Below are 113969 nucleotides of genomic sequence, written 5' to 3' on the forward strand. Positions count from 1 at the left end.
CCCTTGTCCATCCCTCGTGCCGCCGGGCTACTCGGTGGCGATGGCGTTCAGCACGTTCATCCGGCCTGCCCGGAAGGCCGGGACCAGCGCGGCGAACAGACCCACGAACGCGGAGCCCACGAACACCCCCGCGATCGTCGGCCAGGGGATCTCCAGCACGCCAAGCCCCTCCAAGGCCAGCAGCCTCTGGGCCGCCGTGCCCCAGCCCATGCCCAGACCGAGTCCGAGCAGCGCGCCGAACAGGGCGATGACCACCGACTCCAGGCGGATCATGCGACGGAGCTGGCGGCGCGAGAGGCCGATGGCCCGCATCAGACCGATCTCACGGGTCCGCTCCACCACCGACAGAGCCAGGGTGTTCACCACGCCCAGCACCGCGACGATGATCGCGAGCGCGAGAAGGCCGTAGACGATGTTCAGGAGCTGGCCGACCTGGTCCTGCAGATCCTGCTTGTAGTCGGTCTGGTCCTTCACCTTGATGGTCGGGTACGCGGCGACCGACTTCTTGAGCGCGGCGTACGCCTCTTTCTCCTTGCCCTCCTGCGCGGTGGCGAACATCAGGAAGTTCTGCGGCATCCGGTCGGCGGGCAGATAGCGGGCCACCGTCGTGATGTTGACGTACATCGCGCCCTTGTCGACGTTGGTGTCGTCCGAGGTGATCGCCGCGACCTTCAGCCTCGCCGGCTTGCCGCCCGTGAAGCTCACCGTCAGCGTGTCACCGGTCTTGACGCCGTGCTCCTTGGCGTACCCCTCCGACACCGACATGGCGTCCTTGCCGTAGGCCGCCGCCAGGTCGCCCGCGATCGTCTCGCGGCGCAGGTCCTGGGGGTAGGTCGGGTCCGCGGCGACCAGCGTCTGCTTCTGCGGCTTGCCCTTGCCGCCGTTGGCGCCGGGGGCGGTCAACTCGGCCTCCACCACCTTGTAGTCGGTGACGCGCTCGATGCCCGGCACCTTCTTCAACGCCTGCTCGACCTGCGGCACCATCGGCTGGAAGTTCTCCGAGTTGATGATGAAGTCCGTGCCGACCGTACGGTCCAGCTCGTCGGTCACCGACGCCACCATCGAGGAGCCGACGACCGACAGGCAGGCGACCAGCGCCAGGCCGATCATCAGAGCGGCACCGGTGGCTCCGGTACGGCGCGGGTTGCGCAGCGCGTTGCGCTCGGCCATCCGCCCCACCGGGCCGAACGCCCGCAGCAGCACCGCGCTGATGACCCGGACCACCCCGCTCGCGAGCAGCGGACCGACCACGATGAAGCCGACCAGACTGAGCACCACGCCCAGGCCCAGCCACATCGAGCCCTCACTCGCCTTCGTCGCCCGTGTCACGGCCCACAGCAGGAGCCCGCCGGCGCCCGTGAGGACCAGTCCGATGACACCCCGCACCAGCCCGGCGCGGCCGTCCGCCGGCATGCCGGCGTCCCGCAGCGCGGCCATCGGGGAGACCTTGCCCGCCCGGCGCGCCGGGATGTAGGCGGCGAGGACCGTGACGACGATCCCCAGGGTCAGCCCGATCACCGGGGTCGTCCACTTGACGGTGAGGTCCTGCGTCGAGAGGTTCATGCCCGTCGCCGACATGAGCTCCATCAGCCCGATGGCGAGCCCGACACCGGCCGCGACACCCGCGATCGAGCCGAACACACCGAGCAGCAGCGCCTCGATCAGCACCGAGCGGTTGACCTGCCTGCGGCTCGATCCGATGGCCCGCATCAGCCCGATCTCCCGGGTGCGCTGGGCGACCAGCATCGAGAAGGTGTTGACGATCAGGAAGATTCCCACGAGGACGGCGATCCCGGCGAAGCCGAGCATCGCGTACTTCATGATGTTCAGGAACTCGCCGACGTCCTCACGGCCCTGGTCGGCCGACTCCGCCTGTGTCCGAAGGGTGTACGGGGCCGTGTCGCCGACGGACGCGGCCACGTTCCGCTTCAGCCGCTCGTGGTCGGTGCCGGGCTTCCCGGTGACCTCGATCTGGGTGTACGCGCCGGTCCTGCCGAGCAGTTGGCGCTGGGCCGTCGCCGTGTCGAAGTAGACGACGGCCGCGCCCGGGTTGGTCACCTTGAACGAGGCGATACCGGAGATACGCGCGGTGAGGTCACCGGTCGCGGCGATGGTGCGCAGCTCGTCGCCGAGCTTCAGGCCGTGCTTGTCGGCGGTGTCCGCGTCGACCATCACCTCGGTGGGGCCGCGCGGCTCGTGCCCCGAGCTGATCTCCATGGAGCGCAGCTCGCCCGGCGTCCAGTTGGCGGCGATGGTGGGGGCGCCGGTGGAGGATCCCATGTTCTTGCTGTCCGCGTCGACGACGGTCACACTCATGGAGATGACCTTGCCCTCGGCGGACCGCACCCCGTCGGCCTTCTCCACCTGCGGCAGCAGGGCGGCGGGCAGGGCCTCCGGCTTCCCCGTCGCCGGGACCTCGTCATTGCTCGCCGCGTTCTTGGGGCTGACGGTGACATCGGCGGCGCTGACCGAGAACAGTTTGTCGAAGGTGGTGTTCATGGTGTCGGAGAACACGAGTGTGCCCGACACGAACGCCACCGACAGCAGGACGGCGATGGCGGACAGCGCCATCCGCCCCTTGTGCGCGAAGAAGTTGCGCAGCGAGGTCTTCAGCACGGTCACGACGTACGCCCCCGGGCGTCGAAGTCCTTCATACGGTCGAGCACCTGGTCGGCCGTGGGGTTGAACATCTCGTCCACGATCCGGCCGTCGGCCAGGTACAGCACACGGTCGGCGTAGGAGGCCGCCACCGGGTCATGGGTGACCATGACGATGGTCTGGCCCAGCTCGTCGACGGACCTGCGCAGGAAGCCCAGTACCTCGGCGCCGGCCCGTGAATCCAGGTTCCCGGTCGGCTCGTCGCCGAAGATGATCTCGGGGCGGGCCGCGAGCGCGCGTGCGACGGCGACCCGCTGCTGCTGACCACCGGAGAGCTGGTTGGGCCGGTGCTTCAGCCGCCCGGCCAGTCCCACCGTCTCCACCACACGGTTCAGCCACGCGGCATCCGGCTTGCGGCCCGCGATGTCCATGGGCAGCGTGATGTTCTCGATGGCGCTGAGCGTCGGCAGCAGGTTGAACGCCTGGAAGATGAAGCCGATCCGGTCCCGGCGCAGTTGGGTGAGCTTCTTGTCCTTCAGCCGGGTGATCTCGGTGTCGTCGACGTGGATCTCGCCCGATGTCACCGTGTCCAGCCCCGCCAGGCAGTGCATCAGGGTGGACTTTCCGGAACCGGACGGGCCCATGATCGCGGTGAACTGCCCGCGCATGATGTCCACATCGACGTGGTCGAGCGCGACGACCCGGGTCTCCCCGGAACCGTACGCCTTGACGACCTGTCGCGCTCGTGCGGCGACGACCGTCCGTCCTCCCGTGCCCCCGTGTGCGGGGACGGTCACAGCCGTTGTCACAGTGTGTCTCCTGTTCCGATCCGATGGTTCCGGTGTCTTGGTGTTCCGGTGCCCCGGTGCCCCGGTGCCCCGGTGCTCCGGTGCTCCGGTGCTCCGCGTCCGGTCAAAGTGTCGTGCTCGGCGGGGTGGCACCGCGCTGGTGCACGGCACCCTCTTCGGCCGGGGGTATTCCCCACCCCCGATGCCCTGGAGCCCCCCGGACCCGCTGATAAGAGCGGCGTAAGCCCGGCGTGAGAACACAGTAGGGAACGGGCCCCGCGCCCCTCCTCCTTCAGCAGGACGAACCGACCCTGGCCTCAAGTCAGGAGCTCCCCCTAGGGGTTCGGGGCCCGAACCGGCCGCGCACCCGCAGAGCCTGCCCCCTCCCGCCACGTGAGGTGCAAGTGGGAAGCTGGTCCGCGGAGATACGTGCATAGGGAAGGGACTTTGATGAGCGGGGGACACACCGGCGCCAGGGACACCGCCCGGAGAACCGGCTCCACGGCACCAGGCACCACCCGCCGCGGCCCCGTCGTCGCCGCGCTGATGCTCGGCATGGCACTCGCCGCGCTCGACGGCACCGTGGTCTCCACCGCCGTCCCGCAGATCGTCGGCGAACTGGGCGGCTTCGCCGTGTTCTCCTGGCTGTTCTCCGGCTATCTGCTCGCGGTCACCGTCACCATCCCCGTCTACGGAAAGCTCTCCGACACCTTCGGCCGCAAGCCCGTACTGATCACCGGCATCGTCGTCTTCCTGGCCGGCTCGCTGCTGTGCGGCGCCGCCTGGAACATGACCTCGCTCATTGCCTTCCGCGTCATCCAGGGCCTCGGCGGCGGAGCACTCCAGGGCACCGTCCAGACCATCGCCGCCGACCTCTACCCGCTGGACGAACGCCCCAGGATCCAGGCGAGGCTGTCCACGGTCTGGGCGGTGTCGGCGGTCGCGGGGCCCGCGATCGGCGGACTGCTCACCGCGTACGCCGACTGGCGCTGGATCTTCCTGATCAACCTGCCGGTCGGGGCGCTCGCCCTGTGGCTGGTCGCCCGCCACCTCAGCGAACCGGCCCGGACCGAAGCCGGGGCTGGAGCTGGAGCTGGAGCTGGAGCTGGAGCTGGAGCTGGAGCTGGAGCTGGAGCTGGAGCCAAGGCTGCCAGGGCGGGCTCCGCAGGCGGGGCCGTACGCAAGCGGGGCAGCCGCCCCCCGGTGGACTGGCCGGGCGCGCTCGCCGTCTTCGTCACCGGAAGCCTGCTGCTGACCGCGCTCGTCCAGGGCGGAGTCGCCTGGCCCTGGCTCTCCGCACCCTCCCTCACTCTGCTCGCGTGCGGCGCCGCCGGAGTCATCGCGACCGTGCTGATCGAACGCCGGGCCGCCGACCCCGTGATCCCCGGCTGGGTGTGGCGGCGCCGCACCATCGCCGCGGTGAACCTGGCCCTGGGCGCGCTCGGGCTGCTGATGGTCGCGCCCACCGTCTTCCTGCCCACCTACGCCCAGTCGGTACTGGGCCTCAGCCCGATAGCGGCCGGATTCGTGCTGTCCGTGATGACCCTGAGCTGGCCGGTCAGCGCCGCCTACGCCAACCGCCTCTACACCCGTATCGGCTTCCGCGACAGCGCGATCATCGGCATCAGCGCGGCCCTGCTGATCCTGCTGGCCTTCCCGCTGCTGCTGCCGTATCCGGGCCACGCCTGGCAACCCGCGCTGGTGATGCTGCTGCTCGGCGCGGCGCTCGGGATCTTCCAGCTGCCGCTGATCGTCGGGGTGCAGTCCACCGTGCCCTGGGCGGAACGCGGCACGGCGACGGGGTCCGTACTGTTCTGCCGCCAGGTGGGGCAGAGCGTCGGGGCAGCCCTGTTCGGCGCGCTCGCCAACTCCGTCCTGGCGTCCCGTATCGGCGGCTCGGGCGACAAGAGCGGTGATCTGGACGCCGTCGCCCGCTCCCTGGCCGACGGCCGGCCCGGCGCGGCGGAGCATCTGCAGCGGGCGGTGGACACCGCGGTGGACTACGTGTTCCTGGGCGCCGCGGGTGCCGCCGCACTCGCGCTGCTCGTCCTGGTACTGCTGGCCCCGCGCAAATTCCCGGTCCTCACAGACGCACACGACACCTGACGGAACACGGGGACGCGCACAGCGCGTACGCATCGTGCACACCGGTCCGTCGCAGGTGAGAGCCGTGTACACAGCCTCCCCATGGCTCACCGCGATGTGACCCGAACGTTGCCGAACTGACATACCAACCGGTCTGGAAGCCTCTTACGCCAGCTCTTACCTGCAAGTAACGTACGCGCTCACCCCCCGCGTCGCCCGCACCACCCCCGCCCTCGCCAGGGCACCGCAAGGAGCACCTCCGATGTCGTACGAGCGTTACCAGCGTTACTTCGACGACCCCGCCTTCGCCGACCCCGGCGCCCCGCCCACCGCCACACCCGGCGACCCGTTCCCGCACGCGGCGTCCGCGCACCCGCACTCGTACGCGCGCCCGGACTCCTTCCCGTACTCGTACTCGTACTCGTACGAGCAGTCGGCCCCCACGCACCAGCAGGAACAGCCCGGACTGACCGGACTGCGTGCCAGCTACCGCCGACTGCGCCGGGTCGCCACCTTCACCGCCCTCGGCTACTTCGTCTTCTTCCTGTTCCTCTCCGGATACGCCCCCGGGCTGATGAGCGGCGAAGTCAGCGGCGGACTCACCACCGGCCTGCTGCTCGGCTTCCTCCAGCTCCCCGTCACCCTCGTCGCGATCGCCGCATACGAACGGATCGCCCGGCACCGCGTCGACCCGCTCGCCGCCGCCATCAGGGACAGGGCCGCGCAGGCCGCGGGAGGTGCGCGCGCATGACCGGCTTCGGCTCAGACGCCCAGACCATGTCGTTCGTCGCGTTCGTCGCCGTCGTCACCGTCACCCTGCTGCTGTGCGTGATGACCGGACCCGACCGGGACGACCTCGGCGAGTTCTACACCGGCTACCGCTCCCTCAGCCCCATGCAGAGCGGACTCGCCATCGCCGGCGACTACATCTCCGCGTCCACCGTCCTCGCCACCATCGGCGTCATCGCCCTCACCGGCTACGACGGGCTGACCCTCGCCCTCAGCACCGTGCTCTCCCTGGTGCTGATGATGTTCCTGCTCGCCGAACCACTGCGGAACGCGGGCCGCTTCACCATGGGCGACGTCTTCACCCGCCGCGCTCCCGGACCCGCCGTACGGATCACCGCCAGCGCCGTAACCCTCGCCGCGCTGCTCCCGCTGGTGGTCTTCCAGCTCGCGGGCGCCGGAGACCTGCTCGCCTTCGTCCTCGGCTTCCACTCGGACGGCTTCAAGACCGGGTCCATCGTCTGCCTCGGCATCCTGATGATCGCCTACGCGGCGATCGGCGGGATGAAGGGCACCGCGTTCATCCAGATCGTCAAGACCGTCGTCCTGCTCGGCGCCGCCACCGCGATCTCCGTACTCGTCCTCGACCGCTTCGACTTCAGCCTGCCCACACTGCTCGACGCGGCCGCCAAGGGCAGCGGCGCGGGGGACGCCTACCTCGCCTCCGGGCTCCAGTTCGACGGCGGACTCGACATGATCAGCGCACAGCTGACCGTCGTACTCGGTGCGGCGGTACTGCCGCACATCACCATGCGCATGTTCACCGCCCGCAGCGCCACCGCCGTACGCCGCTCCATGTCGTGGGCCGTGTCCACCGTCGTCGTCACCTGCCTGCTGATCGCCGTGATCGGCTTCGGTGCCGCCGCGATCGTGGGCCACAAGGTCCTGGTCATCGCCGATCCCCAGGGCAAGAGCTCGTTCCTGCTGGTCACCCAGGCGCTGCTGGGCCAGAACCCCAGCACCGGCGAATCACTCCTGTTCACCGCGGTGGCTACCGCGATCTTCCTCACCCTGCTCGCGTCGGTCGCCGGAATCACCCTGGCCTGCGCCAACAGCCTGGCGCACGACCTCATCGCCCACGGGCTGCGCCGCAAGCGGCTCAGCCACACCGCCGAAATGAGCATCGCCCGCACCGCGGCGGCGATCGTCGGCCTCGGCGCCATCGCCGTCGCCGCGTCCGTCCAGCACTGGAACCTCTCGGCGCTGGTCACGCTGTCGTTCTGCGTCGGCGCGTCCGCCGTCGCCCCGGCACTCGTCTACACCCTGTTCTGGCGCCGGTACACCCGCAAGGGCCTGCTCTGCACACTCCTGGTGGGCGCGCTCGCCGCGATCATCCTGATGACCGGCAGCAACATGGTCTCCGGCTCCCCCCAGGCGGTCTTCCCCGGCGAGGACTTCAACTGGTTCCCGTTCACCACGACCGGCCTGGTCTCGGTGCCGCTCGGCTTCCTCGCCGGCTGGCTCGGCACGATCCTCTCCCCGGAGGACGCCGAAGCCCAGCGGGAGGACTACGAGGCGGTGGAGCCGACCATCCTGGCGGGTGCGGCGGCACCGACACCGCAGTGACGTAGGAACGGACGCACAGCAACCACGGCAGACGACGCAGGGCGTCCGATCCGCGCGACGCGGCTCGGACGCCCTCTCGTTCATCCAGCTCAAGCAGCCATGCGGCGGGTCAGATCAGCCCGTCCCACATCTGCTCGAGCAGCACCGACCACCAGCTCTCCGGCGACGACAGCGCCGCCGGATCCAGCGCCGCGAGCTGCGCCTGGAAGTCGACCGTCCAGCGGCCCGCCTGCTCCGGATCGAGCCCGAACCGCAACCGCCACATCCGGCCCAGCATCGCCAGACAGCGAGTGAACTCCGGCAGCCCGCTGTTCACGAACTGCGGAGCCACCGGCTGACCGCCAGGACCCGCCTCCACCGGAACCGCGACGATATGCGCCGTGCCGTACTGGACGCAGATCGCCTTGCCGAAGTCGGTACCCACCACCAGATACGAAGCCGCGTCCGACGCCGGCTGCACCTGGCGCTGCTGGGCCAGCTCCGCCAGCGTCGGCACAACCGGCTGAGCGGGCTGCGCCCAGAAGAACGGCCCGAAGTCCGCTGGCAGCCCCGCCCACACCAGAGTCCGCGCCACCAGATCCGGCACGCCCTGACGGGACACCGCCCGCTGGTCGAAACGGCAGATGCCCTGCGGACCGAACGCCCCTACCAGCTCCTGCGCGATCCCCTCCGGCGGCAGCGGAGGCGCCGGCTGCACCTGGGGCAGCGGCGCACGCACCGGCACCGGGCGCGCCGGACCGTCCGCGACCTGGTGCAGTTCGCCCTGGTGGGTGAGCAGCTGCCGCATCCCGCCCTGCCTGCTCGCATGGTCCCTGCCGTACGAGGCGATGCTGGTGATCCGCGCCTGCGGCCAGGTCTCCCGGATCATCCGGGCGCAGTAGCCACCGGGCAGCTCACAGGACTCCAGCTCGGTGTGCAGTTCGAGCACCTGGTCGTTGGGCACGTTCATGGCGCGCAGCTCGTGGTAGATCTGCCACTCCGGGTGCGGGGTGCCCGGCGCGGAGCGGCGGATCAACCGCTGCTCCGAACCGTCGGGCGCGCGGTAGCGCAGCACGGCCTGGTAGCCGGGGCCGACGGTCGGCAGACCGGTCGGGGGCTGCTGCGGATACCCGTACGCGGCCTGGGACGAAGGCTGCGGCTGGGTCGGAGGCTGCGGAAACGGTGCCGGAGCCGGGGGCGGCGGACCCTGCATCGGGTTCGGGTTCGCCAGTACGGTCGCCTCGTGGTGGACACCTCCGGCCGGGGGACCGGGAACAGGCGGCGCACCCGGAGGACCCGGCGGACCCGGAGGCTGGGGAGCAGCAGCACCGCCGTGCGCCGGATTCGGACTCGGGTTCGCCAGCATCGTCGCCGCGTGGTGTACACCGGGCGGAGTACCGGGGACGCCCGGAGCACCCGGCGGGCCGGGCGGCCCCGGAGGCTGGGCCGGCTGCGGACCGTCCGGCACCTGCCGCGGCACCATCTGCGTCGGCACGTACCCGACGTCGGAAGCGCCGGGCGGCGGCGTCGGGGCAGCGACCGGCCGCGCACCGGGAACACCCGGAGGAGCCGGCGGCGGAGGCGTCATCGCGCCGCCGCCACGCGAGGTACGCGTACCACGCGGCGGGAGCACGGCCTTGCTGGTGGCGGCATCGGCGATATCGCCGCCGACCCGGGCAGCAGGTGCCGCGGACGCGGGCGGCTGGTCCACGGGCTGACCCTGCTGCCCCGGCTGATCCCGCGCGACCCTGGCGTCCTGCCGCCCCGGCACGTCGAACGCCGGGGTGACCGCGGTCGGCGGCAGGGCGCTGCCACCGGACATCAACGCGGTCGGCAGGTCCGCGCCCACCGAGGGCGGCGGCACGTCATCGGCGTCGGAACCCGACAGCGGCGGCGCGAACACCGTCTCGGGCAGCGGCACCGAGCCATCCGTACCATCGGCCGCCTCACCGGGACGGGAGCTCGTATCCGTCCCCGCCCAAGGAGTCGGGTCAGCAGTCGACGCGGACACGGCGGGTATGGCGGGTATGGCGGAAACGGGATCCGGGGCGGGCGGCACCCGGTCCGACACGGCCGACTCGCCGGACTCCTCCGGCGGCGCGCCGCCGTCCGCACGCTGCTCCGTGATGCCCAGCCTGTCCGCCGCCTCCTGAATCCATTCGGGCGGACTCAGCAGGAACGACGTCTGGTTCTGATCGATACGCTCAGCCGGCGCCGCGGCCGGAGTCTCCTCACCCCGCGGAGCGCCGTACTCCTCCTCGTAACGCCGGATCACCTCACCCACCGGCAGCGCGGGCCACAGAGTGGCCTCCCCACTGTCCCGGGCGATCACCAGCCGCTGCCGGCCGGCATCCGACGCCGGGCCCCCGGCACGGTCCTCCGCCCACACCACGAAGCCCAGCTCGAACTCCCTGACCCGCACCTCCCGGTGCAGCTGCGCGGGCACGTCACCGTTGACCCACTCCTCAGCGCGCTCCTGCGCCTGCGCGAAAGTCACCATCCGGCCGTCACCCCTCCACCGCGACCGGGACCGCGCGCGCGAAGCCGCCGTCCACCATCAGGTTCGCCACCGACTCCAACTCCGGCGGACTACCCGCCAGACGCGACAAGAACGCGTCGAAATCCTCACCACACGGCAGCAGCAGCCGCTCCACCCGCTCGTTCACCGACAAGCCGTCCTGATCACGGGCATCGTCATACGCACAGAACCAGACCGAACCCGACGCGCTACCGCGGACCTTCACCGCCAGCAGACCGCCCTGCACGAACGCGACACCCAGGTAGTCCTTCGTCAGATGGTCCCGCAGGCACTTGTTCGCATACACCAGGTCATTGACCGCGGCCTCGTCACGCACCGTGAAGAACGGCTGGTCGATCAGCAGCCCAAGCCCCACGTCCAGCCCGACACCCACCGGAGCACAGCCGCCCGCCGCCTTCAGAAAGGACCGGTACGCCCCAGGAAGGCGATACCCCAAGTCCTCCTCTACACCCGCCAACTGCTGCTCGGTCACCGAAACCGAACCCTTCGGCAGCCCGAAATGGACCGGCCTGAGCTCCTGCAGCGGGCGCGTACCCCGCTTGTCATGGTCCACCGCAGCCGTCGCGACACCACCGTGATGCCGCAGCAGCGCCTTCACCTCGACCGGCACCAGCTCAAGCCGGCGCCCGCCGACCACGTGATGCCACGTCCAGCCATGCGGCGTCGCCACCGGCGGAATCGTGTCCCACAACTCATGCCCAGCGGCGGCGAGCGCGGCATTCGCCGACACATAGTCCGTAAGCCGCAGTTCATCGACACCGAAACCCTCAGGCGGATCGGCGACCTCCGCGGCAGCCCGCGCGAACGGCGAGAAATCCGGATAACCACGCTCATCCACCCGCACCCCCGCGGGGTAACGGGCGGCCCTCACCGGATCCGGGAAGTGCACGACCTGCCCGGCGTAGGCAGCGTTCGGCGGCTCGGCGTGTCCACCGGCCCGGGGACCGGAAGTGACCCCCAGTCCTTGCCGACCTGTCGTCATGGCGGTTGCCCCCTGCTGAATCTGGCTGACTGACCACAGCCTATGCGGTGATACGACAGGTGCCACCGCCCCCGCCCCCGGCCACCCCCAGGCCCGCCACCACTCCGTAACACCTCGCCACCGGCACGTGACCCACAGCCGGGCGACCGCGACACGCCCGCACGATTCCACCACCCCGCTTCCACACGGCCCGTCCCATTTGGCAGGCTGTCCCTTCAACTCGGGGGCGTGCACAGCGACGGCCGGCGTCGCGGCACGGGAGGGACGAAGACGCACCATGCACACGGCGCCAACAGGAACGACGACCGGGGACCCAAGGCTCAACTGGAGCCACTCACACGACTCCGGGCACATCCCGATCCCGCGCTTCAGACGCGACGGCATACTCCCCACCGTCGCGGCAGCCCTCTCCGTCCGTGGCGAAACCCTCACCTGCACCGCGGGCAGAGCCGACCAGCCACCCGCCCTCCACCCCCTCGTACAGGACTTCCTCGACACCCTCACCAGCGGCCAGCGCGAACGCTTCACCGGACGCTGCCCCGAAGCGATCCTGCTCTCCCGCCACCTCACCGCCGCCGAAACCACGCGCTCCAAACGCGCCCAGCGCAAACCCCTCACCCACGGCGAAGCCCGGCGCTCTCTCAAGCAAGCCAAAATCACCGCACGCCGCATACGCGAAGACGGCGACCCCCTCCACGGCAGCTACGCGGCCCCCTGCCGCTCCTGCGCCGCGATGCTCGCCCACTTCGGCGTACGGACCATCGATCCGGCCCAGTAGCAGCTGGCCCCCGCCGGAGACGAAAAATGCAGGACGAGACGACCAGACGAGGACGGCAGACCCGGATCGTGACCGAGCACAACAGCACCCGATTCCCCGTATCCGTCGACGCCGCGCTACGCCAAGCCGGCTGGCAACCCGGACGCTGGGACATAAAGCAAGCCGAACACTGGGCCGACGCCCTGCGCGCCCACCAGCCCCCCGCCGGCCACCGCCACACCGTCTTCCCCGCAGCCGTCGAAGCCTGGGCGGAATTCGGCGGCCTCCGCATCACCCCACCCGGACGAGGCCGCCAGATCGCACCCACCGCCATCCGCTTCGACCCACTCGCCGGACTCCACCTCGCCCGCACCCTCGGCGACCTCGGCCGCGCCCTCGACACCCGGCTCGCACCACTCGGCGAAGAAGGCGACGCACAGGCCGTACTGGCGATCGACACCGAAGGGCGCGTCTACAGCCTCGACCACACCGGGGACTGGTACCTCGGGCCCACCATCGACGACGCCCTCGGCACCCTGATCACCGGCGCCCAGCCGACCCGGCTCACCGCACCCTGACCCTGTCGGAACCCGGCCCGCCCACCGCCACTGACCGGCGCCGCTGATCACCGCCCTCCGACCACCGGCGCCCAGCCCAGCCCTGGCCAGGCCATCACGGTGACGGCAGCACCGCCGACACCCGGAATCCACCCGCGTCCGTAGGCCCCGACACAAACACCCCACCCAGCGCCGACACCCGCTCCCGCATCCCCACCAGACCATTACCGCCACTCGGCAGGCCCGCGTCCGCCGCACCGCACTCCGACGGCCCGTTCTCCACCTGCATCGCGATCTCCCCCGCCCGATGCGCCACCCGGACCCACGTCCGCGCGCCCGCCGCATGCTTGTGGACGTTCGTCAGAGCCTCCTGCACCACCCGGTACGCCGTCTGCTCCACCACCGCCCGATACGGACGCACCACCTCGCCCTGCACCACCAGCTCCACAACCATCCCCGCCAACCGGGACTGCTCCACCAACGGCTCCAGATCCGCCAGCGACGGACCCTCCTCCGCCTCCGCCGCCGCCACAGCAGCCGCAGCCGCCGCCTCCCCCACCGTGGCCAACGGCACGCGCGGTGCCGCGACCACACGCCCCACAGCCGCCGGACGCCCACCGGCCGCGCCCCCCACGCCAACGGCGTCATCCGCACGCAGCACGCCCAGCATCTCCCGCAACTCCGTCAACGCCTGCCGGCCCATGTCCCCCACCAGCGCCGCGTTCCGCACCGCCTTCTGCGGATCCTTCAGAGCCACCGCCTGCAACGCCGCCGCGTGCACCACCATCAGACTCACCCGGTGCGCCACCACATCGTGCATCTCACGCGCGATCCGCGTCCGCTCCTCCGTACGCGCCCACTGCGCCTGCTGCTCCGCCCGATCCGCCAGCAGCGAAAGCTCCTGCTCCAGACTGACCGCCCGCTCCCGCAGACTCTCCATCAACCGGCGCCGCGCCCCCACATACAGCCCCAGCAGCAACGGCGGCGCCGTCAGCCCCGCCGACATCACCAGCGACACCAGCGGCACATACCAGGAACCCGGATCGAAATCCGCCGACGCCACATCCTGCCGAGTCCGCACAAACGTCACGATCAACGTCCCCAGCAGGGACATCCCAGACAACGCGACGATGATCCGCCTCGGCGCCTCCGACGCGGCAAGCGTGTACAGCCCCACGATCCCCATCACGAAGCCCATCTCCGCAGGCGTGATCGCGATCGAAACAAGCACCACACTCGCCGGCCACCGCCGCCGCAACACCAGCACCGACCCGGCGACCAGCCCGAAGAGCACCCCGAGCGGCACCGCAAGCCCCGCCGTCTGGGCGAACCGCACCCCCTCCAGTGCACACTCCAACGCGGACACGAGCCCAAGGCCCACATCCAGCACCGCGCTGCGCCGTCTCCCCCACCACAGCCAGGAACGGGCTCCGGTGCCCGCCGAGTCCTGGTGTGCCCCCGTTGTGGTCATGCCTCACAGACTACGGAAAGCGTCCACCGGATTTCCGTGACGCCAACAGCACACAATGTGATCGAACACCCACTCAAACCGCCCAGACCCGCACGAACTACCGAATCGAGCACATCTTCGACACGGAATCCTGCATTCCGCCAGAGCCTGACCCCATGCCCACCACGAACGGCAAATACGCCGACTTCGAAGGCCTCCGCACCCAAGCCATCACCTGCGCCGCGAAGGCCTCAGCCTCCGCCAGATCCGCGACCGGCTCCACATCGACAACAACGACATCCTGCACAGGCTCGTGAAAGGCGAGCCGAATGCACTTCCGGGTGAGCACCCACGAGACCGCCGACACGGGTGAGGCCGAGCGGTTCCGAGCCGACCTCGCGGGAGTCGATCCGACAAGCTTCAAGAAGACAACCCTCAAGCGCCACAATCCCAGGACCGTCCGGAAGAACGCCGCAGAGGCCTATCGGGGCTACCTCATCACCCATGCCACCAAGAGTGCCGATCTCTACCGTCGCATGGAAGGCGCTTGGTACGGCATAGTGTTGGGTGCAACCCGGTAACCCGGCAGAATGTCCGGTTTACTCGGTTTATATTCCCCTGTGGTGTAATGGGTAGCACTGAGGCTTTTGGTGTCTTATGTCCGGGTTCGAGTCCTGGCGGGGGAGCCTTGCTTGGTTCGGGTCCTGACCTCTCCGGTCAGGACCCGCCCTCATTTCACTCCTGAAACCCCCCGCTATCCTTCGGTTGTCCACCACCCAGAGCCGAAGGGCATTCCCGTGAGCGCCAACCGCCCGGCAGCCGTCGTCGTCCTCGCAGCGGGTGAGGGCACCCGCATGAAGTCGAAGACCCCCAAGGTCCTCCATGACATCGCCGGGCGTTCACTCGTCGGGCATGTCGTCTCCGCCGCCCGCGAGCTGGACCCGCAGGAGCTTGTCGTCGTGGTCGGCCATGCGAGCGAGCAGGTCAAGGAGCACCTGGCAGCGCACTACCCGGGTACGCGTACGGCGTTTCAGGCGGAGCAGAACGGCACCGGCCATGCGGTGCGGATGGCGCTCGGAGAGTTGGGGCGGGCGCCTGAGGGGATCGTGGTGGTGGTCTGCGGCGATACTCCGCTGCTGTCCGGTGAGACGTTGGGTGCGCTGGTTGCGACGCATGCCGCTGATGGCAACGCGGTGACGGTGCTGTCGGCCGAGGTGCCGGATGCCACGGGTTACGGCCGGATCGTGCGTGATGCGGCGTCGGGTGCGGTGACGGCGATCGTGGAGCACAAGGACGCGAGTGACGCGGAGCGCGGGATCCGGGAGATCAATTCCGGGGTGTTCGCGTTCGACGGGCAGTTGCTGGCGGACGCGCTGGGCAAGGTGCGTACGGACAACGTGCAGGGTGAGGAGTACCTCACCGACGTGCTGGGCATTCTTCGTGAGGCGGGGCACCGGGTGGGTGCGTCGGTGGCGGGAGATCACCGGGAGATCCTGGGGATCAACAACCGTGTGCAGTTGGCTGAGGCTCGTGGGCTGCTGAATCGGCGGTTGCTGGAGCGGGCGATGCTGGCGGGTGTGACGGTGGTGGATCCGTCGTCGGTGCTGGTGGATGTGTCGGTGACGTTCGAGCCTGACGCGGTGGTTCATCCGGGTACGCAGCTTCTGGGTGCCACGCATATCGGCGGGGATGCCGAGGTGGGTCCGAACACGCGGTTGAGGGACACGACGGTGGGCAGTGGCGCGCGCGTGGACAACGTGGTGGCCGAGTCGGCTGTGATCGGTGAGGGCGCGTCGGTGGGTCCGTTCGCTTATCTGCGTCCGGGTACGCGGCTCGGTCCGCGGGCGAAGGCCGGTACGTACGTGGAGATGAAGAACGCCTCGATCGGTGAGGGGACGAAGGTTCCGCACCTGTCATATGTGGGTGATGCGACGATCGGTGATTTCACGAACATCGGCGCGGCGAGTGTGTTTGTGAACTACGACGGCGAGTCGAAGCATCACACGACGATCGGTTCACATTGCAAGACGGGTTCGGACAACATGTTTGTTGCTCCTGTCACAGTGGGGGACGGTGCGTACACGGCGGCGGGGTCGGTGATCACCAAGGATGTGCCTCCGGGTTCGCTGGCTGTGGCCCGTGGGCAGCAGCGGAATATCGAGGGTTGGGTGGCTCGCAAGCGGCCGGGGAGTGCTGCGGCGCAGGCGGCTGCTGAGGCGGTTCGGCAGTTCAACGACGAAGGCTGACCGGAAACAGGCGCGCCGTTCTCGGCGTACCGTGATACGTGCACATGTAGGGGACCTGGGGATGTCCCAAGGGTGCACACCCCCCTGGCTGGCTCGCCGTTTGCAGGGACGCGCGGATCAGCACCAGAGCGACACGGCTGAGGAGACAGTGTTGTGACCGGGATCAAGACGACCGGCGAGAAGAAGATGATGTTCTTCTCCGGCCGCGCCCACCCCGAGCTGGCGGAGGAGGTTGCGCACCAGTTGGGTGTGGGCCTGGTGCCGACGCGAGCGTTCGATTTCGCCAATGGTGAGATCTACGTCCGTTTCCAGGAGTCGGCGCGTGGGGCGGATTGCTTTCTGATCCAGAGCCACACGGCTCCCATCAACAAGTGGATCATGGAACAGTTGATCATGATCGATGCTCTGAAGCGGGCTTCTGCCCGGAGCATCACCGTGATCGTCCCGTTCTACGGTTACGCCCGCCAGGACAAGAAGCACCGGGGCCGCGAGCCGATCTCGGCGCGACTGGTGGCCGATCTGATGAAGACGGCGGGTGCGGACCGGATTCTCACGGTCGATCTGCACACGGACCAGATCCAGGGGTTCTTCGACGGTCCGGTGGATCACCTGTTCGCGCTGCCGCTGCTGGCGGACTACGTGGGTGCGAAGGTGGACCGTTCGAAGCTGACGGTCGTTTCGCCGGACGCGGGCCGGGTGCGGGTGGCGGACCGCTGGTGTGACCGTCTGGACGCTCCGCTGGCGATCGTGCACAAGCGTCGCGACAAGGACGTGGCGAACCAGGTCACGGTCCATGAGGTGGTCGGCAATGTCGAGGGCCGGGTGTGTGTGCTGGTAGACGACATGATCGACACGGGTGGCACGATCTGTGCCGCGGCTGACGCGCTGTTCGCGCATGGCGCCGAGGACGTGATCGTGACGGCGACGCACGGTGTGCTGTCGGGCCCGGCGGCTGACCGGCTGAAGAACTCGAAGGTGAGCGAGTTCGTGTTCACGAACACGCTGCCGGATCCGGGCAATCTGGAGCTGGACAAGATCACGGTGCTGTCGATCGCGCCGACGATCGCGAGCGCGGTGCGTGAGGTGTTCGAGGACGGTTCGGTGACGAGCCTCTTCGAGGAGCAGTAAGAACCATCGGCCCGGGCTGGGACTTGGGCTTGGGCTAGATCGATTTCCGGGGCGGCCTCCCCGCCGAGTAGACTGCACAGGTTGCTCGGCGAGGGAGGCCGTACTCATACGCATGTACGCGTGTGTACGGCGGTCCGTTATCGACGCGCTCTTCGTAGCAGGCCAGTCGTGGCCGGGTGACTGTTCCGTTTCGTCACCGCTTACGAGGAGTGCATATGTCCGAGGTGAAGATCACCGCCGAGATCCGCAGCGAGTTCGGCAAGGGTGCCGCCCGCCGTATCCGTCGCGAGGACAAGGTTCCCGGCGTTCTGTACGGCCACGGTTCGGACCCGATCCACATCACCCTGCCGGGCCACGAGCTGCTGATGGCGCTGCGTACGCCGAACGTCCTGCTGGCGCTGGACATCGAGGGCAAGAAGGAGCTGGCGATCCCGAAGGCCGCGCAGCGTGACCCGCTGAAGGGCTTCCTGGAGCACGTCGACCTGCTGCTGGTGAAGCGCGGCGAGAAGGTCACCGTCGAGGTGCCGGTGCACGCCGAGGGCGAGCTGGCTCCGGGTGGCAACCTGCTGGAGCACGTTCTGAACGCGCTGCCGGTCGAGGCCGAGGCCACCCACATCCCCGAGTCCTTCTCGGTGTCCGTCGAGGGCCTTGAGGCCGGTGCCTCCGTCGTGGCGAAGGACGTCGAGCTGCCCAAGGGTGTCACCCTTGCCGTGGACGAGGACGCTGTAGTCCTTCAGGTTCTGGCCGCGCAGGCCGAGGAGCCGACCGAGGGTGAGGAGGCCCCTGAGGCCGAGGCTGCTCCCGCTGAGGGCGCCGAGGGCTGATCAGGCCCTGTTCCTGCTTTTCGCTGTCACCGCCCCCCGTGCCGTCCGGCGCGGGGGGCGGTGTTGCTATGAAGGAGACATGCAGCAGATGACGACGGACGCGGCGGCTCCCTGGCTGGTCGTGGGGCTCGGCAATCCCGGGCCGGACTACGCGGGCAACCGCCACAATGTGGGGTTCATGGTGGCCGATCTGCTCGCCGAGCGGATGGGCGGGAAGTTCAAGCGGGCGACGAAGGCACAGGCGCAGGTGGTGGAGGGGCGGATCGGTCCTCCGGGTCCGACGAACCGCCGGGTGATCCTGGCGAAGCCGATGTCGTACATGAATCTGTCGGGCGGGCCGGTGACGGCGCTGCGGGATTTCTACAAGGTGCCCGTGGACCACGTCGTGGCCGTGCATGACGAGCTGGACATCGACTTCGGGGTGCTGCGGCTGAAGCTGGGTGGCGGGGACAACGGCCACAACGGGCTGAAGTCGATGACGAAGGCGATGGGTGCCGACTATCACCGGGTGCGGTTCGGTATCGGGCGGCCGCCGGGCCGGATGCAGGTGGCGGATTTCGTCCTGAAGGATTTCTCGTCGGCTGAGCGCAAGGAGCTGGGCTACTTCGTGGACCGGGCGGCGGACTCGGTGGAGTGTCTGGTGTCGGATGGCCTGGAGCGGGCGCAGAGCACGTACAACTCCTGACAAGCCCCTCATAGCACCGGTCGGAGGTTGACCTGGTGCGGGCGGGTACCGAAGGATCGCGCTCCATGAAGCGCGAGTCGTCCCGGAAGCCGGCGTCACGGAGGCGGAAGCAGGAACGGAAGCGGAAGCCGTCCGGCCTGGTGGTCGAGCATGGGCGTCGCGCCGCCATGGTGCTGGTGGCGGTGCTGCTGCTGGCCGCCGGGGTGTGGTCGTCGTGGGGAACGGCGCAGCATGTGGTGCTGTCCAAGGGGCGTGAGCACGGCACGCTGACGGTGGAGCGGTGTGGTGCGCAGACGTGTACGGGGCCGTTTGATCCGGAGGGGTCTCCGGGGGCCCGTGACGGTATGACGATCGGCCGGTCGGTGGCGGTGGCCAGGGGCGAGCGGCTGGATGTGGTGGTGAAGCCGGGCACGGACGAAGTGGTGCGTGCGGGCTGGCCGGGGGCGCTGCACGCGTGGGTGCCGCTGGGCGGGGCGCTGCTGCTCGCGGCGCTGGTGATCGGGGGCGGGCTGCGGTTGGCGCGGGTCGCCTGGGGGGTGGCGGCGGCTGGTGGGGCGCTGCTGCTGGGGGCGTTCTTCGCGCTCTGATCGAGCCGCGTCCGATCGAGCGCGTCCGATCGAGCGCGCGCGGGAGGCGGGGGTCCGGTCGTTCCAGACCCCCGCCTCCTTCCGTATGCGTATGCGGCGCGGGTGTCAGCCGGTGTTGCGCAGCCCGGCGGCGACTCCGTTGACGGTGAGCAGCAGTGCTCGTGACAGCAGCGGGTCGGCTTCCTCGCCGGCTTCGGCTGCTGCCCGCTGGCGGGCGAGCAGGGAGACCTGGAGGTAGGAGATCGGGTCGAGGTAGGCGTCGCGGATGGCGAAGGTCTGCTGGAGTGCCGGGTTGGAGTCGAGGAGCTGCTTGCCGCCGGTGATCCGCAGTACTTCCTGGACGGTGAGGGCGTGCTCGGTTTCGATGGTGGCGAAGACGTGCTTGAGGTGTTCGGGTACGAGGGTGTCGACGTAGTGCCGGGCGATGCGCAGGTCGGTCTTGGCGAGGGTCATCTCTACGTTGGAGATGAAGTTACGGAAGAAATGCCACTTCTCATACATTTCTTCGAGGGCGGAGTCGAGTCCGGCGTCCCGCATCGCCTTGAGTCCGGCGCCGACGCCGTACCAGCCGGGCACGATCTGCCGTGACTGGGTCCAGCCGAACACCCAGGGGATGGCCCGCAGTCCGTCGAGTCCGGCGCCGCTGTCGGGACGGCGTGAGGGGCGCGAGCCGAGGTGGAGTTCGGCGAGCTGGTCGACGGGGGTGGCGGCGAAGAAGTACGCGGGCAGGTCCGGGTCTTCGACCAGGCGCCGGTAGGCGGCGTGGGCGGCGTCGGACGCGGTGTCCATCGCGGCGTCCCAGCGGGCGAGGGCCTCGTCGGGCTGGCGCGGGGCGGTGTGCAGGGCGGAGGCCTGGAGGGTCGCGGCGACCGTCAGTTCCAGGTTCTCCCTGGCCAGGGAGGGGATCAGGTACTTGTCGGAGATGACCTCGCCCTGTTCGGTGACCTTGATCTCGCCTTCGAGGGTGCCCCAGGGCTGGGCGAGGATGGCCTCGTGGGTGGGGCCGCCGCCGCGGCCGACGGTGCCGCCGCGCCCGTGGAAGAGCCGCAGCCGCACCCCGTAGCGGTGTGCGACGTCACGCAGCCGGCGCTGGGCTCGGTGGATCTCCCACTGGGAGGTGGTGATACCGCCGAACTTGGACGAGTCGGAGTAGCCGAGCATGACCTCCTGGACATCGCCGCGCAGGGCGACGAGCCTCCGGTAGGAGGGGTCGGCGAGCATGCCGTCGAGGATGACGTCGGCTGCCTTCAGTTCGTCGGTGGTCTCCAGCAGCGGCACGATGCCGATCTTCGCCCAGCCGGCATGCAGGTCGATCAGTCCGGCTTCGCGGGCGAGTACGGCGGCGGCGAACACGTCGTCGGCGCCCTGGCACATCGAGATGATGTACGACTCGACGACCTCGGGGCCGAAGCGTTCGAAGGCTTCCTTGACCGCGTGGAACACGCCGAGGGTCTTGGCCCCGGCGGCGTCCAGGGGTGCGGGGGTGGGGGCGAGCGGCCGGCGGGAGCGCAGCTCCTTGGCGAGCAGCTTCTGCCGGTAGTCGCGCGGCATGTCGGCGTAGCGCCAGGTCTCCTCGCCGAGCCGGTCGAAGAGCTGGCCGAGTGCGTGGTGGTGGGCGTCGGCGTGCTCGCGTACGTCCATGGTGGCGAGCTGGAGCCCGAAGGCGGCGATGGTGCGGATGGTGCGGTCGAGATGGCCGTCGGCGAACAGGGCACCGCGGTGGGCGCGCAGTGAGGTCTGGATGAGTGCCAGGTCGTGCAGCAGTTCCGCGCTGCCGAGGTAGTCGCGGCCCGGCTCGTGGGCGCGGCCCTTGGCGAGGCGCTTGCGGGTGTTGACGATCTTCTGCCGGATGCAGGTGGCCTTGAGGCGGTAGGGCTCCTCGGCGTTCAGCCGCTTGTAGCGGGGGCTGATCTCGGGGAGGCGTTCGAGGTCGGCCTGGAGGGATTCGAGGAGTTCCTCGGTGGCTCCGGTGTAGCGGATGGAGTTCGACAGCAGGGCGCGTAGCTGGTCGATGGATTCGAGCGCGTCGGTGATGCCGTGCTCGTGCTGGAGGATCAGTACGTCGCGGGTGACGTCGGGGGTGACGTTTGGGTTGCCGTCGCGGTCGCCGCCGATCCAGGTGCCGAAGGTGAGCGGGCGGGTGCCGGGGGGCAGCTCGACGCCGACGCGTTCGAGTTCGGCGGCGAGGTCCTCGAGTACGTCGCCGACGGCGCCCGCGTGGAGTTCGTCCAGGTAGTAGATGGCGTTGCGGGCCTCGTCGGCGGGCTCGGGGCGGACCACGCGAAGCTCGTCGGTCTGCCAGACGAGGTCGATGTTCTCGGCGAGCCTCAGGTCGTGGCGGCGCCGGTCGGCGGCGATGACCGGGGTTTCGAGGAGTTCGGCGACGCGCCGGAGCTTGTTGAGTACGGAGCGGCGGGCCGCTTCGGTGGGGTGGGCCGTGAACACGGGCCGTACGTTGAGGTTGCGCACCGTTTCACGCAGGTGCTGCGGGTCGGCGTCCTTGAGCATGTCGGCGGTACGGGACAGCAGCCCGCCCTCGGCTGCGCGCCGTTCCCGCAGCTCACGCCCGCGGTGCACCTGTTCGGTGACATTCGCCAGGTGGAAGTACGTGGAGAACGCCCGTACGAGCTTGGCGGCGGTCTCCAGGTCGGTGTCGCCGAGCAGCGCGGCGGCTGCCTCGCCGTCCGTACGGGTGAGGGCGCGGACCCGCTCGACCAGGTCCAGGAGGTCCGGGCCTTCCTGGCGTACGAGGGTCTCGCCGAGCAGATCGCCCAGTCGGCGGATGTCCGAGCGCAGTTCGGCGCTGGCGGTTGAGGTGTTGTCGGCACTGCTCACAGGTGCGGCTCCTTGCAGTGTTTGAGCACGTCTGGAGGGGTTTCCGGAGTCTTGCGGACCGCGCTGTCCGACGGGGAACAGGATAGGCGGCCGCTCTCGCGGCGTCGGCCAGGGCCCTCTTGCCGCGAGGCTGCGCGCTGCCATACTTACGACGCCGTAGGTTACGGAACCGTAGACAGACACGGACAGCCATAGACGGCCGTATACGGCTACAGAAGCCACAGACGGGTACAGAAGCCACATACGGCCCAGACGACAGCAGACGGCCACCCGCTACAGACAGCCGCGGTCAGTCACAGCCAACCGCGGACCATTCGCACATCTCACCCGCCAGGGGACCCCCATGACCACAAGCCCCGATGTGATCGACGACGCCCAACACCCCCATGACGAACACGAAGGACACGACAAGAACCCAGAGGGTGGACCCGCTCTCCCCCTCGCCACGCTCGGCGGCGACAAGAAGCGCTCGGTCGAGCAGATCGCCCTGCTGGCGTTCATCACGGTGCCGTTCCTCGCCCTGCTTGCGGCCGTACCGCTGGCCTGGGGCTGGGGTGTGAGCTGGCTGGATCTGGGACTGATGGTGGCGATGTACTACATCAGCTGCCACGGCATCACGATCGGCTTCCACCGCTACTTCACCCATGGATCCTTCAAGGCGAAGCGCCCGCTGCGGATCGTGCTGGCGGTGATGGGTTCGCTGGCCGTGGAGGGTCCGCTGGTGCGCTGGGTTGCGGACCACCGCAAGCACCACCGGTTCTCGGACGCCGAAGGTGACCCGCACTCGCCGTGGCGCTACGGGGAGACGGTCCCGGCGCTGATGAAGGGTCTGTGGTGGGCCCATATCGGCTGGATGTTCGACCAGGAGCAGACGCCGCAGCAGAAGTATGCCCCCGACCTGATCAAGGACCCCGCGCTGCGGGCGGTGTCCCGCCAGTTCGCGCTGTGGACGGTGGTGTCACTGCTGATCCCGCCGCTGGTCGGCGGTCTGGTGACGATGTCGTGGTGGGGCACGTTCACCGCGTTCTTCTGGGGCTCACTGGTACGGGTCGCGCTGCTGCACCATGTCACCTGGTCGATCAACTCGATCTGCCACGCGGTCGGGAAGCGGCCGTTCAAGTCCCGGGACCGCTCGGGCAATGTGTGGTGGCTGGCGGTGCTGTCCTGCGGCGAGTCGTGGCACAACCTGCACCACGCCGACCCGACCAGCGCCCGGCACGGTGTGATGCGCGGCCAGATCGACTCCAGCGCCCGGCTGATCCGCTGGTTCGAACTGGCGGGCTGGGCCTACGACGTACGCTGGCCCAGCGCGGACCGGATCGACGCCCGGCGGCAGACGCGCCCCGCGAAGACGGCATGATTGACGACGTGGCGATTGACGGCAGCAGCAGCGAAAGGCCCAGGCGGGTACGCAGGGTGCGGATGACCGGGGCGGAACGACGCCAGCAACTGCTCGACATCGGCCGGGCGCTGTTCGCCGAGCGTGGATTCGAGGGCACCTCGGTGGAGGAGATCGCGGCGAAGGCCGGGGTCTCCAAGCCGGTGGTGTACGAGCACTTCGGCGGCAAGGAGGGCCTGTACGCGGTGGTGGTGGACCGCGAGATGCGCCAGCTCCTGGACATGGTGACGGGGGCGCTCACCGCGGGGCATCCGCGTGAACTGCTGGAGCAGGCGGCGTTCGCGCTGCTCGACTACATCGAGACGTACACCGACGGCTTCCGCATCCTGGTGCGTGATTCGCCGGTCGCCCAGTCGACCGGCACCTTCGCGTCGCTGATCAGCGATATCGCCACGCAGGTCGAGGACATCCTGGGCATGGAGTTCAAGAACCGCGGCTTCGACCAGAAGCTGGCGCCGCTGTACGCGCAGGCGCTGGTGGGGATGGTGGCGCTGACCGGCCAGTGGTGGCTCGACGTCCGCAAGCCGAAGAAGGCCGAGGTCGCGGCGCATCTGGTGAATCTGGCGTGGCACGGCCTGGACGGCCTTGAGCAGAAGCCTCGGCTGATAGGGCACCGCAAGAGCTGAGCGCGCTCCGGGTCGGGTCGGATCGGTTCAGGACTGCTCCGGCGGTTCCGGCCTCCGGGTGATCTCCGCGCCGATGGCGAGGCCCTTGGCGGGCCCGGAGGGCACGATCGCGTCCGTGCCGTACGGGACCCGGTGCTCGTCTTCGTAGACGGCCTTCCCGGGGTTGGGGGTCGTGAGGATCAGCACGACACCGTCTCCGTCGTGGTCGTCCACGAGGACGTAGACGGGGATGCCGGCGCGGGCGTACTCACGGCGCTTGCGCACCCGGTCGCGCTCGGTGTTGAGGCGGCCCGGCGAGACGACCTCGACGACCAGGGACACCCCGGAGGCGTCGACGCCCCAACCGTATTCGTCGGGGATCTCATCGGGATCGGCGGGCCCTACGAAGAGATCGGGGATCCAGACCTTGCGACGGTAGACGACGTTGCCGTCATGGAACACCTCGTAATCACTGTCGGCCAAATGGGTGTCCAGGGCCTTCCGGAGGCGGAAAATAGGCACCATGTGGCGGCGAACGCCGGTGGGCGACACTTCGATGGCTCCCTCGATGATCTCGGCGCGGTAGCCCTCGGGGAGATCCATGGCCTTCCACGCCTGCCACAGAACCTCGTCCAGATCGGAGACCGGGCTGTCAGCCACCACCGGGATCACCTCGTGCGCGAGAGCGGTCATCGTGAAGTACCACCTCTCAGAGTCTGGGCGCGGGCGCCACCGCGGCACAAGCGACACCGCGACGCTATGCGCGGGCGTGTACCGCGTGAGGGGGTTCGGCCGTCGTTCACCCGATCGGGGAGCGGGGCGCGGCCAGGGTGACCGGTGCCCCTCGCCGACGGGTGGGCCGTCGGCGAGGGGCAGCCGGGGTCACGCCAACGGCTCCAGGAACTCCAGGCGGTTGCCCACCGGGTCCTCCGAGTAGAAGCGGCGGTGGCCGGGGAGGTTGTCGTCCCAGACGACCTTGGCGCCATGGGATGCGAGGCGGTCGGCGTAGGCCTCGATGCCGGTGACGCGTAGGCCGGGGTGGGCCTTGCGGGCCGGGTGGAAGTCCTGCTCGATGCCGAGGTGCAGCACGACGGCTCCCGCCTGGAACCAGCAGCCGCCGCGTGCGGCCAGGACCGGTGGCTTGGGGATCTCGGTCATCCCGAGGACATCGGTGTAGTAGGCGCGCAGTGCGTCCTCGCTGCCGGTCGGTGCGGCGAGCTGGACGTGGTCGACGGCGGTGAGCATGGGTCCCCCTGTGTGCTGTGCGGTTGCCGGTGCCGGTGGTGTCAGTCGGTGTCAGTCGGTGTCTGGACGGCCTTCCGGGCCACCGCGAAGATCCTGCGGAACGGGAACACCGTGCCGTGCGGACCCGGCGGGTAGGCCTTGCGGAGCAGGTCGCGGTACTGGTCGAGGAATTCGGCCGCCGCGTACTCGTCCCCCTCGAGCGCGGTGAGGACCGGCCGCAGCGCCGTGCCCTTCACCCAGTCGAGTACGGGGTCGTCGCCGCCGAGGAGCTGGGAGTAGGTGGTCTCCCAGACGTCCGTCTCACAGCCGAGGTCGGCCAGTCGCAGCAGGTAGTCGGCAGGCTCCAGGACGTGGACGAAGCGGCGGCCGTGGTCGCCGAGGCGGTCGCGCCAGCGCGGTGAGTCGCACAGTTCGCCGAGCAGGGCATGGCTGGGTGAGGTGAAGTTTCCGGGCACCTGGAAGGCGAAGGTGCCGCCGGGCGCGAGGCCGTCGATCCAGGCGGCGAAGGAGCCGGGGTGGCCGGGCACCCATTGGAGAGCGGCGTTGGAGACGATCAGGTCGTAGGGCTCGTCGGGAATCCAGTGCGCGGCGTCGGCGAGGCGGAAGTCGATCGAGCCGCCGCCGGGGGTGGGGCCCGCGTGCTCCCTCTCGGCGCGGTCGAGCATCTCCGGGGAGAGGTCGAGTCCGGTGATGCGGGCGTCGGGCCAGCGGTCGGCGAGAAGGGCGGTGACGTTGCCCGGTCCGCAGCCGATGTCGGCGATACGGGCGGGCCGGCCGGCCGGCCCGGCGTCATGCGGCAGGTCGGGTATGCGGGCGAGGAGGTCGAGGAACGGGCGGGCGCGATGCCCGGAATGCCGGAGGTACTGCTGAGGATCCCAGGTTGGTACGGAATGCATGTTCGAGCCCCCTTGCAGGAAGGTAGCAGCCAAGCGGAACGAAGTTCCGGCCCGACCATGCCCCATAGTCCACCCGACTATATCTTGACGTCAAGAGACTTCATGTCGAGGGACCCTCTACACTGATCAGCATGGAGGACGAGGTCGACCGACTGGTTGCTGCTTGGCGCCGCGAGCGCCCCGACCTCGACGTGGAACCGCTCGAGGTGCTCAGCCGTATCTCCAGGCTGGCCCGCCATCTCGACCGCGCGCGCCGGCTGGCGTTCTCCGAGCACAGCCTGGAGCCCTGGGAATTCGACGTCCTGACGTCCCTGCGGCGCGCGGGCGCGCCCTACCAGCTCTCCCCGGGCCAGCTCCTCACACAGACCCTGGTGACCTCGGGCACGATGACCAACCGCATCGACCGCCTCGCGAAGAAGGGCCTGGTCGAGCGACTGCCCGATCCGAGCGACCGGCGCGGTGTGCTCGTCCGGCTCACCCCGGAGGGACGGGACCGCGCCGATCAGGCGCTGGCCGGACTGCTGGACCAGGAGCGGGCGATCCTGGCCGAGCTGTCCCGGACCCAGCGCGGCGAACTGGCCGCGCTGCTACGCCAGTTGACCGCCCCGTTCGACAACGTTCCCGGCTAGACCAGCCGGACCCAGCTCCACCGGCCCGACACCGGCCCGGCGGGCCAGCGCCACCGCGGCCAGGGTGGAGTGCACCCCCAGCTTCCCCAGCACGTTCTGCATATGCGTGCGGACCGTGTGCGGGGACAGGAAAAGCCGCTCCGCGACCGCCTTGCGGCCGAGCCCCGCGACCATGCAGCGCAGCACCTCGCGTTCACGCGGAGTCAGGGACTCCACGAGCTGCTCGCTCTCCGTGCGGTGCTTGCGCGCCGCGGTCAGCTCCCGCAGTACGGCGGTGAGCAGCGCGGGCGGCAGATGGGTCTCCTCGCGGAGCACGCCCCGGATCACCGTGAGCAGCCGCTGCAACGAGCAGTCCTTGGCCAGCCAGCCCGACGCGCCGGCTTGCAGCGCGAGCGCCGCCCGGCGCGGGTCGTCCTTCTCCGCGAGCACGACGGAACGTACCGCGGGCCGGGCCGAACGGACCGCCGCCACCAGGGATATGCCGTCCACGAAGCCGCCCTCGCCGTTGTCCGGCACGGCGCGGGCGATGACCGGGGCGGCGCCCGCCGCCGCGGCCACGCCGAGGTCCGCGTCCACGAGCATCACGTCGAATCTGCGCCCGTCCGCCGCCGCGCGGTCCATACAGCGCAGCGCCGCCGGTCCGCTCCCGGCCGCGGCCACCTCCACGTCCGGCTCCGCCGCGAGCGCCGCGGCCAGCGACTCGGCGAAGATTCGGTGGTCGTCCACCACCAGGACCCGAATTCGAACCACGACACCCCCAAGCTGCGTATTCCGGAATATTCCGGCACACTTCAACGAGCTCCGCCGCGCTCGTACGGCACCCGAAGGAGCACCGTGCCCGCACCGGCGGCCGTCGCCGCGTTCTGACTTGATTACCCCACCCGGGGCGGCGTACCCGACCGTCTCGCCCCCTGATCAGCACCGGCCCCCACCAGTGCTGTGCTTCAGAGTAAGGCTGAGCCCGGGAAGCGGAAGCACATTGACAGAACTGTTTGGCCAGCATGTTCACCGTGTGCCAGGTGTTTCGTTCTGAGACAGAAGTAGACAGGGATCGGCACGTTTCCCGGTCATATCGCACTGACATGACGCCCTGGCACAGCCCCCTGTCAGCCGTCACGCCGCCGTTCCACGGGAGGCGTCGGGCGCCATGGGACCGGGGCTGCGGGGACGGCCCCGGTTCGGCGTACCGGCCGCCGCGAACCCCGGGTGATCGTGGTCGCCACGGCGCCGGGCGCGTCCCGCTCGCCCTCCGGGACGAGCGTCGCCGAGCCGCCGAAGCCCCGCCCCGTGGGCCGCCGCACCACCAGGTACGGATCCGCGCAGGGCACCCGCAGTTCGGCCCATGGCGAGCACGGCCCTCGGTCAGCAGGGGTCCGGCAGAATCCGGCGGAACACTGATCAACGGCGTGGACGAGTGAGCGGTACGCCCCACTCGGCCTGGCATGGCTCCGGTGAGGGCATGGCACACGTGCCAGGGGCCCGACGGCATACCCGGCACCCGTCAGCGCCGGCGCTCCACAGCGGTCGGGCGGTTGCACCGGCGGGGGTGTCGCGCAGCGCGCGCACACCCAGCGCCCCGCGCCGCGGCCTCGAGTCCGGCGCGTAGCCGCTGGTACGCGCCGTACCCGCGCGTGCCGCGCCCGGTGGGCCGGGCCACGGCGGCGACCGCCGCCCGCGGCAGCGCGTAGGGCGGTACGCAGCCGCCGTCGACGTCGGTGTACTCGCCGATCAGGTTGAACCTGCCGGGTGCGGCCCAGCGGCCCTCGGGGGCCGTAACGGCCCTGAGCCCGGCGTCATCTCACCCGTGCCCCGCGGCCCTGGCCCGCGCGAACTCCCAGGCGTCGGTGATGATCCCGGCCAGGTCGGCCCGCGACGGGCTCCAGCCGAGCCGATCATGGGCCGCGGCGGCGGAGGCGACGAGTACGGCCGGGTCACCCGGGCGCCTGGCGGCGGCGATCTCGGGCACCGGATGGCCGGTGACCTTGCGGACGGTCTCGATGACCTCGCGGACGGAGAAGCCGTTGCCGTTGCCGAGGTTGCAGATGAGGTGCTCGCCGGTGGTGATCCGGTCCATGGCGAGCAGATGCGCCTCGGCCAGGTCGGCGACGTGGATGTAGTCCCGTACGCAGGTGCCGTCGGGCGTCGGGTAGTCGTCGCCGTAGACGGAGATCGCCTCACGCGTACCGAGAGCCACTTCGAGGACCAGCGGGATCAGATGCGACTCGGGGTCGTGGCGTTCACCGCAGTCGCCGTACGCACCGGCCACGTTGAAGTAGCGCAGCGATGCCGCGCCGAGTCCGTACGCGGTGCAGTGGCCGCTGATCATATGGTCGACGGCCAGCTTGCTGGCGCCATAGGGGTTGGTGGGAGCGGTCGGGTCGGTCTCGGTGATCGGGGTCGAGGCCGGCTCGCCGTAGGTGGCGGCGGTGGACGAGAACACCAGCTTGCCCACGCCCGCCGAGCGCATCGCGGACAGCAGCGCCATGGTCCCGCCGACGTTGTTCGTCCAGTACTTCTCGGGGTCCGCGACCGACTCGCCGACCTGGGAGTACGCGGCGAAGTGGAACACCCCGTCGAAGCCGGGGTCCAGCCAGCGGGCGGCGTCCTGGACGCGGCCCTCGACGAACTCAGCGCCGTCCGGGACGCCCGCCCGGAGGCCGGTGGACAGATCGTCGAGCACCGTCACCCGGTGGCCCGCCTCCAGCAGATGTGCCACCACGACACTGCCCACATAGCCGGCCCCGCCCGTCACCAGATAGTCGCTCATGTGGTCGTCGCCACCTCTCGCAGTCACTCGGCCGCGGCCCCGGGCCGCACATCGTTCCTGAACACGCTCATGCCGGACTCGGACTCGGACCGGCGCGAGGTGTGCGAGGCGGAGTCACCACGCCGCTCGTCGCCGTACGGCGCTTGGGCCGCGCGCCGACACAGGACGTCGGCGGCGCGTCGGAGCCGAGAATCCGGTCGAAGCGCCTCAAGAGTCCCAGATCGATCTGTGGGAACTCTATGCGCGCGCCGTAGCCGCGTTCGCGCAGGTCAGGAACCAGCCTGCCGGGGCACTTCCGGAGCGCGGTCCAGCAGGCCCGTGCGGGCCGCGAGGGCGGCCGCCTCCAGCCTGGAGCCGACGCCGAGTTTCATCAGCACACGCTGCACATGGGTGCGGGCGGTGCTGGGGGCTATGCCCATGCCCGCGGCGATCAGCCGGGTGTCCTCGCCCTCGGCCACCCGGACGAGGACCTCCACTTCCCGTGGGGTGAGCATCCGCAGCAGGCGCTGCCCTTCGTCGTCCGGCTGGACCGCCGGGTTCAGCAGCTCGGCGAAGGCCCCCTGGAGGAGCTGCGGCGCGACCGCCGTCTCCCCCGCGCGGGCCTTCATCATGGCGCGCTCGACGCCTTCGATGCGCTCGTCATGGCGCACGTATCCGGAGGCTCCGGCCGCGAACGCCGCGGCTATCCCGCGCGGCGACGGTACGGGCCCCAGCACCACCACCGCGACCTGCGGGCGCTCCCGCTTGATCCGCGCGATCGGGTCGAAGACCCCCGGCTCGGCGGGTGTCGCCGTGCCCAGCAGGCAGACCTCCGGCGCCCTGCTCACCACCAGCTCGGCCGCTCCCGCCGTGGGCGCAGCCGCGGCGAGCACCCGGTGCCCGCGCAGTTTGAGCGCCGATGCGAGCGCCTCCGCGAGCAATCGGTGGTCATCGACCACCATGAGCCGCACACCCATTCGAGCAAACCCCCCAATACCCCTGGAGTCGGCCCCCCGGCCACCCAGCCCTGTTGACCCGGCAAGCTACACGCTTGTTCGACGTTGTGCGCCCGTTACCTGCCAGAAGCCCCCCAGATTGCCGAATTCTTCGCCAAAACGGCCCGGCGCCCCGATCGATTGGATCAGGGCGCCGGGCTCGTTCGGCAGGTTCGTTCGGCCGGGACCCGCTCGCGGGCGGCGTCTCCCGCCGCGCGGACGGTTCAGGAGTCCTCGGCCAGCTCCAGCCAGCGCATTTCCAGCTCCTCGCGCTCCGCCGCCAGTCCACGCAGCTTCGCGTCGAGCTCCGCCACCTTTTCGAAGTTCGTCGCGTTCTCGGCGATCTGCGCGTGCAGCTTCGTCTCGCTCTCGGAGAGCTTGTCCAACTGCCGTTCGATCTTCTGGAGTTCCTTCTTCGCGGCGCGCAGTTCGGCGGCGGACTTCTCGGGACCGGCCGACTTGCCGGCCGCCGCCGGGGCGACCGGGGCCGGGGCTGCGGCCTCGATCATCCGCTGGCGCCGTTCCAGGTACTCCTCGATCCCGCGCGGAAGCATCCGCAGCGCGGCGTCACCGAGCAGCGCGTACACCTGGTCGGTGGTGCGCTCCACGAAGAAGCGGTCGTGCGAGATCACGATCATCGACCCCGGCCAGCCGTCGAGGACGTCCTCCAGCTGGGTCAGGGTCTCGATGTCGAGGTCGTTGGTGGGCTCGTCCAGGAAGAGCACGTTCGGCTCGTCCATCAGCAGCCGCAGCAACTGGAGCCTGCGCCGCTCGCCGCCGGAGAGGTCGCCGACCGGGGTCCACTGCTTGTCCTTGGAGAAGCCGAACTGCTCGCAAAGCTGCCCGGCCGTCATCTCCCGCCCCTTGCCGAGATCGACACGGTCCCGCACCTGCTGCACGGCTTCCAGCACGCGAAGGGCGGGGGCGAGTTCGGCGACCTCCTGCGAGAGGTAGGCCAGCTTCACGGTCTTGCCGCTGACGATCCGCCCGGCAGTGGGCTGCACCTCGCCCTCGCTGCGGGCGGCCTCCGCCATGGCCCGCAGCAGCGAGGTCTTCCCGGCGCCGTTGACCCCGACCAGCCCGATCCGGTCACCGGGACCGAGCTGCCAGGTCAGATGCTTCAGCAGCACCTTGGGACCGGCCTGGACGGTCACGTTCTCCAGGTCGAAGACGGTCTTCCCGAGCCGGGTGGTGGCGAACTTCATCAGCTCGGACGTGTCGCGCGGCGGCGGCACGTCCTTGATCAGCTCATTGGCCGCCTCGACCCGGAACCGCGGCTTCGACGTCCGCGCCGGCGCCCCGCGCCGCAGCCAGGCCAGCTCCTTGCGGACCAGGTTCTGCCGCTTGACCTCCTCGGTGGCGGCGATGCGCTCCCGCTCGGCGCGGGCGAAGACGTAGTCGGAGTAGCCGCCCTCGTACTCGTACACCGTGCCTCGCTGCACATCCCACATGCGGGTGCAGACCTGGTCGAGGAACCACCGGTCGTGTGTGACGCACACCAGCGCCGAACGCCGCGCCTGGAGGTGCCGGGCGAGCCAGGCGATGCCCTCCACGTCGAGGTGGTTGGTGGGCTCGTCCAGCACGATCAGGTCCGGCTCGCCGATCAGCAGCTTGGCCAGCGCGATCCGCCGCCGCTCACCACCGGACAGCGGCGCGATGACGGTGTCGAGACCCTGCGGGAACCCGGGCAGGTCGAGCCCGCCGAACAGCCCGGTGAGCACATCCCGGATCTTGGCGTTCCCGGCCCACTCGTGGTCGGCGAGGTCGCCGATGACCTCGTGCCGGATGGTGGCACCCGGGTCGAGCGAGTCATGCTGCGTCAGCACCCCGAGCCGCAGCCCGCCACTGTGGGTGACCCGCCCGGTGTCGGCCTCCTCCAGCTTGGCGAGCATCCGGATGAGGGTGGTCTTCCCGTCCCCGTTGCGCCCGACGACACCGATACGGTCCCCCTCGGACACGCCGAGCGACACTCCGTCGAGCAGGGCACGGGTGCCGTACACCTTGCTGACTGCCTCGACATTGACCAGGTTGACGGCCATTTCTCTCCTGACGGGGGGATCGATCGACATCCCAGCCTAGTGCCGTGACCGGCACCGGCCGTCGGCGGACCGGCACCGCCCACCCGATCTCGAACACCCGAACGACCTGCCCCTGGCCCCTACGCACCGGAGCGCACCCGGTTCCTCCCCGAGGAGGTCATGCTGGTGGTCGAGGTGGTGTCCGCCGAGTCCGAGGATCGCGACCGGCGCTACAAGCCCGGCTTGTACGCCGACGCCGGCATCCGCCATCTCTGGCGCGTCGAGGACGAGGACGGTCTGCCCGCGATCCGCACATACGAGCTGGACGACACGACGCGCGCCTATGTCGCCACGGGCGTACACCGCGACCGGCTGGAAACCTCCGTTCCGTTCCTGCTCTCGATCGACGTCAAGGGCCTGGTGCGCTAGGCCGGTTGTCCCCCGGGGGAGCCGCGTCGTGCCCCGAACCCGGACCGCTCCACCAGCAGCCACCCCGCCAGCGCCATCCCCACCGCCACCGGGGCCGTCACCGGGAAGGCGATCAGCGTCGCCGAGCGGCCTTCCAGCAGGCCCGCGAAGCCGACCATGGACAGGGCGAGCACACCGAGCAGACAGCAGGCTATGCCGAGGGCAGCCAGTGGGCCGGAGCCAGGGATGGCGGAGGGCGCGGACGGGGAGGGGCGTTCGAAGGTACGGAAGGCGGCGACCAGCAGCGCCGTGAGCACGATCGCGGCGGCGATACGCGGCGGGGTCTGCGCCCACCAGGCCGCCGTGGCCGGGGCGGGGAGGGTGGTGCCGGTGGCGAGGAGGGCGCCGTAGACGCCGAGCATGGCGGTGAGGTGCCACAGGAACGCGGTCATCGCGATGCCGTTCGCGGCGACGACGGTGCGCCAGACGCGGGGGCGGGCCACGAGGCGGGCGCCGGGGGTGCGCAGCAGTTGCACCGCGCCGACCAGCCAGAGGCCGTGGCACAGCAGCGCCAGGGTCGGCGGGGCCATGTTGGAGACCTTCTCGCCCGGCATGCCCACCATGGACAGCGGATACGGGCCGAGGGCGACCAGCGCGACCGCTCCGGCGAGGCCGCCGAGCGCCAGGGCGGCGGGGAGGCGCAGTCGGCCGTCGGCGCGGAGGAAGCCGAGTTGGTGGACGGCGAGCCAGACGAAGGCGAAGTTCAGGAACTCCACGTACGGAACGCCGAGCGCGAACCGCAGTACGTCCACCGCGACGGCGCCGCCCGCGAGCGCGCCGAACGCGGTCCAGCCGTATCGCTCATGGAGCTTCAGCAGCGGCGGGGTGAAGGCGACCATGGCCAGGTAGATGCCGATGAACCACAGCGGTTGGGTGACCAGCCGCAGTGAGACCCCGGTGAGTCCCCCGCCCCCGCCGAGGAGCTGGATGATCAGCGCCGCGGCGCCCCACACCCCGATGAACACCATCGTGGGGCGCAGCAGCCGCCGCAGCCGGGCGCGCAGGAACGCCGCGTACACCGAACCCCCCGGTCCTTCCGGCTGCTGACGGCTCAGCGAGCGGTAGGAAAGCGCGTGTGAGAAGCCGCCGACGAAGAAGAACACCGGCATGATCTGCAAGGCCCAGGTGAGCAGTTGCAGTTGCGGGACGACGGCGAGGAGGTTGCCCACGCCGTCGTCGGTCACCGCGGCCATGAGCCAGTGGCCGAGCACGACCGTGCCGAGTGAGGCGACCCTCAGCAGGTCTACGTACCGGTCCCTGGTGTCCGGGGTGGCTTCGGCGAGCTCACGAACGCTTGATCCCATGCGGACAGGTTCGCGTCGGCGGGTCTTCGCGCGTCAGCGTTCTCGTACTCAGATTCCTTGTGAGTACTCGTAGTACTAGATCACTGTCGCGCCGGGCGCCGGAGCACTCGCGACCCGGGCCGAACGGCAGCTACCCGAGGCCAGCAGGGTCTTGGCGATTCCCTCCGCCGCGTCCGCGTCCTTCGCCAGGAAGGCCGTGGTCGGGCCGGAACCGGACACCAACGCGGCCAGCGCCCCTGCGGCTGTGCCCGCCGCGAGCGTGTCCGCGAGCAAGGGACGCAGCGAGAGCGCCGCGGGCTGGAGGTCGTTGACCAGCGTGCCGGCCAAGGCGCCCGTGTCGCCGGTGCGCAGGGCGTCGAGGAGCCGCGGCGAGGCGACCGGGGCCGGAACGGACACATCCTCGTTCAGGCGGTCGAACTCCCGGTACACGGCGGGTGTCGACAGGCCGCCGTCGGCGACCGCGAACACCCAGTGGAAGTCCCCGCCGACCGGCAGCGGGGTGAGTTGCTCGCCGCGGCCGGTGCCGAGCGCCGCGCCGCCGACCAGGCTGAACGGCACATCGCTGCCGAGTTCGGCGCAGATGTCGAGCAGTTCGGACTGCGGGGAATCGAGGCCCCACAGGGTGTCGCAGGCCAGCAGCGCGCCCGCGCCGTCGGCGCTGCCGCCCGCCATACCGCCCGCGACGGGGATGTCCTTGGCGATGTGGATGTGCACGTTCGGCTCGATGCCGTGCCGGGCGGCGAGCAGTTCGGCGGCGCGGGCGGCGAGGTTGCCGCGGTCCAGGGGGACCTGGTCGGCGTCCGGGCCCGTGCAGCTGATGGTGAGGGTGTCGGCCGGGGTGACCGTGACCTCGTCGTAGAGGCCGACGGCCAGGAAGACGTTGGCCAGGTCGTGGTAGCCGTCGGGGCGTGCCCCGCCCACCGCGAGCTGGACGTTGACCTTGGCCGGTACCCGTACGGTGACGCTCGCGCTCAGCCTCACATCGCCCCCTTGTGCTCCGCGATACGGGAGAATTCTTCCACCGTCAGCGACTCGCCCCGCGCCTGCGGGGAGATCCCCGCCGCGACCAGCGCCGCCTCGGCCGCCGCCGGGGAACCGGCCCATCCGGCGAGCGCGGCCCGCAGGGTCTTGCGGCGCTGCGCGAAGGCGGCGTCGACCACCGCGAACACCTCGGCCTTCGAAGCGGTCGTCCGCGGCGGCTCGGTGCGCCGGACCAGGGAGACGAGTCCCGAGTCGACGTTCGGCGCGGGCCAGAAGACATTGCGGCCGATCGCCCCGGCCCGCTTGACCTCGGCGTACCAGTTGGCCTTCACGGAAGGGACGCCGTACACCTTGTTGCCGGGCCGGGCGGCGAGCCGGTCGGCGACCTCCGCCTGCACCATCACCAGCGTGCGCTCGATGGTCGGGAAGCGGTCCAGCATGTGCAGCAGCACCGGCACGGCCACGTTGTACGGGAGGTTCGCGACGAGCGCGGTCGGGGGCGGTCCCGGCAGTTCCCGTACGTGCATCGCGTCGGAGTGGACCAGGGCGAAACGGTCCTTCCGCTCCGGCATCCGGGCGGCGATCGTCGTGGGAAGCGCGGCGGCGAGCACATCGTCGATCTCGACGGCCGTCACCCGGTCCGCCGCCTCCAGCAGCGCGAGGGTCAGCGAGCCGAGTCCGGGGCCGACCTCCACCACGACGTCGTCGGGGCGCACCTCGGCGGTGCGGACGATCCTGCGGACGGTGTTGGCGTCGATGACGAAGTTCTGGCCGCGCTGCTTGGTGGGGCGTACGCCAAGTGCTGCGGCCAGTTCTCGGATGTCTGCGGGGCCGAGAAGGGCATCGGGATCGGTGGTGCTCACCGGTACAGCCTACGGCCGCAGTGCGGCCACGGATTCGCCCCCCGCTGTGAGTAGAGCTTCTTCGCCCGGTACGTCTGCTCCGCGGCCGGGGCGTCCTGGGGCCGTCCCCGGCCGCCCATCGAGCGCCAGGTGCGGTTGTCGAACTGGTAGAGCCCGCCGTACGTGCCCGAGGGGTCGACCGCGGCTGGCCGGCCGCCGGACTCGCAGGCGGCGAGGCCGTCCCAGTCGAGGCCCTCGGCGGCGCCGGCGGCCCTGGCACCGCTGGTGTTCCCGGCAACGCCGACGCTGTGGGTGCTCGCGGCTCCGCTGATCCAGACCTGGTGTTCCGGGACGCGTCTGGGCCTGGTGCCGACCCTGACCCTTTCGGCGCGCGGCTCGCGCACCAGCTTCTCCGCGATCTTCCGCGGGCGGCCGTCCCGTACGCCGTTGACCGTGCGTACGGCGAAGGTGGTACGGCGCACACCGTGCCGTCCTCGCTGCTCGACGCGTTCGGTGCCGGACGCCAGCTCGGGGTCCTCGACCCTGACGGTGGGGTACGGGACGTGCTCCTCGCGGGCCTCCTCGCCCGTGGTGATCCGCAGGACGGTGATGGTCTGGCCGTCCCGCGGGAAGCTGCCGGGCGCGATCGAGGTGGTGTCCTGTCCGGTCAGCCGGATCCCGGCCGCGCCCACGGCCTCCCGAACGGTGGCGGCGTTGGTACGGACCGTGTGGGCGCGGCCGTCGGCCCGTACGGTGATCTCGCGTTCGGTGCGTACGTCGAGGCTGAGGCCGTCGCGTGAGATCGGCAGCGAACGGGACACGGACAGGTACGCGCCGTCGGCCCGCACCCCGAGCTGGTCCAGCGCGGCCTCGACCGTGTGGGCCGTGGTCCACACCGCGCGGCGCCGGCCGTCGAGGCTGAGGGTGACGGGGCGGCCGTAGCGCACGACGATCTCGTCCCCGTCGGCCAGGGACGTGTTGGGCGCGGGGGCCACGATGTCGTGCTCGCCGAAGGCGACGCCCTCTTCGGCGAGCAGCTCCGCCACGTCGCCGGCGAAGGTGTGCAGGCGGTGCGGCACGCCGTCGACGCTGAGCAGGACAGCCTTGTCCGCGGCGACGAAGGCGGAGGTGCCGCCGGCGAGTACGGCGATCACGAGGGCCTGCGGGACAAGGCGGCGCAGGCTCAAGCCCAGGCTCAGGCCGTGCCGGGGACTGCCGCGGCGCGCCCTGCGGCGCCGGGCGGCACAGTGTTCACCGGCGCGGGCGCCGCCCGTCCCCGTCTCGGGTTCGATGGCGGCGCAGGCGCCGGCCGCGGTGCGGTGACTGCCCTGCGAAGTGCTCACGACGCCGGGACCCTAGCCGAGGTTGGTCACTCTCCCAAGCAACCTGGCTACGCGGTGTCGCGGTTCCCGCCCGTCGCGAGCGCCTCCGGAAGGTACGCGTCCGGCCCGCTCGGCAGCCACTCGGCAGCCGTTCAACGACCGCTCAGCGACCGCTCAGTAGCCGAACGCGCGGGCCGTGTTGACAGCGATGGCCTCCGCCATGGTGTCCTCTCCGATGCCGCGCACCGCCGCCATGGCACGTAGCGTGACCGGTATCAGATAGGGCGCGTTGGGCCGCCCTCGGTAGGGCGCGGGGGTCAGATAGGGCGCGTCGGTCTCCACGAGAACGAGTTCCAACGGGGCGACGGCGAGCGCGTCACGGAGCGGCTGGGCGTTCTTGAACGTGACGTTGCCGGCGAACGACATGTAGTAACCGGCGTCCGCGCAGAGACGGGCCATGTCGGCATCACCCGAATAGCAGTGGAACACGGTCCGTTCGGGGGCGCCTTCCTCGGCGAGAACGCGCAGAACGTCGTCATGCGCGTCCCGGTCGTGAATGACGAGTGCTTTTCCGTGGCGTTTGGCGATCTCGATATGGGCGCGGAACGACGCCTCCTGCGCCGCGATGCCTTCGGGGCCGGTACGGAAATAGTCAAGTCCCGTTTCGCCGACGGCCCGTACCTGGTCGAGCCCGGCGAGCCGGTCGATCTCGGCGAGCGCCTCGTCGAGCGCGGACGCCCCGCCCGGCTCCCTCGCGCCCTGCCGCGACCAGCCTCCTTCGGGTTCCCCGAGGACGATACGCGGCGCCTCGTTGGGGTGCAGGGCGACGGCGGCGTGGACGTTCTCGTACGCGGCCGCTGTCTCCGCCGCCCAGCGGGATCCCTTGAGGTCGCAGCCCACCTGCACGACGGTCGTCACTCCGACTGACGCCGCCTTCGCGAGGCCCTCCTCGACGGTGCCGCTCTGCATGTCGAGATGGGTGTGCGAGTCGGCGACCGGCACCCGCAGGGGTGCCGGTGGCGGCGGAGGGGTGCTGTTGTCGTTCCGGGGGCTCATGACCGCGATCCTATGGCGTCCCGGTGACAGCCAGGCGTTGGTCCGCACGAAGGCCCCGTGGGGCCCGATGACCGTCCCGAAAAGCCTGGACCTGGGGCTACTTGCCGCCGCCGCTGCTGTCGCGGGAGGAGCGGAACAGGGCGGCCAGCCGCCTGCGCTTGACGGGCCTGGACTCACGGGCGGATCCCGCGGGCCGTGCGGCCGCGGGTTCGGCGGCTTGGCGCGCCGCCTCCCCGGAGGAGGTGTAGACCGCGGGCAGCGGGCCGGCGATACCGGGTGCGACGGGGTAGTGGTAGTGCGCGTTCATGGGGTCCACGACCGACGAGACCTTGCCCGCCCGCATGATGCGCACGGTGTGTCCCTCGCAGTTGCGGCAGGAGGGCCGGTTGAGCGGCGAGGGGACGTGTGTGCCGTCAGTCGTGTAGACGATGAAGTCGTTGCCCGACGCGTCGGTGTGGTGCTGTATCTCGTACGCCTGCTCCCAGCCGTAACCGCAGCGCATACAGGCGAAGGCATAGGCCTCGTGCACGATCCGGATACCCGCGATGTCGCTCATGTGAGCTCCTCTCCACCGGACCAGTGGACGCCCTTTTCGGCGGGAGCGCATCAGCGCCGGTCGAATGATGGAAGGACAGAGAAGGAAGATTTAGCCTTCCCATGCCGGAAAGACCCGTCACATGGTCTGCACTTTGCCTATCAGGTTAGCCTCTTTACCTTTCTTGTTACCTTTCCGGAGCGTCCTTCGTCCCGTCCTTCGCCGCGTTCTTCGCCGCGACCACGGCGTCGAACACCTCCCGCTTGGGCAGTCCCGCGGCGGCGGCGACGGCGGCGATCGCCTCCTTGCGGCGCTCCCCCGCCTCCTCGCGCACCCGCACCCTGCGCACCAGCTCGTCCGCGTCCAGTTCGGCGGGCCCGGCGTCCGGGGCGCCGGAGACGACGACCGTGATCTCGCCGCGCACGCCCTCCGCCGCCCACGCCGCGAGCTCGCCGAGACCGCCCCGTTTGACCTCTTCGTACGTCTTGGTCAGCTCACGGCACACGGCGGCCCTGCGGTCCGCGCCGAATACCTCGGCCATCGCGGCGAGTGTGTCGTCCAGCCGGTGCGGCGCCTCGAAGTAGACAAGGGTGCGCCGTTCGTCCGCGACCTCGCGCAGCCGGCCGAGGCGTTCACCGGCCTTGCGCGGCAGGAAGCCCTCGAAGCAGAAGCGGTCCACGGGCAGACCGGACAGCGCCAGCGCCGTGAGCACGGCGGACGGGCCGGGCACGGCGGTGACCTTGATCTCCTTCTCGACCGCCGCGGCGACCAGCCGGTAGCCGGGGTCGGACACCGACGGCATGCCCGCGTCGGTCACCAGCAGCACCCGCGCCCCGCCCTCCAGGGCCTCGACCAGCTCGGGCGTACGGGCCGATTCGTTGCCCTCGAAGTACGAAACGACCCGGCCGCGGGTCTGCACCCCGAGCGCCTGAGTGAGCCTGCGCAGCCGCCGGGTGTCCTCCGCGGCGACTACATCGGCGGTCTCCAGCTCCGCCGCCAGCCGCGGCGGAGCGTCCGCCACATCGCCGATGGGCGTCCCCGCGAGCACCAGCGTGCCCGCCGACGCACCCGCCGGCGTTCCAGTCACCGATCCGGTCCCAGTTCCAGTCACAGGCCCATCCTCGCAGCACGGCGCACCGCGCCCCGCGCCGCGTGCGCCGCCCGCGCGCACAGACGCGTTCCCTACGATGGCGCGGTGACCAGCACTGCCCCCAGGGCCCGGCCGGAAAAGGAAGCCGTGGAACAACCGACCCAGCCACACTCCTGGCCGCAACGCCTGCGCGGATTCGGCTATGTGCCGCGGCCCGTCGTCGGACTGCGGGACCGCCTGGTGCCGCCGTACACCCGGCAGCCCAGGCACCTGTGGGCGCAGTTCGGTGTCCATCCGGACGCGGTGACCGCCATCGAGCGGATCACGGCATGGGCCGGACCGCTGCTGGTGGCGCTGGTGGCCGGGGTGCTGCGGTTCTGGCATCTGGGCAGCCCGAAGGCGGTGATATTCGACGAGACGTACTACGCCAAGGACGCCTGGGCACTGGTCAACCAGGGATACGAGGCCTCCTGGCCCAAGGACGTCGACAAGTCGATCCTCGCGAACCCCGACTCGGTGCCCGTACCGGTGGAGCCCGGCTACGTGGTGCATCCGCCGGTCGGCAAGTGGGTCATCGGCCTGGGTGAGCAGCTGTTCGGCTTCACCCCGTTCGGCTGGCGGTTCATGGTGGCGCTGCTCGGCACGCTGTCGGTGCTGATGCTCTGCCGGATCGGGCGGCGGCTGCTGCGCTCGACGTTCCTGGGGTGCCTGGCGGGCGCGCTACTCGCCGTGGACGGGCTGCACTTCGTGATGAGCCGCGCGGCGCTGCTCGACCTGGTGCTGATGTTCTTCGTGCTGGCCGCCTTCGGCTGCCTCCTCATCGACCGCGACCGCACACGTGCCAGGCTGGCCACCGCGCTGCCGGTGGACGAGGAGGGGGTGCTGCGCCCGGACGCCAAGGTCGCCGGGCGCCTGCGCTTCGGCTGGCGGCCCTTGCGTATCACTGCTGGGCTGATGCTGGGCCTGGCCTGCGCCACCAAGTGGAACGGTCTCTACTTCCTGGCCGCCTTCGGTCTGCTGACCGTCCTGTGGGACGCGGGCGCCCGCCGCACGGCGGGCGCGGTGCGGCCGTACGTCGCGGTGCTGCGCCACGATGTGCTCCCCGCCTTCGCGGCGACGGTCCCGGTCGCGATCGTCACGTACCTGGCCTCCTGGACCGGCTGGATCGCCACGGACAAGGGCTACTTCCGGAACTGGGCGCGGACCGAAGGCGCCGGCGGGTCCTGGACCTGGCTGCCCGACTGGCTGCGGAGCCTGTGGCACTACGAGAACGTGGTGTTCGACTTCCACGTCAACCTCACGTCCGGCCACACCTACCAGTCCAACCCCTGGAGCTGGATCGTCCTGGGCCGCCCGGTCTCGTACTTCTACGAGGACCCGTCCCCCGGCCAGGACGGCTGCCCGGCGAACGCGGCCGAGAAGTGCGCCCGCGAGGTGCTGGCCATCGGCACGCCCCTGCTGTGGTGGGCGGCCTGCTTCGCGCTGGCGTACGTGCTGTGGCGCTGGCTGTTCCGCCGCGACTGGCGGGCCGGGGGGATCCTTTGCGGGGTGGCGGCGGGCTGGCTGCCGTGGTTCCTGTACCAGGAACGCACCATCTTCCTCTTCTACGCGGTCGTCTTCGTGCCGTTCCTGTGCCTGGCGCTGGCGATGATGATCGGCGCGATCATCGGCCCACCGGGCTCGGACGAGCGGCGCCGGACCGTCGGCGCGGTGGGGGCGGGAGTGCTGGTCCTGCTCATCATCTGGAACTTCATCTATTTCTGGCCGCTCTACACCGGGCAGTCGATCCCGATGGACGAGTGGCGCAACAGGATGTGGATCGACACCTGGGTCTGAGCAGCGGCGAGTCGGTGGGCCGGCACGTGGATGCGCCGGGCCCACCGTCACAGAATCTCTCGTGGGTGCTGTAGTCCTTGCCCTCATCGGTGGAAGGGAGCAGGCGATCGGGATCCCCATCACCTGTGTGCGCACACGGACCAGTGTCGATGAAGCAGCCCTGGCAGTGGCCTCAGCGGGACACCGATCAGAGGTTCACGCAGATGACCGCGACCTCGTACGTCTGGCTACTCTCGGTTGTGTTCTCGATTGTGCCAACCCACGCGTTGGAGCCGGCGAACCCGGACGTGCGGAGCACGCCGTTGCCCCCGTCGATGACGACGCTTCCGCCCGTCGGGACCTTCCCCGCGTCGCAGGCCACCGTGGTGGAGCACGTCGCACCGGGAGCGCAGGTGCTGCTTGTGGCATTCACGTCCCGCCCGATAAGGCCGGCGGGTCCGGTATCGCCTGTGGGTCCTGTCGGCCCTGTGGGACCCGTCGGCCCCGTCGGCCCGGTCACACCCTGCGCACCCGCTGCCCCGGTGGGTCCCGTAGGACCTTCGGTACCGGTTGCCCCGGTGGATCCCGTCGAGCCGGTGGGTCCGGTGGCCCCGGTGTGTCCCCTCGGGCCGGTGGGTCCGGCCTTGCCCCGACACCTGTCCCCGCCGTAATCCGCTACGAAGTACGCTCCATTGCCGAGGCGATACGGGGCGCACCCAGCCTTGCCCTTGTCGCTCACTTCCACCCCGGAGGGACGCGGGGTGGCCGAGGACGCGAGTGCCGAGTTGGCGAAACCGACCATGAAGAGCGCCAGCGACGCCACAGCACCGCTGGTGAGCACCTTGGTCCGCAGCGGAAGCGGACCGAGGCCGGAGCGGATCCGGTTCTCAGGATTCATGCAGGGGCCTACTTTCGGTTCCTTGTTCGCACACGGCTCGTTGAGGGGTGACAGGCCCCCGGGGGAGATGCCTTCGCAAGCTCTCACGGAGGATCATGGAGTGGCGGGTGCAACGGCCAGGAGAGACGCGCTCAGTGGTACGTACATCGGCCGAGCGTCAGCGGTCTGATAGGGCTAACGAAGCTGTCTGCACGCGCATGGTGAGCAATGTGAACGTGGGACCGCGGCCATTGGCGGGCAGCACCGTGCCCGCGATCGCCCTCGCGGGTGCTGTGGCTCTTGTGCTCGGCGCCGGAGCCGTTGTCGTCACCCGTCGTCGCAAGGCCGCCTCCCCCACCGGCGGATGACGCAAGGCGACCGCAGGTCGCGGCCGCATGAAGGCAGCCGGGCCGCATGAACGGCCCCGGCTATTCGCTCGTCTTGTGAGGAGCCGGGGCGGAAACGCGCCAAACCCGCACTCGCCCCTATTCCGGTCCGGTAACACCCATCCTGGTTGCCCCGTAGGCCACTTATCGTGAGCCCGACCACTTGAACGCGTTCACAACATGGCCAGGCGGCCGGCCCGAACCGGGTCGTCGCCACGGGGAGGGACCAGGCAATGCGCGGTGGAGCGAAAGTCGCCGTAGTCGGCGCGGTGTTCGCCGTCTTCACGGCGGGGGTGTCCTACGGCGCCTACAGCTTTCTGACGGACGGGAAAGACGGCCACGACGGAGCCTCCGGGCCCGGATCCACGTCGGAGCGGAGCGGCCCGCCCGACACCGAGGAGATCCAGCAGACCGCTGAGGAGTTCCTCGCGGCGTGGGCGCGGGGCGACGCGGAGGCGGCCGCCGATCTGACCAACAACGCGGCCGAGGCCCAGCCCGCGCTCGCCGGGTACGGCAGCACCGCGCATATCGGCGAGGTGAAGCTGACACCGGGCCGGCCGGCGGGCGCGAAGGTGCCGTTCACCGTCAGGGCGGTGGTCGCGTACCAGGGGAACAGCAAGCCGCTGGCGTACAGCTCCTCGCTGACCGTCGTACGCGGACTGACCACGGGCAGGCCGCTGGTGGACTGGCAGCCGGGGGTGCTGCACCCGGAGTTGCGCAAGGGGGAGTCGCTGCGGACCGGGACCGCGGCCGAGCCGCAGATCACGGCGGTCGACCGCAAGGGCAGGGAGCTGACGGAGGAGAAGTACCCCTCGCTGGGGCCCGTTCTGGATGAGCTGCGCAAGCGCTACGGCGACAAGGCGGGCGGCAAGCCCGGCGTCGAGCTGGTCATCGAGGGCGGCCAGGCGGACGCTCCGGACCGTACGCTGCTCACACTGGTCAAGGGCGAGCCGGGCGAGCTGCCGACCACGCTCGATGCCGATGTGCAGGCGGCGGCCGAGAAGGCCGTGATGCGATACGACAAGTCGTCGGTGGTGGCGATCGAGCCGAGCACCGGGCACGTGCGGGCGGTCGCCAACAACCGCGACGGACGCTGGAACGCGGCCTTCCTGGGCAAGCAGGCACCCGGTTCGACCATGAAGATCGCCACAGCGGCCATGCTGATCGAGAGAGGCGTCGTCAACGCCGACAGCATCGGCCAGTGCAAACCGAACGCCACCTACTACGGCACACCCTTCCACAACCTGAACAACATGAACATCAAGGGGAAGTCCTTCGCCTGGAGCTTCGCCAAATCGTGCAACACCGCCTTCATCAAACTGATCAACGAGGTGGACGACGACGCCGCGCTGGCGAAGGAGGCGCGCGAGGTGTTCGGCATCGGGCTCGAATGGAAGACCGGCATACCTTCCGTCGACGGAAGCGTGCCCGAGGAGACCCAGGGCGACGCGGCAGCCCAGTACATCGGGCAGGGCACCATCCAGATGAACGCCCTGAACATGGCGTCCATCACCGCGACCGCGAAGACCGGCACCTTCAAACAGCCCATCATCGTGCCGCTGGACCTCGACGGCCGGAAACGCGCCACCGCCGCACGCAGCCTGCCCGACTCCGTGACCAGGCAGTTGCGCTCCATGATGCGACTGACCGCGACCAGCGGCACGGCCGCGGACGCGATGGCGCGGGTCGAAGGGAACAAGGGCGCGAAGACCGGTTCGGCCGAGGTGGACGGGAACACCACATCCAACAGCTGGTTCACCGCCTACGCCGACGACCTCGCGGCGGCGGCGGTCGTCGACTCCGGCGGCCACGGCAGCGACGCGGCGGGACCGTTGGTGGCGGAGGTCCTGAACGCGGACTGAGCGCCGCCGGGTGCCGAGCCGGATGGGACCGGATCGGATCTGCCCCGGGCACCTGGCCCGTACCGATGAGGGTTAGCGTCGGGCCATGAGTGCTTCGTCGGAGTACCCCGCCCAGCCCCCGTTCTCCACTACGCGGGGCGGGGTGAAGCGCCCGTGAGCCCGGTCGTCGCGGCGGCCGTGCTGCTGGCCGCCTTCACCCACGCGGGCTGGAACGCGCTTGCGAAGTCCATCAAGGACCAGCTTCTCGCGTTCACCCTCATCGGGGGCTGCTCGGCCGTGATCGCCGCGGTGACCGCCTGCTTCGCCCCGCTGCCGCGTGCCGCCGCCTGGCCGTACCTCATCGCGTCCGTCCTGCTGCACATCGGCTACCAGGCCCTGCTGATGCGGTCGTTCACACTCGGTGAATTCGGCCAGATGTACCCGATCGCCCGGGGTACGGCCCCGCTGGTGGTGAGCGTGGCCGCCGTGCTCTTCGTCGGCGAGCGCCTGACGCCCTGGATGCTCACGGGTGTCGCGGTCGCCTCCGCCGGCCTGGCCGGGGTGGCCCTCTGGGGCATCCGCGGCTCGGGCACCCGCCCGCACTGGCCCGCACTGCTGGCGGCGCTCGCCACGGGCCTGTCGATCGCCGCGTACACGGTCGTGGACGGCGTCGGCGTGCGGGCGTCGGGGACCCCCATCGGGTATGTCGCCTGGCTGTTGGCCATGCAGGGCCTGCTGATCCCGGCCTACGCCTGGTACCGCTTCCGCGGCACTCTCCTGACCCGGCTGCGCCCGCATGTGGGCCGCGGCTTCCTCGGGGCGGTCCTGTCGCTCATCGCGTACACCCTGGTGCTCTGGGCCCAGACCCGCGCCCCACTGGCCCCGGTGGCCGCGCTGCGCGAGTCGTCCATCATCGTCGGCGCGGCGATAGGCGCCTTGTTCTTCAAGGAGCGCTTCGGCGGCCCCCGTATCGTGGCGGCGGGGCTGATGGTGGTGGGTATCGGGCTGATGCTGAGAGCTGGTTGACGACGGCGGTCACACAACTCACCGCACGGGTGGAGAACCGGTGGCCGTGCGCACCGCCCGGATCAGTGCCTGGGCGCGCGGGTCCGCCGTGACGCCCTTGCGCATGCCGTTGGTGACGTAGCCGAAGGCGATACCCGACTCGGGGTCCGCGAAGCCCAGTGAGCCGCCGCGGCCCGGGTGTCCGAAGGAGCCGGGACCGAGCAGCGGGCATGCCGGGCCGTGGAGCATGAAGCCGAGGCCGAAGCGGGTGCCGATGACGAGGACCCGGTCGGGGCCCGCCGACTCCTCGGTGCGGGCGAGGGTGAGGGTCGCCGGGGCGAACAGGCGGCGGTGGCTGTCCCCGTCCACGGCGCCGATGGTGGCCGCGTAGAAGCGGGCCAGGGCGCGGGCCGTGGAGATGCCGGCAGACGCGGGGAGTTCGGCGGCGCGGTAGCCGGGGTCGTTCTCGTCGGGGAGCGGGTCGATGGCGCCGAAGGCGCGCCGGGTCAGGGACTCCGGGTCGCTGTAGGCGTCGGCGACGGACCGCTTGGGTCGGAGCTTCAGGCCGCCGCCCGCCGCCGTGGGCGGTTCGGCGACCGGGCCGATACGGCCCACGCGGTGCGCCTCGCAGGACGGCAGACCCACCCAGAAGTCCAGGTCGAGCGGGCGGGCTATCTCCTCGGCGATCCAGCGGCCGATGGTGCGGCCGGTGACCCTGCGGACGAGTTCGGACAGCAGCCAGCTGTACGTCTGGGCGTGGTAGCCGTGGTCCGTGCCGGGCGCCCAGGCCGGTGGCTGTGCGGCGACCGCCAGCGCCCCGGACGTACCGTCGACGGCCTCGGCAGCGGTCAGCGGACGGTCTAGCACGGGCACCCCGGCGCGGTGCGCCAGCAGGTGCCGTACGAGCGCCCGGTCCTTGCCCGCGGCCTTGAACTCCGGCCAGTACGTGCCCACCGGGGCGTCCAGGTCCAGTTGCCCGCGCTGGTGCAGCAGCAGCGGTACTGACGCGGCGACGCCCTTGGTCGCCGAACGCACCACCTGGGCGGTGTCCACGGCCCACGGGGCGGTGCCGTCCACATCGCGGGTGCCGCCCCACAGGTCCACGACCTTGCGGCCGTCCCGGTAGACGGCGACGGCCGCGCCGCGCTCACCGCGCTGCTCGAAGTTGCGCACGAACGCGTCCCGGACGGGCTCGAAACCGTCCGCCACCGTGCCCTGGACGTCCACGTGCCACGCTCCCCGTCGTTCCGGCGTACTCCCGAGCCCTGTACTCCCGAGCCCCGTGCTCTCAGCTCCTGGCCCGAGCACCATGGTGCAACGGGAACGTCCGGAAACCGATTCCGGTCCGGTTAAGCCCTGGCCGGGACGGACCTCGGGTCGAAGCCGAACGGCAGCTCAAGCCGGTGCGCCCGCATCAGGTCCGGGTCGCCGAGCAGGTCCCGGGTCGTGCCGTCCGCAACGATCACCCCGGCGCTGAGGATCAGCGAACGAGGGCACAGCTCCAGGGCGTAGGGCAGGTCGTGGGTGACCATCAGCACGGTGACGTCCAGCGAGCGCAGGATGTCGGCGAGCTCGCGGCGCGAGGCCGGGTCGAGGTTGGACGAGGGCTCGTCCAGAACCAGGATCTCCGGCTCCATGGCGAGCACGGTGGCCACGGCGACCCGGCGGCGCTGGCCGAAGGAGAGGTGGTGCGGCGGGCGTTCGATGTGCTCGGTCATACCGACCCGGTCGAGCGCGGCCCGTACCCGCGCTTCCAGCTCGGCGCCGCGCAGTCCCGCCGCTGCCGGGCCGAAGGCCACGTCCTCCCTGACCGTGGGCATGAACAGCTGGTCGTCCGGGTCCTGGAACACGATGCCGACCTTGCGGCGGATCTCGGCCATGTGCTGCTTGCCGACCGGCAGCCCGGCCACGCTGACGCTGCCCACGCCACCGCCGAGGATGCCGTTGAGGTGCAGGACCAGGGTGGTCTTGCCTGCTCCGTTCGGCCCGAGCAGGGCCACCCGCTCGCCGCGGGCGATGGCCAGGTCCACCCCGAACAGTGCCTGGTGGCCGTCGGGGTACGCGTAGGCGAGCCCGCGCACCTCAAGGGACGGGGGGCACGGCGAGGACTGCGGGGGGGTCGGCAGAGGATCGGACGGGGAACTCATAGGGTCCACCCAAGCAGACAGACCGCAAGCGCCGCGCAGGGGAGTGCGGCGGCGTACGCCCACTGCGCGCGGGAGGCCGTCACTTCGTGGATCACCGGCATGGTGCCCCGGTAGCCACGGCTGAGCATGGCGAGATGCACCCGCTCGCCCCGCTCGTAGGAGCGGATGAACAGCGCTCCGGCGGACTTGGCGAGCACGCCCCAGTGGCGCACGCCCCGCGCCTCGAAGCCGCGGGAGCGGCGGGCGATGGCCATCCGCCGCATCTCGTCCGTGATGACATCGCCGTAGCGGATCATGAACGAGGCGATCTGCACCATCAGCGGCGGCAGCTTGAGCCGCTGGAGCCCGAGGAGCAGCGAGCGCAGCTCGGTGGTGGAGGCGAGCAGCACAGAGGTGGCGACGCCCAGGGTCGCCTTGGCGAGGATGTTCCAGGCGCCCCACAGTCCGGGTACGGAGAGCGAGATCCCGAGCAGTTCGGTGCGTTCGCCCGGCACCACGAACGGCATGAGCAGGGCGAACGCGACGAACGGGAGCTCGACCAGCAGTCGGCGCAGCATCAGGCCCGCGGGGATACGGGCCACGGCCGCGACCGCGGCCAGCAGCACGGCGTACAGGGCGAAGGCCCAGACCGTCTCGCGCGGGGTGGAGACCACCACGATCACAAAGCCGAGGGCAGCCGCGATCTTGCAGTGCGGGGGCAGCCGGTGCACCTGCGAGTCCCCGTGCCGGTACAGCTTGTGGCTGTGCCCCGCACCCATGTCAGACGGATTCCCTGTGCGCCGGAGCCTCGGCTGCGGCGCCCGCCGCCGCCTCGGTCCCGTCCTTGCGGCGGCGCTTGACCGCCCAGACCAGTCCGGTGCCGACCGCCGCCGTGGCACCGACGCCGATCGAGCCGGCCAGACCGCCGGAGAGCCTTACGTTCTCGACGTCCTTGATCCCGTAGTCGGCCAGCGGGGAGTCGGCCGCCGCGTGCTCCTCGACGTTCTTGTCGATGCCCTTGTCGGCGGCGACCTTCTCCAGGCCGTCCGGGTTGGCCGAGGCGTAGAAGGAGACGAATCCGGCCAGGACGAGCGAGGTGAGCAGGCCCGCGATCCATACCGGGCGGGCGGACGCGATGGGCCTCGCGGCCGGGGCGGCTGCGGGGGCGGCGTCCACCAGCTCGCCGCCGACCCGCAGCTTGAGCGGAGTGGCCAGCCCGCGGGCGCCGTAGACGAGGTCGGGGCGCACGGCGAGTACCGCGCCGACGGTCGCGGCGGTGATCAGGGCCTCGCCGATACCGATCAGCACATGGACGCCGACCATGGCGGTCAGCACGGTACCGACCGGGACGTCGGTGGTGCCGCCGATCGCGTAGACCAGCGTGAAGGCGGCGGCGGAGGCGGGCACGGAGACCAGCGCGGCGATGAACGTGGCCGCGGTCACCGAGCTGCGCCGCTTTGGCAGCACCTTCAGCAGGCCCCGGAAGAGCGCGTAGGCGACGACCACCGTGACGCCGCCCATGATCGTGGTGTTGACGCCGAGCGCGCTGAGGCCGCCGTCGGCGAACAGGACGCCCTGGAGCAGCAGGACGACGGACATGCAGACGATGCCGGTGTAGGGACCGACGAGTATCGCCGCGAGGGCACCGCCCAGGAGATGGCCACTGGTGCCTGCCGCGACCGGGAAGTTCAGCATCTGGACGGCGAAGATGAAGGCGGCGACAAGACCGGCGAGCGGGGCGGTGCGGCCCGCTCCGAGGTCCGTGCCGGGGTTCATGGCGTCGAGCTCCCGGCGCGCACCGCGCAGGCTGACGGCGACGGCTCCTGCGGCGACGACGCCGGCCGCCGCCGAGACGGGCAGGTCGATGAATCCGTCGGGGACATGCATGGCGGGCTCCGCTTTCGGGACTGGACTCGGATCTGGTTCCGGCCGTCCTGACCGGGCAACCGTCCGATAATGCTCCCTATTGCGAGTTCATTGCAAGAGCGCCAGATTCACAGGAGCAGATGACACGTCGAGGTTTCGGAGCGAAAATATAGGACATTAAATGACAAACATTTCTAAACATTTGTCACTCGTGAGGAGCTGACCGATGTCTTCGGTAGTCGAGCCACCCTCCGTCGAAGAGCACGCGAAAGCCCGGATAGTCAGCGACGCCCCCCACCACAGGTCGGTCCCCGTGGCGCTCCGCTACGACGGCGCCCATGACCCCGATTCCGTCCATGTCGTCTTCCCGGGGGGCAGCGACTGGAGCTTCCGCCGCGATCTGCTGGAGAGCGGGCTGCGCGCCCCCGCCCGCCGCGGGGATGTCGCGGTCTGGCCCTGCGGACGGGCTCAGGTGGTGGTCGAGCTGCACTCCCCTGACGGGGTCGCGGTGGTCCAGTTCGACTCACTGCCCCTGCTGCGTTTTCTGCGCCTGACGCATGCGAAGGTGGCCGCTCCCGTCAGTGGATCGTGACGGAGGCGGCCACCTTTTGCGTGCCGTCGGCGCAGGCCGGCTCAGGGCTGATCAGGGCTGATCAGGCTGTTCCATGCCGGCTCAGGCGCGTACGAGCTCACGCTCGCCCTCGTTGCGGTCACCGTCGGCCGCCTGCTCGCCGTCCATCGCCTGCAGCCGCTCGCCCTCCACGTCCACACTCGGCAGCGCCTTGTCCAGCCAGCGCGGCAGCCACCAGGCCTTGCCGCCCAGCAGAGCCAGTACGGCGGGCACGATCGCCATCCGCACGATGAACGCGTCGAACAGGACGGCGATGGCCAGACCGAAGCCGATCATCTTCACCATCTGCTCGGTCGAGCCGATGAAACCGGCGAACACCGCGATCATGATCACCGCAGCCGCGGTGACGACCCGCGCCCCGTGCCGGAAGCCGGTGACGATCGCCTGGCCGGGCCGCTCACCGTGGACGTACGCCTCACGCATCCGCGTGACCAGGAAGACCTCGTAGTCCATCGCGAGTCCGAAGACCACGCCGACCATGAAGATCGGCATCATCGACATCACCGGACCGGTCTGCTCGACACCGAACAGCGAGCCGAGCCAGCCCCACTGGAAGACCGCGACGACCGCACCGAGCGCGGCGACCACGGAGAGCAGGAAGCCGAGCGCCGCCTTGAGGGGAACGAGGATGGACCGGAAGACCACCATCAGCAGCAGGAAGGCGAGGCCCACGACGAGCGCGAGGTAGGGCACCAGCGCGTCGTTCATCCGCTGCGAGAAGTCGATGTTCATCGCGGTGGCACCGGTGACCTGGACGTTGTCACCACTGGTGTCGCGGATGGTGCGGACCAGCTCCTCGGTCTCGGTCGAGCTCGGCCGGTCCTTCGGGATGACCGTGATCATCGCGGTGTCGCCGGCCTTGTTGTAGGTGGCCGGGGTGACGACGGCCGCGACCCCGTCGAGCTTGGAGATCTTCTTGGCGGTGCTGTCCGCCTCCGCCTTGTTCCCGTCGACGACCACGAGCAGCGGGCCGTTGAAGCCGGGGCCGAAACCGTCGGAGAGCAGGTCGTACGCCTTGCGCTGGGTGGTGCTGGTCGGCTGGGAGCCGTCGTCCGGCAGACCCAGCTCGAGCGACGCGGCGGGTACGGCGATGGCTCCGAGGCCCACGACGCCCACGAGGAGCACGGCGATGGGGTGCCGCAGCACGAACCTGGCCCAGCGGGTGCCCATGTTGGGCTTCTCGGCGGCGTGCTTGTCGGCCTCGCCGTGCTCGGTGGAGGCAGCGGCGGCAGCGGCGGCAGCCTTGCGCGCCTTGCGGCCGACCACCCGCTTGCCCGCGAAGCCGAGCAGCGCCGGGATCAGGGTGAGCGCGATGAGTACGGCGATCACGACCGTGCCGGCCGCGGCGAAGCCCATCTTGCTGAGCATCGGGATGTTGACGACGGCCAGTCCGACGAGCGCGATGACGACGGTGAGTCCGGCGAAGACGACCGCCGATCCGGCCGTACCGGTGGCCCGGCCCGCGGCCTCCTCACGGTCGCGTCCCTCGGCCAGCTCGGCGCGGTAGCGGGACACGATGAACAGCGCGTAGTCGATACCGACGGCGAGGCCGATCATCGTCGCCAGGGTGGCGGTGGTGGAGCCCAGGTCGAGCACGCCGGACAGGGCGGTGATGGTGGAGACTCCGATGCCGACACCTATCAGCGCGGTGAGCAGCGGAAGTCCGGCGGCGATCAGCGCGCCGAAGGTGATGACCAGCACGACCGCGGCGACGGCGACACCGATGACCTCGCCGGCGCCGGTCTCGGGCGCCGCCTGGAGCGCGTCACCGCCGATCTCGACGGTGAGCCCGGCGTCCTTGGCCTGCTCGGTGGCCTCGGTCAGCGCCTCGCGGTCCTTCTCGTCCAGCTCCATGCCGCTGACCTTGTAGGACACCTGCGTGTAGACGATGGTGCGGTCCTGGCTGATCGCCTTGACCTGGTAGGGGTCCACGACGTTGGCGACCTGGTCGGAGCTGGTCTTCAGATCCGCGACGGCCTTCTCGACCTCGGCCTTGTTGGCCTTGTCGGTCATCTTCTCGCCCTTGGGCGCCTTGAAGACGACCCGCGCGGTCGCCCCGTCGGCGCTCGTTCCGGGGAAGCGCTCGTCGATGAGGTCGAAGGCCTTCTGGGCCTCGGTACCCGGCATGGAGAAGGAGCTGGAGGTGGCGGCGGGCGCGGCGGACGCGGCGAAGCCGGCGAGCGCGAGCAGGGCCACCCAGACGAGTGCGACGAGTTTGCGGCGCCTGAAGGCGAACCGCCCGAGTTTGTAGAGGAACGTGGCCACGAGTGCGGACTCCCGGTCAGGTCGTTGGGACAGCGGATGGGCAGGCGGAGATGACCAGCCGACGACGTGAGCGGTGACGCGTCAGGTGGGACTTTGTGTGGGTGGAGATGGATCCGGTGGTTCAGACGTCCTGGGCGGGGAGACCCAGGGCGGGCAGCACCACGGCGTCCAGGTAGCTGTGCAGGAAAGCCGGGGTCATCGGCTCGTCCTGGATCAGCGGATGGGCGACGAAGGCACCGACGAGCATGTGGGAGAGGAACTTCAGCGCGGGATTGTCCGCGGAGATCTCCCCGCGGTCGATCGCCCGTTGCAGCATCCCGTCGAGTCCGGTGATCTCGGGCTCGATGAACAGTTCGCGCAGCGCCTGGAGCAGGTCGTCGTTCTCGTGGACCGCCCGGGAGAGGCCGCGCATCAGCGCGGTGTCCCGCTCCATCTGGCAGTGGTCGGAGAGCGCGACCATGGCCTGGAAGTCCCCGCGCAGGCTGCCGGTGTCGATCTCGGAGACGTCTACCGGCTTGCTGTTGCGCAGCGACATGGCCACCAGCTCGGGCTTGCTCCCCCACTGGCGGTAGAGGGTCGCCTTGCTGGAGCGCGTCCGCGCGGCCACGGCGTCCATGGTCAGGGCGTCGTAACCGACTTCGCACAGGAGGTCGAGCACCGCGCGGTACAGCTCGGCCTCGCGCTCCGGCGTAAGCCTGGTGCGTGCCGTGGTCATGCGGACCTCCCGAACGAAACTGTTTCGTACAGTAAGAAGATATCCCCGCCGCCAAGCGAAACGAAACCGTTTCGTACGTGTCCTCGGCCACATCTCGATGCCGCGACCCCCGCCAACGCCCGGACCACACCCCCGGCCACGCATCCGTGCTCTCGGGGATTGCCCGAACACGCCCCCTCCCACGAGTTGCCGGGCCCCGCACACCCGGAAAGCATTGGGGGGTGAGCGAAGACCTCGCGTACCTCCGTTATCCGCATCTGCACGCCGACTTGCTGTGCTTCGCGGCCGAGGACGATCTCTGGATCGCCCCTCTGGCCCCGGAGGGTGTACGCCCGGATCGCGCCTGGCGGCTCACCGTGGACCGGACCAGGGTCGGCCACCCGCGCTTCTCGGCGGACGGCAGCCGGATCGCGTACACGACCTGGCGCAGCCTGGATCCCGAGATCCACCTGGTGCCGGTGGACGGCGGACCGGGACAGCGGCTCACCTACTGGGGCTCCACCGACACCCGGGTGTGCGGCTGGGACCCCGACGGAAACATCCTCGCGGTCTCCTCGCACGGCCAGCCGTTCTCGTACTTCTCCTGGGCCTACAAGGTGCCCACGGACGGCGACCCCGGAAGACGGCTGCCCTGGGGACCGGTCTCCGACATCGCCGTCGCCGATGTGGACGACTCGCACCGCACCCTGCTGCTCACCGGGAAGCCCCCGCATGAGCCCGCCTCGTGGAAGCGCTACCGCGGCGGGGCGATGGGACGGCTGTATCTGCACGGCGAGCGGCTGCTGCCGGACATCGGCGGCCATCTGGACTCCTGCATGTTCGTGGCCGGCCGGATCGCCTTCCTCTCCGACCACGAGGGCGTCGGCAACATCTACTCCTGCCTGCCCGACGGCACGGACCTGCGCCGCCACACCGACCATGACGCCTTCTACGCCCGGCACGCGTCGAGCGACGGGCAGCGCGTCGTGTACCAGTGTGCGGGCGAGCTGTGGATCGTCGAGGACCTGGCCGCCGGTGCCGAGCCGCGCAGGCTCGAAGTACGCCTCGGCGGTCCGCGCGCCGGGCGGCGGCCGTACCAGGTCCCGGCCGCGAGTCATGTCTCGGCTGTCGCGGTGGACACCACCGGCCGGGCCAGCGCGGTCTCGGTGCGCGGCAGCCTGTACTGGCTGACCCACCGCGACGGCCCGGCGCGGACGATCGCGGACACTCCGGGAGTGCGGGTGCGCCTGCCGGTGATGCTGGGCAACGGCGCGCAGATCGCATACGTGACCGACGCGGAGGGAGAGGACGCGATCGAGATCGCGGACCTGCCGCGGGCGAGTGGCGACCGGCCGGCCCGGCGGCTGGCTTCGGGGAAGCTCGGCCGGGTGCTGGAGGTGAAGTCGGACCCGGCGGGTGAGCGGCTGGCCATCGCGTCGCATGACGGCCGGCTGCTGCTGCTCGATGTGACGGAGGAGGCGGGCGCCTCGGCCGCGACCCCCGGGCAGACGGACGCGGACGCGGGTACCGACGGCGGCGATGGGGATGGCGACGACGGGTCCGAAAGCACCGGCGGCGACACGGGTGTCGGTGTCGGCGACCGCACCGACGGAGGCACCGGCGAAGGCACCGAGAACGGCGACCCCCGGCTCACCGAACTCATCCGCTCCGACAACGGCCCGGTCCGGGACCTCGCCTTCTCCCCCCACGGCAATTGGCTGACCTGGTCGCACCCCGGCATCGGCCGGACCCTGCGCCAGATCAAGATGGCCCGGACGGACGGCACCAGCCCCCGCACGATCGTGGACGTGACCAACGGCCGCTTCGAGGACGAGAATCCGGTCTTCACCCGGGACGGCCGCTATCTCGCCTTCCTCTCCTGGCGCGGCTTCGACCCGGTGTACGACGTGCACACCGGCGACCTGTCCTTCCCGCTGGGTTGCCGCCCCTATCTGGTCCCGCTGTCGTCGGCGACCCCGTCACCGTTCGCCCTGCTCCCGGACGGCCGCCCCGCAGCGGGCGGGCTTGACCCGGACGACACCGACTCCGGCGAGGGCGCGGCGATCGTGGAGGTGGAGGGCCTGGGGAGCAGGGTGACCCCGTTCCCGGTGTCGGCGTCCAAGTACTCGGCGCTGTGCCCGGTCAGCGGCGGTGGCCTGGTCTGGCTGCGCTGGCCGATCTCCGGGGCGCTGGGTGAGACGTTCGCCAATCCGGCCGACCCGTCGACCCGCCCGACACTGGAGTACTTCGACATCCCCAAGGCCCGTAGGACCGAACTGGTCGCGCACCTGGACGGGTTCGCGGTGAGCGGCGACGGGACCCGGCTGGTGGTGATGGACGACGGTGATCTGCGCGCCGCGCCCGCGACCGAGCCGGGCGACGGGGACTCCACCGTCTACATCGACATGCGCCGCATCCTGCACGACGTGGACCCGACCGCCGAGTGGCGTGGCGCTTACGAGGAGGCCGGGCGGCTGATCCGGGCGTACTTCTGGGACCCGGGGATGTGCGGGATCGACTGGGCCGGGGTGCTGGACCAGTACCGTCCACTGGTCGAACGGGTTGCGTCACCCGACGAGTTCGCCGATCTGATGCGTGAGGTCCTGGGCGAGCTGGGCACCTCGCACGCGTACGTGACCCCTGCCCGCCGCAATGAGGGCCCGCAGCACTACCAGCGGGCCATGGGCCTGCTCGGCGCCAACCTGACACGGCGGGACGGCGGTTGGGCGGTAAGCCGGATCCTGCCCGGCGACTCGTCCGACTCCAAGGCCCGCTCCCCACTGGCTGGTACGGGCATCCGCGAGGGCGCCGTACTCACCCACGTCGACGGTCGCCCGGTGGACCCGGTGGCCGGCCCGTTCCCGCTGCTGGCCGCGGCCGGGGGCACCACCGTGGAGCTGACCTTCCAGCCCCCGGGCGGCGAGGGCATCCCACGCCGGGTCGCGATCGTGCCGCTGGTGGACGATCGCCCGCTGCGCTACCAGGACTGGGTGGCCAAGCGCCGCGAGGTGGTCCGCGAGGTGAGTGGCGGGCTGTGCGGCTATCTGCACATCCCCGACATGGGCGGCTCGGGCTGGGCGCAGTTCAACCGCGACGTGCGGATGGAGGTGTCCCGCCCGGCACTGATCGTGGATGTCCGGGGCAACGCGGGCGGCCACATCAGCGAGCTGGTCGTGGAGAAGCTGATCCGCCCCGTCCTGGGCTGGGACCTGACCCGCAACGCCCAGCCCGTCTCGTACACGTCCACCGCTCCGCTCGGCCCGGTCGTCGCCCTCGCCGACGAGGCCACGTCCTCCGACGGCGACATGATCACCGCCGCCTTCAAACTGCTGGGTCTGGGCCCCGTCGTCGGCCAGCGCACCTGGGGCGGCGTCGTGGGAATGACCGGCCGCCACCGCCTCGGCGACGGCACGGTGATCACGGTCCCGATGAACGCGGCCTGGTTCGACGCATACGGCTGGGGCGTCGAGAACCACGGCGTCGAGCCGGACATCTTCGCCGAACGCCCCCCGCTCGACTGGGCCGAGGGCCGACGCACCGACCTTGACACAGCGGTCCGGGTAGCCCTCGACCGCCTCAAGGAACACCCGGCGGCGACCCCTCCCGGCTACGACGACCTGCCGGACCTGCGGCGCCCGAAACTGCCTCCGCGGGGCTGACCACCGGGCTCACGATCGCGGAGCCCGCGGCCGGGCCGCCGCCTCCGAACCCCGGCATGGACGCGGTGCACCCGCGGTCAGAGCAGCGGCGGCCGACCTGGCAACCCTTGGTCGAGCGCGCGCCAGGCCAGGTCGGGCTCCTCGCGTCCGAAGAGGAACTCCGCTGCCCAGAGGCCGGGTCGCCTGAGCATCGGCACGGAAAGGGCAGTCCGCCGCCCAGGAAAGCGGTCACCAGTCCCCCGCGCATCGGGTCGCCGGCGCGCAGCCGGGGCACTCAGCGGCGTTCGGTGCGGCCCTGTTCGTCGGCGACGCGGAAGCCGATGACGCCGAGCTTCGGGTCGGCCTCGAAGAGCCGCCGGACCTCGCGGATCACGTCGGGCCGATAAGCAGGCCGCCGTGGTCCGGTTTGACAAAGACCTCAGCGGCGGACCGGGTGGCGAACCCGCTACCCGCCCCCCGCCCCCGCCACCCCGCAGAACCCGGGAGAACGCCAATGAGGCGCACCCCGTGCACTGGGTGCGCCTCTTCGCGTCAGCCTCGTACTACCTCACCGCGAACCGCGGTCGACCGCCTGGTCAGGCGTCGTGGTCCCGGGGGATGCGGCTCTGCGGCTCGTGCGGCTCGTGCGCCTCGTGCCGCGGACGACGGCCTTGGTCGCCCATCTCGCGGGGCATCTGCTTCGCCCGGCCCTGCTGCTGGGCGGCGTGCTCCTGCGGGGAGCGCTGCTCGTGGCGCTGCGGCGACTGGGGCCGCTGCGGCTCCGAGGGCCTGCCCTTGCTGCCCGGCTTCTGCTTGCCCTGGTCGGCGAGCTTCGAGGCCTTGTCCTTGAACTGGTCCTGAATACCCATCTGGTTCACTCCTAGAAGGGTCCGAGAGGTGAAGGGGCTCCTGAGGAGCCGCCCGGCCGGGGGGAGCCCCTTGCGGAGCGCCCCGGCCTCGACCAGCCTGGCACGCACGGACACTCTACGCATTTCGATCAGTTACGCTGCGTACGTTCCTGCTCGTCAGCGGCACCGCCCGCGCCCACAAGGCCCTTGCCCACCCCGGTGAGCCTGGGCGCGAAGCGCTTCATCTCCCGCTGTCCTGCGACCGCGATCAGTCCAGGCAGATAGCCGCGTACGGACTGCATGCCCCGCAGCCACCACTGCCCGTAGACATGCGCCGAGCGGCGTTCGATACCCGCGACAAGCCGGTCCACGGCCGGACCGAGCGGATAGGTGCGGTTCGACGGCCAAGGCAGCCGCTGCCTCAACTCCCGCATCACCTCGTCCTGGTCGGCTCCGCGCACCATGTCCGTGTCGGTCCAGGAGAGATACGCGACCCCGACCCCGACGCCCCGGTAGCCGACCTCAGCGCGCAGGCTGTGGGCGAACGCCTCGACTCCCGCCTTGGACGCGCAGTACGCCGACATCATCGGTGCCGGGGTGATGGCGGCGAGGGAGGCGATCTGGAGGAAGTAGCCGCGGCTTTCCAGCAGCACCGGCAGGAAGGCACGGCAGGTCACCGCGCTGCCGATCAGGTTGACCTCGACGACCCGGCGCCACGCGGCGGGATCGGATTCGGCGAACGGTCCGCCCGACGCCACGCCCGCGTTGGCGACGACGATGTCGACCTTCCCGAACCGCTCCTTGACCTCCCGGGCGACCTGGGCCATCGCCACCTCGTCGGTGACATCGGCGTGCCAGCAGTGCGCGTCGGTGTGCAGCCGCTCGGCGACGTTCTTCAGCCCGTCCGGCTCAAGGCCGACCAGCGCGACCTTGGCGCCGCGCGCCGAAAGTTTGCGGGCGAGCAACTCGCCGACTCCGCGCGCCGCTCCGGTGACGACGGCGACCTGCCCTTCGAGAGCGACCCTGCTCATACCGCCTGCTCCTCTGTCTTCTGGGATACGTCCGCGTGTCCGTCCAGGTAGACGTCCGCGAGTGACCTGATCAGGCCGGTCACCGCCTCCGGGGCCTCCACCGGCGTCATATGGCCCATACCCGGGAGTTCGGTCACGTCCACACACTGCGGTAGCGCGTCGGCGATCGCCCGGGCGTGGACGACAGGCGTGAGCCGGTCGGTGGTGCCGACGAGCACGGCGGCCGGGATGTTCAACCGCCTGACACCGGCGCCGAGATCGACGTCACCCAGCACCCCAGCGGCCCAGGCCACCCGGGTCTCCCGGGGGCAGGCGTGCACGATACGGGCGCATTCGGCGACCCGCTCGGGAGCGGTGGCAGGGCCCATGGTCGCGTACCGCAGGATCCGCTTGGAGACCGGGGTGACGGGACCCAGCGGCGCGGACGAGCCGAGGATCGCGGCGGTCAGCCGGGTGCGTATCCGGCCCGGGCGCATCGGCACCACCAGCGCCTCGTGCACCAGCCGTGAGCTGCCCGTACTGCACAGCAGGGCCGCCGCCGCGTGCTCGGTGAAGCGGGGCCGCCCGGCCGCCGCCATGATCGTCATCCCGCCCATGGAGTGCCCGGCGAGCACCGCCTTGGTGCCCGGTTCGAGCGCGGCGGCGAGCACCGCCTCCAGGTCGTCCGCGAGCGCGTCGGTGGTGTAGCGGCCGCGGGCGGCGGCCGGGCTGCGACCGTGGCCGCGCTGGTCGTAGGCGATCACGCGGAAGTCGGCTGCGAGGTCCCGTATCTGGGCCGCCCAGAAATGGGTGGAGCAGGTCCAGCCGTGGGCGAGGACCACGGCTGGTGCCTCCTCGGGTCCATGGAGCTCCACATGGATGCGCGAGCCGTCGGCGGAGACCGCGGTCAGCTCACGGACGGCGACGGGCGGGGCCACGGCCGGGCCCATACGCTTCGTCAGACGGCTCACTGCGCCTCCCCCGCGGTCAGGTCATCGTGCGCCGCGGCGGCGGCCCCGGCCGCGGAGGTCGTCGCGCAGCTGGTTCCGGCAGGTTCGCGCGGCGTACGCGGAGGGCGGATCACCTCGTACTCCGCGAGGTCCACCTCCCGGGTCTCACGCCGGAACTCCCCCGTCGTGCCCGGCCAGATGGTGGTGTTGCGGCCGCTCGCGTCGAGGTACCAGCTGGTGCAGCCACCGGTGTTCCACACCGTCCGCCGCATCCGTGCCTGTACGTGCCGGTTCCAGGCGCCGACCGCCGAGGGGCGGGCGGCGAGCGCGACACGGCCCCCGAGGACGTTCAACTGGCGCAGATAGTCGGCCATGTAGTTCAGCTGGGACTCGATCATCAGGATCATTGAGCTGTTCCCCAGACCGGTGTTGGGTCCGATGATCGTCATCCAGTTGGGGAAGCCCGCCGCCGTCGCTCCGCGCAGCGACTGCATCCCGCCCTTCCACGCGTCGGCGAGCGTGATGCCGTCGGCGCCTACGACCCGTTCGGCGATCGGCATGTCGGTGACATGGAATCCGGTGCCGAAGATGATCGCGTCGACCTCGGCCTCGGTGCCGTCGGCGGCGACGGCGGTGCTGCCGCGCACCTCCGCCAGTCCCGAGGCCACGACGTCCACATTGGGTCTGGTGAGCGCCGGGTAGTAGTCGCTGGACAGCAGGATCCGCTTGCATCCGATGCGGTAGGAGGGGGTCAGCTTGGCCCGCAGCTCCGGGTCCTTGACGACCGCCGCCATATTGGCCTTGGCGAGCGACTCGATCAGACCGAGCTGGTTGGGCCGCTTGGTGAAGGCGCTGACCTGCAACTCCCTGATGCCCCAGAGCAGTCCGCGGCGTACCGCCTGGGTGGCCGGCAGTCGGCGGTGCAGCAGCCGCTCGACCGTGGTGATCCGCCGGTCCATCCGGCGCATCACCCATGGCGGGGTGCGCTGGAACAGCGTGAGGTGCTCGACCTGCGGCTGGATCGCCGGGACGATCTGGATCGCGGACGCCCCGGTGCCGACCATGGCGACACGCTTTCCGCGCAGGTCGTAGTCGTGGTCCCAGCGGGCGGAGTGGAAGACCCTGCCGGGGAACCCGGCGAGCCCGGGGATCTCGGGCATCTTGGGGTCGGACAGCGGCCCGGTGGCCGACACCACCACATCGGCGGTCAGCGTGCCCGCGGTGGTCTCGATCTCCCAGCGCAGGGCGTCGCCGTCCCAGCGCATCATCGTCACCTCGTGGCGGAACCGGATGTGCGGGCGGAGCCGGAAGGTGTCGGCGACATGCTCCAGATACGCGCGGATGTGCTCCTGGCCGGAGAAGGCGCGCGGCCAGTCGGGGTTGGGGGCGAAGGAGAACGAGTAGAGGTGGGAGGGCACGTCGCAGGCGCAGCCGGGGTAGCTGTTGTCACGCCAGGTGCCGCCGATGGAGTCGGCCCGTTCCAGGACCACGAAGTCGGTGATACCTTCCCGGCGCAGCCGGACCGCCGCACCGAGGCCGCCGAATCCGGATCCGATCACCGCCACGCGTACGTGCTCGTGCTGCTGTTCGCTCATGCCGCCGCCCCTCCCGTCCCGCCGTACCGCGGACATTCGTCGAAAGACATTCTCGAACCCCATCGAATCCGCCAGCAATCACTGGCATGGTGGGGAGAGTAGAGCCTCCGCATACCCAGCGGTAGGGGGCGGACCGAACAAGTTACCGGCGGTACAACATACGCTTGGCGACGTGACGGACGAGCAGCGCGAGGATAGCGAGAGCCGCGGATGACCCGCGAATACCGCATGGCGGAGCTGGCCAAGGAGGCCGGCATCACCGTGCGCACCCTGCGTTTCTACCGCGAGCGCGGACTGATACCGCCGCCGCGCAGAGAGGGCCGTATCGCCTGGTACGACACCCAGCACCTCGCCCGGCTGCGCACCATCGCGGCGCTGCTGGAGCGTGGGCACACACTGAGCGGTATCGCCGATCTCGCCGCGGCCTTCGACAGCGGCCGGGACGTGGGCGAGATGCTGGGCCTCGGCGAACCCACCGAGGAGACCCCGGTTCGACTCACCCCGGAAGCCCTCGCCGACTACTTCGAGGACGGCGAGGTCACCCCGGAGAACCTCGCAGCCGCGCTCGACCTCGGCTATCTGGCCACCGACGGCGAGGAGATCGTCCACATCAGCCGCCGGCTGCTCGACGTCTCATCGGCCCTGGTGAAGGAGGGTGTCCCGCTGGCCGCGGTACTCGCGGCCGGCCGTGAGGTGCGCATCCACGCGGAGGCCCTGGCGGCGCTGTTCACTGACCTGCTGCGCACCCATGCCACCGGCGGTGACATCGCCCGGCTGCGCCCGCTGGCCAAGAGCGTCGTGGACGCGGAGCTGTCGATGGCGCTGGACCGGCGACTGCGCGAGGAGCCTGCCGCCGGCGGATCGCAGGGCGAACCGGCTCCCGAACCACCTGACGAAGGCGACTGAGGCGTACGCGACGGACACAGCGGGCACCGACCCGTAAGCCGACGTGCCACGGAACCGGCGCGTCCAGCGCACGCTCCGCCCCCTGCCGGGAACCGGCCCGCTCCGGGCCGGGTTCCGGGCTCACGGCATGGACCGCTACACCTCGAAGACCGCTGTCACCGGCGCGTGGTCGCTCCAGCGCTCTCCATGACTCGCCGCCCGCTCCACATACGCCTTGACGCACTTCTCGGCCAGACGGGGCGTGCCCACAAGCAGGTCGATACGCCAGCCGGTGTCGTTGTCGAACGCGCGGCCCCGGTAGGACCACCAGGAGTACGGACCCTCCTGGTCGGGGTGCATCGCGCGGACGACGTCCACGTAGCCGGCGCCGTCGGGGCCGTCACCGTAGACGCGGCTGAGCCAGTCGCGCTCCTCGGGGAGGAAGCCGGAGTTCTTCTTGTTGCCCTTCCAGTTCTTGAGGTCGGCCTCCTGGTGGGCGATGTTCCAGTCGCCGCAGACCAGGGCGTCACGGCCGTCCGCCGCGGACCGCTCCTTCAGGGCCTTCATATAAGGGAGGAATTCGGCCATGAAGCGGTACTTCTCGTCCTGCCGCCCGGTGCCCACCTCGCCCGAGGGGAGATAGAGGCTGGCCACCGTGACACCGGGGAGGTCGACCTCCACATACCTTCCGGTGCCGTCGAACTCCTCGCTGCCGAATCCGGCGCGTACGGCGTCCGGCTCGCGCCGGGAGTAGACGGCGACACCGGCGCGGCCCTTGGCGGTGGAGGGCACATGGGTCACATGCCAGCCCTCGGGCTCACGCACCTCGTCGGGGAGCTGGTGCGCTTCGGCGCGTACCTCCTGGAGGCAGATGACGTCGGCGGATGTACCCGCGAGCCACTCGGCGAAGCCTTTCTTGGCGGCGGCGCGCAGACCGTTCACGTTTACGGAGGTCACTGTGAGCATCCCGGCACTGTAGCCGAGACACCTCGTACAAAAATGTACGATCAGTCGCATGGAATTCCGGCCGACCGTCTTCGATCATCCCGACGCGGTCAAGCTCAACGACGAGGTTCAGCTCGAGTACGTCACGCGGTACGGCGGAGACGAGGGGGATGCCACCCCGCTCGCCGCCGGGATGTTCGTCCCGCCGCGCGGGCTCTATCTGCTCGCTTATGACGAGCAGGAGCGGCCGGTGGCCACAGGTGGCTGGCGAAGCCAGGACGAGAACGACGAGGGTTACTCGGACGGCGACGCCGAGATCAAGCGCATGTACGTGGTGCCGGCGGCCCGCGGCCTCGGTCTCGCCCGGCGGATCCTGGCGCTGCTGGAGGCCGACGCTCGGGCGGCGGGACGCACTCGGATGGTGCTGGAGACCGGCACGGAGCAGCCGGAGGCGATCGCGCTCTACACGTCGAGCGGATACGAGGCATGCGCGAAATTCGGCCACTACCGCCACACCGACCTCAGTCGCTGTTTCGCGAAGCCGCTCGGATGAAACACGCGCTTGAAGGCGCTCTTTACGTGCATCGCTCACGCACCAAGAACCTGACGCGCTCCTGACAGAACCAGTGCCTCCGTGGCACTCTGCCTCACGCACGGCATTCCGCACCGTTCTCATCCCCCACCTGCCCCGGCAGAAGGAGACATGCGTGAGACGCCATCGCACAGCCGCAGGGATTCTGTTAGCCGCCGGAGCTCTGCTCACCGGCGGCCTGACCACCGCCGCCTCCGCCAACGCAGCCGCCCAGGCCCCGGCCCCCGTGCCGACCCGGGGCGCATCAGCCGCCGAACAGCAGCAGGCCCGCACCTTCTGGACCGCCGACCGCATGCGCGGCGCCACCCCGCTCGACCTTCTGCTCACGCCGAGCCAGGCTAAGAAGCTCAAGACGCCGAAACCTGGCGGTACGACAACGACCGTCGCCCCGACGGCCGCCACAGCGTCCTCGGCCTCCGCCGACTCGGCCGCTCCCACCGCCTTCCCGCACACGGGCGGTGCCTGGACCGGTGGCGGCGCCGTGGTGAAGACCTCGGGGCGGGTGTTCTTCACCTTCCAGGGCCGTACGGCGTCCTGCTCCGCCAACGCCGTGACCAGCCAGAACGCCAGCACGGTCATGACGGCCGGGCACTGCGTCAAATACCAGGGCAGCTGGCACACCAACTGGATCTTCGTGCCCGCCTACGCCAACGGCCAGGCGCCCTACGGCCAGTGGACCGCCTCCAAGACACTGACCACACCGCAGTGGGAGGCCACGGAGGACATCAACTACGACATCGGCGCCGCTGTCCTCGCCCCGCTGAACGGCCAGAAGCTCACCGCGGTCACCGGGGCACAGGGCCTCCAGTTCAACGGTGGCTACAACCAGAGGATGTACGCCTTCGGCTTCCCGGCCGCGTCCCCGTACGACGGGTCGAAGCTCATCTACTGCAGCGGCAACAGCTCCAAGGACTGGCTGTTCACCCAGGACCACGGAGTCGCGTGCAACATGACCGGCGGCTCCAGCGGCGGCCCCTGGTTCGCCGGCTTCAACGAGTCGGCCGGCACCGGTCTCCAGGCGTCGGTGAACAGCTTCGGCTATGTCTTCATCCCGAACCGCATGTTCGGTCCGTACTTCGGCAATGACGCGAAGACGCTGTACGACAAGGCGCAGGTGTCCTGAGAACCTGAGCACTTGAGCACTTGAGCACTTGAGCACCTGACAGGCACGGCAGGCCGGTGGGACCCCCTTCCCGCCGGCCTCGCCTTTCGTCGGGTGTCAGGCACCGGCGCCCGTGCCCGAACCCGCACCCGGCATCACCGTGCGGGCGATATCGAGCGTGAGCCGCTGCCAGGGGTCGCGCGGGTCACGACCGGTGAGCTCGCGAATACGGCGGAGCCGGTAGCGCAGGGACTGCGGGTGCAGATGCAGGGCCCGGGCCGCAGCGGTGGCCGAGCCGGCGTCGACATACGCGGTCAAGGCCACCAGCAGATGCCGCTGGCCGGGGTGGGTGAGCGGGCCGAGGACCAGACGGCCGATCCGGTCGGGAGCCGTAGCGGGGTGCCCGGCCAGCAGAGCGAGGACATGCGCGTCCGCCTCCGTCAGGACCCGGTCCGGGTGGTGTGCGTGCGCGGGCGCGGCGTCCAGGGCGTCCGCGGCGAGGCGGTAGGCGACGGCGATCCGGTCCAGGCTCTCGCCCCCGACGGCGCAACCGCGCCAGCCTCGTTCACGCAGGGCCTCGGGGGCGCCGCCGACGGCGGAGGCGGGCAGCAGCAGTACGGCGCGCGACCCTCGGGTCGTCGCAAGCGGTGTACTGCCACCGGATCGCGGTGTGGTGAGCGCCGCGAGCAACCCGCCGGCCGCTTCCTGGGTGAGGTACGGCCCGCCTTCCCGCACGACCGAACCGCCCGGCCCCGTCTGCCCGGCCGACCCCGTCGGTTCGACCGGCCGGCCCTCAACCGGCTCGGCCACCAGCAGGCAGTACGGGTCCGGCAGCTGGACACCGAGCCGGGCCGCCCGGTCGGTGAGCGCCCCGACCGAGGCGTGCCGCCCCGCGATCAGATCGTCGAGCAGCAGCCTCAGAGCCTGGTCGCGGTCGCCCGCCAGATGCTCGCTGACCGTCGCGTACGCCGTGGCCACCACCTCGGCCAGTGTGTCGAGCGCGGCCAGCAGTTGCCGGGTGAGCGCGAAGGCGTCGTGTGCCGCGAGCCGGGGCGCGTGGGCTGCGATCTCGTCCACGATCACCGCCGCCGCCACACGGTAGGCGCGCAGCACGGCCTGCACCGGACGGCCGTCGGCGGCGCGCGCCGCCGCGATCCCGCGGAACCGCCGCAGATCCGCGGGCTCGAGCTCACCGTCGTCGGCCCACAGCCGAAGCAGCCGCTCAAGCGCCCAAGCGGCGATGGCGCGTACCTCAGGGAGTCTGCTGCCGTCGAGCGCGGCGTACGCAGGGACCTGCCGATGCACAGCGTCGACGATCCGCTGCACCATCCGCTCGACCGCCCGCGGATCGGCGACCAGCTCCGCCGCGACCCGTTCCCGCTCACTTATCACCTGGTGATAATCGCAGCGGCTCGATGTGCGCACCACCATGGCCGCGTCTGGACGCTTGTTGTCACTGTCGCCAGGATCGGCACGAACAGCGCAACCCACCCCCACCACCCCCAACGGCTCTCAACGACGAGAGGGAGACCGTACGTATGGCCACGCACTGGGCGGACTTCCAGTACGAGATCTATCTCAACGGCATGACGGGGGCCGTGCCCCGGTTGCCCACCGATCTGAGCAGGCTGGAGGAACTGGCCGAACACCGCCTCGGCCCCGGCCCCTTCGGCTATGTGGCGGGCAGCGCGGGCAACGGCAGCACCGCCCGGGCCAACCGTGCTGCCCTGGACCGGCGGCGCATCGTGCCGCGGATGCTGAGGGACGTGCACGAGCGCGATCTTTCGGTGGAGCTGCTGGGGCGGGAGATCCCGGCTCCACTGGCACTGGCGCCCGTGGGGGTGTTGTCGATCATGCACCCGGATGCCGAGTGCGCCGCGGCCCGCGCCGCGGCGGCGCGCGGGGTGCCGTACATCCTGTCGTCGGCGTCGAGTACACCCATGGAGCGGGTCGCCGAGGCCATGGGGGACGGCGAGCGGTGGTTCCAGCTCTACTGGGCCAAGGATCGCGAGGTGACCGCCAGTTTCCTGGCGCGGGCCAAGGCAGCCGGGTTCACGGCACTGTTCGTCACCCTGGACACCCCGCTGCTGGCCTGGCGTCCGCGCGATCTCGACCAGGCGTATCTGCCGTTCCTGCATGGGGTGGGCACCGCCAACTACTTCAGCGACCCGGCCTTCCAGGCGGGCCTCGCGAAGCCCGTGCACGAGGACCCGAACGCGGCCGTGATGCACTTCGTAGGCATGTTCGCCGACCCGGCCAAAACCTGGCCGGACCTCGACTTCCTTCGGGAGCACTGGGACGGGCCGATCGTCCTGAAGGGGATCCTGCATCCGGACGACGCCAGGCTCGCGGCGGACGCGGGCATGGACGGTGTGGTGGTCTCCAACCACGGCGGTCGGCAGGTCGCCGGATCGGTGGCCGCCGCGGATGCGCTGCCACGCGTGGCCTCGGCGGTCGGCGACCGGCTCACCGTGCTCTTCGACAGCGGTATCCGCACGGGTGACGACATCTTCAAGGCCATCGCACTCGGCGCCCGCGGGGTGCTGGTGGGCCGCCCGTACGCGTACGGCCTCGGGCTCGACGGACAGGCGGGTGTGGACCACGTCATCCGCTGCCTGCTCGCCGAGTTCGACCTCACACTCGCCCTGTCCGGTCATTCCAGCCCCACCTCGCTCACCCCTGAAGACCTCGTATCCGTCGATCTCGTGGAGGAATCCGCATGACCGCCCCCACTCCCGCCTCCTCCACGACCGGGAAGAACATCCTCGCCGTGGTCCCCCCTCACATGGGCGGCCGCGCCGCGGGCACCGCGCTCGCCGGGCTCGTCCCAGGGGCCGATGTGAACGTCGTGGAAGCCACGGACGAGGACCCCGCCGCCCTGCGCGAGGCGCAGGTCATCATCACCGGCCTCGCACCGGTCACCGCGGACCACATCGCCGCCGCGCCCTCACTTGAGCTGGTGCAGTGCGCAAGCCACGGCTACGACTACGTCGACAAGGACGCCGCACGAGCCCGTGCCATCCCCGTCTGCAATATCGGCTCCAGCGGTGCGGAGAAGCAGAACGTCGCCGAGCAGGTCTTCGCCCTGATGCTCGCCCTCGCCAAACAGCTGGTGCCGGCCCACACCGCCCTTGCGGACGCCGACTGGGCCCTGCCGCGGCTCCAGCAGTCGATCACCGAACTGTCCGGCAAGATCCTCGGCATCGTCGGCCTGGGCCATATCGGCCAGGAAGTCGCCCGCCGCGCGCTCGCGTTCGACATGACCATCCTCTACACCGGTCCGCGCAGGGTCTCTCCGGAGACCGAGACCCTCCTCGGCAACGCCCGGCACGTCCCCCTGGACGAACTGCTGCGCAGCTCTGACTACATCAGTCTCCATGCACCGTTGAAGGACGAGACTCGGCACCTGATCAACGCCGACCGCCTCAGTTTCCTCAAGCCCACCGCCTTCCTCATCAACACCGCCCGCGGCGCCCTCGTCGACCAGGACGCCCTCGCCGACGCCCTGTCAGCCGGTGGTCTCGCAGGCGCGGGCATCGACGTCTTCGACCCCGAACCCCCCACAGCAGCCCTGCGCCTGCTGAAGGCCCCGAACGTGGTGCTGTCGCCTCACGTCGGCGGTGCCACCCGGGAGACCCTGGTGCGTATCGCCCTGGCAGCGCTCCAGAACGTCATCGACTACCTGGACGGCAAACCACCGCGCGATGTGACTCCCTGACTCCACGGACCGCGACGTGGCGCCATCAGCGCCCGGGCCCGCCCCGGCGGATCGGTATCGCACGCCCGCTGAGGCACTCTTCGCCGTCACCCCCGCCCCGGTCGCGCCTCGCCTCAAACGCTGCCTATGGCACGGTCCAACGCGATCTCGACAAGTGTGCGGTCGGGGTCGGGTCCCGGTGTGGTGCCGTATCTCTCGGCATACCGTGCCACGGCATCGGCGACGGCTTCCGGCTCGGTGCGGATACACGCGACGCCTTCCAGCGTGGCCCAGCGCCCGCGGTCCACTTGGCAGACCGCGACCCGCGCGGGCCGTGCCCCGGCGGCCAGGACATGGGCGAACTTCCTACTCGCCTTGCGCGTGATGATCCTCGCGACGCCGGCCGCGGGGTCGTAGGTCACCCCGACCGGAACGACATGAGGGCTTCCGTCCGGTCGCAGTGTCGTCAACGTGCACCAATGCGGCTCCTTCCAGAACGCGAGGTACTCGGGACTGGGAGCGCGTACGTCAGTGGTCATGACGACAGATTAGTCGGCCGCACTTTGCACTCGCCAAGGCCTTGTCCAGAACTCGCCACCTCCTGGACCCCGGCGAGAATACCGATACCGGACCCCAGAAGCCCACTCACCACCTCAAGCGATTTGCCGATGATAAGCCTGCTTGGCGATGCGCCAGCCGCCGTCGACCCTGACCAGCAAGAAGATGTCGGTGAAGGTGTCCGCGCGCCATGCCAGAGAGTCATGGTCGCGGTCGCGACGGTGTCATGCACGTCGATAGCGTCGATGCGGCGCGTGCGGGTCGCTTCATCCGGTGCCGGCCGGCCCAGGAAGACAGGGAAGCGCAGTATTCGTCCAAGGACCACGAGACGAACGCACCCTCCCGGACTCCCTCGACATGAGCGGTCGGCAGGAACGCGTCACGGAAGTGGCGAGTGTCGCCGGTGGCATGTCCGCGGATATAGGCACGGAGCGGTTCGAGGACGGCGTCCTCCACCTCGCCGGCCACAGCGGGTGCCGTGCCGACGAAGGAGAGATCGGCAGCGGTGCCCGCCAAGCCGGCGGCACCGCGCAGGGGGACGTCCGACGCGGCCGCCAGCAGAGCCCGGGCCCACCCGAAAGTTCCCGGCGCCGGGTACGCCCTCCGCAGCACGACCGGCCAGCCCCCTGGCAGTGCCTCGGTCCCAGCTCCGCCACGCCTCGCCCGTCTCGCGTTCGTCTGTGGCTGCCTCATCAAGATCGCCGCGACCATTCACTACCTCGGTGCTGTCCCCCCGACAACGCCGGAGGCCGCGGACTTCCGTCCGGGCCGCCGGCTGTCGTGGGTCAGAAGCGGCGGATCACGCGGAGGGTGTTCGTGTACAGGTCGCCGTTGGACTCGGCCGTCTTCCGGGTGCCGTCGAGGATGGACTTGCCGCCGACGTCCGCGATGGTCGGGCCGTTCGGGGTTTTGCGGCTGGAGACGAAGCGGAGCTTGCCGTGTTGGTCGGTGCCCATGTGGATGCCGATGTGGCCGCCCTCGTCCGAGGCCTCGTCGGTGTCGAAGAAGACCGTGTCGCCGATGCGCAGCCCGTCCAGCGAAGGGACCTGGCCCACCCCCCCGTCGGCGATCTTCACACCGGGGCCCTTGGCCGCGAGGTCCTTGGACTCACGGGGGAGATTGGTGCCGTCGAGTTTCGCGTAGAGGGCCAGTGGGATGCCCAGGTGGTAGCCGTAGACCATCCGTACGAAGCCGGAGCAGTCCAGTTGGCCCTTGAAGTGGTCCTCCGGCGCGACCGGTTCGGCGGAGCCTGGGAAGGTCCAGCCGATGCCCATGTACTCGTGGAAGTCGGCGCCTGTGTAGCACAGCCCGGTTGCCGCCGGCTTGCTGTACCCGGCCTCACCGAGTACCTGCGCGCCCTGCCGGGCCGGGTCGGTCAGGGCAGGGGCGAAGGGCCGGTACATGGAGGCGTAGGCGAGGGCGTCGGGTGAGGTGTCACCGGCCCAGGCGCTGATCCGCTGTTCCAGGGCGGGCGTCCAGGTGCCGTCGAAGGGGTCCGGGAGTACGCGGACCCAGGTGTCGTGGGTGATGACGGGCGGGTCCACCCAGGTCGCCGAATCGATCCGGAAGTCGTACGTCCGCGCCTCGATGCCCGCCGTCGCGCTGCTGGCGGCGTGCGCCCGGACGCCGACGGTTCCGGCGCCGTGCACCTTGTCCGGGTCCGCCTCGGGGTCGTACACGCTGTGGTGCCATGTGTCCGTGGGCTCGTCGTCCACGCCCTTCGTGGTGTGCCGCCAGGCGCGGGCGCGCAGCAACGGGCCGGCTTTCTCGACGCGGACCCACCAGTGGTCGTACGCGGCGAAGCCGGTGCCGACGGTGACCGGTGCGCTGAGCACGGTCACGGTGTCGGCCAGGGCCTTCTCGAGGACGAGCTGGACCTCTCCTGCGGGGGTGACGATGAGGCGGGCGCGGTAGTGGTTGGTGAGGGAGGAGAGGGAGAAGGTGAGGGCGAGCGAGACGGCGCCGCCGGTGGGGACCTTGTCGAAGGAGAAGCGGGCGGCGGCGTGGACATCACCGATGTTCTTGTCCGGGAGAGTGGCGTGGCGGCTCTCGCCGGGCTTGGTGAGCTTGATGACGGCTCGGCCGTCCTTGAGGAAGTAGTCCGCGGCGACGGTGTCGTCCGAGGTGGTGGACCAGGTCCCGCCACCGGGCGACGTGCCCCAGCCGCCGTTCGGCGGGGTCCGGTCGAAGGCGTCCTCGACCTGCTTCTTCTGCTCGGTGAACCAGCGCTTCGGGCCGCGCACGGTCACCGTGCGCGCCCCGGTGGTGAGGGTGGCGAGCACACCCCTGGTGTCCACTACCTCCAAGCCGCCGGGGATGGCGCGGGTGGTCAGCGGACCGGCGCGGTGGGGGGTGAAGTGCCAGGCGTCGGTGGAGTCGAGCCCCATCGGGAGCCGGGGGTCGGGCATTGGTGCGGGGCTGCCCGTAGGGGCGGCCTGCGGTATGAGCGCGGGGGTGGGCGCGGCTGGCGCCGCGGTGGCCTTCGGCGCCGCCGCGAGGGGCAGCGCCCCTCCGGCCGCCACTGCGGCCAGCGTGGCCAGGGCCGTTCTGCGGCTAGGCTCGAACTTCGACAGGGACATGCGCGGGTTCCCCCCAGGCTGACGACACGCTGACCGTTCGATCAGCCGAGGGCACCGACTCTACCTGCGCCGTCCGCACCGGCCTGCGGCATACCTCTTCCGCGCCGTCCGGCCCGTTGTCGCTCCAGGCGAGCGCTCAGTCCCCCTCGGCGGGGGCAAGAGGGAAGGCCGTCGCCCGGCTGCCCGGTCGCGGACACGCGGTCCGCGTTCTCCAACTCCGACTGCTGCTTTGTGATCTGCCTCTCGCTCAGCCTCGGGCTCCCAGGTCATCCCTTGGACGGTTCCGGCGCAACGCAAAGCCCGCCGGAAGTACGCGAAGCGCGCCAAGTCCTTCGTGGACGAGGCCCCGTAGCGGCCCGAGACCGACACTGCCGGAGCCGGCTCGAGCACCTCGGCAGTGAGCTTGCCGCCTTGAGGTCGCCGAATGTCGGCTTGACGTAGTTCCGGACGATGCCCTCGGCCCGCTCGTACGACGTCTCGACGTCGAGCTCGGCGACGCCGAGCCAGCGGTCGAGGAGAACGGCATGGTGACCTGGGACTTGGGGCGGCGCTGGTCGCTGGCCTGGTCGAGCAGCCGGGTGCAGATCTTCTCCGCTGTGGTCCAGTCCTTGGCCTGCCCGGTGAGCCTGACGGCGACGTCACTGGGGATATCCCACACGCACCGCACGTGAACGTTCCCTGACCAGCCAATTCAGTCAGGGCCCGTCGGTGTGCCCAGCCGCCGAGATCGCCCACTGTTCGCCGTGATTCCCCGCTGGAACGGGCTTCTCTCGCGGCGCGGGGGCGATCCGGTTCGGCTCCAGCCCCACCTTGTCGGGGTGCACAGAAGCGGCCGGCGCGTTACTGCTCGTCGCCGCTAACCTGCTCGGTCTCGGCCTGGGCGGTGCCACCGTGGCCGAAGACGTCCAGGACCAGACCGTGACTGTGCCGGATACCGGGGCGGGCGACTGAACGAGCGGATACGGTTCCCCCATGACGAAAACTGCCCGGACCGTGAAACGTACGGGAGCCCTCGTCGCGGCGGCCGCCGTGACCGCGCTCGCCCTCCCCGCCCAGGCCCACGCCGCTGCCGTCGCCTGCGGCGGCGGGGTCTCAACGCAGAACATCGGCGCCCGGGGCTGTATTTCCGCCGAACGCTGGAAGGACGGGAAGGTCTTCTGGCGCGACATCACCGCCCACGCCCTCATCACCAACTCCCGCTCCCACGCCTCATGGGTCGAGTACGAGGCGTACCTCCACGTGCAGGGGGACGGCGACGACTGGATGAAAATGGGCAGCGGCCGGACCATCGTGCAGCGGCGTTCCACGGTCGGCCCGATCGCCATCGCCACTTCCACCCGCATCTGTGGCCCGGTCAAAATCACGATCCGCGTCCACGTGAGGCCGGCGGGGGGCGCCTGGTCGAACTGGTCCAGCGCGGCGACCTCGCAGTGCCAGACCTGACGCTGCCAGCCCTCGCACACCGCAGCGCCCCCGCCTCCGCGACCAGGAGGACGGGGGCTCTCGTGTTTTCTGCGGGGGAATCATGCGGCCACGGGACGCCTGTGCAGCTCCTTCGCGGTCTCCCGCTTCAGACGCGCCTCGAACTCCTCGCGTGTCTCTACCCGCAGCCGGTCCGGGTACCGCTTCATCGGCCCGATGGCGGCGCGGGAGGAGCGCAAGATCGTGTTGAGCGTCATGCCGAGCTGCCGGGCGACGGACCGCTTGCTGTGACCGGCGGCGAGGAGAGCGTGGATGGTTGCGTGTTCGGCGCGGGTGCGTTCAGCGAACCGGTGCCCCGTAGGCCACGGCGACAACGCAGTCGGCTCCGCCTTCTCCTGGGGTTCCTCTTGCCGTGCCGGCATGGGTCGCAAACAGCCGCGGTGCCGGTGGACGCACTTCTCGGCGGGCGCCGACATGCCGGCGGTTCGGGGAGGTCCACCGTGCTGGACCCGGCCCGCTGCGACCGACGCTCCCGACTTCCCCAGCCTGACGCCGACGCCTACGCGGACGCCTGGGACGCCCCGTCCGGACGGCAGGCCGCCGATCGACTCCAGCACCTGGCCGACCAGTTGGTCCTCACCCCCGTCCGCCTTGCCCGGGACCGCGGCTACTTGCGCGGCTGGCGCGGAGGCGTGGGCGTGGATGCGACCCCGATCCCGGTCCTGACCCGCCCCGACAGCGAACGCACCCAGACTGCCTCGGTGGAGATCACCGCTGGCTGGCACCCCGCGGCGATCACCTGTAGTGACTGCAGTCGCAATCCGACATGGCGAACCAGGGGCTCCTGGGTGCCGGGCCCTCGCCTCAGCCGTCCACGTCCGCACAGATCGCCCGGACGAAATGGTCGGACGGGAACGAATCCAGCGGAGATTGGTTCTGGACCTGCGCGAACCATCGGGTGCTTGTCACCGGCCCGTTTGACACGACGTAGGGGGCAGCACCGGCCCACTGCTCAGTGAAGAGACCGCCGCCGGTGAGAACCTTCCCCGGGGGACAGGATGCGTCCTCTCCACAGAGCTGCTGCGGTTCGCATGAGAAGGGCACAGAAACAATCTCCAGTCCTGTGAGGCCAGGAGCGCCGGTGGCACCTGTGGGACCCGTGGCGCCCGTCGGCCCTGCGGGACCGGTCGGACCCGTGATGCCCTTGCGGCACTTGTCGCCGTGGGTGAGGGCTTCCAGCCACTCATGAGGCTTGCCGGGTCGGGCCGCACATCCTCCTCCGGCCGGCAGGACTGCAGCGCCGTGACGAGGCGACGGTTCGAAGCCCTGGGCCGCTGCCCCTACGGGACCTGCCATCCCCAGTTGCACGAGAGTCAGCAATGCCGTGGTGCCGCCAACACACCACGCTCTCTTCCCTGGGAGAGGACCGAGAGCCGACCTCGTTCTGTGCTCGGGGCTCATGGGTGCTCCTTGCAAACCGATTCGAGTGAGGCACCGTAAATCAGTGCGGTACTTTTGGCATTCTCGGTTTGGGGTGGCAGCGACTTGAGGGCATGCCCGAGAGCGTCAACCCATCGGCGCAACCGCGGCCTGCTGACGCGCTGCGGCAGTCCGACTTAGCCTCGCGGCCTACGGAGGCATCTTCGTCGCCGGTTCGATCGCCTGGGGCAGGTCGCCGACGGCTACCGCCCCGACCGCTACGACATCATCGGCGTCCTGGTGTGCCTCGCAGGCATGGCCGTGAACATGTACGCGCCGCGTAACCACTGACCACGCCAACGGTGCTCGACTGAGGTCGGTGGAGCGGCTTTGGGCTGGAGCTGCCATGGGGCGAGAGATCATGGCCCCTTACGCTGGCGGCGAATCGGGCTGGCTCCCCGCCTGCCCGCAATTGCCCGATCGGGGCCGTGATCTTCGAGGCTCGCCCCATGGTGGCTGCCTAAAGCCGTGGAACCGATCGCCCCAGCCACAGCGGGCCTCCTCCACCGTCAACCCTTCGCCGTTTCGGCGTGCGGCCGGCGGTCGGGTGGCCGTGGGGCGAAGACAGGAGCGGCGGCCCGGCCGACGGGCCGCGCGCAGCCGCGCCGTGCGCGGCGGGAGCGCCTTGATCGGAAGTAGTTGCTGTACTTCGCTGCTGTACCGAACGAAAGAGCCCCTGCCGGATTTCTCCGACAGGGGCTCTGACCTGTTGTGGACCTGAGGGGATTTGAACCCCTGACCCCCTCGATGCGAACGAGGTGCGCTACCAGTCTGCGCCACAGGCCCTTGCAACGAGTGAAACCTTAGCATCCCGATCGGGGTGCTCGGTAATCCGTTCCTCGCTCGTCACCTGAGGCGCGATTCCCACAGCGACGGCGCCTCGGTGGAGGTCACTCGTTGGCCGCGCGGGGGCGGTCGTCGTCGGCGTACTGGTCGAACAGGGGGGTGCGGCCGTGGTCGCGGGTACGGCGTGGGGGCGGGGCGGTGCGCTGGCGGGGCGGGGCGGGTGAGGGGGTCGGCTCGGCCGTCGAGGAGCGGGAGGCGCTCCAGGTGTCCGGGTCCGTGATGTCGACACCGCCGCCCGCGCGTGGGGCGACGGGGGCCGTGACGTACGTGGGGAGCGGCACCGGGACCGGGTCCCAGCTGTCGCCGCGGGCGGGGCCCGGGTCGCGTTGCTGGTCGACCCATTCGGCGTGGTCGGTCTGCTCGACCAAGGCCCGGCGGCCCGCCTCCTGCGGGGAGATCCTGGGGGCGGGCTCCGGCACGGGGTGCTCCTCGGGCTGCTCGTCCACCTCCATGACCGTGGGCGGCCGGGTGCCCGCACCCTTCTCACGCAGGCGCTGCGCGGCAGCCTCGGCACGGCGCCGGTCCATGACGTAGACGTACCGGCGGCGCTCCTGCGCCCGCAGATGCGCGATGTAGGCGGTGAGCAGGACCGCCGGGGCGGCCGGTGCCCAGAGAAGGCCGAGCCCGCCGACCGCCGCAACGATCGCGCCGATCGTGAAGGCGAGGAAGAGCAGCACCGTGGTGCGCCGGCGGCGCGCGAGCGCCTTCGAGCGCCGGGCACGCGCTGCGGCTGCCCCGCTGGGACGCGGGGCGCTCGCCGGGGGTCGGATGCGCGCTTCGGTGCGGGCCGGGGGCGCGGCAAAGGACCGGACGTCGACGGAACTCAGTGGGTCCGTTCCGGCGTCCGGTTCGGCGTCGGTGGTCGCCTCGTCCTCCTCCGCGGTGCGCTCGCGCAGCTCCTTGGCGTATCGGCGCTCCATTCCCGCGCGCCCGGACAGGAGCCGGATGGCGGTGCTGAAGCGTTCCGTCGGACGTGCCTCGTTGAGCTCGTCCTGCCTGCGGAGCCACATGGGCACCAAGTAGGCGGCCCAGGCCCCGACGATGACTGCGTAGATGAGGCCGCTGCTGCTCACGCCTCTCACCGTAGAGGGGTTCGCGCGACGGCATCGGCCAATTGGCCCGGTGTGTCGCACGATCTGGCTGATATCACTGACTTTTTTTGTGATTCTTCAGATCGCCCGACGATCGAGTGGCGCATAAATTCGAACAAGTTTTTTATTTCTCGCGGCGGCTCGTACGCCCCTGGTGCCAGCGGCGCAGCAGCCCCTCGGGCGCCTCCTCGGCCGTCAGAGCGAAGACCAGGTGGTCCCGCCACGCACCATCGATATGGAGATAGCGGGGTCGCAGTCCCTCTTCGCGGAATCCAAGTTTCTCCACGACCCTTCGACTCGGAACGTTCTCGGGCCGAATGCAGACCTCGATACGGTGCAGCCCGATGTCACGGAAGCAGTGGTCGACGGCGAGCGCCACGGCCGTCGGCATCACTCCGCGGCCGGCGACGTCGCGGTCCACCCAGTAGCCGACATGGCCCGAGCACATCGAGCCCCAGGTGATCCCGGCCACCGTCAGCTGACCGACCAGCCGTCCCTGGTACTCGACCACGAAGGGAAGCATCCGGCCGGACTGGGCCTCGGCCCGCAGATGGCGGACCATCTGCCGGTAGGTCGGGCGCTGCGCCATCGGCGCGCCTGGCACCGGCGGCGGGATCGTCGCCTCCCAGGGGCGCAGCCAGTCCCGGTTGCGCTGGTTCACCTCGCGCCAGGCCCGCTGGTCGCGCAGCTTTATCGGGCGGAGGGTGACATCACCGTCCGTCAGGACCACGGGCCAGGTACGGGTGTTCAGAGCGAGCTCCCGGAGTGACCCGAGGATCTCGTGTGGTCACCGCCGTGGATCTGGTCCACGGCGTGCGGCAGGATCCGGGCCAGGACGTCGAGCCCGTCCCGTACACCACCTGTCGAGCCCGGCAGATTGACGATCAGGGTCCGGCCACCCGCGACACCCGCGAGGCCGCGGGAGAGTGCCGCCGTCGGGACCTTGGCCAGCCCCTGGGCACGGATCGCCTCCGGGATACCGGGGATCTCGTAGTCGAGCACCCGACGGGTGGCGTCAGGGGTGCGGTCGGTAGGTGAGACGCCCGTGCCGCCGGTGGTGAGGATGACGTCGTACGCCGCTGCGACACCGTCGCGCAGGGCGGTCTCGACCGGGTCGCCGTCGGGGACCACCTTCGGGCCGTCGACCTCGAAGCCCATCGCGGCGAGCCCCTCGGCGAGCAGCGGGCCGCCCTTGTCCTCGTACACCCCGGCTGAGGCGCGGTTCGACGCTGTGACGACGAGGGCGCGCCGGTTGGGGCGGGTACGGAGGTTCACTGCCCGTCCTCCCCGGCGGCCTCCGGACGCGACCAGTCGCCCGACTTGCCACCCGTCTTCTCCTCGACCCGGACATCGGCGATGACCGCCGCCTTGTCCACCGCCTTGACCATGTCCACCACGGTCAGCGCCGCCACCGAGACGGCGGTCAGGGCCTCCATCTCGACACCCGTCCGGTCCGTCGTCTTCACGGTCGCCCGGATCTCCACGGCGTCGTCGGCCACCGAAAGGTCCAACTTCACGCCGGAGAGCGCCAGCGGATGGCACAGCGGAATCAGCTCGGGGGTGCGCTTGGCGCCCATGATGCCCGCGATGCGGGCGGTGGCCAGGGCGTCGCCCTTGGGCACGCCCTCCCCGCGCAGCAGCTCCACGACGCGCGGCGACACGAGAACCCTGCCGCTCGCGCGTGCGGTGCGCGCGGTGACGGCCTTCTCGGAGACATCGACCATACGGGCTGCCCCCGCATCGTCGATGTGGGTGAGTCCTTGCTGCGCGCTCATTGCTGTGGCTCCCGGTCGCTGTGTGGTGAGACACCGTACCGCCACGGCGCGGCGCTCAGCCGAGCAGCACCACCTCCGTCTCAGTGCCCGGCTCGACGGAGGTGACGGCCTCGGGGACCACGATGAGCGAGTCGGCTTGAGCGAGGGCCGCGACCAGATGGGACCCGCTGCCGCCGACCGGAGTGACGGTGCCCTTCTCCGCATCGTAGGCACCTCGCAGGAACTGGCGCTTGCCGGCGGGTGAGGACAGCGCCTTGTCCGCGCGCAGCTCGGCGCGCACCCGGGGGCGGTGGATGTCGTCAAGGCCCATCAGGGCGCGAATGGCCGGGCGTACGAACAGCTCGAACGACACATACGACGAGACCGGGTTCCCCGGCAGCGCCAGCAGCGGGGTGCGGTCGGGGCCGATCGACCCGAAGCCCTGTGGCTTGCCGGGCTGCATGGCGAGCGTACGGAAGCTCACTCCCGTGTGCTGATGTTCCTTGCGGTGCTCTTCTGCGTCGTACTGCTCGTCCGTGTCGGCGGTCCGGCCGTACGTCGCGTCACCGAACGCCGACAGCGCCTCCTTGACGACGTCATACGCTCCGACACTCACCCCGCCCGTGGTGACCATCAGATCAGCGCGGACCAGCTGGTCCTCGATGGTGGCGCGCAACTCGTCCGGGTCATCGGTCACCGCTCCGACGCGGTAGGCGATGGCTCCCGCGTCCCTGGCCGCCGCGGTGAGCGCGAAGCTGTTGGAGTCGTAGATCTTGGCTTCGCTCAGCTCCTCCCCCGGCTGCACCAGCTCACTGCCGGTGGAGAGCACCACCACGCGTGGCCGCGGGCGCACCCGGACGCTGCCCCGCCCGATCGCGGCGAGCAGACCGATCTGCGGAGGGCCGAGCACCGTGCCCGCCGACAGGGCGAGGTCGCCGGAACGCACATCGCTGCCGCGCGCCCGGACATGCGCCCGTGGGCCCGCCGCCCGGTGGATCCTGACCTCGCCACTGGCGCCTTCGGGAGCATGCCCGGCCGGACGCATGGCGGTGGCGGCGCCTTCGCCGCTGCCCCCGTCGGTCCACTCGACCGGTACGACGGTCTCGGCACCAGGTGGAAGCGGCGCACCGGTCATGATGCGGGCCGCCTGCCCCGGCCCCACCTCGCCGCCGCCGCTCAGCCCACCGCTGCCCGCGGCGACATCGCCGATGACCGTGAGGACGGCGGGGAACTCCTCGCCGGCACCCGCGATATCGGCCACCCGGACCGCGTAGCCGTCCATCGAGCTGTTGTCGAAGGGCGGCAGATCGACGGGCACGATGATGTCCTCGACCAGGATGCAGCCCTGGGCGTCGAGCAGTTGCAACTCGATGGGATCAAGCGGCCGGATCGTGCCGAGGACGTCCTTCAGGTGATCGTCCACCGACCACACCGCGCCGCCCCCCGCGCCCGTATGCGCGTCCGTACGGCCCTTGGGGGCGCCCCCCTGGCCGGCGGACGGAGTTGCCGTACTACTCAAAGTGCTACATCTCCTCGGTGACGTAACGGCGAAGCCAGGTCCGGAAATCCGGTCCCAGGTCTTCACGTTCGCACGCGAGTCTGACAATGGCTCGCAGGTAGTCGCCACGGTCGCCGGTGTCGTAGCGTCGGCCCTTGAAGACGACGCCGTGCACGGGACCCCCGAGTTTCTCGTCGAAGGCCAGCTTCTGGAGGGCGTCGGTCAGCTGGATCTCGCCGCCGCGGCCCGGCTTGGTCTGCTGGAGTATCCCGAAGATCGCGGGATCGAGAACATAGCGCCCGATGATCGCGTAGTTGCTCGGCGCGTCGGCCGGGTCGGGCTTCTCGACCAGGCCGGTCACCCGGACCACGTCGTCGTCACCGGTGGCCTCGATCGCGGCGCAGCCGTAGAGCCCGATCTGGGACGGCTCGACCTCCATGAGGGCGATGACACTGCCGCCCTCGCGCTCTTGGACCTCCACCATGTGGGACAGCAGCGGGTCGCGCGGGTCGATCAGGTCGTCCCCCAGCAGTACGGCGAAGGGCTGGTCCCCGACGTGCGGAGCCGCGCACAGCACGGCGTGCCCGAGGCCCCTGGGGTCGCCCTGGCGCACATAGTGCATGGTGGCGAGGTCGCTGGACTCCTGCACCTTGCCGAGACGCTGGGCGTCGCCCTTGCGGCGCAGCGCCTCCTCCAGCTCGTAGTTGCGGTCGAAGTGGTCCTCAAGGGGCCGCTTGTTCCGGCCGGTGACCATGAGAATGTCCGAGAGGCCTGCGTCCACCGCCTCCTCGACGACGTACTGGATCGCGGGCTTGTCGACTACCGGCAGCATCTCCTTGGGAGTGGCCTTGGTCGCGGGCAGGAACCGGGTCCCCAGGCCTGCGGCGGGGATGACAGCTTTGCTGATACTGGAGCTGTTCCTGTGCGACTCAGTCATGCGAAGCACCCTATCCGGTGACTTTGGGAGCAGGATGAGTGTCCGGATAACTTTCCTCTCATAAAGGCGTATTGACTGAGGTTTGCGAGGCAGCCATGGAAGACGTTCCATCCGATTCGCCCGATCCATCCGATCTGGCTGATTTGGCTGATTTGAGTGATCCAGCCGATCTATCCGAGAAGAGCGCGAAGAGCTCTCTGCGACGTGAACTGCTCGACGCCCGGCGCAAGCTGACCGCCGAGGCGAGAGGGAATGCCGCCGCGGCTCTCGCCCGGCACGCGCTCGAACTCCCTGAGCTCACCACAGCCCGCACCGTGGCCGCCTATGTGTCAGTGGGGCGCGAGCCAGACACCCACGCGCTGATCGACGCGCTGCGCACGCGGGGCGTACGGGTGCTGCTCCCCGTACTACTGGCCGACAACGACCTGGACTGGGCGGAATACCGGGGCGTGGACCGCCTGGCACCCGCCGGGCGCGGGCTGCTGGAACCGGACGGGCCGCGGCTCGGGCCAGGGGCCGTGCTGGGAGCCGATGCCGTACTGCTGCCCGGCCTCGCGGTGGATGAGCGGGGCCTGCGACTCGGCCGCGGCGGGGGCTCGTACGACCGCGTACTCGCCAGGCTCGAAGCCGGGTCCGCGCGGCCCGCCCTCGTCGTGCTCCTGTACGCGAACGAGGTGGTCGCACGAGTCCCGGAGGAACCGCACGACCACCCCGTACACGCGGTGGTGACGCCTCAGGGCGTCCGCAGATTCACGACGTGAACCGCCTGGGCGCCTTGTGCGCCGGCGCGCTCCGGCCGGAGCGCGCCGTCACGGACTGAGGGTCAGCGTCTCTTCCGTCTTGTCGGTGACCGCCTGCTCCCCGTACGCCCAGTCCAGCAGCTCGCCCCTGGCCCACTTCTCCGTCTGGTCGGTGTAGTGCGCGCTGTAGGCGTGCCCGGAGGCCCCGGCCAGATTGATCCAGCGGGACTTGTCCCAGTCGCCGACGTTGACGATCATCCGCATCGACGGCACCCAGATCACCTCGTAGCCACCCGCCGCGTTCCATCCGGTCGCGTTGACGGCGGCCTCGCCTCCGCCGAGGTTCCACGGGCCCCGGTTGAGCATCCACTGCAGTGCGCCCGGGCCGCTGGTGCCGAGGGTCTGGTTCTTGAGCATCAGCTGGTGCAGCCGGCCCCAGTTCCAGCTGGAGACGTCCTTGCCGAGCTTGGCCGTGAGCTCCCAGCGGGCGTCGTCCATGGCTCGCGCCAGCAGCTGGTCGCGGGTCGCGGTGGCGGTCTCCTGACGGTTCGGCGGGGTCTGCCACCACTCGCTGGCCTCGTCTTCCAGCAACCCTCGGACCACCTCGTACCAGCGGTCGCCGCCGTCCGGCTGGGCCGAATCGGCGTCGCGCTGTCCGCACTCGCGTACGAGGCGGCTCAGGTCGTCCACCGGACCCGTGCTGTCGGCCGGACGGACGTTGAGGCACTCGCCCTCGACCCTGAGCTCCTTGGGCAGCTTGTTGCCGAAGGCGAGCTTGAGGACGTTGCGCCAGACCGCGTTGAAGTAGGCCGCGGCTCCGGAGTCCGACTCCTGCGTGTAGTCCCAGCCCTCGAGGAGTTTCTGCGCCTCGCGCACATAGGGGTCGGATACGTCGACCTTGAGCAGGTACGGGGTCAGCAGCTTGGCGATCTCGCTGCTGTTGTCCATCTGCATGGTCCGCATGTCGTCCGTCGAGATCTTCCCGCCGTCCTTGATCTTCGAATCGATGAGGGCGTTGATCCGCTGGCTGCGGGAGCCGTAGCCGTAGTCCGTCGTGATCGGGTGCGGGTACTTCCTGGCGTCAACGACGGCCTGGTTGGCGGTGACGATGTAGCCGCGCTCCGGGTCGTACTCGTACGGAAGCTCGTCGAAGGGGACGTAGCCCTTCCAGTCGGACGTCGGATCCCAGCCGGGTGTCGGCATCGAGCCGTCGTACTTCTTGGAGCGCACCGGGATCTTGCCCGGTGCCTGGTAGCCGATGTGGCCCTTGGTGTCGGCGTAGATCAGGTTCTGGGACGGCACCTCGAAGTCCTTGGCCGCCGCCCGGAAGCCGTTCCAGTCCTTTGCCCGGTTGATCTTGAAGACCGCATCCATGGACTTGCCCGGGCTCAACGCGGTCCACTTCAGCGCCACCGCGTAGCCCTCGCCGCGGTCCGGGGCAGCGCCGTTGATGGGGGCGCGCTTGCCGACGGTCTCCATCTCCTCGCTGCGATCGGAGATCAGCGGGCCGTGCTGGGTCTCGCGAACCATGATGGTGTGGCTCGCGCCGTCCGCGACCTTGATGGTCTCCTCACGGGTCGTGAATGGCTTGACCTTGGTGCCGGCGGTGTAGCCGTTCGCGGTGACGCGCTCCAGGTAGAGGTCGGTGACATCGGCGCCGAGGTTGGTGAAGCCCCAGGCGATGTTCTGGTTGTGTCCGATGATCACACCCGGCATACCGGAGAAGGTGTAACCAGCGACGTCGAAGGAGCAGGCGTCGGAGACAGCACGGCAGTGCAGACCCATCTGGGACCAGATCGACGGCAGCTGCGGCGCGAGGTGCGGGTCGTTGGCGAGCAGCGGCTTGCCGGTGGTGGTGAGGTCGCCGGAGACGACCCAGGAGTTGGAGCCGATACCGCTGCCGCTGGGGCCGAGCGGGGTCGGGATCTCGTCGAGGGTGGAGAGGGAGGAGAGTGAGGAGATCACGGAACTCGCGCTCAGCTGCGACTGCGCGCCCTGGCCTTCGCCCTGCCCCTCCTGGGACGACGATCCCGAGGTGCCGGTACCTGTGCCGCTTCCCGTTCCCGTCTCGGAGCCGCCGTCCGACTGAGAGGACGAGTCCGCACCGGGGTCCCATTTCCCGCTGGCGCTGTCCACGGCGCCACCCTGGACGATCGGCTGGTGCAGCTCGTACGGGTAGTCGGGATACAGATCCTTGATCTGCTTGTCGTTCAGCCTGCTACTCATCAGCGAACGGTCGATCTCGTCCTGCATGTTGCCGCGCAGGTCCCAGGCCATCGCCTTGAGCCAGGCCACCGAGTCGACCGGTGACCACTTCTCCGGCTTGTAGTCGTTGGCGAAGCCGAGCGCGGCGTACTCGACGGAGATCGCCTTGTTCTCCCGCCCGGCGAGATACGCGTTGACCCCGTCGGCGTACGCCTGGAGGTACTTCTTGGTGTCGTCCGACAGGACGCTGTCGAACTCCTGCTGGGCCACCTTGCGCCAGCCGAGCGTACGCAGGAAGGCATCCGTGTCCACCTGGCTGGAGCCGAACATCTCAGAGAGCCGCCCGGCTGTCATATGCCGGCGGACGTCCATCTCCCAGAAGCGGTCCTGCGCGTGAACGAACCCCTGTGCGCGGAACAGGTCCTCATCGCTGCTCGCGTAGATCTGCGGGATCCCGTTGCCGTCCCGCTTGACCTCTACGTGGCCCGACAGGCCGGGGAGCTTGATCGTCCCGGTCGTCTGCGGGAACGAGGCGCGCACCGTGCTCAGGCCCCAGTACGAGCCCCAGCCGACGGTCCCGATCAGCGCCAGCACCAGCACGATCACGATCAGGCGGGCGCGTCGCCCCTTCTTCTTGGCGGGCTTTTCGGCCGCCGGGGCGGCTGCCTCAGCGGCGGCTGTGGAGGAGGGCATCGCTGTCCTTCAAGGGGCAGGGTGGTCCAGGGGAGTGCTGGAGCAACCATAGGCGCAGCGCGAAACCTGCCTGGACGCGGTATCAGTAACGCCATGTCGACATCGCCAGCAGACCCACTCCTATCGAACTGGCGATCCAGTTGATCGCGAAGGCGTCAAGAAAGCGTTAACGATTAGGTAAGGTAACGAAGTGTCTGGCGAGGCGCCGGCCCCGAAGGAACGTTCCGGCGGGGCAGACATGAGGGGAAGGATCGGCCACTGACTGTCCACCAGCTCAATGAACTCCTGCTCATCTGCTCGCTCGTCCTGCTCATCGCCGTGGCGGCGGTGCGCGTCTCGTCCCGGAGCGGGCTGCCGAGCCTGCTGCTGTATCTGGGCATCGGGATCGCCATCGGGCAGGACGGGTTCTTCCACGTCAAGTTCGACAACGCCGAACTGACCCAGGTGATCGGCTATGCCGCACTTGTGGTGATCCTGGCCGAAGGTGGCCTGGGCACCAAGTGGAAAGAGGTCAAACCGGCGTTGCCGGCCGCGGTCTCGCTGTCGCTCGTCGGCGTCGCGGTGAGCGTGGGCATCACCGCCGCAGGGGCGCACTACCTGGTCGGACTGGAGTGGCGTCAGGCGCTCATCATCGGCGCTGTCGTCTCCTCGACGGACGCCGCCGCCGTCTTCTCCGTCCTGCGCAAGGTGCCGCTGCCCGCGCGCGTCACGGGTGTGCTGGAAGCCGAGTCGGGCTTCAACGACGCCCCGGTCGTCATCCTCGTCCTGGCCTTCTCCACGGCCGGTCCGGTGGAGGACTGGTACGTCCTCATCGGCAAGATCATGCTCGAACTGGCGATCGGCGCCGCCATCGGCCTCGCCATGGGATTCCTGGGCGCCTACGCCCTGCGCCATGTGGCGCTGCCCGCCTCCGGCCTCTACCCGATCGCCGTCATGGCGCTCGCCGTGACGGCGTACGCGGCCGGCGCCATCGCCCATGGCAGCGGATTCCTCGCCGTCTACCTGGCCTCCATGGTGCTGGGCAATTCCAAGCTCCCGCACTGGCCCGCCACCCGCGGTTTCGCCGAGGGTCTCGGCTGGCTGGCCCAGATCGGCATGTTCGTGCTGCTCGGTCTGCTGGTGACTCCGCACGAGCTGGTGCACGACTTCTGGACGGCGGTCACCATCGGCCTGGTGCTGACCATGGTGGCGCGTCCACTGTCCGTGTTCGTCAGCCTGCTGCCGTTCAGGATGCCCTGGCAGGAGCAGACGCTGATGTCGTGGGCGGGTCTGCGCGGCGCGGTGCCCATCATCCTGGCGACGATCCCGATGGTCTACGAGGTCGAGTACAGCCGACGGATCTTCAACATCGTCTTTGTGCTCGTCGTCGTCTACACCCTGGTGCAAGGACCCACGCTGCCCTGGCTGGCGAAGGCACTGCGGCTCGGCGACGGGAGCGAGGCGGCCGACCTCGGGATCGAGTCGGCGCCCCTGGAGCGGCTGCGCGGACATCTGCTCTCGGTCGCGATCCCGGCGAAGTCGCGGATGCACGGAGTCGAGGTCGCCGAGCTCCGGCTACCCGCGGGTGCCGCGGTCACCCTGGTCGTACGCGAGGGCAAGAGCTTCGTACCGATGCCGTCCACCGTGCTGCGGCGCGGGGACGAACTGCTGGTGGTGGCGACGGACCCGGTGCGGGACGCGGCGGAGGCGCGGCTGCGGGCGGTCGGGCAGGGCGGAAAGCTGGCCGGCTGGCTGGGTACCGGGCGGGGAAACCCCGGGCACGGCCGCCGCTGACGGCCCGGGGCCGGGTTTCCCGCGTCCCCCGCGGCCCCGTATCAGGGTCCGCTCAGGCTGCGTCTGGCCGGCTCAGGGGCGGTCGGCCCCGTCCGGGTCGCCCAGCCCCAGGGTCGGCTCAGGGGCGGTGGGCCCATTCCGGCTCGCCCAGCCGAAGCCCTGAATCCGTAGGAATCCTCGCGATACCCCGAACATTTCGGAGGAGGATCGCTCTCCCCACCCCTGTATCATGAGGGCACACAGTACGACCAACTCTGCCTGACGCAGAGCTGGCGCGACCGTATGGCGACCGAGTCTCCCTTGCAGCGGGCACCGGTATCTACCGCAGTTACGCGCAAGAGGACAGCTCTCGGCGGCTCCCGGCACCCCGGGCAGCGCTACCAGGCGGCAGAAAGGCAAGGACCGTGGTGTCCACGGTCGCCCCCGACGAGCGCCCGGGCTACGGGCAACTGCTCCGCACCCCCGGAGCTTGGACATTCCTGCTTCCCGGTTTCGCGGCCCGGCAGCCCTTCGCGATGCTCACGATCAGCATCGTGCTGCTGGTCCAGCACACCACCGGTTCATACGGCAGCGCCGGAGCCGTGGCCGCGGTCACCGGTGTCTCCATGGCGCTGTTCGCACCGCAGAGCGGCAAGCTCGCCGACCGTCTCGGCCAGCGCGCCGTGCTCCTGCCCGGAGTGATCGTGCACGCCGTGTCAGGCGCCACGCTGACCGCACTGGCGCTGGCGAACGCGCCGCTGTGGGCCCTGTTCGCGGCGGCCGTACCGATGGGCGCGTCGGTGCCCCAGGTCAGCCCCATGGTGCGGGCTCGCTGGGCGGCGAAGCTCGGCGGCTCACGCCTGATGCCGACGGCGGCGGCGTTCGAGTCCGTCACGGACGAGTTCACGTTCGTGGTCGGACCGGTGCTGGCCACGGCGCTGTGCACCGGTGTCCACCCGGCAGCCGGCCTGATCACCGAGGCCGCCCTCACGCTGATCGGCGGAGTGCTGTTCGCGGCCCAGCGCCGCACCCAGCCGCCGTTCGGCCGACCGGACGCCGACGAGCAGGTGCGCCATGCCTCCGCACTGTCCGTGCCGGGCGTTCGGGTGCTGGCCGTGACGTTCCTCGGCATCGGCTCAGTCTTCGGCGGGATGCAGGTTTCGCTCGCCTCGTTCACAGAAGAGATCGGCCAGCCGGGCATCAACGGCCTGCTGTACGGGATGTTCGCGGCCGGAAACATGCTGGCCGGTATCGCCGTGGGCGCCATCGCCTGGAAGTCCGGCCCGCGTCGCCGGCTGGTGATCGGGTACCTGGGTCTGACGGCCGCGGCGTCCTTGCTGTGGACGGCTGACTCGATCGTCGTCCTCGGCGTGCTCGGCCTGGTCGTCGGCCTGTGCATCGCACCCGCGCTGATCGCCGGCTTCACGCTGGTCGAGCCGCTGGTACCGGCCTCCGCCCGCACCGAGGCCTTCACCTGGCTGACCGGAGCTGTGGCCCTCGGCCAGGCGGCGGCGGTGACGGTCGCGGGACAGCTGGCGGACGCGTACGGTTCGGGCACCTCGTTCCTGGTGCCGCTGGTGGGTACGGCACTCGCGCTGGCCACCTTGGTGGCGCTGCGCTCGCGGCTGGTTCCGCAGGCGCCCAGCCGGACCGTCGCACGTGGTGTCGGTCACCGAGTGCCCGTGACAGTGGACTGATCCGGCGGAATACGTCACTATGGACCGTCGTTAGCACTCATCGAGTGAGAGTGCCAGGAGGAAGACAAGTGCCGACCTACCAGTACCAGTGCACCGAGTGCGGCGAGGGCCTCGAGGCGGTGCAGAAGTTCACCGACGACGCACTGACTGAGTGCCCGAACTGCAAGGGCCGCCTCAAGAAGGTGTTCTCGGCGGTCGGCATCGTCTTCAAGGGTTCCGGCTTCTACCGCAACGACAGCCGCGGCTCGTCGTCGAGCAGCTCGCCGGCGTCGTCCGCGAAGTCGTCGTCCACGGACTCGAAGTCGGGCTCGTCCGGCGACTCCGGTTCCTCTGGTCCCTCTTCTGGTTCCTCAGGTTCGGCGGGCAGCTCCAGCAGCGCACCCGCTTCCAGCGGTTCGTCCGCCGCGTAGGTACGGCGCTGCGGCGCCGAGCCGCACCCGCGTCGGCGGGTACACAGGCCGCCCACGGTCCTTCCGAGGCCCCATCCGTTGTCGAACGTTCGTTTGCAACGGGTGGGGCCTTCGGCTTGGGGCGGCACGGCTACTGTGATCGCCATGGCCAACGCAGATGACGCACAGCGAGAGACCGCCCGTGAGGCATCCCCTCATGCCGAAATCGGTGTGATCGGCGGGTCGGGTTTCTACTCGTTCCTGGAGAACGTGACCGAGGTGGCGGTACCGACCCCCTACGGCAGCCCGAGTGACTCGCTGTTCTTCGGCGAGATCGCGGGACGGCGCGTCGCCTTCCTACCCCGGCACGGGCGCGGCCACCATCTGCCGCCCCACCGCATCAACTACCGGGCCAACCTGTGGGCGCTGCGCTCGGTCGGGGTGCGTCAGGTGCTGGCGCCCTGCGCGGTGGGCGGTCTGCGGCCGGAGTACGGGCCGGGCACGCTACTCGTCCCGGACCAGCTCGTGGACCGGACCAAGTCGCGTAACGACACCTTCTACGACGGCGAGCCGCTCGCGGAGGGCACAGCGCCCAACGTGGTCCATGTGTCGCTGGCAGACCCGTACTGTCCTGTCGGGCGGCGGGGCGCACTGGCTGCGGCCCGGGGGCGCGACTGGGAGCCGGTCGACGGCGGCACGCTGGTGGTGGTGGACGGCCCGCGCTTCGGTACCCGCGCCGAGTCGCGCTGGCACGCGGCCATGGGCTGGTCCGTGGTCGGCATGACCGGGCACCCGGAAGCGGCGCTCGCCCGTGAGCTGGAGCTCTGCTACACGTCGATGGCCCTGGTGACGGACCTCGATGCCGGGGCCGAGGCGGGCGACGGCGTATCGCACGGGGAAGTGATGGAAGTCTTCGCCGCGAACGTGGATCGGCTCCGAGGGGTTGTCTTCGACGCGGTGGCCGCGCTTCAGGCGACCGGTGAACGCGCCTGCCTGTGCTCGAAGGCGCTGGGTGGACTGGATACCGGCATCGAACTGCCCTGACGGTCTTCTGCTCACCCCGCGTTCACTCGCCGGGGTGAGCACGTTATCCACAACCGTCGACTGATCCACAGGCCGAAGCGGAACGGCGGTGGAACGTGGATCGTGAGGGCGTGCGGAACGGCTCCGCAGGCACCCTCACGAAAGGCGGTCCGACGATGTCGCTGCACTCCCACCAGGAGCACGAGGCCTCTCGGGCGCGGGATTCCTTGTATGGCCAGGGCACGCGCCAGAACGGGCACGGGGACCGGCACGGACCCGGGCACGGGCCTCGGCACCGGTCAGGAGCAGGAACAGGAGCAGGAAGTCTCCCTCTGCCCCCGCCCTCACCGGCGCCCGAGCCGCTGGGTATGCCGCCATTCCCGCCGTTGTCGGTACGGTCCGGTTGGCAGAGGCCACGGCTGCGGCGTGCGCTGCGCCGACGGCGGCGTGCACTGGCCGCCGGGCTCGCGGTGACCGCGGCGGCCCTCGCGGCATGGGGTCCCGAGGTGGTCGGCGCCAGCGTCGGGCCGGCGCCGTACGCGGGCGCGGCCATGAGGAAACCGGCGCACCGGCCGCCTCCGGTGGAGCTCGTCTCCGCTCCTGTGCGGATCGCGGACGCGGAAGCCGTGCGACTGCTGCGGCCCGGCGACCGCGTCGACGTGATCGCCGCCGCCGAGTCCAACGGCTTCACAGCGGGAAATTCGCCCGGCGCCCGTGCTCATACCGTCGCGACCGGCGCAAGAGTGCTGCGGGTTCCGCAACCTGAGGCGGCTGTCCCGGACGGTGGCGCGCTGGTGGTGCTGTCGGTCTCGCGCCCCGTTGCCTCGGCGCTGGCCGGCGCGGGTGCGACATCCCGTCTGGCGGTGGTGCTGTGCTGAGGGCTCGGCAAGCGAAGGCCCGGAGGCTGAAGACTCAGAGGTGGTGCGGAGGCTTCTCGTCGAGGAAACGCGCGAGATCCGCGGCGCCGGCGGCGCCTGGCGCGGAAGGCCGCTCGCCCCATCCGCGGTCCGTGTCGTCGGAGGACTGCTGGTCCAGCGGATCATCGAAGATCAGCGCCGCTGCGGGACGAGGCTGCTGCTCCGGCGTGTCCGCATCGCGCGGTCCGGGGGTGGGGGCGGTGCTCATACGCCCAGAATATGCCGGGCGCGGACCTGAGCGTCGTCATGGCCATGATGAGCACGCTGCAGGGGAGGCCGCAACGGGACGGAGTGAGGAGAGCGGGCAACCCGAGGAGAGCAGCTCGCAAGGGTGCGAACTCAGCCCTTTCTGCTGTGCTGGACATATGACGTCCACGCCCGCCTCGACCGAAGACGACCGGTTCAAGCCCGTGCGCCGTATGCGCGCGCGCCGCCGGGACGAAGCGCATCGCGCAGCCACCCCCCTGGAGCTGTTCTTCGACCTCTGCTTCGTCGTGGCCGTCGGACAGGCCGGGATCCAGCTGGTGCACGCGCTGGCCGAGGGCCATGTCAGCGACGGCGTCGTCGGCTATCTGTTCGTCTTCTTCGGCGTGTGGTGGGCCTGGATGAACTTCACCTGGTTCGCGTCCGCCTATGACTGCGACGACGTGCCCTACCGGATCGCCACGCTGGTGCAGATCTGCGGGGTGCTTGTCTACGCGGCCGGTGTGCCCAGGGCGTTCACCGAGAACGACTGGACCATCGCCGTCGTCGGCTATGTGGTGATGCGGATCGCGCTGACCGCGCAGTGGCTGCGGGCCGCCGCGTCCGAGCGCCCGGGGCCTGCTCGACGCACCGCTCTCATATACGCCACCGGCGTGGTCGTCTGCCAAGCCGCCTGGATCGCTCTGCTGACCGCACCGGAGGATGCCAAGCGCTGGTTGTTCGTGCTCGTCGCCGCAGCCGAACTACTCGTGCCGGTGATCGCCGAGCGCGGCCATCAGACACCCTGGCATCCACACCACATCGCGGAGCGCTACGGACTGTTCACCATCATCGTGCTGGGCGAGACGATGTTCGCGGCCACGATCGGAGTGCAGTCCGTACTGGGCGAGGTCGAGGAGTTCGGCGAGCTGGTGCCCATCGCGGCAGGCGGCATCCTCATCATCTTCGCGGCCTGGTGGATCTACTTCTCGGTCCCCGTGCACGAACGGCTCAGGGGCAACCGCGAATCCATACCGTGGGGCTACGGGCATTTCCTGATCTTCGCTTCCGCAGCCGCGATAGGGGCGGGTCTTGAGGTGGCCGTGGAGCAGTCCGTGGGCAAGGCCCCTATCCCCGTTCTCGGTGCCGCGGCGGCGGTGACGGTACCCACGGCGCTCTACTTGCTCACCGTCTGGTACCTGCACGCCCGGCACTTCAAACGGACCACCGCACAGCAACTGCTGCTCCCGGTGTCGGTGCCGCTCGTACTCGCCTGCACCTTCGCCGGTCACTGGGCCGTGCTCGCCACCGGGCTGGTGGTGGCAGCGGTGGTGGCGGTCGGGGTGACCCTGGCGAGCGGACAGCCGGAGACAGCGAGGTCTCCGGGACTACCTGATCTGGAGGTGTGAGACCTGTCCCACCGTGATCCTGCGACGGGCGGTGGCGCCGCCGCCCTGTTCCGTGCTCGCCCCGCTCCAGGCCCGCCGTGTTCCGTCCCCGTCTGGTTCCACGCAGGCCCTGGGTGACCGAATTCCGGCAAGGCGGGCACACGGCAGGGCAGTTGTGTCGAGTGGCGTGATACGCAGAAGCCATGGCATTCAACGACGCACTGACCGATGTGCACGGCTTGCGGGTCGGACATGCCGGCCACCCCGGCCCCGGCGCGCTCAGCGGCACCACGGTCGTCCTGGCTCCGGAAGGCGGGGCGGTCGCCGCCATCGATGTACGCGGCGGCGGACCGGGCACACGGGAGACCGACGCACTCGACCCGCGCAATCTCGTACAGCGCGTCGACGCGATCGTGCTGACCGGCGGCAGCGCATACGGGCTGGACTCCGCGTCCGGTGTCATGGCGTGGCTTGAGGAACGGGGTCGTGGCGTCCAGACCGGGCGGGAGCCGGGACAGGTCGTCCCGGTGGTGCCCGCCGCCTGTGTCTACGACCTGGGGAGAGGAGGTGACTGGCGAGCCAGGCCCGGTGCGGAGACCGGGCGGGCCGCGGTGGAGGCGGCGGCCGCCACTGAGCCGCGTGCCCCCGTGGCGGAGGGCTGTGTCGGTGCCGGGACCGGCGCGGTGGTGGGACGGGTCAAGGGCGGGGTCGGCACGGCGAGCACACGGCTGCCGGATGGCACGGTGGTGGCCGCGCTCGTGGTCGCCAATGCCGCGGGCTCCGCCATCGATCCGGACACGGGGGTGCTCTACGGCGGGTATTTCACGGGGCGACGGCCCGAGTTCCCCTCCGCGGAGGCGCATGCGGCGGCTCTGCACCGTCTCGCCGAGGCGGCGGACGCGACGGGGGCGCCTCCGCTGAACACCACCCTGGCCGTCGTCGCCACCGACGCCGAACTGACGCGCGCCCAGGCGCAGAAGCTCGCGGGGACGGCTCACGACGGAATCGCGCGCGCCGTGCGTCCGGTTCATCTGCTCAACGACGGGGACACCGTGTTCGCCCTCGCAACCGGCGAGCGCCCGTTGGGCACCGCCCCGTTGGCGCTCAACCCCGTGCTCGCGGCGGGTGCGGACGTCGTGACGCGGGCGATCGTGTGCGCCATGCTGGCGGCACGGACGACGACCGGTCCGGGGGGTGACTTCCCCTCGTACCGGGAGCTGTACGCGTGTTGAGCAGAGTCAGATGAGCAAACAAGAAGGAGCAAACAACGACACGCGGAAACTTTGGGCCATGCCCCGTTCGTTTTCCCGAACCCGGGACGCGATGTCCGGCCCAGGGACTACGTTAAGCAGTCATCAAGTGACGTGTGGCAACGGCCTGGAGATCCGGAGAACCACCTTGAACGATCCGTACGAGACAACCGAGACGCAGCTCGAGCGGCTCCTGGGTCGGGCACTCAACTCCTTCGACCTTCCCGACACCATGGTCGATCGGCTCGAATCCGCGCTGGCGCACGCCAGTTCGCTGCATTCCTCGCTCCACAGCGCGGGGCTGCACCGGTCGACCTACCGACATACGTATCTGCTGGCCGACGGTTCGTCCGTCACCCTCTGGGAGCTCGTGCACAACAACGGGCGGGACGGCGTCGAGCAGCACGAGGTGTACGCGGAGGAGACGGAGGCACGAGTCGCCGCGTCCCGGCTCAAGGCCATGCGTCCGGGCAGGTCGGAGAGTGTGAGCGACACAGGAGACTCGGCAGCCGGCCCGGATGGCCCGGAGCATCCCCGGGGCGGCACCGGCGGCATAGCGGGGCCGGGTTCCAGGGACGACGCCGACGGCGATGGCGGCCCCTCGCACAGCCCCGACTCCGCGGACGGGGCGGTGGACGACCTGGACGCCGACCTGGAGCTGCTCGGCAAGCTGCTGGCCGGGCCGGGAGCCGCGCCCCCGCGCACCTACGAGCCGGACAACTCCCCCGACCACGCACGCCGGTTACTGCGCCGGGCCGAGAACCGCGACCGGCCGGGCGAGGACACGGCGCGGCTGCTGCGGTCCGCCTTCGCGCACCACATCAGTCAGGCGTTCGGCCGCCAGTGCTTCATAGGCGGCCGGGGCTCGGGCTTCACGCTCTACGAGCACGCGTTTCTGCTGCTCGACGGGACCGAGCTGAGTCTGTGGGAAGTGGAGCACACAGCGACCCCGGATGGCCGCCATATGTGCGAGGTCTACGTCGACGAGCGCACGGCACGCGGCGCGATCGAGCTCCGTGCCGCCCGCGCCCGCGTGCGCTGACCCGGGCAAGGCTCTGCCGTTGCGTTCGCCCGCACCGCGGCAGCGCCTGGCGCCGGAAGGACCACTCCTCCCGGCGCCAGGCTCCGCACCTGGTCTCCCTCGGCGATCAGCCGGTCTTGGCCGGTGACTCCTGCTTCCGCCGCTGCTCCGGAAGTCCGGTGTCGGCCACCGCCACCTCGGCCGTGTCCTCAAGCGCCCCGGCTTCCAGGTGCTGCTTCGGCCGCGCCGGCAGAGCGAACATCACCATGAAGATCACACCGAGGACCCCGGCCACCCACCACAGCGACTGCTGGAAGGCGTCGGAGAACGCCGTCCCCACCGCGAGCGGCGTCGTCGGCCGCGCGTCGTCGATCGGACCGAAGAAGACCACCGCGACCAGTCCGAGGCCCAGCGCGTTGCCTGTCTGCATGGTGGTGTTGATCAGCCCGGACGCAGAGCCGGCGTGCTCACGCGGCACATCGGACAGCACCGCGTCGGTCAGCGGCGCCACGATGAGCCCCATACCGAGACCCATGACCACCAGCGGGGCGGCCATCTGCCAGGAGCTGATACCCATGCCGTACCGGTCGGCCTCCCAGATGTAGAGCAGCAGCCCGGCCATCATGGTCAGCGCGCCCGCCTGGAGCACCTTGCGTCCGAACCGCGGCACCAGTTGCTGCACCGACAAGCCGGCCGCCAGGGACACGGCGATGGAGAACGGCACCCCGGTCAGTCCGGACCGCAGGGGGCTCCAGCCCAGACCGATCTGCATGTACAGCGTCCAGACCAGGAAGAAGATGCCCATGACCACGCCGAAGGTCAGCTGCACCGCGATTCCCGCCGCGAAGCTCTTCACCCGGAACAGCGACAGCTCGACCAGCGGCGAACCGTCCTTGCGCGTCTTGTAGCGCTCGTAGGCCACGAACACGGCGAACATGAACGGGCTCGCCGCTATGCTGAGGTGCCCCCACAGCGGCCAGTCCAGCTCACGGCCCCGCGTCAGCGGGTAGATCAGCATCAGCAGCGACACCGTGGCGAGGACGACACCGACCAGGTCAAGCCGAAGGGCCTTCTCAGCGCGAGACTCGGTGATGAACTTCCGGCCCAGGATGATGCCCGCGATACCGACCGGCAGGTTGATCAGGAAGATCGGCCGCCACTCGAGGCCGAAGAGGTTCCACTGGGTCAGCAGTGCGCCGAGCAGCGGCCCGGACACCGCGCCGAGCCCGACAACCGCACCGAACATCCCGAAGACCTTGCCGCGTTCGTGCGGCGGGAAGGTCACATGGATGATCGCGAGCACCTGCGGCACCATCATCGCGGCCATCGCGCCCTGGAGCAGCCGTGCCCCGACCAGCATCTCCGTCCCCACCGCGAATCCGCAGAGCGCGGAGGCAAGTGTGAAACCCGAGATGCCTATCAGGAAGAGCCGCCTCCGGCCGAAGATGTCGCCGAGCCGACCGCCCGTGATCAGACCCGCGGCGAACGCCAGCGCATAGCCGGCGGTGATCCACTGGATCGCCCCGAACGAGGCATCAAGGCTGCGCTCGATGCTGGGGATCGCGATATTGACGATGGTGACGTCGACCAGGTCCATGAAGGCCGCGGTCATCACGATGGCCAGGGCGACCCAGCGGCGCCGGTCAGCCGCTTGGTCTGATTGGGGTTGAGGATCGGGCGCGGAGTGGGACGTGGCCGTAGCGCGCACGGCGGCTTGGGAGCTCATGCGAGGAAACCTATGCCCGATATAGGTCAGGGGATGTCCTAGAAGGCTGGCAGTGTGGCGCATATGACAGACACCCCGGCACGACTGCTGAATCTGTTGTCCCTTCTCCAGACCCCGCGCGAATGGCCGGGCAGTGAGCTCGCCGAGCGCCTCGACGTCAGCCCGCGCACCATCCGCCGGGATATCGACCGGCTTCGCGACCTCGGCTATCCGGTCGAGTCCACGAAGGGGGCCGCCGGCGGTTATCGGCTGGTCGCTGGTGCGGCCATGCCTCCGCTGCTGCTGGACGACGAGGAGGCGGTCGCCATCGCGGTGGGGCTGCGCGCCGGGGCCGGTCATGCCATCGAGGGCGTTGACGAAGCATCCGTACGCGCCCTGGCGAAGCTGGAGCAGGTGCTCCCGTCGCGGCTGCGCCACCGGGTCTCGACCCTCCAAAGCGCGATGATCCCGCTCACCCGGGGCGACGGCGCCACCGTCGACCCGAATACGCTCACCGCCATCGCCTCGACGGTCACCGGCCGCGAGCGGCTGCGCTTTGGCTACCGCTCCGGGGACGGCGCGGAGACGAAACGGCTGGTGGAGCCGTATCGGCTGGTGTCCACGGGGCGGCGCTGGTATCTGGTCGCGTACGACACAGCACGCGAGGACTGGCGTACGTTCCGGGTCGACCGGGTCATCGAGCCCTTCGCCACGGGCGCCCGCTTCACCCCGCGCACGCTGCCGGCGGACGGGGACGCCCAGACGTTCCTGGCTCATTCCATGTTCCGCAACCAGCCCGAGCACGCGCTCGACGTGAGCTTCGACGCCTCTGCGGAGCACGTCGCCGGCCGGCTCCCGGGCTATCTCGGCACGCCCGTGGCGACGGGCCCGGACAGCTGCCGCCTCCGCGCCCGCGCCCAGGACTCGCTGGAGTGGCTGGCGCTTCGACTGGCCTTGCTGAACTGCGAGTTCACCGTGCACGGCCCCCCGGAGCTGTCCGGCCACCTCACCAGGCTCGGCGCGCGGCTGACCCGGGCCGCGGAGCGCGACTCACAAGCCCCCCACACGGCCCGTACGGGGTCCCATACGGGCAGGGCCTGAGCAGCCCCCTGGGCAAAGGAGAAGGACCCCGGCACCGGGGGGAGGGTGCCGGGGTCCGGTCATGTGTGGTGCGCGCCGCCGCCTTGCCCGCGGCCCGACACCAACGCCGTTACGCCGCCGCGTCGAACCCGGTGTCCCGGGCCATCCGCTTCAGCTCCAGCAGCGCGTGCTTCTCGATCTGGCGTATGCGCTCACGCGTCAGACCGTGCTCCTTCCCGACCTCGGTGAGCGTGCGCTCGCGGCCGTCCTCGATGCCGTAGCGCATCCTGATGATCGAGGCCGTGCGGTGGTCGAGCCGGTCTATCAGGTCGTCGAGCTCCTCGCTGCGCAGCAGCGTCAGCACGGACTGCTCCGGTGAGACGGCCGACGTGTCCTCAAGCAGATCCCCGAACTGGGTCTCGCCCTCGTCGTCCACCGACATGTTCAGCGAGACCGGATCACGCGCCCAGTCGAGCACGTCCGTGACCCGCTCCGGCGTCGAGCCGAGCTCCTGCGCCACCTCGGCGGGCTCCGGTTCCCGCCCGTGCTCGCGGTTGAACTCGCGCTGCACACGGCGAATCCGACCCAGCTCCTCCACCAGGTGGACGGGCAGCCGGATCGTGCGGGACTGGTCGGCTATGGAGCGGGTGATGGCCTGGCGGATCCACCATGTGGCATACGTCGAGAACTTGAAGCCCTTGGTGTAGTCGAACTTCTCGACCGCGCGCACCAGACCCGCGTTGCCCTCCTGGATCAGGTCCAGCAGCGGCAGCCCACTGCGCGGATAGCGCCGCGCCACGGCCACCACCAGGCGCAGATTCGACTTGATGAAGACATCCTTGGCGCGCTCCCCCTCGGCGACAAGCACCTCGAGCTCCTCGCGCGTGGCACCGGCCCCCTTGCTCTCGGCCTCACCGTCGAGGATCTGCCTGGCGTACACGCCCGCCTCTATCGTCTGGGAAAGCTCGACCTCCCTAGCGGCGTCGAGCAGGGGCGTGCGCGCGATCTCGTCGAGATACATGCCGACCAGGTCGCGGTCGGCGATCTCCCCGCCCACGACGCGAACGCTGTTTGCCCCACCAGCCCCGGCCCCACTGGTGGCGGACTGACGACGGGCGACGGCACGGGTTGCCATGCGTGCTCCCTTACTGAGTAGGTACTGAGTAGGTCGCGGCACCGTTCAGAGCTCTAGAGCTTTCCGGGTGCCCTGCATCCGAGGGAGACAACGACTGGAAACCGGACAGAATTCCCACGCGCCTCAGGGATTTTTGTGATCTTGCAGTATCCTGCGCCTCGCAAGAGGGGGACGGATGCTGCAACAACACACGGATGTGCAGGTCAGAGCGGGTTCGGAGGCCGATCTCCCGGCCCTCACCGAGCTTTACAACCACTACGTGCGCGAGACGGCCATCACCTTCGACACCACCGTGTTCACACCCGAGCAGCGCCGCCCGTGGCTGCACTCCCACCCTGAAGACGGCCCCCACCGCCTTCTGGTTGCCTGGGACACCCACCTCGACCGCCCGCTCGGATACGCGTCCAGCAGCGCGTTCCGGCCGAAGCCCGCCTATGCCACCTCCGTGGAGGTCAGCGTCTACCTGGCCCCCGAGGCCACCGGGCGGGGCATCGGCACACTCCTCTACGAGGCACTCTTCGACGCCCTCACCGACGAGGACCTGCATCGCGCCTACGCGGCCATCGCCCTGCCGAACGAGCCGTCGATCAGGCTCCACAAGCGCTTCGGCTTCCGCCACGCCGGTACGTTCGGGCAGGTCGGCCGGAAGTTCGACAGGTACTGGGACGTGGCCTGGTACGAGAAGGAGCTGCGCCACTCGGGGCAGGCCTGACAGCGCGGCTCGGAGGCAGGCTTAACAGCGCGGCGCGCCGCCCACACGTCAGGCCCACTGACCCGGCGGGCTCAGCCCCCGCCGGGTCAGTGCGCGCACCGTACGGCTCACCACACACCTACCGCCCACCACGCGCCCAGAGCGCGCCTCGCATCAGTGGGCGACGACCGGGATCCTCACCTCGTCATCGACGCCGTCCGCGCCGTCACCGGACGCGGCGCCCGTCTGCGCCGCTCCATCCGGGCGCCCGGCGTTGATCAGCACGAGGGCGATGACCGCCGCTCCGCCCAGGATGCCGACGGCCCACCAGATGGCACTGGAGTAGCCGTGCACCATGCCCTGGAGCTGGAGCAGCTTCTGCGCCCCGGGGGTCGTCGCAGCCGCCGCGTGCGAGGTGATGTACGAGGTGGTCGCGGACGCGGCGATGGTGTTCAGCAGCGCCGTTCCGATCGCGCCGCCCACCTGCTGCGAGGTGTTCACCATCGCGGAGGCGACACCCGAGTCACGCGCCTCGACACCGATCGTCGACAGCGACATGGCGGGCATGAACGCCGTACCCATACCGAGTCCGAGCAGCAGCTGCGCGGGCAGGATCAGCGTGCTGTACGAGGAGTCGATCTCCAGTTGCGTCAGCAGCAGCATGCCCGTCGCCGCGAGCAGGAAGCCCGGTCCCATGAGGAATCGCGCCGGTACCCGGGTCATCAGCCGGGCGCCGATCTGCGTGGAGCCCGTGATCATGCCCGCGATCATCGGCAGGAAGGCGAAGCCCGTCTTGACCGGGGAGTACCCCTTCACTACCTGGAGGTAGTACGTGAGGAACAGGAACAGGCCGAACATCGCGATGACCGCGAGGCCCAGCGACAGGTAGACACCGCCGCGGTTGCGGTCGGTCAGCACGCGCATCGGAAGCAGCGGCGACCGGACCACGTACTCGGTGGCCACGAACGCCGCGAGCAGCACGACGGAGGCGACGAATAGCCAGATCGTCGTCTGGTGCGTCCAACCAGCCGACTCGGCGCGGGTGAAGGCGTAGACGAGCGTCACCAGGCCGAGGGTCGACAGGACCACACCGGGGATGTCGAGCGAGGAGCGGTTGCGGCCACCGGCCGGTTCGCGGATCACGAAGTACGCGCCCGCGGCGGCGACGATGGCGAAGGGAATGTTGACGTAGAAGGTCCAGCGCCAGTCGAGGTACTCGGTGAGGAAGCCGCCGAGGATCAGACCGACCGCGCCACCACCGCCGGCGATCGCACCGTAGATGCCGAAGGCCTTGGCGCGCTCCTTGGCGTCGGTGAACATCACCGCGAGCAGTGAGAGCGCGGCCGGCGCCAGCAGTGCGCCGAACACCCCCTGGAGAGCGCGAGAACCGAGCAGCATGGCCTGGCCGGTGGCGGCGCCGCCGAGGGCGGACGCGGCGGCGAAGCCGAGCAGGCCGACGACGAAGGTGCGCTTACGGCCCCAGAGGTCGGCGATGCGTCCGCCGAACAGCAGGAGCCCACCGAAGGCGAGGGCGTAGGCCGTGATGACCCACTGCCGGTTGCCGTCCGAGATCCCGAGGGCGCGCTGGGCGGAGGGCAGGGCGATGTTCACGATGGTCGCGTCGAGCACGACCATCAGCTGGGCGAGGGCTATGAAGACCAGCGCTTTCCAGCGGCTGGGGTCGGGAAGCGGGGTTTGGGTCGTTTTTGACATGCGTGAAGCCACCTATGGGTGCATGAGTCGACTGGAGTAGGCCGGGACGGAGGCAGAAGGAGAAGACGGACGGACGAAAGGAAGGGACAGGAGAGGGCGGGAAGGAGAGGAGGAGGAAAGGACCGAGAGGGGGACGGCAAGGGAGTGCGAGCGGCGAGACCGGACGTCAGCCGCCCGGGCCGCCGAGGGGCAGGTCAGACGCCACCCTCACGACACCGTCCGCAGGTCCTCCAATGTCGCCGGTGAGCCCGGCAGTCCGGAGCGGGCGGGCGCCGCGAACCCGTCCATCAGCAACTGGAGATGGCGGTGCACGAAGCGGTCGAAGTCCGGACACCCCGTTCCGGGCAGCGGCCGGGTGAGCTGGGAGAGCACCACCAGGAGGTCCCCGACCCCGACATCCGCCCGCAGCCCGCCCGCAGCCTGGGCCCGCTCGAAGAGCCCTTGCACGGACGTTTCGAGCCGGTGGCCCTCGGCGATCAGATCAGGGTGGTCCTTCTCGACCGCACCCGAGAGGATCGGGCACAGCGCGCCGATCCGTTCGTCGGCCGCCGCGTGCGCGAAGCGCACCAGCGCGGCGAAGGGGTCCGCCTCGGCGGCGCTCGCCTCCTCCACGCGTGCGGTGATACGCCGCATGACACTGAGCACGACCTCGTGGACGAGGGCGGGCCGGTCGGGGAAGTTCCGGTAGAGGGTGGCGTTGCCGACGCCGGCGCGCCGGGCGACCTCGTCGAGAGGCACGTCGGGCCCGAACTCCACGAACATCTCGCGGGCGGCCGTCACGATCCGCTCCCGGTTGCGCAGGGCGTCAGCCCTGGGCCGGGTGGCGCGGCGCTCCGGCGCAGCCGTGGCCGCATCCGAAGCCGTAGCCGTAGCCGTGACGCTGCTGCTGATCACCGCTCCCCTCCCTCTCCCACTACGAACTTCCCGGACGTCACCACAACCGGGGACTGTCTCCCCGTTTCAGGGGAACACCGATGCAAACGGGGAGACAGTCCCCGGATATTTCAGTCCGGCGCGGAATTCCCATGTGATTCAGATCACGTGTTCGATGGCCACCCGCGCCCTCCCCCTCCTCGGGCCGTCCCCGGGCGTGTCCCACGATCGGCTCACCCGGCGCGCGCCCGCCCCGCCCCCGACCCACGCTGATCGCACGGAGCGCAGTCGAGGACCGGCCGGCTGCCGCGTACCCGGAAGGCGATCGCATGCTGCAGCCCCGCCGCCGGATACGCAGGCCCAGCACCCTCGGCGCCCTCGCGGCACTGACCCTCGGGGCCCTGGCGACGGCGAGCTCGCACCTACCCGGCTCTCACCGCACATCGGCCGGCAGCCCGGTGGCAACAGCCGAGGAAGCCGCACTGGGCCCCTGCCGCATCACCGCCGCCATGGGTGTGCAGATGTCGGAGGGGATGCCGACGCCCACGGGGTACGTCCGCTCGACGGGCGAGGTCCGGGCACTCAACATCATGATCGACTTCCCGGACGCTGAGGGTCAGGGCACGGCGCTGGAACGCTTCGGGGAGTTCTTCCCCGCGACCCAGAAGTGGTTCGCGACCAGCTCGTACGGCCGGCTCAGCTACCGCGCGGAGGCCCCGGTGGCGACCTGGCTGCGGATGCCGATGCCGTTCGCCGCGTACGGAATCGACCGCGGTTCACCGTACGAGCCGGGATACCGGCAGCTCGTGCAGGACATCATCACCACGGCCGACCCACACGTGGACTTCAGCGCGTACGACCTGGTCAACGTACTGGTCACGCCGAACGCCGGGCCGTCCGCGCTGGACACGGTGCTGTCCGTGACCTTCTCCGGGAACCATGACGCGCCCTACGCGGACGGGGTCCCGCTGGCGAACACCTCGTTCGTCTACAGCCGCCAGGACGACGGCTCCGGGTCGTTCGACGAGAACGGCTTCCGGGTGCTCCCCCACGAGAACGGGCACGTCTTCGGCCTGCCCGACCTCTACACCGCGGAGGGCGGCGGCGCGGTCGGCCACTGGGACATCATGTCCGAGGACTGGGGCGCCAACAACGATCTGCTCGGCTGGCACAAGTGGAAGCTGGGCTGGCTGGACAACGAACAGGTGAGCTGCGCGGCCGCGAGCGGGACCAAGGAATACGCGCTCACCCCGCTCGCCACCACCGGTGGCCGCAAACTGGTCTTCGTACCGCTCGGAACCGAATCCGGATACGCCGTCGAGGTCCGCACCAGGGAGGGCAACGACGAGGCGGTCTGTGAGCCCGGCGTCCTGATCTACCGCGTCGAGTCGGACGTGGACACCGGGCAGGGACCGGTGCAGGTCGCCGACAGCGACGAGGACAGCGGGGGCTGCACCAGGCGCCCCAACGTGCACGCGGAGCTGTCGGACGCGCCGTACCGCCCGGGCGAGTCGTTCGAGGACGACCACAACGGCATCCGCATCACGGTCCTGTCGGAGAACGGCAGGAAGGGCACCTACCGGGTGCGGGTCTCACGCACCTGAGCCGGGCGGCCTCACGCACCTGAACCGGGCGGCATTCCGGCCCGCAGCTCCCGCTTGAGGATCTTGCCGGTGGCATTGCGGGGCAGCGGTTCATCCCGCAGCACCACATGCACCGGGACCTTGAACGCGGCCAGGGACGCGCCGACGTGTGCGCGCAGCTCCTCGGGCGCCGGGGTGGCCCCGTCCCGTGGCACCACCACCGCCGCGACCTCCTCGCCGAGTACGGGGTGCGGTACCCCGAGCACGGCCACGTCGGCGACATCCGGGTGATCGTGCAGTACGGCCTCGACCTCGACGCAGTACACGTTCTCGCCACCCCGGATGATCATGTCCTTGATACGGTCCACGATCGAGATCAGCCCACCGTCCCTGACCGTCGCAAGATCACCCGTCCGGAACCAGCCGTCCTCGGTGAACGCGGCGGCCGTCGCTTCCTGGTCCCGCCAGTAACCGCGCACCAGGGACTGCCCGCGCAGCCACAGCTCGCCGACCTCGCCCTCCGGCAGCGCCTGCCCGTCCGGCCCGGCGACCCGCGCCTCCGTGGCGGGCGTCGCCCGCCCCACGCTTCCGGGGTGCTCGCGGTACTGGGCGCCGAAGTTCGCCGTCACCCCACCGCAGGTCTCCGTCAGGCCGTAACCGTTACGCGGCTCGACCCCCGGCCCGTAGCGGGCCATGAGCCGGGCGACGATGTCGGGCGGAGCGGCGGCGCCGCCCGTGTTCAGGTGCGTGAGGCTGTCCAGCGCCGCGCCCCGCCGCTCGGCGGCGTCGAGCAGTTGGAGGGCGGTCGTGGGCACACCCGAGTAGTGGGTGACGCGGTGCCGCTCGATCAGGGCCAGCGCCTGGTCCGCGTCCCACTTCCGCATGAGCACGGCCGTCCCGCCCACGGACATCAGCGCGAACAGGGTGGTGAAGGCCGCCGCGTGGAAGAACGGAAAGGTCATCAGGTTCACCGGCGTGGGCCCCTGCCCGGGGATCATGCCCTTGGCCAGCGCGGACACGGCGGCGGTGTAGCGCGGGTTCATCACCGCCCCGGCCTGCGCGAGCTGGGTGGCGACGGCCCCCTTGGGGCGGCCCGTGGTGCCGGATGTGTAGCTGATCGTGGCGTCGTCCTCGGGCCGTATCTCGACGGCCGGGGGCGCGGGCGTCTCGGCGGGGTCGGGCACGGGCAGGTCCTCGTACCGCTCGACGCCCTCCCAGAGGTCCCCTACGGGTCCCTCATGGTGGAACACGAGGACCCTCGCCCTGCCCCGGGCCCATTTCTCGACCCGCGGCAGCCGCTCACCGTCGACAAGCAGCACCGCGGGGGTGCAGTCACCGAGGGCGTACGTGAACTCGTCCTCGGTCCACCAGGCGTTGAGCGGCACCGTCACCAGTCCGGCGAGCTGCGTCGCCCAGAAGGCGATCTGCCACTCGGGGTGGTTGCGCATCGCGACCACGGCCCGGTCGCCCGGTCGAAGTCCGTATGCGTCGACGAGGCGGTTGGCCAGCGCGGAGGCAGCGGCGAAGAACTCCCCGTACGTATACGTCCCGGACTCCGCGACCAGGAACGGGCGCTCGCCGAACGCCCAGGTGGTCTCCACGAATTCGCGCAGAGTACGCGGCCCCGACGCGTAGACGCCGTCCACTACGGCGAAGGGCGCACCGGGCGCGGTGAGGAAACCGAAGTCAGGACCGGTACCGGAGTCCGCCACGCCCGCCCCCTCAGTCGTGCCGTCCAAGCGCTCGCTCGGCTCGGCGCTCGACCCTAGGCGCCGCTCAGCCGCCCGGTCAAGAACCATGCACTACCCACCTATCCGGCGCGCTGTCCAGCGTCCACGAGCTCGCTCAGCCGCTCCAGAACGAGCGCCGCGTGCCGCTCAGGCTCCGGGACCGGATGCACCAGGGCCCGAACCCGCCCCTCTCGGTCCAGTACGACCCCGGCCCGCGCGAACAGCCGCCGCACCACGGGCACACCCATCGTCCGCCCGAGCTCCAGATCCTCGTCACCCACCAGCGGGTAGCCGAGCTTCCTGGCCGCGGCGAACTCCGCCAGATACCCGGGCGCGTGCGCACTGACACCGAGCACCTTGGCCCCAGCGCCGGCGAAGGCGGCGGCCTCGTCCCGTACGGAACACAGCCCCGTCGTGCAGCCCGCGAGCTCCGGCAGCACCTCCCCGATACCCGGTTCGGTGATGAAGAACAGCACTGTCCACGCGTGCTCGGCCGAGGGCACGGGTACAGGCCCGTCAGTGGTTTCGACAACGGTCCGCCGCACAAGTCCCCCTATATCCGTGACCCCCCTCCGGCGGAGGCTAGCATCGGCCGGATGCGCCCCTCCGTCCAAGATCTTGTACGAGACTTCCACCGCGCCTTCGACCTCGGCATCGCTCCCGCGCCGGCCACTCCCGCACCCCGACTATCCCTCCATCGCCAGGACCTGATGGCGGAGGAGGTCGCCGAACTCGCCGAGGCGTCCGCGACCGGCGACCTGGCCCACATCGCCCAGGAGCTCGCCGACGTCGTCTACATCGCGTACGGCACGGCCCTGGTCCATGGGATCGACCTCGACGCCGTCCTCGCGGAGGTCCACCGCGCGAACATGTCCAAACTCGGCCCGAACGGCCACCCGGAACGCCGCGCCGACGGCAAGATCCTCAAGGGCCCTTCGTACCAGGCCCCCGACATCGCCGCCGTGCTCCACCGCCAGGGCTGGTCCCCCGGGGCCGGTACGGCGGCGGAATGACGCGGTCGGCTCAGCTCGGGCACCACGGAGGCGTACGCCCGTCGAGAGTGAGCGGCACGTCGGTGGCGCTCGACCCGGCGGTTGCGTTCCAGGTCGCGGCGGATCGTGCCCGGCCTGCCCGCCCGCCCGCAGGCTGCGCGTCCATCCCGACGCCGACCCCCCCCGGTACTGCCCAGGGTCCTGACGGACCTCCTCCGGGCCACCGCCTCCGAGCACGGCCGCACCAGCGGCGGCGTATGGGCCTAGCGTGGGATCGAGGACCTGAGGTCCCGACCTCGGGAGCGAGGAGGCCGAGCGGTAAGAGGCCGTGCTCGCCGAGATCGAGCGCCGGGCGGAGCTGCTGCGGCAACGGTCCGAGGCCCTCGACGACCTGGCCCGCATCACCGCCACCGGCATGACCGACGGCACCCTGACGATCCAGCACCTCCCAGACCCGGTCAGCTGAAGGAGACGACACACTCCATGCCCCCGCGCAAGAAGCCCGCCGAAAAGGAGGAGCTGTTCAGCGCCTCCACCCCCAAGGAGATCCAGGCGATCCTGTGGAAGGCGGCCGACAAGCTGCGCGGCTCCATGGACGCCGCCCAGTACAAGGAGTTCATCCTCGGCCTGATCTTCCTGAAGTACGTCTCCGACGCCTTCGAGGAGCGCCGTAACGAGCTGGCCAAGGAGCTTGCCGAGGACGGCATCTCCGAGGACCGGATCGGTGACTTCCTGGAGGACCGCGACGAGTACACCGGAGCCCACGTGTTCTGGGTCCCGGAGACCGCCCGCTGGTCCTGGATCGCGGCCAACGCCAAGAGCCAGGGCGTCGGCGAGCTACTCGACGGGGCGATGGACGCGGTCATGCGGGAGAACGCCGCGCTGACCGGTGTCCTTCCGAAGATCTTCAACCGTGACAACGTCGACCAGAAGCGCCTGGCCGAACTCGTCGGCCTCATCAGCGACGCGCGCTTCGGCGGCGCCGAGAACAAGCCGGCCCAGGACGTTCTAGGCGAGGTGTACGAGTACTTCCTCGGCAACTTCGCCCGTGCGGAGGGCAAGCGGGGCGGCGAGTTCTACACCCCGCAGTCGGTGGTCCGGCTGATCGTGGAGATCCTGGAGCCGTACAACGGCCGGGTGTACGACCCTGCGTGCGGCTCCGGCGGCATGTTCGTCCAGGCCGGCAAATTCATCCAGGCGCACCGGGGCCGTGGCCACAAGGCCGACATCGCGGTCTACGGCCAGGAGCTCAACGGGCGCACCTGGCGCCTGGCCAAGATGAACCTCGCCATCCACGGCATCGACGGCAACCTGGCGGCGCGCTGGGGCGACACCTTCGCCGACGACAGACATCCGGACCTCAAGGCCGACTTCGTGATGGCCAATCCGCCGTTCAACATCAAGGACTGGGCACGGGACGAGGGGGACGCCCGCTGGAAGTACGGCGTCCCGCCGAGGAACAACGCCAATTACGCGTGGCTCCAGCACATGGTCTCCAAGCTGGGCGAACGCGGCGCGGCCGGCATCGTCCTGGCCAATGGCTCGATGAGCTCCCAGTCGAGCGGCGAGGGCGAGATCCGTCAGTCCATGGTGGAGGCGGACCTGGTGTCCTGCATGGTGGCCCTGCCGTCCCAGCTCTTCCGTACGACGCAGATCCCGGCATGCCTGTGGTTCCTGGCCAAGGACAAGTCCCCGCAGGGCCCGAAGGGGCTGGCCGATCGGCGCGGGGAGATCCTCTTCGTCGACGCTCGCGAAATGGGCGAGATGGTCGACCGCACGGAACGCGTACTCACGGAGACGGACCTCGCGAAGATCGCGGGCGTCTACCACGCGTGGCGCGGCACGGAGTCGGCGAAGGCCGAGGGGCTGGCGTACGAGGACGTACCGGGCTTCTGCTACTCGGCGGACCTGGAGACGGTGCGCGAGCACGGGTACATGCTGACTCCAGGGCGCTATGTGGGGGCGGCCGAAGCGGAGCGAGAAGACGCGGAAGCGCTGTCGGCACGGATCGCCTCGCTGGCGGACGAACTGCTCGGGCTGTTCGAGCGGTCAGCGGAACTCGAGAAGACGGTCCGGGTGCAGTTGGGGAGGGTCGATGTCTGAATGGTTCCGTATGACTCTGGGGGACTTCGTAGACCTCCAAAGGGGCCATGACCTTCCGTCCGGTCGGCGCGTTCCCGGCACAGTGCCCGTCGTGGGCAGCGGTGGCATCACCGGGTGGCACAACGAGGCGAAGGTCTCCGGGCCGGGCGTCACCCTCGGCAGAGCGGCCAATCTCGGTGTGCCCACACTGGTGCAGGGGGACTTCTGGCCCCTGAACACGACGCTCTACGTGACGAACTTCCGGGGAAACAGCGTTCGGTTCGTCTACCACCTGTTCCAGGTTCTGGATCTCGGCGGATTCAATTCGGGAAGCGTTCAGCCCATGCTGAACAGGAATTACATCAAGTCCTTCCCGATCAGGGTTCCCGGCCGTGCGGAGCAGGCCGCGATCGCCGAGGTGCTCCGGTCCCTGGACGAGAAGATCGCTGTCAACGAGCGCATCGCGAGCACGGCCGACGCCCTGGCCCGGACCCATTACGAGAGGGAGCGCTGCGGTCTCGTCGGGCAGACCGAGCGCCTCGACCGGCTGGCCCGTGTGGTGGTCGGCGGCACGCCGAGCCGCGCCAATCCGGATTTCTGGAACCAGGGAACGGTGAACTGGATCAACTCGGGGAAGGCCAACGAGTTCCGTGTCACCGAACCGAGCGAACTGATCACAGAGGCGGGCCTGGCCGGGAGCTCCGTCAAGATGATGCCGCCCGGAGCCACACTGATCGGCATCACCGGCGCCACGATGGGGCAGACCTCCCGTCTGGAAATCACGGCAGGAGGAAGTCAGAACGTCGCGGGGGTCTGGTCCGAGGACCCCGCCCTCAACGACTGGCTCTTCTACGACATCCAGGCACGTGTCGCCGACCTGACGAAACACGCTTCGGGTGGAGCCCAGCAGCACATCAACAAGAAGATCATCACGGACCTCGACTGCGTTGTGCCCGACGCCCCGAAGCTCGACGAGTGGCACAGGACAACGGCTCCGCTGCTGGCGCGTGTCGCCCATGCCCTGGTGGAGAACCGCACCCTCGCCACCCTCCGCAACGCCCTCCTCCCCCAGCTCATGTCCGGCCGCCTCCGCGTCAAGGACGCCGACACCGCAGAGAACGCCGAGGGCACTGTCGAGGAGCACGTGTGACCGATACCCCCGACGACCGGCGGAACCACCGCCGCCACGAGGCCGACTGGGAGCTCCTCGCTCTCGAAGAACTGGCCGAGCTCGCCTGGGGGCCCGCCTCCGCCAACGAGTTCGCCCCCCGGCTCCGGGCACCGGCAGTCGTGGGACGACCTGATCCTGTACCCGGACCTCCGGGATGCGGTGAGGACACCGGTACGACGTGAGGGTGGGGCGGAGCTGCGCCGGAAGTGCGCTGCGACCGCTGCGACTTCATCATCGGTTTGGCTGTGCGTGCCCGCCCGACGGATCCGCACCAACGGCGCGCCGGCGCCCTCGCCCCGGCTGTCGTGGCAACGCTTCGCCGCGGACACGATTCTGATCTCCCCGGCGCAGTGCGCCCACCTTCTCGGAGCCTGCACCCACCTGACCGAGGCTCTGGTCACCGCGCCACGCTGGGGCTGGATCCCCTCTCCTCCGGCCGGGCTCTGGGACCGGCTGAGCAGCAGCCACCCGGCGACCGCAACAGAAGGAAACACCGCGCGACAGGCGGTACGGCGGTGCGAGGACTGCCAGGCAACGCTGGCATGACGTGAACCGCCGTGGACGCAGGGCGCGAGTGGACACTTTGAGCTTCCAGGCGGGCACTCGCAGCGACCTTCCCTCGGGGTAGGGCTCCTCCGCCTCGCCTTCGCCCCGGCACAGCAGGCGAGCCGTAGAGGAAACCTGCACCCGGCCGCTGGCCGGGCGCATGTCCTCCCGGCGCCCGGCGGGGTAACCCCCTCACCTGCACTACCTCACCCGCTACACTGACGGCGGCGCGCCAGTCCGCTGGCGCACCGCTGGATCAGTGGACCAATGTGTCCGGGATCGCGGCTTCCGCCGCAATTTCCTGCACATTTTCCTACAGATCCCCGCCTCCGTAGCTCAGGGGATAGAGCACCGCTCTCCTAAAGCGGGTGTCGCAGGTTCGAATCCTGCCGGGGGCACAGAACCAAGGGCCAGTTCAGAGGCTTGATCCTCTCGAACTGGCCCTTTCGCATGATCGCTGCCGTGCCACACACGTGCCAGATGCCCGCTACGACTCCAGCGGCCGACTTGGGAGCCTTGTCGAAGAGCTTGCCGTCCTGCATCTCTGCCTGAGCCCGCTGGACCAGGACGACGCGCCCGGTCACGTCGATGTCGCGTCGGCGCAGGGACGCCAGCTCACCGAACCGCAGGGTGGTGAAGGCCGCGAGCAGCACGAGCAGGCGGTACCGGGGGGTGATGGCTTCGGCCACGGCGAACACCTCGGCCACGGTCAGCACCGGTCGTTCGGGCACGTCGTACCGGTCAGCCCCCTTGACCCGGCAAGGGTTACGACGGATCAGTTCGTCGTCAACGGCCGTGTTCATCATGGCCCGGAGGATCTGATACGCCTTGACGGCGGTCGGCTCCCCCACGCCCGCAGCGAGCAGGTTGCCGCGCCAGGCCCGGACGCGCGATGTGGTGACATCGGAAAGAGTCTCGGTACCGAATGTCGGCTTGATGTGCAGCCGGATCACCGCCTCGTTCCGCTCCCTGCTGCGGTCGGCCAGCTTGCGGTCCCGCAACCAGGTATCCGCGTACTGAGCGAACGGCACAGCCCCCTTGTCAGGGTCGTCCCACGGGAGATGTCCGCCTCGATGTGCGTCAGCGCTACCTCAGCGTCGGTCTTCGTCGCGTAGGTCTGCTCTGCGCTGCGGAGCAGTCCCGTAGCCGGGTCGCGGTAACGTGCCTGCCATCGGCTCGACTTCAGCTGGCGCACCGCGCCGAAGCGTCGGCGGTTGCCCTTCTTGTTGGCCATCAGGCAACCCTCCGAAGGGTGGCGCGCTGGGCCATCACCGGCTCGACAGTGTGTGCCGTGACGAAGTCGGCGACGGCGCTCTCGGGGATGCGAACATGTCGGCCGACCTTCACGAAGGTGATCCGACGCTCCTCGATCAAGTGCTCGCTCCGCTCGCCGCGCGCCCGGCTTGGCGCCGGGCGACGCTCCTGTCTCCGCCCCGCTCCGCCCGACCGCCGGACGCGCGGCGCGAGCCAACGAAGAGAAAACGGCCGACACGGGGCTGGGGCGGTCGGCTCCGCGGCTTTACGCAGCCACCATGGGGCGAGCCTCGAAGATCGGGGCCCGCATCGGGCTTGCGGGCAGGTCCAGAGACTGCCCGATTCGCGACCAGCTTACGGGCCCCGATCTCTCGCCCCATGGCAGCTCCAGCCCAAAGCCGCTACACCGACCTGGACCGTCGCGGCCGCTGTCACTGCCGCCGTACACAATGCGCCCATGAGTGATCGCTACGAAGTCGTCTTCTCCTGCTTCTTGCGCGACGACACCCCGGCGTCGGTTATGACGGCCTTGCGCTGGCATCTGGGCATGGATGCCGAGTACCCCGAGGATCTCGACGACGGACAGCTCTACCCGCTACTCGCTCCAGACAACTACAACAACAGTCGCCTGCCCGGCGGGGACGTCGCGTTCTTGCGCCGCACAGTGCAGGAGTTCACCTCGTCGGGCGAGCGGTATGAGTGGGAGCTCTTCGCACGCAAAGACTGGGTCGACGACTCCATGCTCTACCTTCGTGACCTCTTGGACCTGCTCGCCCCACATGTGGCGGCCGGCTACGGGGGGCACTTCCGCGACATCGACGGTACGGCGCTGACCGTCTTCACCTTCCGCGACGGTACGTACGAACCCATCGAGATCCCCTGGGGGTACTGACCGGCCATGACACTCGGATGGGGCTTCGTGCCCCTGGCGTGCCCTTTCCTGCGGGACACAGCGGGGACTCCCGGGGAACAGCGGCACCGGTCGAGCGCCGACCCAGGTCAAGGAATTGCCAGGTCAGCCGCCATCCGCATACGTGGTCTTCCAAACTGGTGCTCCTGGCTCCACGCTGCGGCGCTTGACTGAATCATTGAGACTCCACGCAACTTGGGTGTCTTCCCTCCGCTGCAGCTCCCCAGCCGGACCGAGAGATTCGGTTGGCGTGGGGCTGCCTAGCATGGCCGTGTGACAGAAAAGCTTTCCCACATCGTGGCCACTGCCATGCGCCTGCTGGGCAGCACGAGCGATGGTGATCCCGAGGCTATGGCTCGCCTGGAAGAGATGCTTCCGGCTCTGCGAGCGGCAGCGGAGTCGGGCCACGTGCAGGCCCAAGAAATCCTCGGTGGGGTCCTCCTTGAGTTCAAGGAGGACCCCACCGAGGCCGCGTTGTGGTTCGCGCGGGCCGCGGGCCAGGGCAGTGCAGTCGGGAAGCGAAGCCTTGGTCACCTGCGCGCAGAAGGTCTCGGCATAGGCAAGGACCTGGTCGAGGCCGAGAGGCTGTTCGGGGAGGCTGCTGACGCCGGTGACGCCTTTGCGCAATTCAATCTGGCTCAGCTCTGGTGGGGGCACCGAGACCCAGAATCGGTCTTGGCACTGCTGTCCTCCGCAGCCTCGGGAGGCGTCGTCGACGCCTACCTGGTGCTCGGTGATCTGCTAGCTGAGCTGGACAGGGATGCCGAGGCCCTGAAGTCGTATCTGCAGGCCGCCACCGCAGGCCACGACAAGGCGATGTACGTCGCTGCCTGCTGGTACCGGGACGGTATCGTCACCGAACCAGACCGGGTTGAAGCGCTGACATGGTTCTTCCGCTCCATCGCCACCGGCAATGCGGACCCTTTGCACGAAGCGTTGCTCATGGCGCGTGACATGAGCGACGCAGAGATCCTGCATGCGGGCAAACAGAGCGGGCAGCACGGCTACGCTCAGGCGGCGGTCGAGACCGTGGCGAAGTACCGCTGAGGCGGCAGTCCCGGCGCCGCAGGTCGGTGAAGGCTCAGGCCAGGCCATGTGCAGGCACCCTTCTGAGCTGGTGCTGTAGGGCAGCGAAGTACAGCAGCGATGTACAGCAACCACCGCGTCCACCACTGACCGCAAGCAGCCCCAGGCGACCGGCTGACGTGCCCAGCAGACCCCAGCGACCTTCGCGCCCGTAGTTCGCATCGAGAGGGTCGGCCCGTGCCACAGGCGTGCCAGATCGAGCGGGGAGTCACGGGGAACGGCGGCTGTCAACGGGGCTGAGGAGCCGCAAGCGCCAAAGCCAGCGTTACCCAGGTCAGGCCCCAACTCGCCCCACCTCGCTCCTAAAGCGGGTGTCGCAGGTTCGAATCCTGCCGGGGGCACAGTGTCTGAGCAGCGCGTTCGTCCTTCCAGGACGGGCGCGCTGTGCGTCGTAGCCATGGCATTGACCATGAATAGGTTCCAGAACCATGGCGACCAAGACACCCAAGCGACGTCAGCGCGCAGCATCCGCCCCAGCGGGGCCGGTTTCCAGGTCTGGGTCTACGCAGGCCGGGACCCGCTCACGAAGAAGGGCATCTACCTCCACAGGCAGGGTGAGATGGAGCCCGAGGCGGAGAAGGTCCGCACAAGGCTCCTCCACCAGGTGGACGAGAAGCGCCACCCCAAGCAGCAGGTCACCACGGGTTCCTCCTCGACCGCTGGCTCAGCGTCGCTGAGCAGGTCCGCGGGGAGTCGTTCGTATGG

99 protein-coding genes, 3 tRNA genes and 6 pseudogenes (1 of these 108 running past the window's edge) are annotated in these 113969 nt (G+C 70.0%); 52 read left to right on the top strand and 56 right to left on the bottom strand.

The window, feature by feature from the left end; all coding sequences use genetic code 11:
- Nucleotides 1-27: 27 nt before the first annotated feature.
- Together ACFWI9_RS00005 and ACFWI9_RS00010 are read right to left on the bottom strand one after the other, a co-directional pair.
- Nucleotides 28-2622 carry an ABC transporter permease gene (locus tag ACFWI9_RS00005; protein ID WP_387157732.1) on the bottom strand — a complete coding sequence of 865 codons (2595 nt, stop codon included), beginning with the start codon at nt 2620-2622 and terminating at the stop codon, nt 28-30.
- Complete coding sequence (locus ACFWI9_RS00010; RefSeq protein WP_387157733.1) at nt 2619-3407, bottom strand: ABC transporter ATP-binding protein; 789 nt, start codon at nt 3405-3407, stop codon at nt 2619-2621. The genes ACFWI9_RS00005 and ACFWI9_RS00010 overlap by 4 nt, the downstream gene beginning before the upstream one ends.
- A 429-nt stretch (nt 3408-3836) precedes the next feature.
- Between ACFWI9_RS00010 and ACFWI9_RS00015 the strand changes: the two genes are divergently transcribed.
- From ACFWI9_RS00015 to ACFWI9_RS00025, 3 genes are all read left to right on the top strand, one after another.
- On the top strand, nt 3837-5492 hold the full coding sequence (locus tag ACFWI9_RS00015; protein WP_387157734.1) for an MFS transporter: 1656 nt from the start codon (nt 3837-3839) through the stop codon (nt 5490-5492).
- Nucleotides 5493-5733: 241 nt separating this feature from the next.
- Nucleotides 5734-6222, top strand: coding sequence for a DUF485 domain-containing protein (locus tag ACFWI9_RS00020; RefSeq protein ID WP_387157735.1), 489 nt, complete (start codon nt 5734-5736; stop codon nt 6220-6222).
- Nucleotides 6219-7823 (top strand): cation acetate symporter, encoded by a 1605-nt coding sequence (locus tag ACFWI9_RS00025; protein WP_387157736.1) that lies wholly within the window; start codon nt 6219-6221, stop codon nt 7821-7823. The genes ACFWI9_RS00020 and ACFWI9_RS00025 overlap by 4 nt, the downstream gene beginning before the upstream one ends.
- Before the next feature lie 109 nt (nt 7824-7932).
- Here ACFWI9_RS00025 and ACFWI9_RS00030 read toward each other — a convergent pair whose 3' ends face one another.
- The gene (locus ACFWI9_RS00030) at nt 7933-10302 is read right to left on the bottom strand and encodes an SUKH-4 family immunity protein (RefSeq protein WP_387157738.1); all 2370 of its coding nucleotides are present in this window, start codon (nt 10300-10302) and stop codon (nt 7933-7935) included.
- 7 nt (nt 10303-10309) lie between these two features.
- Complete coding sequence (locus ACFWI9_RS00035; RefSeq protein WP_387157982.1) at nt 10310-11323, bottom strand: SMI1/KNR4 family protein; 1014 nt, start codon at nt 11321-11323, stop codon at nt 10310-10312.
- Between the two features lie 277 nt (nt 11324-11600).
- Between ACFWI9_RS00035 and ACFWI9_RS00040 the strand changes: the two genes are divergently transcribed.
- Both ACFWI9_RS00040 and ACFWI9_RS00045 read left to right on the top strand, forming a co-directional pair.
- Complete coding sequence (locus ACFWI9_RS00040; protein WP_387157739.1) at nt 11601-12101, top strand: YwqJ-related putative deaminase; 501 nt, start codon at nt 11601-11603, stop codon at nt 12099-12101.
- A gap of 26 nt (nt 12102-12127) precedes the next feature.
- Nucleotides 12128-12658, top strand: a complete 531-nt coding sequence (locus ACFWI9_RS00045) for an SUKH-3 domain-containing protein (RefSeq protein ID WP_387157741.1) — start codon at nt 12128-12130, stop codon at nt 12656-12658.
- Between the two features lie 94 nt (nt 12659-12752).
- On the opposite strand, the gene ACFWI9_RS00050 is transcribed toward ACFWI9_RS00045, so the two are convergent.
- Nucleotides 12753-14108 (bottom strand): sensor histidine kinase, encoded by a 1356-nt coding sequence (locus ACFWI9_RS00050; RefSeq protein ID WP_387157742.1) that lies wholly within the window; start codon nt 14106-14108, stop codon nt 12753-12755.
- Between the two features lie 320 nt (nt 14109-14428).
- Here ACFWI9_RS00050 and ACFWI9_RS00055 point away from each other — a divergent pair, with 320 nt between their 5' ends.
- The 7 genes from ACFWI9_RS00055 (at nt 14429) to ACFWI9_RS00085 (ending at nt 19557) form a co-directional block, all read left to right on the top strand.
- Nucleotides 14429-14668, top strand: coding sequence for a hypothetical protein (locus tag ACFWI9_RS00055; RefSeq protein WP_387157744.1), 240 nt, complete (start codon nt 14429-14431; stop codon nt 14666-14668).
- Between the two features lie 33 nt (nt 14669-14701).
- A tRNA-Gln gene (locus ACFWI9_RS00060) sits at nt 14702-14773 on the top strand.
- 111 nt (nt 14774-14884) lie between these two features.
- Nucleotides 14885-16333 (top strand): bifunctional UDP-N-acetylglucosamine diphosphorylase/glucosamine-1-phosphate N-acetyltransferase GlmU, encoded by a 1449-nt coding sequence (glmU, locus tag ACFWI9_RS00065; protein ID WP_387157746.1) that lies wholly within the window; start codon nt 14885-14887, stop codon nt 16331-16333.
- A 153-nt stretch (nt 16334-16486) separates the two neighbouring features.
- The gene (locus ACFWI9_RS00070) at nt 16487-17461 is read left to right on the top strand and encodes a ribose-phosphate diphosphokinase (RefSeq protein WP_387157748.1); all 975 of its coding nucleotides are present in this window, start codon (nt 16487-16489) and stop codon (nt 17459-17461) included.
- A gap of 215 nt (nt 17462-17676) precedes the next feature.
- Entirely contained in the window at nt 17677-18285 is a 609-nt protein-coding gene (locus ACFWI9_RS00075) for a 50S ribosomal protein L25/general stress protein Ctc (protein ID WP_387157750.1), read from the top strand.
- Nucleotides 18286-18373: 88 nt separating this feature from the next.
- Nucleotides 18374-18970, top strand: a complete 597-nt coding sequence (gene pth, locus ACFWI9_RS00080) for an aminoacyl-tRNA hydrolase (protein ID WP_387157984.1) — start codon at nt 18374-18376, stop codon at nt 18968-18970.
- Nucleotides 18971-19035: 65 nt separating this feature from the next.
- Nucleotides 19036-19557: a hypothetical protein gene (locus tag ACFWI9_RS00085; RefSeq protein WP_387157751.1), complete on the top strand. Its 522-nt coding sequence runs from the start codon at nt 19036-19038 to the stop codon at nt 19555-19557.
- A gap of 105 nt (nt 19558-19662) precedes the next feature.
- Here ACFWI9_RS00085 and ppc read toward each other — a convergent pair whose 3' ends face one another.
- Nucleotides 19663-22392 carry a phosphoenolpyruvate carboxylase gene (ppc, locus tag ACFWI9_RS00090; RefSeq protein WP_387157753.1) on the bottom strand — a complete coding sequence of 910 codons (2730 nt, stop codon included), beginning with the start codon at nt 22390-22392 and terminating at the stop codon, nt 19663-19665.
- A gap of 343 nt (nt 22393-22735) precedes the next feature.
- On the opposite strand from ppc, the gene ACFWI9_RS00095 reads away from it, so the two are divergent.
- A complete protein-coding gene (locus tag ACFWI9_RS00095) occupies nt 22736-23752 on the top strand; it encodes an acyl-CoA desaturase (protein WP_387157754.1) in 1017 nt (338 codons plus the stop codon).
- Complete coding sequence (locus ACFWI9_RS00100) at nt 23749-24417, top strand: TetR family transcriptional regulator (protein WP_387157756.1); 669 nt, start codon at nt 23749-23751, stop codon at nt 24415-24417. Before ACFWI9_RS00095 ends, ACFWI9_RS00100 begins: the two co-directional genes overlap by 4 nt.
- Nucleotides 24418-24444: 27 nt before the next feature.
- On the opposite strand, the gene ACFWI9_RS00105 is transcribed toward ACFWI9_RS00100, so the two are convergent.
- The 3 genes from ACFWI9_RS00105 to ACFWI9_RS00115 all read right to left on the bottom strand — a co-directional run bounded on the left by ACFWI9_RS00105 (nt 24445) and on the right by ACFWI9_RS00115 (nt 26537).
- Nucleotides 24445-25089, bottom strand: coding sequence for a Uma2 family endonuclease (locus ACFWI9_RS00105; protein WP_387157758.1), 645 nt, complete (start codon nt 25087-25089; stop codon nt 24445-24447).
- Nucleotides 25090-25278: 189 nt separating this feature from the next.
- Entirely contained in the window at nt 25279-25641 is a 363-nt protein-coding gene (locus ACFWI9_RS00110) for a VOC family protein (RefSeq protein ID WP_387157760.1), read from the bottom strand.
- A gap of 41 nt (nt 25642-25682) precedes the next feature.
- Nucleotides 25683-26537 carry a trans-aconitate 2-methyltransferase gene (locus tag ACFWI9_RS00115; protein WP_387157762.1) on the bottom strand — a complete coding sequence of 285 codons (855 nt, stop codon included), beginning with the start codon at nt 26535-26537 and terminating at the stop codon, nt 25683-25685.
- A 131-nt stretch (nt 26538-26668) separates the two neighbouring features.
- On the opposite strand from ACFWI9_RS00115, the gene ACFWI9_RS00120 reads away from it, so the two are divergent.
- Nucleotides 26669-27166, top strand: coding sequence for a MarR family winged helix-turn-helix transcriptional regulator (locus ACFWI9_RS00120; protein ID WP_387157763.1), 498 nt, complete (start codon nt 26669-26671; stop codon nt 27164-27166).
- Here the strand turns inward: ACFWI9_RS00120 and ACFWI9_RS00125 are convergent.
- The 5 genes and pseudogenes from ACFWI9_RS00125 to ACFWI9_RS00145 all read right to left on the bottom strand — a co-directional run bounded on the left by ACFWI9_RS00125 (nt 27125) and on the right by ACFWI9_RS00145 (nt 32946).
- A complete protein-coding gene (locus ACFWI9_RS00125; protein WP_387157765.1) occupies nt 27125-27916 on the bottom strand; it encodes a LuxR C-terminal-related transcriptional regulator in 792 nt (263 codons plus the stop codon). The two genes, ACFWI9_RS00120 and ACFWI9_RS00125, sit on opposite strands and share 42 nt — an antisense overlap.
- Nucleotides 27917-28808: 892 nt before the next feature.
- A pseudogene (locus ACFWI9_RS00130) lies at nt 28809-28940 on the bottom strand (galactokinase family protein); the annotation flags it as partial.
- A 24-nt stretch (nt 28941-28964) separates the two neighbouring features.
- A complete protein-coding gene (gene galE, locus ACFWI9_RS00135) occupies nt 28965-29933 on the bottom strand; it encodes a UDP-glucose 4-epimerase GalE (RefSeq protein WP_387157767.1) in 969 nt (322 codons plus the stop codon).
- Nucleotides 29934-30202: 269 nt separating this feature from the next.
- Entirely contained in the window at nt 30203-30889 is a 687-nt protein-coding gene (locus ACFWI9_RS00140; RefSeq protein ID WP_387157768.1) for a LuxR C-terminal-related transcriptional regulator, read from the bottom strand.
- Between the two features lie 242 nt (nt 30890-31131).
- Nucleotides 31132-32946: an ABC-F family ATP-binding cassette domain-containing protein gene (locus ACFWI9_RS00145; RefSeq protein WP_387157769.1), complete on the bottom strand. Its 1815-nt coding sequence runs from the start codon at nt 32944-32946 to the stop codon at nt 31132-31134.
- 144 nt (nt 32947-33090) lie between these two features.
- Here ACFWI9_RS00145 and ACFWI9_RS00150 point away from each other — a divergent pair.
- Nucleotides 33091-33354: pseudogene (locus ACFWI9_RS00150) on the top strand (Uma2 family endonuclease); the annotation flags it as partial.
- On the opposite strand, the gene ACFWI9_RS00155 reads toward ACFWI9_RS00150, so the two are convergent.
- The 7 genes from ACFWI9_RS00155 to rsmI all read right to left on the bottom strand — a co-directional run bounded on the left by ACFWI9_RS00155 (nt 33351) and on the right by rsmI (nt 40484).
- A complete protein-coding gene (locus tag ACFWI9_RS00155; RefSeq protein ID WP_387157770.1) occupies nt 33351-34697 on the bottom strand; it encodes an acyltransferase in 1347 nt (448 codons plus the stop codon). The pseudogene ACFWI9_RS00150 and the gene ACFWI9_RS00155 sit on opposite strands and share 4 nt — an antisense overlap.
- 75 nt (nt 34698-34772) lie before the next feature.
- Entirely contained in the window at nt 34773-35672 is a 900-nt protein-coding gene (locus ACFWI9_RS00160; protein WP_387157986.1) for a 4-(cytidine 5'-diphospho)-2-C-methyl-D-erythritol kinase, read from the bottom strand.
- Nucleotides 35673-35674: 2 nt separating this feature from the next.
- On the bottom strand, nt 35675-36541 hold the full coding sequence (gene rsmA / locus ACFWI9_RS00165) for a 16S rRNA (adenine(1518)-N(6)/adenine(1519)-N(6))-dimethyltransferase RsmA (protein ID WP_387157771.1): 867 nt from the start codon (nt 36539-36541) through the stop codon (nt 35675-35677).
- On the bottom strand, nt 36538-37863 hold the full coding sequence (locus ACFWI9_RS00170) for a ubiquitin-like domain-containing protein (protein ID WP_387157772.1): 1326 nt from the start codon (nt 37861-37863) through the stop codon (nt 36538-36540). The genes rsmA and ACFWI9_RS00170 overlap by 4 nt, the downstream gene beginning before the upstream one ends.
- Before the next feature lie 153 nt (nt 37864-38016).
- Entirely contained in the window at nt 38017-38898 is an 882-nt protein-coding gene (locus ACFWI9_RS00175; protein ID WP_387157774.1) for a TatD family hydrolase, read from the bottom strand.
- Between the two features lie 97 nt (nt 38899-38995).
- A complete protein-coding gene (locus ACFWI9_RS00180; protein WP_387157775.1) occupies nt 38996-39454 on the bottom strand; it encodes a hypothetical protein in 459 nt (152 codons plus the stop codon).
- A gap of 166 nt (nt 39455-39620) precedes the next feature.
- Complete coding sequence (gene rsmI / locus ACFWI9_RS00185; protein ID WP_387157988.1) at nt 39621-40484, bottom strand: 16S rRNA (cytidine(1402)-2'-O)-methyltransferase; 864 nt, start codon at nt 40482-40484, stop codon at nt 39621-39623.
- 144 nt (nt 40485-40628) lie between these two features.
- Here rsmI and ACFWI9_RS00190 point away from each other — a divergent pair, with 144 nt between their 5' ends.
- Nucleotides 40629-42359 carry a dolichyl-phosphate-mannose--protein mannosyltransferase gene (locus ACFWI9_RS00190; RefSeq protein WP_387157777.1) on the top strand — a complete coding sequence of 577 codons (1731 nt, stop codon included), beginning with the start codon at nt 40629-40631 and terminating at the stop codon, nt 42357-42359.
- 187 nt (nt 42360-42546) lie between these two features.
- Here the strand turns inward: ACFWI9_RS00190 and ACFWI9_RS00195 are convergent, their stop codons facing one another.
- Nucleotides 42547-42771, bottom strand: a complete 225-nt coding sequence (locus ACFWI9_RS00195) for a hypothetical protein (protein ID WP_387157778.1) — start codon at nt 42769-42771, stop codon at nt 42547-42549.
- Nucleotides 42772-43445: 674 nt separating this feature from the next.
- Between ACFWI9_RS00195 and ACFWI9_RS00200 the strand changes: the two genes are divergently transcribed.
- The 3 genes from ACFWI9_RS00200 to ACFWI9_RS00210 all read left to right on the top strand — a co-directional run bounded on the left by ACFWI9_RS00200 (nt 43446) and on the right by ACFWI9_RS00210 (nt 46468).
- Nucleotides 43446-43583, top strand: a complete 138-nt coding sequence (locus tag ACFWI9_RS00200) for an LPXTG cell wall anchor domain-containing protein (protein ID WP_387157779.1) — start codon at nt 43446-43448, stop codon at nt 43581-43583.
- 251 nt (nt 43584-43834) lie between these two features.
- On the top strand, nt 43835-45463 hold the full coding sequence (locus ACFWI9_RS00205; RefSeq protein ID WP_387157781.1) for a penicillin-binding transpeptidase domain-containing protein: 1629 nt from the start codon (nt 43835-43837) through the stop codon (nt 45461-45463).
- 153 nt (nt 45464-45616) lie between these two features.
- A complete protein-coding gene (locus ACFWI9_RS00210) occupies nt 45617-46468 on the top strand; it encodes an EamA family transporter (RefSeq protein ID WP_387157782.1) in 852 nt (283 codons plus the stop codon).
- An 18-nt stretch (nt 46469-46486) separates the two neighbouring features.
- Here the strand turns inward: ACFWI9_RS00210 and ACFWI9_RS00215 are convergent, their stop codons facing one another.
- The 4 genes from ACFWI9_RS00215 to ACFWI9_RS00230 all read right to left on the bottom strand — a co-directional run bounded on the left by ACFWI9_RS00215 (nt 46487) and on the right by ACFWI9_RS00230 (nt 50460).
- Nucleotides 46487-47674 carry a serine hydrolase domain-containing protein gene (locus ACFWI9_RS00215; RefSeq protein WP_387157784.1) on the bottom strand — a complete coding sequence of 396 codons (1188 nt, stop codon included), beginning with the start codon at nt 47672-47674 and terminating at the stop codon, nt 46487-46489.
- Nucleotides 47675-47796: 122 nt separating this feature from the next.
- Nucleotides 47797-48594, bottom strand: a complete 798-nt coding sequence (locus ACFWI9_RS00220) for an energy-coupling factor ABC transporter ATP-binding protein (protein WP_387157785.1) — start codon at nt 48592-48594, stop codon at nt 47797-47799.
- Nucleotides 48591-49352: a cobalt ECF transporter T component CbiQ gene (cbiQ, locus tag ACFWI9_RS00225; protein ID WP_387157787.1), complete on the bottom strand. Its 762-nt coding sequence runs from the start codon at nt 49350-49352 to the stop codon at nt 48591-48593. The genes ACFWI9_RS00220 and cbiQ overlap by 4 nt, the downstream gene beginning before the upstream one ends.
- A 1-nt stretch (nt 49353) precedes the next feature.
- A complete protein-coding gene (locus tag ACFWI9_RS00230; protein WP_387157788.1) occupies nt 49354-50460 on the bottom strand; it encodes an energy-coupling factor ABC transporter permease in 1107 nt (368 codons plus the stop codon).
- Nucleotides 50461-50665: 205 nt separating this feature from the next.
- Between ACFWI9_RS00230 and ACFWI9_RS00235 the strand changes: the two genes are divergently transcribed.
- Nucleotides 50666-51031, top strand: coding sequence for an SsgA family sporulation/cell division regulator (locus ACFWI9_RS00235; RefSeq protein ID WP_387157789.1), 366 nt, complete (start codon nt 50666-50668; stop codon nt 51029-51031).
- An 81-nt stretch (nt 51032-51112) separates the two neighbouring features.
- Here the strand turns inward: ACFWI9_RS00235 and ACFWI9_RS00240 are convergent, their stop codons facing one another.
- The gene (locus tag ACFWI9_RS00240) at nt 51113-53335 is read right to left on the bottom strand and encodes an MMPL family transporter (RefSeq protein WP_387157790.1); all 2223 of its coding nucleotides are present in this window, start codon (nt 53333-53335) and stop codon (nt 51113-51115) included.
- Between the two features lie 121 nt (nt 53336-53456).
- Complete coding sequence (locus ACFWI9_RS00245; protein WP_387157792.1) at nt 53457-54050, bottom strand: TetR/AcrR family transcriptional regulator; 594 nt, start codon at nt 54048-54050, stop codon at nt 53457-53459.
- A 221-nt stretch (nt 54051-54271) separates the two neighbouring features.
- On the opposite strand from ACFWI9_RS00245, the gene ACFWI9_RS00250 reads away from it, so the two are divergent.
- Nucleotides 54272-57688: a S41 family peptidase gene (locus tag ACFWI9_RS00250; protein ID WP_387157794.1), complete on the top strand. Its 3417-nt coding sequence runs from the start codon at nt 54272-54274 to the stop codon at nt 57686-57688.
- Between the two features lie 104 nt (nt 57689-57792).
- Here ACFWI9_RS00250 and ACFWI9_RS00255 read toward each other — a convergent pair.
- From ACFWI9_RS00255 to ACFWI9_RS00275, 5 genes and pseudogenes are all read right to left on the bottom strand, one after another.
- Nucleotides 57793-58108 (bottom strand): annotated as a pseudogene (locus tag ACFWI9_RS00255) (glycosyltransferase family 2 protein); the annotation flags it as partial.
- A gap of 155 nt (nt 58109-58263) precedes the next feature.
- Nucleotides 58264-58536, bottom strand: coding sequence for a hypothetical protein (locus ACFWI9_RS00260; RefSeq protein WP_387157796.1), 273 nt, complete (start codon nt 58534-58536; stop codon nt 58264-58266).
- A gap of 128 nt (nt 58537-58664) precedes the next feature.
- Nucleotides 58665-59546, bottom strand: a complete 882-nt coding sequence (locus tag ACFWI9_RS00265) for an SDR family oxidoreductase (protein ID WP_387157798.1) — start codon at nt 59544-59546, stop codon at nt 58665-58667.
- Nucleotides 59543-60496, bottom strand: coding sequence for an alpha/beta fold hydrolase (locus ACFWI9_RS00270; RefSeq protein ID WP_387157799.1), 954 nt, complete (start codon nt 60494-60496; stop codon nt 59543-59545). The genes ACFWI9_RS00265 and ACFWI9_RS00270 overlap by 4 nt, the downstream gene beginning before the upstream one ends.
- Entirely contained in the window at nt 60493-62070 is a 1578-nt protein-coding gene (locus ACFWI9_RS00275; RefSeq protein ID WP_387157800.1) for a flavin-containing monooxygenase, read from the bottom strand. Before ACFWI9_RS00275 ends, ACFWI9_RS00270 begins: the two co-directional genes overlap by 4 nt.
- A 228-nt stretch (nt 62071-62298) precedes the next feature.
- Here ACFWI9_RS00275 and ACFWI9_RS00280 point away from each other — a divergent pair, with 228 nt between their 5' ends.
- Nucleotides 62299-62976 (top strand): MerR family transcriptional regulator, encoded by a 678-nt coding sequence (locus ACFWI9_RS00280; RefSeq protein WP_387157990.1) that lies wholly within the window; start codon nt 62299-62301, stop codon nt 62974-62976.
- Between the two features lie 135 nt (nt 62977-63111).
- On the opposite strand, the gene ACFWI9_RS00285 is transcribed toward ACFWI9_RS00280, so the two are convergent.
- Nucleotides 63112-63921: an exodeoxyribonuclease III gene (locus tag ACFWI9_RS00285; RefSeq protein ID WP_387157801.1), complete on the bottom strand. Its 810-nt coding sequence runs from the start codon at nt 63919-63921 to the stop codon at nt 63112-63114.
- Nucleotides 63922-63970: 49 nt separating this feature from the next.
- Here ACFWI9_RS00285 and ACFWI9_RS00290 point away from each other — a divergent pair, with 49 nt between their 5' ends.
- Together ACFWI9_RS00290 and ACFWI9_RS00295 are read left to right on the top strand one after the other, a co-directional pair.
- Nucleotides 63971-64453 carry a GNAT family N-acetyltransferase gene (locus tag ACFWI9_RS00290; protein WP_387157802.1) on the top strand — a complete coding sequence of 161 codons (483 nt, stop codon included), beginning with the start codon at nt 63971-63973 and terminating at the stop codon, nt 64451-64453.
- 154 nt (nt 64454-64607) lie between these two features.
- Nucleotides 64608-65615: a trypsin-like serine peptidase gene (locus ACFWI9_RS00295; protein WP_387157804.1), complete on the top strand. Its 1008-nt coding sequence runs from the start codon at nt 64608-64610 to the stop codon at nt 65613-65615.
- 96 nt (nt 65616-65711) lie between these two features.
- Here the strand turns inward: ACFWI9_RS00295 and ACFWI9_RS00300 are convergent, their stop codons facing one another.
- A complete protein-coding gene (locus ACFWI9_RS00300; protein WP_387157805.1) occupies nt 65712-66986 on the bottom strand; it encodes a PucR family transcriptional regulator in 1275 nt (424 codons plus the stop codon).
- A 146-nt stretch (nt 66987-67132) separates the two neighbouring features.
- Here ACFWI9_RS00300 and ACFWI9_RS00305 point away from each other — a divergent pair, with 146 nt between their 5' ends.
- Both ACFWI9_RS00305 and ACFWI9_RS00310 read left to right on the top strand, forming a co-directional pair.
- Entirely contained in the window at nt 67133-68317 is a 1185-nt protein-coding gene (locus ACFWI9_RS00305; RefSeq protein ID WP_387157806.1) for a lactate 2-monooxygenase, read from the top strand.
- Nucleotides 68314-69312 carry a 2-hydroxyacid dehydrogenase gene (locus ACFWI9_RS00310; protein WP_387157807.1) on the top strand — a complete coding sequence of 333 codons (999 nt, stop codon included), beginning with the start codon at nt 68314-68316 and terminating at the stop codon, nt 69310-69312. Before ACFWI9_RS00305 ends, ACFWI9_RS00310 begins: the two co-directional genes overlap by 4 nt.
- Nucleotides 69313-69425: 113 nt before the next feature.
- On the opposite strand, the gene ACFWI9_RS00315 is transcribed toward ACFWI9_RS00310, so the two are convergent.
- The 3 genes and pseudogenes from ACFWI9_RS00315 to ACFWI9_RS00325 form a co-directional block, all read right to left on the bottom strand.
- Nucleotides 69426-69830, bottom strand: a complete 405-nt coding sequence (locus tag ACFWI9_RS00315; RefSeq protein ID WP_387157808.1) for a pyridoxamine 5'-phosphate oxidase family protein — start codon at nt 69828-69830, stop codon at nt 69426-69428.
- A 114-nt stretch (nt 69831-69944) separates the two neighbouring features.
- Nucleotides 69945-70413, bottom strand: a pseudogene (locus tag ACFWI9_RS00320) (nuclear transport factor 2 family protein); the annotation flags it as partial.
- A 221-nt stretch (nt 70414-70634) separates the two neighbouring features.
- Nucleotides 70635-72428: an NlpC/P60 family protein gene (locus ACFWI9_RS00325; RefSeq protein WP_387157809.1), complete on the bottom strand. Its 1794-nt coding sequence runs from the start codon at nt 72426-72428 to the stop codon at nt 70635-70637.
- A gap of 524 nt (nt 72429-72952) precedes the next feature.
- On the opposite strand from ACFWI9_RS00325, the gene ACFWI9_RS00330 reads away from it, so the two are divergent.
- A complete protein-coding gene (locus ACFWI9_RS00330; RefSeq protein ID WP_387157810.1) occupies nt 72953-73099 on the top strand; it encodes a hypothetical protein in 147 nt (48 codons plus the stop codon).
- A gap of 301 nt (nt 73100-73400) precedes the next feature.
- Complete coding sequence (locus ACFWI9_RS00335) at nt 73401-73871, top strand: hypothetical protein (RefSeq protein WP_387157811.1); 471 nt, start codon at nt 73401-73403, stop codon at nt 73869-73871.
- Nucleotides 73872-73951: 80 nt separating this feature from the next.
- Here the strand turns inward: ACFWI9_RS00335 and ACFWI9_RS00340 are convergent, their stop codons facing one another.
- Nucleotides 73952-74635, bottom strand: coding sequence for a hypothetical protein (locus ACFWI9_RS00340; RefSeq protein WP_387157812.1), 684 nt, complete (start codon nt 74633-74635; stop codon nt 73952-73954).
- Nucleotides 74636-75471: 836 nt separating this feature from the next.
- Between ACFWI9_RS00340 and ACFWI9_RS00345 the strand changes: the two are divergent.
- A pseudogene (locus ACFWI9_RS00345) lies at nt 75472-75620 on the top strand (YnfA family protein); the annotation flags it as partial.
- A gap of 421 nt (nt 75621-76041) precedes the next feature.
- Here ACFWI9_RS00345 and ACFWI9_RS00350 read toward each other — a convergent pair.
- The 7 genes from ACFWI9_RS00350 to galU form a co-directional block, all read right to left on the bottom strand.
- Nucleotides 76042-76115, bottom strand: a tRNA-Ala gene (locus ACFWI9_RS00350).
- Nucleotides 76116-76219: 104 nt separating this feature from the next.
- Nucleotides 76220-77248 (bottom strand): hypothetical protein, encoded by a 1029-nt coding sequence (locus ACFWI9_RS00355; protein ID WP_387157814.1) that lies wholly within the window; start codon nt 77246-77248, stop codon nt 76220-76222.
- Nucleotides 77249-77390: 142 nt separating this feature from the next.
- The gene (locus ACFWI9_RS00360) at nt 77391-77996 is read right to left on the bottom strand and encodes a GNAT family N-acetyltransferase (RefSeq protein WP_387157815.1); all 606 of its coding nucleotides are present in this window, start codon (nt 77994-77996) and stop codon (nt 77391-77393) included.
- Between the two features lie 17 nt (nt 77997-78013).
- A complete protein-coding gene (locus ACFWI9_RS00365; RefSeq protein WP_387157817.1) occupies nt 78014-78541 on the bottom strand; it encodes a molybdenum cofactor biosynthesis protein B in 528 nt (175 codons plus the stop codon).
- Entirely contained in the window at nt 78538-79041 is a 504-nt protein-coding gene (gene moaC / locus ACFWI9_RS00370) for a cyclic pyranopterin monophosphate synthase MoaC (RefSeq protein WP_387157819.1), read from the bottom strand. The genes ACFWI9_RS00365 and moaC overlap by 4 nt, the downstream gene beginning before the upstream one ends.
- Nucleotides 79042-79096: 55 nt before the next feature.
- Nucleotides 79097-80452 (bottom strand): gephyrin-like molybdotransferase Glp, encoded by a 1356-nt coding sequence (gene glp / locus ACFWI9_RS00375; RefSeq protein WP_387157992.1) that lies wholly within the window; start codon nt 80450-80452, stop codon nt 79097-79099.
- 91 nt (nt 80453-80543) lie between these two features.
- Complete coding sequence (gene galU, locus ACFWI9_RS00380) at nt 80544-81455, bottom strand: UTP--glucose-1-phosphate uridylyltransferase GalU (RefSeq protein ID WP_387157820.1); 912 nt, start codon at nt 81453-81455, stop codon at nt 80544-80546.
- A gap of 152 nt (nt 81456-81607) precedes the next feature.
- On the opposite strand from galU, the gene ACFWI9_RS00385 reads away from it, so the two are divergent.
- The gene (locus tag ACFWI9_RS00385) at nt 81608-82216 is read left to right on the top strand and encodes a 5-formyltetrahydrofolate cyclo-ligase (RefSeq protein ID WP_387157821.1); all 609 of its coding nucleotides are present in this window, start codon (nt 81608-81610) and stop codon (nt 82214-82216) included.
- Between the two features lie 48 nt (nt 82217-82264).
- Here the strand turns inward: ACFWI9_RS00385 and ACFWI9_RS00390 are convergent, their stop codons facing one another.
- Nucleotides 82265-85093: a penicillin acylase family protein gene (locus ACFWI9_RS00390; protein ID WP_387157822.1), complete on the bottom strand. Its 2829-nt coding sequence runs from the start codon at nt 85091-85093 to the stop codon at nt 82265-82267.
- Between the two features lie 258 nt (nt 85094-85351).
- Between ACFWI9_RS00390 and ACFWI9_RS00395 the strand changes: the two genes are divergently transcribed.
- The 5 genes from ACFWI9_RS00395 (at nt 85352) to ACFWI9_RS00415 (ending at nt 90832) form a co-directional block, all read left to right on the top strand.
- The gene (locus ACFWI9_RS00395; RefSeq protein WP_387157994.1) at nt 85352-86866 is read left to right on the top strand and encodes a potassium/proton antiporter; all 1515 of its coding nucleotides are present in this window, start codon (nt 85352-85354) and stop codon (nt 86864-86866) included.
- A gap of 404 nt (nt 86867-87270) precedes the next feature.
- Nucleotides 87271-88542: an MFS transporter gene (locus ACFWI9_RS00400; RefSeq protein WP_387157824.1), complete on the top strand. Its 1272-nt coding sequence runs from the start codon at nt 87271-87273 to the stop codon at nt 88540-88542.
- A 68-nt stretch (nt 88543-88610) separates the two neighbouring features.
- Complete coding sequence (locus ACFWI9_RS00405; RefSeq protein ID WP_387157825.1) at nt 88611-88952, top strand: FmdB family zinc ribbon protein; 342 nt, start codon at nt 88611-88613, stop codon at nt 88950-88952.
- A gap of 144 nt (nt 88953-89096) precedes the next feature.
- Nucleotides 89097-89975 carry an S-methyl-5'-thioadenosine phosphorylase gene (locus ACFWI9_RS00410; RefSeq protein ID WP_387157827.1) on the top strand — a complete coding sequence of 293 codons (879 nt, stop codon included), beginning with the start codon at nt 89097-89099 and terminating at the stop codon, nt 89973-89975.
- Between the two features lie 365 nt (nt 89976-90340).
- Nucleotides 90341-90832 carry an RcpC/CpaB family pilus assembly protein gene (locus ACFWI9_RS00415; protein ID WP_387157829.1) on the top strand — a complete coding sequence of 164 codons (492 nt, stop codon included), beginning with the start codon at nt 90341-90343 and terminating at the stop codon, nt 90830-90832.
- Nucleotides 90833-90866: 34 nt separating this feature from the next.
- Here the strand turns inward: ACFWI9_RS00415 and ACFWI9_RS00420 are convergent, their stop codons facing one another.
- Nucleotides 90867-91079, bottom strand: coding sequence for a hypothetical protein (locus tag ACFWI9_RS00420; RefSeq protein WP_387157831.1), 213 nt, complete (start codon nt 91077-91079; stop codon nt 90867-90869).
- 157 nt (nt 91080-91236) lie between these two features.
- Here ACFWI9_RS00420 and ACFWI9_RS00425 point away from each other — a divergent pair, with 157 nt between their 5' ends.
- The 3 genes from ACFWI9_RS00425 (at nt 91237) to ACFWI9_RS00435 (ending at nt 94734) form a co-directional block, all read left to right on the top strand.
- Nucleotides 91237-92463, top strand: a complete 1227-nt coding sequence (locus ACFWI9_RS00425; protein WP_387157833.1) for a low temperature requirement protein A — start codon at nt 91237-91239, stop codon at nt 92461-92463.
- A gap of 182 nt (nt 92464-92645) precedes the next feature.
- A complete protein-coding gene (locus tag ACFWI9_RS00430) occupies nt 92646-93674 on the top strand; it encodes a P1 family peptidase (RefSeq protein ID WP_387157834.1) in 1029 nt (342 codons plus the stop codon).
- A gap of 166 nt (nt 93675-93840) precedes the next feature.
- Nucleotides 93841-94734 carry a DUF6227 family protein gene (locus ACFWI9_RS00435; RefSeq protein WP_387157836.1) on the top strand — a complete coding sequence of 298 codons (894 nt, stop codon included), beginning with the start codon at nt 93841-93843 and terminating at the stop codon, nt 94732-94734.
- A 106-nt stretch (nt 94735-94840) separates the two neighbouring features.
- On the opposite strand, the gene ACFWI9_RS00440 is transcribed toward ACFWI9_RS00435, so the two are convergent.
- A complete protein-coding gene (locus tag ACFWI9_RS00440; protein ID WP_387157837.1) occupies nt 94841-96439 on the bottom strand; it encodes an MFS transporter in 1599 nt (532 codons plus the stop codon).
- 63 nt (nt 96440-96502) lie between these two features.
- Here ACFWI9_RS00440 and ACFWI9_RS00445 point away from each other — a divergent pair, with 63 nt between their 5' ends.
- Nucleotides 96503-97519 (top strand): helix-turn-helix transcriptional regulator, encoded by a 1017-nt coding sequence (locus tag ACFWI9_RS00445; RefSeq protein ID WP_387157839.1) that lies wholly within the window; start codon nt 96503-96505, stop codon nt 97517-97519.
- A gap of 109 nt (nt 97520-97628) precedes the next feature.
- Here ACFWI9_RS00445 and ACFWI9_RS00450 read toward each other — a convergent pair whose 3' ends face one another.
- Nucleotides 97629-98633 (bottom strand): RNA polymerase sigma factor RpoD/SigA, encoded by a 1005-nt coding sequence (locus tag ACFWI9_RS00450; protein ID WP_387157841.1) that lies wholly within the window; start codon nt 98631-98633, stop codon nt 97629-97631.
- A 175-nt stretch (nt 98634-98808) separates the two neighbouring features.
- Between ACFWI9_RS00450 and ACFWI9_RS00455 the strand changes: the two genes are divergently transcribed.
- Nucleotides 98809-99345 carry a GNAT family N-acetyltransferase gene (locus ACFWI9_RS00455; protein WP_387157843.1) on the top strand — a complete coding sequence of 179 codons (537 nt, stop codon included), beginning with the start codon at nt 98809-98811 and terminating at the stop codon, nt 99343-99345.
- A gap of 153 nt (nt 99346-99498) precedes the next feature.
- On the opposite strand, the gene ACFWI9_RS00460 is transcribed toward ACFWI9_RS00455, so the two are convergent.
- Together ACFWI9_RS00460 and ACFWI9_RS00465 are read right to left on the bottom strand one after the other, a co-directional pair.
- On the bottom strand, nt 99499-101037 hold the full coding sequence (locus tag ACFWI9_RS00460; protein ID WP_387157845.1) for an MFS transporter: 1539 nt from the start codon (nt 101035-101037) through the stop codon (nt 99499-99501).
- 207 nt (nt 101038-101244) lie between these two features.
- Nucleotides 101245-101931: a TetR/AcrR family transcriptional regulator gene (locus tag ACFWI9_RS00465; RefSeq protein WP_387157847.1), complete on the bottom strand. Its 687-nt coding sequence runs from the start codon at nt 101929-101931 to the stop codon at nt 101245-101247.
- Nucleotides 101932-102239: 308 nt separating this feature from the next.
- On the opposite strand from ACFWI9_RS00465, the gene ACFWI9_RS00470 reads away from it, so the two are divergent.
- Nucleotides 102240-103514: a M6 family metalloprotease domain-containing protein gene (locus ACFWI9_RS00470; RefSeq protein WP_387157849.1), complete on the top strand. Its 1275-nt coding sequence runs from the start codon at nt 102240-102242 to the stop codon at nt 103512-103514.
- An 11-nt stretch (nt 103515-103525) separates the two neighbouring features.
- On the opposite strand, the gene ACFWI9_RS00475 is transcribed toward ACFWI9_RS00470, so the two are convergent.
- Both ACFWI9_RS00475 and ACFWI9_RS00480 read right to left on the bottom strand, forming a co-directional pair.
- Nucleotides 103526-105205 (bottom strand): class I adenylate-forming enzyme family protein, encoded by a 1680-nt coding sequence (locus ACFWI9_RS00475; protein WP_387157851.1) that lies wholly within the window; start codon nt 105203-105205, stop codon nt 103526-103528.
- A gap of 98 nt (nt 105206-105303) precedes the next feature.
- Nucleotides 105304-105726 carry a redoxin domain-containing protein gene (locus tag ACFWI9_RS00480; protein WP_387157852.1) on the bottom strand — a complete coding sequence of 141 codons (423 nt, stop codon included), beginning with the start codon at nt 105724-105726 and terminating at the stop codon, nt 105304-105306.
- A 93-nt stretch (nt 105727-105819) separates the two neighbouring features.
- Here ACFWI9_RS00480 and ACFWI9_RS00485 point away from each other — a divergent pair, with 93 nt between their 5' ends.
- The 7 genes from ACFWI9_RS00485 (at nt 105820) to ACFWI9_RS00515 (ending at nt 110412) form a co-directional block, all read left to right on the top strand.
- Nucleotides 105820-106236 (top strand): MazG nucleotide pyrophosphohydrolase domain-containing protein, encoded by a 417-nt coding sequence (locus tag ACFWI9_RS00485; RefSeq protein ID WP_387157854.1) that lies wholly within the window; start codon nt 105820-105822, stop codon nt 106234-106236.
- A gap of 307 nt (nt 106237-106543) precedes the next feature.
- Nucleotides 106544-106681 carry a hypothetical protein gene (locus ACFWI9_RS00490; RefSeq protein WP_387157855.1) on the top strand — a complete coding sequence of 46 codons (138 nt, stop codon included), beginning with the start codon at nt 106544-106546 and terminating at the stop codon, nt 106679-106681.
- Between the two features lie 17 nt (nt 106682-106698).
- Nucleotides 106699-108318 carry a type I restriction-modification system subunit M gene (locus ACFWI9_RS00495; protein WP_387157857.1) on the top strand — a complete coding sequence of 540 codons (1620 nt, stop codon included), beginning with the start codon at nt 106699-106701 and terminating at the stop codon, nt 108316-108318.
- On the top strand, nt 108311-109447 hold the full coding sequence (locus ACFWI9_RS00500) for a restriction endonuclease subunit S (protein WP_387157858.1): 1137 nt from the start codon (nt 108311-108313) through the stop codon (nt 109445-109447). The genes ACFWI9_RS00495 and ACFWI9_RS00500 overlap by 8 nt, the downstream gene beginning before the upstream one ends.
- Nucleotides 109444-109650, top strand: coding sequence for a hypothetical protein (locus tag ACFWI9_RS00505; protein ID WP_387157860.1), 207 nt, complete (start codon nt 109444-109446; stop codon nt 109648-109650). Before ACFWI9_RS00500 ends, ACFWI9_RS00505 begins: the two co-directional genes overlap by 4 nt.
- Nucleotides 109651-109717: 67 nt before the next feature.
- Entirely contained in the window at nt 109718-110014 is a 297-nt protein-coding gene (locus ACFWI9_RS00510) for a hypothetical protein (RefSeq protein WP_387157862.1), read from the top strand.
- Between the two features lie 325 nt (nt 110015-110339).
- A tRNA-Arg gene (locus ACFWI9_RS00515) sits at nt 110340-110412 on the top strand.
- Here ACFWI9_RS00515 and ACFWI9_RS00520 read toward each other — a convergent pair.
- Both ACFWI9_RS00520 and ACFWI9_RS00525 read right to left on the bottom strand, forming a co-directional pair.
- Nucleotides 110374-111045, bottom strand: a complete 672-nt coding sequence (locus ACFWI9_RS00520; RefSeq protein WP_387157995.1) for a tyrosine-type recombinase/integrase — start codon at nt 111043-111045, stop codon at nt 110374-110376. The two genes, ACFWI9_RS00515 and ACFWI9_RS00520, sit on opposite strands and share 39 nt — an antisense overlap.
- A gap of 202 nt (nt 111046-111247) precedes the next feature.
- A pseudogene (locus tag ACFWI9_RS00525) lies at nt 111248-111388 on the bottom strand (excisionase family DNA-binding protein); the annotation flags it as partial.
- 337 nt (nt 111389-111725) lie between these two features.
- On the opposite strand from ACFWI9_RS00525, the gene ACFWI9_RS00530 reads away from it, so the two are divergent.
- From ACFWI9_RS00530 to ACFWI9_RS00540, 3 genes are all read left to right on the top strand, one after another.
- Nucleotides 111726-112160, top strand: coding sequence for a hypothetical protein (locus ACFWI9_RS00530; RefSeq protein ID WP_387157864.1), 435 nt, complete (start codon nt 111726-111728; stop codon nt 112158-112160).
- A 291-nt stretch (nt 112161-112451) separates the two neighbouring features.
- Nucleotides 112452-113225, top strand: a complete 774-nt coding sequence (locus ACFWI9_RS00535; RefSeq protein WP_387157865.1) for a tetratricopeptide repeat protein — start codon at nt 112452-112454, stop codon at nt 113223-113225.
- Nucleotides 113226-113673: 448 nt separating this feature from the next.
- On the top strand, nt 113674-113969 hold the 5' portion of the coding sequence (locus ACFWI9_RS00540; protein WP_387157866.1) for a hypothetical protein. 28 nt of this gene lie beyond the right edge of the window; only the first 296 of its 324 coding nucleotides appear in the window; its start codon is at nt 113674-113676; its stop codon lies beyond the right edge, outside the window.

Source organism: Streptomyces sp. NPDC127084 (genome assembly GCF_042724175.1).
GTDB lineage: Bacteria > Actinomycetota > Actinomycetes > Streptomycetales > Streptomycetaceae > Streptomyces.

Coding starts and splice junctions, on each gene's coding strand:
- ACFWI9_RS00440 (WP_387157837.1), bottom strand. CDS start 96,439: ATGAGCTCCCAAGCCGCCGTGCGCGCTACGGCCACGTCCCACTCCGCG.
- ACFWI9_RS00455 (WP_387157843.1), top strand. CDS start 98,809: ATGCTGCAACAACACACGGATGTGCAGGTCAGAGCGGGTTCGGAGGCC.
- ACFWI9_RS00460 (WP_387157845.1), bottom strand. CDS start 101,037: ATGTCAAAAACGACCCAAACCCCGCTTCCCGACCCCAGCCGCTGGAAA.
- ACFWI9_RS00275 (WP_387157800.1), bottom strand. CDS start 62,070: ATGAGCGAACAGCAGCACGAGCACGTACGCGTGGCGGTGATCGGATCC.
- ACFWI9_RS00530 (WP_387157864.1), top strand. CDS start 111,726: ATGAGTGATCGCTACGAAGTCGTCTTCTCCTGCTTCTTGCGCGACGAC.
- ACFWI9_RS00140 (WP_387157768.1), bottom strand. CDS start 30,889: ATGGGTGTGCGGCTCATGGTGGTCGATGACCACCGATTGCTCGCGGAG.
- ACFWI9_RS00420 (WP_387157831.1), bottom strand. CDS start 91,079: ATGAGCACCGCCCCCACCCCCGGACCGCGCGATGCGGACACGCCGGAG.
- ACFWI9_RS00285 (WP_387157801.1), bottom strand. CDS start 63,921: ATGCTCACAGTGACCTCCGTAAACGTGAACGGTCTGCGCGCCGCCGCC.
- ACFWI9_RS00500 (WP_387157858.1), top strand. CDS start 108,311: ATGTCTGAATGGTTCCGTATGACTCTGGGGGACTTCGTAGACCTCCAA.
- ACFWI9_RS00445 (WP_387157839.1), top strand. CDS start 96,503: ATGACAGACACCCCGGCACGACTGCTGAATCTGTTGTCCCTTCTCCAG.
- ACFWI9_RS00485 (WP_387157854.1), top strand. CDS start 105,820: ATGCGCCCCTCCGTCCAAGATCTTGTACGAGACTTCCACCGCGCCTTC.
- ACFWI9_RS00110 (WP_387157760.1), bottom strand. CDS start 25,641: ATGCTCACCGCCGTCGACCACGTCCAGCTCGCCGCACCGACCGGCAGC.
- ACFWI9_RS00315 (WP_387157808.1), bottom strand. CDS start 69,830: ATGACCACTGACGTACGCGCTCCCAGTCCCGAGTACCTCGCGTTCTGG.
- ACFWI9_RS00015 (WP_387157734.1), top strand. CDS start 3,837: ATGAGCGGGGGACACACCGGCGCCAGGGACACCGCCCGGAGAACCGGC.
- ACFWI9_RS00220 (WP_387157785.1), bottom strand. CDS start 48,594: ATGAGTTCCCCGTCCGATCCTCTGCCGACCCCCCCGCAGTCCTCGCCG.
- ACFWI9_RS00450 (WP_387157841.1), bottom strand. CDS start 98,633: ATGGCAACCCGTGCCGTCGCCCGTCGTCAGTCCGCCACCAGTGGGGCC.
- ACFWI9_RS00230 (WP_387157788.1), bottom strand. CDS start 50,460: ATGCATGTCCCCGACGGATTCATCGACCTGCCCGTCTCGGCGGCGGCC.
- ACFWI9_RS00100 (WP_387157756.1), top strand. CDS start 23,749: ATGATTGACGACGTGGCGATTGACGGCAGCAGCAGCGAAAGGCCCAGG.
- ACFWI9_RS00495 (WP_387157857.1), top strand. CDS start 106,699: ATGCCCCCGCGCAAGAAGCCCGCCGAAAAGGAGGAGCTGTTCAGCGCC.
- ACFWI9_RS00075 (WP_387157750.1), top strand. CDS start 17,677: ATGTCCGAGGTGAAGATCACCGCCGAGATCCGCAGCGAGTTCGGCAAG.
- ACFWI9_RS00425 (WP_387157833.1), top strand. CDS start 91,237: ATGACGTCCACGCCCGCCTCGACCGAAGACGACCGGTTCAAGCCCGTG.
- ACFWI9_RS00245 (WP_387157792.1), bottom strand. CDS start 54,050: ATGACCACGGCACGCACCAGGCTTACGCCGGAGCGCGAGGCCGAGCTG.
- ACFWI9_RS00115 (WP_387157762.1), bottom strand. CDS start 26,537: ATGCATTCCGTACCAACCTGGGATCCTCAGCAGTACCTCCGGCATTCC.
- ACFWI9_RS00265 (WP_387157798.1), bottom strand. CDS start 59,546: ATGAGCAGGGTCGCTCTCGAAGGGCAGGTCGCCGTCGTCACCGGAGCG.
- ACFWI9_RS00470 (WP_387157849.1), top strand. CDS start 102,240: ATGCTGCAGCCCCGCCGCCGGATACGCAGGCCCAGCACCCTCGGCGCC.
- ACFWI9_RS00325 (WP_387157809.1), bottom strand. CDS start 72,428: ATGTCCCTGTCGAAGTTCGAGCCTAGCCGCAGAACGGCCCTGGCCACG.
- ACFWI9_RS00030 (WP_387157738.1), bottom strand. CDS start 10,302: ATGGTGACTTTCGCGCAGGCGCAGGAGCGCGCTGAGGAGTGGGTCAAC.
- ACFWI9_RS00430 (WP_387157834.1), top strand. CDS start 92,646: ATGGCATTCAACGACGCACTGACCGATGTGCACGGCTTGCGGGTCGGA.
- ACFWI9_RS00290 (WP_387157802.1), top strand. CDS start 63,971: ATGGAATTCCGGCCGACCGTCTTCGATCATCCCGACGCGGTCAAGCTC.
- ACFWI9_RS00120 (WP_387157763.1), top strand. CDS start 26,669: ATGGAGGACGAGGTCGACCGACTGGTTGCTGCTTGGCGCCGCGAGCGC.
- ACFWI9_RS00040 (WP_387157739.1), top strand. CDS start 11,601: ATGCACACGGCGCCAACAGGAACGACGACCGGGGACCCAAGGCTCAAC.
- galE (WP_387157767.1), bottom strand. CDS start 29,933: ATGAGCGACTATCTGGTGACGGGCGGGGCCGGCTATGTGGGCAGTGTC.
- ACFWI9_RS00045 (WP_387157741.1), top strand. CDS start 12,128: ATGCAGGACGAGACGACCAGACGAGGACGGCAGACCCGGATCGTGACC.
- cbiQ (WP_387157787.1), bottom strand. CDS start 49,352: ATGGGTGCGGGGCACAGCCACAAGCTGTACCGGCACGGGGACTCGCAG.
- ACFWI9_RS00205 (WP_387157781.1), top strand. CDS start 43,835: ATGCGCGGTGGAGCGAAAGTCGCCGTAGTCGGCGCGGTGTTCGCCGTC.
- ACFWI9_RS00180 (WP_387157775.1), bottom strand. CDS start 39,454: ATGAGCGACATCGCGGGTATCCGGATCGTGCACGAGGCCTATGCCTTC.
- pth (WP_387157984.1), top strand. CDS start 18,374: ATGACGACGGACGCGGCGGCTCCCTGGCTGGTCGTGGGGCTCGGCAAT.
- ACFWI9_RS00330 (WP_387157810.1), top strand. CDS start 72,953: ATGGTGACCTGGGACTTGGGGCGGCGCTGGTCGCTGGCCTGGTCGAGC.
- ACFWI9_RS00105 (WP_387157758.1), bottom strand. CDS start 25,089: ATGACCGCTCTCGCGCACGAGGTGATCCCGGTGGTGGCTGACAGCCCG.
- ACFWI9_RS00310 (WP_387157807.1), top strand. CDS start 68,314: ATGACCGCCCCCACTCCCGCCTCCTCCACGACCGGGAAGAACATCCTC.
- ACFWI9_RS00035 (WP_387157982.1), bottom strand. CDS start 11,323: ATGACGACAGGTCGGCAAGGACTGGGGGTCACTTCCGGTCCCCGGGCC.
- ACFWI9_RS00020 (WP_387157735.1), top strand. CDS start 5,734: ATGTCGTACGAGCGTTACCAGCGTTACTTCGACGACCCCGCCTTCGCC.
- ACFWI9_RS00280 (WP_387157990.1), top strand. CDS start 62,299: ATGGCGGAGCTGGCCAAGGAGGCCGGCATCACCGTGCGCACCCTGCGT.
- ACFWI9_RS00175 (WP_387157774.1), bottom strand. CDS start 38,898: ATGAGCCCCCGGAACGACAACAGCACCCCTCCGCCGCCACCGGCACCC.
- ACFWI9_RS00235 (WP_387157789.1), top strand. CDS start 50,666: ATGTCTTCGGTAGTCGAGCCACCCTCCGTCGAAGAGCACGCGAAAGCC.
- moaC (WP_387157819.1), bottom strand. CDS start 79,041: ATGAGCGCGCAGCAAGGACTCACCCACATCGACGATGCGGGGGCAGCC.
- ACFWI9_RS00260 (WP_387157796.1), bottom strand. CDS start 58,536: ATGGGTATTCAGGACCAGTTCAAGGACAAGGCCTCGAAGCTCGCCGAC.
- ACFWI9_RS00390 (WP_387157822.1), bottom strand. CDS start 85,093: ATGCCCTCCTCCACAGCCGCCGCTGAGGCAGCCGCCCCGGCGGCCGAA.
- ACFWI9_RS00050 (WP_387157742.1), bottom strand. CDS start 14,108: ATGACCACAACGGGGGCACACCAGGACTCGGCGGGCACCGGAGCCCGT.
- ACFWI9_RS00305 (WP_387157806.1), top strand. CDS start 67,133: ATGGCCACGCACTGGGCGGACTTCCAGTACGAGATCTATCTCAACGGC.
- galU (WP_387157820.1), bottom strand. CDS start 81,455: ATGACTGAGTCGCACAGGAACAGCTCCAGTATCAGCAAAGCTGTCATC.
- ACFWI9_RS00085 (WP_387157751.1), top strand. CDS start 19,036: ATGAAGCGCGAGTCGTCCCGGAAGCCGGCGTCACGGAGGCGGAAGCAG.
- ACFWI9_RS00335 (WP_387157811.1), top strand. CDS start 73,401: ATGACGAAAACTGCCCGGACCGTGAAACGTACGGGAGCCCTCGTCGCG.
- ACFWI9_RS00410 (WP_387157827.1), top strand. CDS start 89,097: ATGGCCAACGCAGATGACGCACAGCGAGAGACCGCCCGTGAGGCATCC.
- ACFWI9_RS00145 (WP_387157769.1), bottom strand. CDS start 32,946: ATGGCCGTCAACCTGGTCAATGTCGAGGCAGTCAGCAAGGTGTACGGC.
- ACFWI9_RS00095 (WP_387157754.1), top strand. CDS start 22,736: ATGACCACAAGCCCCGATGTGATCGACGACGCCCAACACCCCCATGAC.
- ACFWI9_RS00155 (WP_387157770.1), bottom strand. CDS start 34,697: ATGGGATCAAGCGTTCGTGAGCTCGCCGAAGCCACCCCGGACACCAGG.
- ACFWI9_RS00025 (WP_387157736.1), top strand. CDS start 6,219: ATGACCGGCTTCGGCTCAGACGCCCAGACCATGTCGTTCGTCGCGTTC.